This is a genomic window from uncultured Spongiibacter sp. (assembly GCF_964011655.1).
GTDB classification, from domain to species: domain Bacteria; phylum Pseudomonadota; class Gammaproteobacteria; order Pseudomonadales; family Spongiibacteraceae; genus Spongiibacter; species Spongiibacter marinus.
On the sequence record NZ_CAXGPO010000004.1, the window covers coordinates 1 to 113,657 of the forward strand.

At 54.7% G+C, this 113,657-nt stretch carries 108 protein-coding genes and 6 tRNA genes (1 of these 114 running past the window's edge); 89 read left to right on the top strand and 25 right to left on the bottom strand.

The window, feature by feature from the left end; translation table 11 throughout:
- The first annotated feature begins 683 nt into the window (after positions 1-683).
- The 49 genes from birA (at position 684) to rplQ (ending at position 35,564) form a co-directional block, all read left to right on the top strand.
- The gene (gene birA, locus ABNS66_RS03170) at positions 684-1,658 is read left to right on the top strand and encodes a bifunctional biotin--[acetyl-CoA-carboxylase] ligase/biotin operon repressor BirA (RefSeq protein ID WP_348655202.1); all 975 of its coding nucleotides are present in this window, start codon (positions 684-686) and stop codon (positions 1,656-1,658) included.
- Positions 1,658-2,404: a type III pantothenate kinase gene (locus ABNS66_RS03175; protein WP_348655203.1), complete on the top strand. Its 747-nt coding sequence runs from the start codon at positions 1,658-1,660 to the stop codon at positions 2,402-2,404. Before birA ends, ABNS66_RS03175 begins: the two co-directional genes overlap by 1 nt.
- Entirely contained in the window at positions 2,401-3,120 is a 720-nt protein-coding gene (locus ABNS66_RS03180; RefSeq protein WP_348655204.1) for an SPOR domain-containing protein, read from the top strand. The genes ABNS66_RS03175 and ABNS66_RS03180 overlap by 4 nt, the downstream gene beginning before the upstream one ends.
- A gap of 38 nt (positions 3,121-3,158) precedes the next feature.
- Positions 3,159-3,234, top strand: a tRNA-Thr gene (locus ABNS66_RS03185).
- Between the two features lie 87 nt (positions 3,235-3,321).
- Positions 3,322-3,405, top strand: a tRNA-Tyr gene (locus tag ABNS66_RS03190).
- Positions 3,406-3,436: 31 nt separating this feature from the next.
- Positions 3,437-3,510: transfer RNA gene (locus tag ABNS66_RS03195), tRNA-Gly, on the top strand.
- A gap of 34 nt (positions 3,511-3,544) precedes the next feature.
- Positions 3,545-3,620: transfer RNA gene (locus tag ABNS66_RS03200), tRNA-Thr, on the top strand.
- Positions 3,621-3,700: 80 nt separating this feature from the next.
- Positions 3,701-4,924, top strand: coding sequence for an elongation factor Tu (tuf, locus tag ABNS66_RS03205; RefSeq protein ID WP_286694240.1), 1,224 nt, complete (start codon positions 3,701-3,703; stop codon positions 4,922-4,924).
- Positions 4,925-4,956: 32 nt separating this feature from the next.
- Positions 4,957-5,032 (top strand) — tRNA-Trp (locus ABNS66_RS03210).
- Between the two features lie 69 nt (positions 5,033-5,101).
- Positions 5,102-5,467 carry a preprotein translocase subunit SecE gene (gene secE / locus ABNS66_RS03215; protein WP_204997535.1) on the top strand — a complete coding sequence of 122 codons (366 nt, stop codon included), beginning with the start codon at positions 5,102-5,104 and terminating at the stop codon, positions 5,465-5,467.
- 10 nt (positions 5,468-5,477) lie between these two features.
- Positions 5,478-6,008, top strand: a complete 531-nt coding sequence (nusG, locus tag ABNS66_RS03220; protein ID WP_204997534.1) for a transcription termination/antitermination protein NusG — start codon at positions 5,478-5,480, stop codon at positions 6,006-6,008.
- A gap of 94 nt (positions 6,009-6,102) precedes the next feature.
- The gene (rplK, locus tag ABNS66_RS03225; RefSeq protein WP_027875068.1) at positions 6,103-6,534 is read left to right on the top strand and encodes a 50S ribosomal protein L11; all 432 of its coding nucleotides are present in this window, start codon (positions 6,103-6,105) and stop codon (positions 6,532-6,534) included.
- Positions 6,535-7,236: a 50S ribosomal protein L1 gene (gene rplA / locus ABNS66_RS03230; protein WP_204997533.1), complete on the top strand. Its 702-nt coding sequence runs from the start codon at positions 6,535-6,537 to the stop codon at positions 7,234-7,236.
- Positions 7,237-7,517: 281 nt separating this feature from the next.
- Positions 7,518-8,045: a 50S ribosomal protein L10 gene (rplJ, locus tag ABNS66_RS03235; RefSeq protein WP_204997532.1), complete on the top strand. Its 528-nt coding sequence runs from the start codon at positions 7,518-7,520 to the stop codon at positions 8,043-8,045.
- 56 nt (positions 8,046-8,101) lie between these two features.
- Complete coding sequence (gene rplL / locus ABNS66_RS03240; protein WP_204997531.1) at positions 8,102-8,479, top strand: 50S ribosomal protein L7/L12; 378 nt, start codon at positions 8,102-8,104, stop codon at positions 8,477-8,479.
- A 182-nt stretch (positions 8,480-8,661) separates the two neighbouring features.
- On the top strand, positions 8,662-12,738 hold the full coding sequence (gene rpoB, locus ABNS66_RS03245; protein ID WP_204997530.1) for a DNA-directed RNA polymerase subunit beta: 4,077 nt from the start codon (positions 8,662-8,664) through the stop codon (positions 12,736-12,738).
- A gap of 71 nt (positions 12,739-12,809) precedes the next feature.
- Positions 12,810-17,021, top strand: a complete 4,212-nt coding sequence (gene rpoC, locus ABNS66_RS03250) for a DNA-directed RNA polymerase subunit beta' (protein ID WP_286837327.1) — start codon at positions 12,810-12,812, stop codon at positions 17,019-17,021.
- A gap of 134 nt (positions 17,022-17,155) precedes the next feature.
- The gene (gene rpsL / locus ABNS66_RS03255) at positions 17,156-17,530 is read left to right on the top strand and encodes a 30S ribosomal protein S12 (protein WP_027875074.1); all 375 of its coding nucleotides are present in this window, start codon (positions 17,156-17,158) and stop codon (positions 17,528-17,530) included.
- A gap of 91 nt (positions 17,531-17,621) precedes the next feature.
- Positions 17,622-18,092 carry a 30S ribosomal protein S7 gene (rpsG, locus tag ABNS66_RS03260; protein WP_027875075.1) on the top strand — a complete coding sequence of 157 codons (471 nt, stop codon included), beginning with the start codon at positions 17,622-17,624 and terminating at the stop codon, positions 18,090-18,092.
- A gap of 33 nt (positions 18,093-18,125) precedes the next feature.
- A complete protein-coding gene (fusA, locus tag ABNS66_RS03265) occupies positions 18,126-20,234 on the top strand; it encodes an elongation factor G (RefSeq protein ID WP_204997528.1) in 2,109 nt (702 codons plus the stop codon).
- Positions 20,235-20,265: 31 nt separating this feature from the next.
- Positions 20,266-21,489, top strand: coding sequence for an elongation factor Tu (gene tuf / locus ABNS66_RS03270; protein WP_286694240.1), 1,224 nt, complete (start codon positions 20,266-20,268; stop codon positions 21,487-21,489).
- Positions 21,490-21,731: 242 nt separating this feature from the next.
- Positions 21,732-22,043 carry a 30S ribosomal protein S10 gene (gene rpsJ, locus ABNS66_RS03275; protein ID WP_022960525.1) on the top strand — a complete coding sequence of 104 codons (312 nt, stop codon included), beginning with the start codon at positions 21,732-21,734 and terminating at the stop codon, positions 22,041-22,043.
- Between the two features lie 111 nt (positions 22,044-22,154).
- Positions 22,155-22,799 carry a 50S ribosomal protein L3 gene (gene rplC / locus ABNS66_RS03280; RefSeq protein ID WP_286837325.1) on the top strand — a complete coding sequence of 215 codons (645 nt, stop codon included), beginning with the start codon at positions 22,155-22,157 and terminating at the stop codon, positions 22,797-22,799.
- Between the two features lie 11 nt (positions 22,800-22,810).
- Complete coding sequence (gene rplD / locus ABNS66_RS03285; protein ID WP_027874864.1) at positions 22,811-23,431, top strand: 50S ribosomal protein L4; 621 nt, start codon at positions 22,811-22,813, stop codon at positions 23,429-23,431.
- Positions 23,428-23,724 carry a 50S ribosomal protein L23 gene (gene rplW / locus ABNS66_RS03290; RefSeq protein ID WP_027874865.1) on the top strand — a complete coding sequence of 99 codons (297 nt, stop codon included), beginning with the start codon at positions 23,428-23,430 and terminating at the stop codon, positions 23,722-23,724. The genes rplD and rplW overlap by 4 nt, the downstream gene beginning before the upstream one ends.
- A gap of 17 nt (positions 23,725-23,741) precedes the next feature.
- Entirely contained in the window at positions 23,742-24,566 is an 825-nt protein-coding gene (rplB, locus tag ABNS66_RS03295) for a 50S ribosomal protein L2 (RefSeq protein WP_204995042.1), read from the top strand.
- Between the two features lie 28 nt (positions 24,567-24,594).
- Positions 24,595-24,870: a 30S ribosomal protein S19 gene (gene rpsS / locus ABNS66_RS03300; RefSeq protein ID WP_027874867.1), complete on the top strand. Its 276-nt coding sequence runs from the start codon at positions 24,595-24,597 to the stop codon at positions 24,868-24,870.
- Positions 24,871-24,895: 25 nt separating this feature from the next.
- Positions 24,896-25,234: a 50S ribosomal protein L22 gene (gene rplV / locus ABNS66_RS03305; RefSeq protein WP_027874868.1), complete on the top strand. Its 339-nt coding sequence runs from the start codon at positions 24,896-24,898 to the stop codon at positions 25,232-25,234.
- A gap of 13 nt (positions 25,235-25,247) precedes the next feature.
- Positions 25,248-25,922 (top strand): 30S ribosomal protein S3, encoded by a 675-nt coding sequence (gene rpsC, locus ABNS66_RS03310; RefSeq protein WP_027874869.1) that lies wholly within the window; start codon positions 25,248-25,250, stop codon positions 25,920-25,922.
- A gap of 11 nt (positions 25,923-25,933) precedes the next feature.
- Positions 25,934-26,347 (top strand): 50S ribosomal protein L16, encoded by a 414-nt coding sequence (gene rplP, locus ABNS66_RS03315; protein ID WP_027874870.1) that lies wholly within the window; start codon positions 25,934-25,936, stop codon positions 26,345-26,347.
- A complete protein-coding gene (rpmC, locus tag ABNS66_RS03320) occupies positions 26,347-26,538 on the top strand; it encodes a 50S ribosomal protein L29 (protein ID WP_027874871.1) in 192 nt (63 codons plus the stop codon). The genes rplP and rpmC overlap by 1 nt, the downstream gene beginning before the upstream one ends.
- A 1-nt stretch (position 26,539) precedes the next feature.
- On the top strand, positions 26,540-26,806 hold the full coding sequence (gene rpsQ / locus ABNS66_RS03325) for a 30S ribosomal protein S17 (protein WP_027874872.1): 267 nt from the start codon (positions 26,540-26,542) through the stop codon (positions 26,804-26,806).
- A 59-nt stretch (positions 26,807-26,865) separates the two neighbouring features.
- Positions 26,866-27,234: a 50S ribosomal protein L14 gene (rplN, locus tag ABNS66_RS03330; RefSeq protein ID WP_027874873.1), complete on the top strand. Its 369-nt coding sequence runs from the start codon at positions 26,866-26,868 to the stop codon at positions 27,232-27,234.
- 34 nt (positions 27,235-27,268) lie between these two features.
- Complete coding sequence (rplX, locus tag ABNS66_RS03335; protein WP_027874874.1) at positions 27,269-27,586, top strand: 50S ribosomal protein L24; 318 nt, start codon at positions 27,269-27,271, stop codon at positions 27,584-27,586.
- Between the two features lie 13 nt (positions 27,587-27,599).
- Positions 27,600-28,139, top strand: a complete 540-nt coding sequence (gene rplE, locus ABNS66_RS03340; RefSeq protein WP_027874875.1) for a 50S ribosomal protein L5 — start codon at positions 27,600-27,602, stop codon at positions 28,137-28,139.
- 12 nt (positions 28,140-28,151) lie between these two features.
- On the top strand, positions 28,152-28,457 hold the full coding sequence (gene rpsN / locus ABNS66_RS03345; protein WP_027874876.1) for a 30S ribosomal protein S14: 306 nt from the start codon (positions 28,152-28,154) through the stop codon (positions 28,455-28,457).
- Between the two features lie 52 nt (positions 28,458-28,509).
- Positions 28,510-28,905, top strand: coding sequence for a 30S ribosomal protein S8 (gene rpsH / locus ABNS66_RS03350; RefSeq protein WP_027874877.1), 396 nt, complete (start codon positions 28,510-28,512; stop codon positions 28,903-28,905).
- A 26-nt stretch (positions 28,906-28,931) separates the two neighbouring features.
- Positions 28,932-29,465, top strand: coding sequence for a 50S ribosomal protein L6 (rplF, locus tag ABNS66_RS03355; protein WP_027874878.1), 534 nt, complete (start codon positions 28,932-28,934; stop codon positions 29,463-29,465).
- Between the two features lie 10 nt (positions 29,466-29,475).
- Positions 29,476-29,826 (top strand): 50S ribosomal protein L18, encoded by a 351-nt coding sequence (gene rplR / locus ABNS66_RS03360; protein ID WP_027874879.1) that lies wholly within the window; start codon positions 29,476-29,478, stop codon positions 29,824-29,826.
- 10 nt (positions 29,827-29,836) lie between these two features.
- Positions 29,837-30,349 (top strand): 30S ribosomal protein S5, encoded by a 513-nt coding sequence (gene rpsE / locus ABNS66_RS03365; protein ID WP_027874880.1) that lies wholly within the window; start codon positions 29,837-29,839, stop codon positions 30,347-30,349.
- Positions 30,350-30,368: 19 nt separating this feature from the next.
- Complete coding sequence (gene rpmD / locus ABNS66_RS03370; RefSeq protein ID WP_027874881.1) at positions 30,369-30,545, top strand: 50S ribosomal protein L30; 177 nt, start codon at positions 30,369-30,371, stop codon at positions 30,543-30,545.
- 12 nt (positions 30,546-30,557) lie between these two features.
- A complete protein-coding gene (gene rplO / locus ABNS66_RS03375) occupies positions 30,558-30,992 on the top strand; it encodes a 50S ribosomal protein L15 (RefSeq protein WP_204995350.1) in 435 nt (144 codons plus the stop codon).
- A gap of 13 nt (positions 30,993-31,005) precedes the next feature.
- Positions 31,006-32,334, top strand: a complete 1,329-nt coding sequence (gene secY / locus ABNS66_RS03380; RefSeq protein WP_027874883.1) for a preprotein translocase subunit SecY — start codon at positions 31,006-31,008, stop codon at positions 32,332-32,334.
- 32 nt (positions 32,335-32,366) lie between these two features.
- Complete coding sequence (rpmJ, locus tag ABNS66_RS03385; protein ID WP_084495682.1) at positions 32,367-32,483, top strand: 50S ribosomal protein L36; 117 nt, start codon at positions 32,367-32,369, stop codon at positions 32,481-32,483.
- A gap of 132 nt (positions 32,484-32,615) precedes the next feature.
- Complete coding sequence (gene rpsM, locus ABNS66_RS03390) at positions 32,616-32,972, top strand: 30S ribosomal protein S13 (protein ID WP_027874884.1); 357 nt, start codon at positions 32,616-32,618, stop codon at positions 32,970-32,972.
- 74 nt (positions 32,973-33,046) lie between these two features.
- Positions 33,047-33,439, top strand: coding sequence for a 30S ribosomal protein S11 (rpsK, locus tag ABNS66_RS03395; RefSeq protein ID WP_022960548.1), 393 nt, complete (start codon positions 33,047-33,049; stop codon positions 33,437-33,439).
- Between the two features lie 23 nt (positions 33,440-33,462).
- A complete protein-coding gene (rpsD, locus tag ABNS66_RS03400) occupies positions 33,463-34,083 on the top strand; it encodes a 30S ribosomal protein S4 (RefSeq protein ID WP_027874885.1) in 621 nt (206 codons plus the stop codon).
- Between the two features lie 33 nt (positions 34,084-34,116).
- Positions 34,117-35,118, top strand: a complete 1,002-nt coding sequence (gene rpoA, locus ABNS66_RS03405) for a DNA-directed RNA polymerase subunit alpha (protein ID WP_027874886.1) — start codon at positions 34,117-34,119, stop codon at positions 35,116-35,118.
- Positions 35,119-35,174: 56 nt separating this feature from the next.
- Entirely contained in the window at positions 35,175-35,564 is a 390-nt protein-coding gene (gene rplQ, locus ABNS66_RS03410; protein WP_027874887.1) for a 50S ribosomal protein L17, read from the top strand.
- An 82-nt stretch (positions 35,565-35,646) separates the two neighbouring features.
- On the opposite strand, the gene uvrA is transcribed toward rplQ, so the two are convergent.
- Positions 35,647-38,472 carry an excinuclease ABC subunit UvrA gene (gene uvrA, locus ABNS66_RS03415; protein WP_286837316.1) on the bottom strand — a complete coding sequence of 942 codons (2,826 nt, stop codon included), beginning with the start codon at positions 38,470-38,472 and terminating at the stop codon, positions 35,647-35,649.
- Positions 38,473-38,625: 153 nt separating this feature from the next.
- Here uvrA and ABNS66_RS03420 point away from each other — a divergent pair, with 153 nt between their 5' ends.
- The 5 genes from ABNS66_RS03420 to glp all read left to right on the top strand — a co-directional run bounded on the left by ABNS66_RS03420 (position 38,626) and on the right by glp (position 43,222).
- A complete protein-coding gene (locus ABNS66_RS03420) occupies positions 38,626-39,975 on the top strand; it encodes an MFS transporter (protein ID WP_286694243.1) in 1,350 nt (449 codons plus the stop codon).
- A gap of 78 nt (positions 39,976-40,053) precedes the next feature.
- Positions 40,054-40,581 (top strand): single-stranded DNA-binding protein, encoded by a 528-nt coding sequence (gene ssb / locus ABNS66_RS03425; protein WP_027874890.1) that lies wholly within the window; start codon positions 40,054-40,056, stop codon positions 40,579-40,581.
- A 79-nt stretch (positions 40,582-40,660) separates the two neighbouring features.
- Entirely contained in the window at positions 40,661-41,521 is an 861-nt protein-coding gene (locus ABNS66_RS03430) for a sugar nucleotide-binding protein (protein WP_286837615.1), read from the top strand.
- Entirely contained in the window at positions 41,508-42,029 is a 522-nt protein-coding gene (gene moaB, locus ABNS66_RS03435; RefSeq protein ID WP_286837613.1) for a molybdenum cofactor biosynthesis protein B, read from the top strand. The genes ABNS66_RS03430 and moaB overlap by 14 nt, the downstream gene beginning before the upstream one ends.
- Before the next feature lie 2 nt (positions 42,030-42,031).
- On the top strand, positions 42,032-43,222 hold the full coding sequence (glp, locus tag ABNS66_RS03440) for a gephyrin-like molybdotransferase Glp (RefSeq protein ID WP_286837612.1): 1,191 nt from the start codon (positions 42,032-42,034) through the stop codon (positions 43,220-43,222).
- 76 nt (positions 43,223-43,298) lie between these two features.
- Here the strand turns inward: glp and fabB are convergent, their stop codons facing one another.
- Together fabB and fabA are read right to left on the bottom strand one after the other, a co-directional pair.
- Complete coding sequence (fabB, locus tag ABNS66_RS03445) at positions 43,299-44,522, bottom strand: beta-ketoacyl-ACP synthase I (RefSeq protein WP_286837610.1); 1,224 nt, start codon at positions 44,520-44,522, stop codon at positions 43,299-43,301.
- A 65-nt stretch (positions 44,523-44,587) separates the two neighbouring features.
- The gene (gene fabA / locus ABNS66_RS03450; protein WP_286837609.1) at positions 44,588-45,112 is read right to left on the bottom strand and encodes a bifunctional 3-hydroxydecanoyl-ACP dehydratase/trans-2-decenoyl-ACP isomerase; all 525 of its coding nucleotides are present in this window, start codon (positions 45,110-45,112) and stop codon (positions 44,588-44,590) included.
- Between the two features lie 227 nt (positions 45,113-45,339).
- Between fabA and galU the strand changes: the two genes are divergently transcribed.
- Together galU and ABNS66_RS03460 are read left to right on the top strand one after the other, a co-directional pair.
- Entirely contained in the window at positions 45,340-46,176 is an 837-nt protein-coding gene (gene galU, locus ABNS66_RS03455; RefSeq protein WP_286694249.1) for a UTP--glucose-1-phosphate uridylyltransferase GalU, read from the top strand.
- Positions 46,177-46,179: 3 nt separating this feature from the next.
- Positions 46,180-47,529, top strand: coding sequence for a phosphomannomutase (locus ABNS66_RS03460; protein WP_286837607.1), 1,350 nt, complete (start codon positions 46,180-46,182; stop codon positions 47,527-47,529).
- 75 nt (positions 47,530-47,604) lie between these two features.
- Here the strand turns inward: ABNS66_RS03460 and pgi are convergent, their stop codons facing one another.
- Entirely contained in the window at positions 47,605-49,242 is a 1,638-nt protein-coding gene (gene pgi, locus ABNS66_RS03465; protein ID WP_286837606.1) for a glucose-6-phosphate isomerase, read from the bottom strand.
- Positions 49,243-49,359: 117 nt separating this feature from the next.
- Complete coding sequence (locus ABNS66_RS03470) at positions 49,360-50,319, bottom strand: polyprenyl synthetase family protein (protein WP_286837604.1); 960 nt, start codon at positions 50,317-50,319, stop codon at positions 49,360-49,362.
- A 271-nt stretch (positions 50,320-50,590) separates the two neighbouring features.
- On the opposite strand from ABNS66_RS03470, the gene rplU reads away from it, so the two are divergent.
- The 4 genes from rplU to proB all read left to right on the top strand — a co-directional run bounded on the left by rplU (position 50,591) and on the right by proB (position 53,620).
- The gene (gene rplU, locus ABNS66_RS03475; protein ID WP_027874901.1) at positions 50,591-50,902 is read left to right on the top strand and encodes a 50S ribosomal protein L21; all 312 of its coding nucleotides are present in this window, start codon (positions 50,591-50,593) and stop codon (positions 50,900-50,902) included.
- Between the two features lie 18 nt (positions 50,903-50,920).
- On the top strand, positions 50,921-51,178 hold the full coding sequence (gene rpmA, locus ABNS66_RS03480; RefSeq protein ID WP_204995052.1) for a 50S ribosomal protein L27: 258 nt from the start codon (positions 50,921-50,923) through the stop codon (positions 51,176-51,178).
- Positions 51,179-51,277: 99 nt separating this feature from the next.
- Positions 51,278-52,480 (top strand): Obg family GTPase CgtA, encoded by a 1,203-nt coding sequence (gene cgtA, locus ABNS66_RS03485; protein ID WP_286837602.1) that lies wholly within the window; start codon positions 51,278-51,280, stop codon positions 52,478-52,480.
- A gap of 9 nt (positions 52,481-52,489) precedes the next feature.
- Positions 52,490-53,620 (top strand): glutamate 5-kinase, encoded by a 1,131-nt coding sequence (proB, locus tag ABNS66_RS03490; protein ID WP_204995054.1) that lies wholly within the window; start codon positions 52,490-52,492, stop codon positions 53,618-53,620.
- Positions 53,621-53,684: 64 nt separating this feature from the next.
- On the opposite strand, the gene rpsT is transcribed toward proB, so the two are convergent.
- Complete coding sequence (gene rpsT / locus ABNS66_RS03495; protein ID WP_204995055.1) at positions 53,685-53,957, bottom strand: 30S ribosomal protein S20; 273 nt, start codon at positions 53,955-53,957, stop codon at positions 53,685-53,687.
- Positions 53,958-54,087: 130 nt separating this feature from the next.
- A complete protein-coding gene (locus ABNS66_RS03500) occupies positions 54,088-54,459 on the bottom strand; it encodes a diacylglycerol kinase (protein WP_204995353.1) in 372 nt (123 codons plus the stop codon).
- Between the two features lie 151 nt (positions 54,460-54,610).
- On the opposite strand from ABNS66_RS03500, the gene lpxL reads away from it, so the two are divergent.
- From lpxL to ABNS66_RS03565, 13 genes are all read left to right on the top strand, one after another.
- Positions 54,611-55,501 (top strand): LpxL/LpxP family Kdo(2)-lipid IV(A) lauroyl/palmitoleoyl acyltransferase, encoded by an 891-nt coding sequence (gene lpxL / locus ABNS66_RS03505; protein ID WP_286837600.1) that lies wholly within the window; start codon positions 54,611-54,613, stop codon positions 55,499-55,501.
- Between the two features lie 6 nt (positions 55,502-55,507).
- Positions 55,508-56,431, top strand: a complete 924-nt coding sequence (locus ABNS66_RS03510; RefSeq protein ID WP_286837598.1) for an ELM1/GtrOC1 family putative glycosyltransferase — start codon at positions 55,508-55,510, stop codon at positions 56,429-56,431.
- Complete coding sequence (locus ABNS66_RS03515) at positions 56,424-57,572, top strand: glycosyltransferase family 4 protein (protein ID WP_286837596.1); 1,149 nt, start codon at positions 56,424-56,426, stop codon at positions 57,570-57,572. The genes ABNS66_RS03510 and ABNS66_RS03515 overlap by 8 nt, the downstream gene beginning before the upstream one ends.
- A gap of 100 nt (positions 57,573-57,672) precedes the next feature.
- Positions 57,673-58,713, top strand: coding sequence for a glycosyltransferase (locus ABNS66_RS03520; RefSeq protein ID WP_286837594.1), 1,041 nt, complete (start codon positions 57,673-57,675; stop codon positions 58,711-58,713).
- Positions 58,710-59,456, top strand: a complete 747-nt coding sequence (locus ABNS66_RS03525; protein WP_286837592.1) for a YrbL family protein — start codon at positions 58,710-58,712, stop codon at positions 59,454-59,456. Before ABNS66_RS03520 ends, ABNS66_RS03525 begins: the two co-directional genes overlap by 4 nt.
- Positions 59,453-60,496, top strand: coding sequence for a glycosyltransferase (locus tag ABNS66_RS03530; RefSeq protein ID WP_286837590.1), 1,044 nt, complete (start codon positions 59,453-59,455; stop codon positions 60,494-60,496). The genes ABNS66_RS03525 and ABNS66_RS03530 overlap by 4 nt, the downstream gene beginning before the upstream one ends.
- A gap of 11 nt (positions 60,497-60,507) precedes the next feature.
- Positions 60,508-61,437 (top strand): glycosyltransferase family A protein, encoded by a 930-nt coding sequence (locus tag ABNS66_RS03535; protein ID WP_286837589.1) that lies wholly within the window; start codon positions 60,508-60,510, stop codon positions 61,435-61,437.
- A 65-nt stretch (positions 61,438-61,502) separates the two neighbouring features.
- Positions 61,503-62,507 (top strand): nitroreductase family protein, encoded by a 1,005-nt coding sequence (locus ABNS66_RS03540; RefSeq protein ID WP_286837587.1) that lies wholly within the window; start codon positions 61,503-61,505, stop codon positions 62,505-62,507.
- Positions 62,500-63,681 (top strand): polysaccharide pyruvyl transferase family protein, encoded by a 1,182-nt coding sequence (locus tag ABNS66_RS03545; RefSeq protein WP_286837585.1) that lies wholly within the window; start codon positions 62,500-62,502, stop codon positions 63,679-63,681. Before ABNS66_RS03540 ends, ABNS66_RS03545 begins: the two co-directional genes overlap by 8 nt.
- Positions 63,682-63,848: 167 nt before the next feature.
- Positions 63,849-65,342, top strand: a complete 1,494-nt coding sequence (locus ABNS66_RS03550; RefSeq protein WP_286837583.1) for a SulP family inorganic anion transporter — start codon at positions 63,849-63,851, stop codon at positions 65,340-65,342.
- Positions 65,342-66,190, top strand: a complete 849-nt coding sequence (locus ABNS66_RS03555; RefSeq protein ID WP_204995072.1) for a universal stress protein — start codon at positions 65,342-65,344, stop codon at positions 66,188-66,190. The genes ABNS66_RS03550 and ABNS66_RS03555 overlap by 1 nt, the downstream gene beginning before the upstream one ends.
- Positions 66,191-66,348: 158 nt before the next feature.
- Positions 66,349-67,785, top strand: coding sequence for a coniferyl aldehyde dehydrogenase (locus ABNS66_RS03560; protein WP_286694263.1), 1,437 nt, complete (start codon positions 66,349-66,351; stop codon positions 67,783-67,785).
- A gap of 83 nt (positions 67,786-67,868) precedes the next feature.
- Positions 67,869-70,019, top strand: coding sequence for a PQQ-dependent dehydrogenase, methanol/ethanol family (locus ABNS66_RS03565; RefSeq protein ID WP_286694264.1), 2,151 nt, complete (start codon positions 67,869-67,871; stop codon positions 70,017-70,019).
- 65 nt (positions 70,020-70,084) lie between these two features.
- On the opposite strand, the gene ABNS66_RS03570 is transcribed toward ABNS66_RS03565, so the two are convergent.
- The 7 genes from ABNS66_RS03570 to ABNS66_RS03600 form a co-directional block, all read right to left on the bottom strand.
- Complete coding sequence (locus ABNS66_RS03570) at positions 70,085-71,092, bottom strand: cytochrome c peroxidase (RefSeq protein ID WP_286694265.1); 1,008 nt, start codon at positions 71,090-71,092, stop codon at positions 70,085-70,087.
- Positions 71,093-71,208: 116 nt separating this feature from the next.
- Positions 71,209-73,572, bottom strand: coding sequence for a TonB-dependent receptor (locus ABNS66_RS03575; protein WP_286694266.1), 2,364 nt, complete (start codon positions 73,570-73,572; stop codon positions 71,209-71,211).
- A 48-nt stretch (positions 73,573-73,620) separates the two neighbouring features.
- Positions 73,621-74,352: a sulfite exporter TauE/SafE family protein gene (locus ABNS66_RS03580; RefSeq protein ID WP_286694267.1), complete on the bottom strand. Its 732-nt coding sequence runs from the start codon at positions 74,350-74,352 to the stop codon at positions 73,621-73,623.
- The gene (locus ABNS66_RS03585; protein ID WP_286694268.1) at positions 74,352-75,137 is read right to left on the bottom strand and encodes an SDR family NAD(P)-dependent oxidoreductase; all 786 of its coding nucleotides are present in this window, start codon (positions 75,135-75,137) and stop codon (positions 74,352-74,354) included. Before ABNS66_RS03585 ends, ABNS66_RS03580 begins: the two co-directional genes overlap by 1 nt.
- Positions 75,134-76,066, bottom strand: a complete 933-nt coding sequence (locus ABNS66_RS03590; protein ID WP_286837580.1) for an SDR family oxidoreductase — start codon at positions 76,064-76,066, stop codon at positions 75,134-75,136. The genes ABNS66_RS03585 and ABNS66_RS03590 overlap by 4 nt, the downstream gene beginning before the upstream one ends.
- On the bottom strand, positions 76,059-76,961 hold the full coding sequence (locus tag ABNS66_RS03595) for a bile acid:sodium symporter family protein (protein WP_204995079.1): 903 nt from the start codon (positions 76,959-76,961) through the stop codon (positions 76,059-76,061). The genes ABNS66_RS03590 and ABNS66_RS03595 overlap by 8 nt, the downstream gene beginning before the upstream one ends.
- Positions 76,951-78,273 carry an NAD(P)-binding domain-containing protein gene (locus ABNS66_RS03600; protein WP_286837577.1) on the bottom strand — a complete coding sequence of 441 codons (1,323 nt, stop codon included), beginning with the start codon at positions 78,271-78,273 and terminating at the stop codon, positions 76,951-76,953. Before ABNS66_RS03600 ends, ABNS66_RS03595 begins: the two co-directional genes overlap by 11 nt.
- Positions 78,274-78,370: 97 nt before the next feature.
- Here ABNS66_RS03600 and ABNS66_RS03605 point away from each other — a divergent pair, with 97 nt between their 5' ends.
- The gene (locus tag ABNS66_RS03605; RefSeq protein ID WP_286837575.1) at positions 78,371-79,330 is read left to right on the top strand and encodes an AraC family transcriptional regulator; all 960 of its coding nucleotides are present in this window, start codon (positions 78,371-78,373) and stop codon (positions 79,328-79,330) included.
- A gap of 69 nt (positions 79,331-79,399) precedes the next feature.
- Positions 79,400-79,819 (top strand): BLUF domain-containing protein, encoded by a 420-nt coding sequence (locus ABNS66_RS03610; RefSeq protein ID WP_286837573.1) that lies wholly within the window; start codon positions 79,400-79,402, stop codon positions 79,817-79,819.
- A 24-nt stretch (positions 79,820-79,843) separates the two neighbouring features.
- Here the strand turns inward: ABNS66_RS03610 and ABNS66_RS03615 are convergent, their stop codons facing one another.
- Complete coding sequence (locus ABNS66_RS03615) at positions 79,844-80,968, bottom strand: hypothetical protein (protein ID WP_286837566.1); 1,125 nt, start codon at positions 80,966-80,968, stop codon at positions 79,844-79,846.
- 116 nt (positions 80,969-81,084) lie between these two features.
- Positions 81,085-82,353: an aminotransferase class I/II-fold pyridoxal phosphate-dependent enzyme gene (locus tag ABNS66_RS03620; RefSeq protein WP_286694273.1), complete on the bottom strand. Its 1,269-nt coding sequence runs from the start codon at positions 82,351-82,353 to the stop codon at positions 81,085-81,087.
- 211 nt (positions 82,354-82,564) lie between these two features.
- On the opposite strand from ABNS66_RS03620, the gene ABNS66_RS03625 reads away from it, so the two are divergent.
- The gene (locus ABNS66_RS03625) at positions 82,565-85,570 is read left to right on the top strand and encodes an ImpA family metalloprotease (protein ID WP_286837564.1); all 3,006 of its coding nucleotides are present in this window, start codon (positions 82,565-82,567) and stop codon (positions 85,568-85,570) included.
- 78 nt (positions 85,571-85,648) lie between these two features.
- The gene (locus ABNS66_RS03630; protein WP_286837562.1) at positions 85,649-86,188 is read left to right on the top strand and encodes an isochorismatase family protein; all 540 of its coding nucleotides are present in this window, start codon (positions 85,649-85,651) and stop codon (positions 86,186-86,188) included.
- Positions 86,189-86,261: 73 nt separating this feature from the next.
- Here ABNS66_RS03630 and ABNS66_RS03635 read toward each other — a convergent pair whose 3' ends face one another.
- The 3 genes from ABNS66_RS03635 to ABNS66_RS03645 form a co-directional block, all read right to left on the bottom strand.
- Entirely contained in the window at positions 86,262-88,664 is a 2,403-nt protein-coding gene (locus ABNS66_RS03635; RefSeq protein ID WP_286837560.1) for a neutral/alkaline non-lysosomal ceramidase N-terminal domain-containing protein, read from the bottom strand.
- Between the two features lie 168 nt (positions 88,665-88,832).
- Positions 88,833-90,029, bottom strand: a complete 1,197-nt coding sequence (locus ABNS66_RS03640; RefSeq protein WP_286837558.1) for a cytochrome P450 — start codon at positions 90,027-90,029, stop codon at positions 88,833-88,835.
- Positions 90,030-90,043: 14 nt separating this feature from the next.
- A complete protein-coding gene (locus ABNS66_RS03645; protein WP_286837556.1) occupies positions 90,044-90,490 on the bottom strand; it encodes a 2,4'-dihydroxyacetophenone dioxygenase family protein in 447 nt (148 codons plus the stop codon).
- A gap of 159 nt (positions 90,491-90,649) precedes the next feature.
- Here ABNS66_RS03645 and ABNS66_RS03650 point away from each other — a divergent pair, with 159 nt between their 5' ends.
- Entirely contained in the window at positions 90,650-90,967 is a 318-nt protein-coding gene (locus ABNS66_RS03650) for a multidrug efflux SMR transporter (RefSeq protein ID WP_204995089.1), read from the top strand.
- Positions 90,968-91,045: 78 nt separating this feature from the next.
- Here ABNS66_RS03650 and katG read toward each other — a convergent pair whose 3' ends face one another.
- Positions 91,046-93,157: a catalase/peroxidase HPI gene (gene katG, locus ABNS66_RS03655; protein ID WP_286837617.1), complete on the bottom strand. Its 2,112-nt coding sequence runs from the start codon at positions 93,155-93,157 to the stop codon at positions 91,046-91,048.
- Between the two features lie 620 nt (positions 93,158-93,777).
- Here katG and fusA (ABNS66_RS03660) point away from each other — a divergent pair.
- Entirely contained in the window at positions 93,778-95,862 is a 2,085-nt protein-coding gene (gene fusA, locus ABNS66_RS03660; protein ID WP_286837554.1) for an elongation factor G, read from the top strand.
- A 238-nt stretch (positions 95,863-96,100) separates the two neighbouring features.
- Positions 96,101-97,324: an alpha/beta fold hydrolase gene (locus tag ABNS66_RS03665; RefSeq protein WP_286837552.1), complete on the top strand. Its 1,224-nt coding sequence runs from the start codon at positions 96,101-96,103 to the stop codon at positions 97,322-97,324.
- Positions 97,325-97,570: 246 nt separating this feature from the next.
- Here ABNS66_RS03665 and ABNS66_RS03670 read toward each other — a convergent pair.
- Together ABNS66_RS03670 and ABNS66_RS03675 are read right to left on the bottom strand one after the other, a co-directional pair.
- Positions 97,571-97,647: transfer RNA gene (locus ABNS66_RS03670), tRNA-Met, on the bottom strand.
- A 119-nt stretch (positions 97,648-97,766) separates the two neighbouring features.
- Complete coding sequence (locus ABNS66_RS03675) at positions 97,767-98,534, bottom strand: SDR family oxidoreductase (protein ID WP_204995093.1); 768 nt, start codon at positions 98,532-98,534, stop codon at positions 97,767-97,769.
- Positions 98,535-98,789: 255 nt separating this feature from the next.
- Here ABNS66_RS03675 and ABNS66_RS03680 point away from each other — a divergent pair, with 255 nt between their 5' ends.
- From ABNS66_RS03680 to ABNS66_RS03690, 3 genes are read left to right on the top strand one after another with little or no spacing between them, the layout of a single operon-like run.
- A complete protein-coding gene (locus tag ABNS66_RS03680) occupies positions 98,790-99,941 on the top strand; it encodes a 1-acyl-sn-glycerol-3-phosphate acyltransferase (RefSeq protein WP_204995357.1) in 1,152 nt (383 codons plus the stop codon).
- A gap of 18 nt (positions 99,942-99,959) precedes the next feature.
- Positions 99,960-102,083, top strand: coding sequence for an ATP-dependent DNA helicase DinG (dinG, locus tag ABNS66_RS03685; protein ID WP_286837550.1), 2,124 nt, complete (start codon positions 99,960-99,962; stop codon positions 102,081-102,083).
- Between the two features lie 4 nt (positions 102,084-102,087).
- Positions 102,088-102,429, top strand: a complete 342-nt coding sequence (locus ABNS66_RS03690; protein ID WP_286837549.1) for a YqcC family protein — start codon at positions 102,088-102,090, stop codon at positions 102,427-102,429.
- A gap of 33 nt (positions 102,430-102,462) precedes the next feature.
- Here the strand turns inward: ABNS66_RS03690 and fixJ are convergent, their stop codons facing one another.
- Positions 102,463-103,086: a response regulator FixJ gene (gene fixJ, locus ABNS66_RS03695; protein ID WP_204995096.1), complete on the bottom strand. Its 624-nt coding sequence runs from the start codon at positions 103,084-103,086 to the stop codon at positions 102,463-102,465.
- A gap of 173 nt (positions 103,087-103,259) precedes the next feature.
- On the opposite strand from fixJ, the gene ABNS66_RS03700 reads away from it, so the two are divergent.
- Genes ABNS66_RS03700 through ABNS66_RS03710 form a run of 3 tightly spaced genes read left to right on the top strand, consistent with a single transcriptional unit; the run spans position 103,260 to position 108,598 of the window.
- Complete coding sequence (locus tag ABNS66_RS03700; RefSeq protein WP_286837547.1) at positions 103,260-106,349, top strand: cache domain-containing protein; 3,090 nt, start codon at positions 103,260-103,262, stop codon at positions 106,347-106,349.
- Positions 106,339-107,892 carry a response regulator gene (locus ABNS66_RS03705; RefSeq protein ID WP_286837545.1) on the top strand — a complete coding sequence of 518 codons (1,554 nt, stop codon included), beginning with the start codon at positions 106,339-106,341 and terminating at the stop codon, positions 107,890-107,892. The genes ABNS66_RS03700 and ABNS66_RS03705 overlap by 11 nt, the downstream gene beginning before the upstream one ends.
- Entirely contained in the window at positions 107,873-108,598 is a 726-nt protein-coding gene (locus tag ABNS66_RS03710; protein WP_286837543.1) for a SprT family zinc-dependent metalloprotease, read from the top strand. Before ABNS66_RS03705 ends, ABNS66_RS03710 begins: the two co-directional genes overlap by 20 nt.
- Here the strand turns inward: ABNS66_RS03710 and ABNS66_RS03715 are convergent.
- A complete protein-coding gene (locus ABNS66_RS03715) occupies positions 108,580-109,236 on the bottom strand; it encodes a TetR/AcrR family transcriptional regulator (RefSeq protein ID WP_286837541.1) in 657 nt (218 codons plus the stop codon). The two genes, ABNS66_RS03710 and ABNS66_RS03715, sit on opposite strands and share 19 nt — an antisense overlap.
- A 120-nt stretch (positions 109,237-109,356) precedes the next feature.
- Between ABNS66_RS03715 and ABNS66_RS03720 the strand changes: the two genes are divergently transcribed.
- Positions 109,357-111,012: a GMC oxidoreductase gene (locus ABNS66_RS03720; RefSeq protein ID WP_286837538.1), complete on the top strand. Its 1,656-nt coding sequence runs from the start codon at positions 109,357-109,359 to the stop codon at positions 111,010-111,012.
- Positions 111,013-111,045: 33 nt separating this feature from the next.
- On the opposite strand, the gene traF is transcribed toward ABNS66_RS03720, so the two are convergent.
- On the bottom strand, positions 111,046-112,167 hold the full coding sequence (gene traF, locus ABNS66_RS03725; RefSeq protein ID WP_286837537.1) for a conjugal transfer protein TraF: 1,122 nt from the start codon (positions 112,165-112,167) through the stop codon (positions 111,046-111,048).
- 163 nt (positions 112,168-112,330) lie between these two features.
- Here traF and ABNS66_RS03730 point away from each other — a divergent pair, with 163 nt between their 5' ends.
- Together ABNS66_RS03730 and ABNS66_RS03735 are read left to right on the top strand one after the other, a co-directional pair.
- On the top strand, positions 112,331-112,957 hold the full coding sequence (locus tag ABNS66_RS03730; RefSeq protein ID WP_286837535.1) for a lysophospholipid acyltransferase family protein: 627 nt from the start codon (positions 112,331-112,333) through the stop codon (positions 112,955-112,957).
- 94 nt (positions 112,958-113,051) lie between these two features.
- Positions 113,052-113,657, top strand: the 5' portion of a protein-coding gene (locus ABNS66_RS03735) for an ATP-binding protein (protein WP_286837533.1). Its footprint extends 603 nt past the window's final position; the window shows 606 of its 1,209 coding nt (coding positions 1-606); it begins with the start codon at positions 113,052-113,054; the stop codon falls past the right edge of the window.

The following is a 113,657-nucleotide window of genomic DNA, read 5'->3' on the forward strand; positions in this document are numbered from 1 at the left end:
TAAAACACCCCGGTCAGCATTAGCTGTCCGGGGTTTTTTATTTAGGATGCGAGGAGCTTCTGCCACTAAATATTGGGCCCATGTGACAACCCATGTACCGAAGGTACAGGGTTGGGGCGCCGATAGGCGTCGCGCAGCGATTGCATGCACTGCATGCAACCCAATGTAGGTCATCGCCAGGCTTCTAACCTAAAGTGCCCCAGCCGAGTTCGGTTGGGGCACTTTGCTATGTGGCTAGAAAAAGTTGGGCAACTGGCGCTGACCGACGGCAATGACTCGCGCTTGTAGCGCTCGCCCTACGGGCAGCCTGCGGCTGTCCAAACCTGTTGCACAGGTTTGTCGCCAGGCTTCTAGATAAAAAACCCGAGGTTCATCTGAGCCTCGGGTTTTTTTATGGGTCGCTGGAAGTGGTGTCTACTAAGTGCGAATTTACAGTCCTGCCCCTGTGGTCAGGGCCACATTGAGCTGATAAATGAACTGGCATGCCATTGATCGCTTAGCTATCAGGGAGGTTTAAGTGTGCCAAGCAGCATCAGCTATGCAGGCCTTTGCTGCCTTAGTGGTTCCGGGACTATTAAACCAATTCTTTGTATTAAGGAGCGCCGCATTAACGCAGGGAGTCGGTTCCGTCAGTTTATTGAAAAATTTTGCTATGATCGGCTCTCGGTTGCGCGAGGGGATAGGTGTTGAGCACAGAAAAGATACTCCAGGTTTTAGCGGATGGTGAATTTCACTCGGGTGAAGAGCTTGGAGCGGCGTTGGGCGTTAGCCGCGCTGCCGTTTGGAAGCAGCTTCAGAAGCTTGAGGCGCTAAATATTGAGCTGGAGTCTCAGAAAGGCCGCGGCTACCGCATTGTTGGGGGCTTGGACCTGCTGTCACGGGAGGCGGTGCTGGCTTCTAGCGGGGAAGCATCAAAGCCGTTTGTTGAGTCCATGGATATTTTTAATGAGCTGGCGTCAACCAATGAAGTCGCGTTAGCAAAGATTGCTGAAGGCGATGCGCATGGATATTGCTGTACGGCCGAGTTGCAGCGCTCCGGAAGGGGGCGGCGGGGCCGGCAGTGGGTGAGCCCGTTTGCTAGAAACCTCTATTTCTCTATGGTTTGGCAGTTTCATTCTGGTGCATCGGCGCTAGAAGGTTTGAGCCTTTGTATTGGTGTGGCCGTTGCGCGTGCATTGAATAGAGCCGGGGTAGATCGCGTCGCGCTGAAGTGGCCCAACGATGTTTTGCTCGATGGCCGAAAGCTTGCCGGCATCTTGCTGGAGATGCAGGGCGATCCGGCCGGGCTCTGTCAGGTGGTTATTGGTGTTGGTGTGAATGTCAAAATGGCCGGTGCGGACACATCAGCTATTCAGCAGCCCTGGGCGGATCTGGGGGGCTACGACATCGCTGACGACAGGAATTGCTTGTTGTCTCTATTAATTGACGCTCTAGTTGATGTGCTCACGCAATATAGTCGCGGCGGCTTTGCACTGTACCGAGACGAATGGCAGAGCCTCGATGCTTACCGAGGGCAAGAGGTTATGGTACAGCTCGGTGATACCTGGGTGAGCGGTGTGGCAGAGGGTGTCGATCAGGGTGGCGGGCTGCTGCTGCGTACCGATACGGGCACCCGCATATTCAATGGCGGTGAGGTCAGTTTGAGGAGCTTACCCTGATGTCTGCTGTGGTATTGGAGCTTGATATCGGTAACAGCTCTGCGAAGTGGCGGGTGTTGGCGCCAGAGCGCTTGGCGGGTGGGCGTATAGTGTTGACTGATAGCGCCTTGCGCATGTTGCTGGACGAGCATCAGATTTCTGCAATTCGAGTCGGCTCGGTGGCCGGTAAGGAAGTTGAGGATATGGTGTCCGACGTTGCCAGGAGCTTTGCAATACCCTGTTACTTTGCGCGCAGCCAACCCATTAGCTGTGGTTTAACGAACAGTTACCAGGACCCTTCGAAGATGGGTGTTGATCGTTGGCTGGCGATGCTGGCAGCTTGGCGCTTAGTGCAGAGTGAGGTCATAGTGGTGGACGCAGGCACCGCCCTCACTATCGATCTGATTGACCGAAATGGCTGTCATTCAGGTGGCTATATCTTGCCGGGGCGGAAGTTGATCCTCGAATCGCTAACGGGCAGCACGGAGAGGGTGCGCTATGAAGGGGTGCCCGACCCGTCGATCGCGCCCGGTGTGACAACAGCGGAATGCGTTGAGCACGGTAGCTGGCTTTCCCTGTTGTCTGCCATTCGAGGCGTCGTTGCGGATTGTTGCCAACTAAGTGGTGGTATGCCCCGCGTTGTGCTTACTGGGGGGGATGCGCCTAGCTTGATGCGACTCGCTGGCGACAGCGACTGGCAGCTGAAAGAAGAATTGGTATTAGACGGCTTGGCGCTTGCCTTGGCTGATGAGGAACCTGAGGGATGAGGGCCTTATTGTTGGCGCTGATTATGCTGAACGCAGGCTTATACCTCTGGCAGCGGTACGATAGCGGTTATCAGGAAGTCAGTGAGGCGATGGCAATGCCAGCCGTAAAGGGCAATATCGTTCTATTGTCTGAGCGGGCGGCTGCGCCGGAGGTCTCGGATTGGACGAGCGACCCAGAGCCGGCGACTGTGTCCAGTATACATGCTGACCTGGCGCTGCCTCAGAATACTGTTGCGCCGACTGCGCCATTAGAGTGCTGGCTACTGGGGCCTTTTACCACCGTGAGTGGGGGGGATTTGCCTGCTGGGCTTGAGTGGCGCCGCGAGGAATATGAGCGTGATGCCGACTACTGGGTCTACCTCGGGCCATACACTGATGTGGCGGCGGCCAGCGCGATGAGTCGGGAGCTAAAACGTGAGGGTATCGATAGCTATGTGATACGCCGTGGCGAACTAAATAAAGCAGTATCTCTGGGGGTGTTTAGCGACGCAAAACGCGCAGAAAAACATCAGCAGCGTATGCAGGCTAGGGGTTATGGAGCGGATATCCGCAAAATATCAAAATTTGCTCAGCGCCTCTGGCTGGTATTAAAAGCCGAGTCGGATAGTGAAATTTATCGTTCTGGTATTGCCTATTTGCAGGCGCTGGCCGGAGAAGGGCAAACAGTAGAGAAAAAAAGCTGCAATCGCATTGCGTCTTACAAAGAGTTCGACTAGAATGCCGCCCTCGTTCGAAAGCGACGTGCTAGAAATGTGCTGGCGTAGCTCAGTTGGTAGAGCAGCTGACTTGTAATCAGCCGGTCGGGGGTTCGACTCCTCTCGCCAGCTCCACTTTTCTAAGCGCTGTAGAGTTCATAGCTTGCAATATAAAGAATTGACAAGTTATTGCTGCATAAGCAGAATGTTTCGCTCTTTCGAGGTGGGGTTCCCGAGTGGCCAAAGGGATCAGACTGTAAATCTGACGCGCAAGCTTCGGTGGTTCGAATCCACCCCCCACCACCATTATTTAGATGTACCAGCGGAAGGTTTTTCAGCGGGTATAGTTCAATGGTAGAACCTCAGCCTTCCAAGCTGATGGTGCGGGTTCGATTCCCGCTACCCGCTCCAGTTTTGCGCTGGCTGATGTGAAAAGGTTAGCGGTGCTCATATAGCTCAGTCGGTAGAGCACTTCCTTGGTAAGGAAGAGGTCACCGGTTCAAGTCCGGTTATGAGCTCCAATTTTTGGCGACAAAAGCCCAGGGTGGTTTTTGTCTTTTTGTAGTGACTTGACGAAAAGGTCCGCTAGGAGGCTGTCGCAATGGCGAAGGAAAAATTTGAACGTAGTAAGCCCCACGTCAACGTGGGCACCATCGGTCACGTTGACCATGGTAAAACGACTCTGACTGCAGCGCTGACGCGCGTTTGTGCAGAAGTCTTCGGCGGTGAAGCCGTTGCATTCGACGGTATCGATAATGCGCCTGAAGAGCGTGAGCGTGGTATTACCATCGCTACCTCTCACGTAGAGTACGATTCAGACATTCGTCACTACGCACACGTCGACTGCCCAGGGCACGCTGACTACGTTAAAAACATGATCACTGGTGCCGCTCAGATGGACGGCGCGATCCTGGTATGTGGTGCGACTGACGGCCCAATGCCTCAGACTCGTGAGCACATCCTGCTGTCTCGTCAGGTTGGTGTACCCTACATCGTTGTCTTCCTGAACAAAGCCGACCTGCTGGCTGAAGACTGTGGCGGCGTAGGCAGCGAAGAGTACAACGAAATGCTCGAGCTGGTTGAAATGGAACTGCGTGAGCTGCTCGACACTTACGACTTCCCAGGCGACGACACGCCAATCATCGCGGGTTCTGCCCTGATGGCGCTGAACGGCGAAGACGACAACGAGCTGGGCACAACTGCTGTTGCTAAGCTGGTTAAAGCTCTGGATGAGTACATTCCTGAGCCCGAGCGTGCTATCGACCAGCCGTTCCTGATGCCAATCGAAGACGTATTCTCGATCTCTGGTCGCGGTACCGTAGTAACTGGTCGTATCGAGCGTGGTGTTCTGAACACTGGCGACGAGATCGAAATCGTTGGTATCAAAGACACCACCAAGACCACCTGTACTGGTGTTGAAATGTTCCGCAAGCTGCTCGACGAAGGTCGTGCTGGTGAGAACGTTGGTGTTCTGCTGCGTGGTACTAAGCGTGACGAAGTTGAGCGTGGCCAAGTATTGGCTAAGCCTGGCTCAATCACTCCGCACACTCGCTTCGAAGCCGAAGTGTACGTACTGAGCAAAGATGAAGGTGGTCGTCACACGCCATTCTTCAAAGGCTACCGTCCACAGTTCTACTTCCGTACCACAGACGTAACTGGTGCGTGTGAGCTGCCAGAAGGTACAGAAATGGTAATGCCTGGCGACAACGTGAAAATGGACGTGACATTGATTGCGCCTATCGCGATGGAAGAAGGTCTGCGTTTTGCAATCCGTGAAGGTGGCCGTACTGTCGGCGCCGGCGTGGTAGCGAAAATCGTAGAGTAAAGAGTAAATGCCGGCCTTGGGTCGGCGTTTGTAGGCCAGTAGTTCAATTGGTAGAGCACCGGTCTCCAAAACCGGCTGTTGGGGGTTCGAGTCCCTCCTGGCCTGCCACTTACGCTGACACCGCTTCGCGCATGCGAAGTGGTGTTTTGCGCTTAGCAAAAAGGATACGGTCACAAGATGGTAGCGAAGGCAGAAGACGAAAGTCGCCTTGATGGCTTGAAGTGGGTAGTTGTAACCCTGCTGGTTGCCGCAGGTGTTGGCGGCAATATGTACTTCTCCGATGAGTCATTGCTGTATCGCGTAATCGCGTTGCTGGTGCTGGCAGTCGTTGCCGGCTTTGTCGCTGCGCAAACCAGTCGTGGGGCAGCATTTTTTGACCTGCTGAAAGGCGCTCGCAACGAGATTCGCAAAGTTGTTTGGCCGACCCGCCAAGAAGGCACGCAAACGACGTTAATCGTTGTTGCATTTGTGATTGTGGCGGCACTGATTTTGTGGGGGCTCGATACCCTGCTCGGTTGGTTGGCCTCGTTGGTAATAGGCTGAGGGCTAGATTATGGCTAAACGTTGGTATGTAGTTCACGCCTATTCCGGCTACGAAAAAAAGGTAGCGTCTGCGCTGAAAGAGCGCATTGAGCTATCGGGCTTTGAAGACCGTTTTGGAGAAGTGCTTGTTCCCACTGAAGAAGTGGTTGAGATGCGCGGCGGTCAAAAGCGCAAGAGCGAGCGCAAGTTCTTCCCCGGTTACGTTTTGATCGAAATGGAGCTGGATGATGACACATGGCACTTGGTGAAAGAAACGCCTCGTGTCATGGGCTTTATAGGCGGTAAGGCGGATAAGCCTGCGCCGATTACGCAGAAAGAAGCAGACGCAATCCTGCAGCGCGTAGAAAGCGGTGATAAACCCAAGCCCAAAACCTTGTTCGAGCCAGGTGAAATGGTTCGTGTTATTGATGGCCCCTTTAACGACTTTAATGGGGTTGTTGAAGAGGTGAATTACGAGAAAAACCGTCTGCATGTGGCGGTACTGATTTTCGGTCGTTCTACGCCCGTCGAATTGGATTTCGGCCAAGTAGAAAAGACCTAAGCACAACCTGCGTATTGCGCAGGTTTTGAAAGTAACGGGGAGCCGTTGACAGGCCGCGAGGCCCAGAGGCGTTAATACCCAAAAGGAGAAAACAATGGCTAAGAAAGTCCAGGCTTATATCAAGCTTCAGGTGCCCGCAGGCGGCGCTAACCCAAGTCCCCCGGTTGGTCCTGCGCTGGGTCAGCACGGCGTTAACATCATGGAATTTTGTAAGGCGTTCAATGCTCAAACTCAGAGCATGGAAAACGGTATGCCGATTCCTGTCGTTATTACTGTGTACGCTGACCGCAGCTTCACTTTCACAACTAAAACTCCGCCAGCATCATTCTTGCTGAAGAAAGCTGCGGGTGTGAAAAGTGGCTCAGGCACTCCGAACACGAAAAAAGTTGGCAAGGTTAACCGTGCCCAGCTGGAAGAAATTGCAACAATGAAGATGCCAGACCTTACTGCGGCAGATATGGATGCCGCTGTGCGCACCATCGCCGGAAGTGCACGTGCTGCCGGTATCGAAGTGGAGGGTGTGTAAATGGCTAAGTTGAGCAAGCGCCAAAAGGCAATCCGTGAAAAAGTTGTTGCTGGCAAGCAATACGGCATCGAAGAAGCGGTTTCACTGCTGAAAGAAGTTTCTAGCGTTAAATTCAGCGAGGCCGTTGACGTTGCAATCAACCTGGGTGTTGATGCGCGTAAATCAGACCAGGCGGTTCGCGGTGCAACGACACTGCCAAACGGCACTGGTAAAGACGTTCGCGTCGCCGTGTTTACTCAGGGTGAAAACGCTGAAAAAGCAAAGGCTGCTGGCGCAGATTTTGTTGGCATGGAAGAGCTCGCCGAGCAGGTTAAAGGCGGCATGATGGACTTCGACGTTGTCGTCGCGTCACCTGATGCAATGCGCGTAGTGGGTCAGTTGGGCCAGGTTCTGGGTCCCCGTGGCCTGATGCCTAACCCCAAGACCGGCACAGTAACACCCGATGTTGAAACTGCCGTTAAGAACGCGAAAGCGGGTCAGGTTCGCTACCGCACAGACAAAAATGGCATCGTTCACGGCGCTATCGGTAGCATCAAGTTCGACGCTGCTGCGCTTCAGGAAAACCTGGAAGCATTGCTGGCTGACCTTAAGAAAGCTAAGCCTGCGTCTGCAAAAGGTGTTTACCTGAAGAAGATTACGCTTTCTTCTACGATGGGCCCCGGTCTGGTTATCGACCAGAGCAGCTTGTCTGTAGCGAAGTAATCAATAACAGAATTCGGGCTTCGGCCCGGCGCTGGCGTTATGCCGGCAAGACTTTGTGGTCTTTGACAATCGACCTACTGTGTCAAAAGACAAAGACCATCAAAGACCGTAGGTGAGCCGAGGTGTCGTAAGGCATCGACGCTCTTAATAGGTGTGCTGCATGCAGCGTTACCGGCACCGGCCTACGCAGATGGTGGATCGGATTTGTTCACCACATGAACGGCAGCGAGCCTAGGCAAGCTGTCTACGGTAAGTAACTGACAAATCCAGGAGTTATCCAAGTGGCATTAAGACTCGAAGACAAGAAAGCGATAGTTGCTGATGTTAACGAGACTGCCGCGAGTGCACTGTCATTGGTTATTGCTGACGCCCGTGGGTGTTCAGTAGCCGAAATGACTGAGCTCCGTAAGCAGGCGCGGGATTCTCAGGTTGATTTGCGTGTAGTGCGCAACACCCTGGCGAAAATCGCGTTGAAAGGAACGGAATTCGAGTGCGCAGAAGAGGCCTTCAAAGGTCCCTCTCTGTTGGCATTTTCGATGGAAGATCCAGGTGCTGCGGCGCGTATCTTCAAAGATTTCGCTAAAGAAAACGAAAACTTTGAAGTGAAAGCACTGGCGGTCAGTGGCCAGCTAATGGGTTCGGAACAGTTGGATGTATTGGCGAAACTGCCGACGCGCGATCAGGCTCTGTCTATGTTGATGAGTGTGATGTTGGCGCCGGCGACCAAGCTGGTACAGACAATGAACGAAGTCCCAGGAAAGCTGGTACGTACATTGGCTGCAGTTCGCGATCAGAAAGAAGCTGCTTAATCGCAGCTTAGTTAACGATTAATTTTTTCACAATTTGATACAGTAGGGAGTTGAAAATGGCTCTGTCTAAAGACGATATCCTCAATGCAATCGCTGAAATGAGCGTTATGGAAGTGGTTGAACTCATCGAAGCAATGGAAGAGAAGTTTGGCGTAACTGCCGCTGCTGCCGTTGCTGCTGCTCCTGCAGCCGCTGCTGAAGGTGGCGCTGCTGCCGCTGAGCAGACTGAGTTCGACGTAGTTCTGACTGGCGCTGGTGACAAGAAAGTAAACGTCATCAAAGCGGTTCGCGCTATCACCGGCTTGGGTCTGAAAGAAGCGAAAGAAATGGTTGACGGTGCTCCATCAACTGTTAAAGAAGGCGCTTCTAAAGACGACGCTGAAGAAGCTAAAAAAGCACTGGAAGAAGCTGGCGCATCTGTCGAGCTTAAGTAAGTTGCTGATAGACCTGTTTACAGGTCGATCTCAAGCGAGGCTGGTGGGTTTATCCCGCCGGCCTTTTGCTGTTTGAGACATTGGGCCGGGGCGATTGTTCTGGTCAGCGGTGGCTTGACCACCGCGCAAACGATGCCAGCGCCGGTTGCGCAGGGGTCAGGTAATGATGCTGGGGAGTACTGATGGCTTACTCGTACACTGAGAAAAAACGTATTCGCAAGGACTTTGGCAAATTGCCACACGTTATGGACGTGCCTTACCTTCTTGCGATTCAGTTAGATTCTTACAAGAAATTTACACAGCAGGGTATTCCCGCTGCTGAGCGCGGCGAGCACGGCTTGCACGCTGCTTTTAAATCAATCTTCCCAATCGTAAGTTATTCCGGCAATGCAGCGTTAGAGTACGTTGACTATGTGCTGGGAGCACCGGCATTCGACGTGAATGAATGCCAGCTGCGCGGGGTGACCTTTTCGGTGCCGTTGCGCGTTAAAGTTCGGCTGATCATCTACGATAAAGATTCAGCGAACAAAAGCATCAAAGACATTAAAGAGCAAGAAGTCTACATGGGGGAGATCCCCCTGATGACGGAGAATGGTACCTTTGTCATCAACGGTACCGAGCGGGTTATTGTTTCCCAGCTGCACCGCTCTCCCGGCGTGTTCTTTGATCACGACCGTGGCAAGACACACTCCTCAGGTAAATTGCTCTACTCAGCGCGAGTGATTCCTTACCGTGGTTCTTGGTTGGACTTTGAATTCGACCCTAAAGACCTGGTGTACGTGCGTATCGACCGCCGCCGTAAGTTGCCGGCAACTATCCTGTTGCGCGCCTTGGGCATGACCGCGGAAGAAATCCTCGAACTGTTCTTTGACGTCAATACATTTAAAGTATCGAAAGACGGCAAATTCACCATCGCACTGATTCCAGAGCGTCTGCGTGGTGAGGTTGCGACCTTTGATATCTGCGGCAAAGATGGCGAAGTTATCGTTGAAACTGGCCGCCGTATTACCGCGCGTCATATTCGCCAGCTGGAAAAATCCAAGCTGAAAGAGCTGGAAGTGCCCGTTGAATACCTGGTAGGCCGCGCATTGGCGAAAGATGTGGTGGATACCAAGACCGGTGAGGTGTTGTACCCCTGTAACGCCGAAATCACATTGGAGATGGTTGAAAAACTGCAGGAGTCCGGTGTTTCAGAAATTGAGACCCTGTACACCAATGAGCTGGACTGCGGTCCGTTCATCAGCGATACCCTGCGCACTGACCCCACCAATTCAGAGCTGGAAGCACTGGTAGAAATCTACCGCATGATGCGTCCCGGTGAGCCGCCGACCAAAGACTCTGCTGAGAACCTGTTCCAGAACCTGTTCTTTTCAGCTGAGCGTTACGACCTGTCCGCTGTTGGTCGCATGAAGTTCAACCGCCGTTTGGGCCGCGAGGAAATCACCGGCGCAGGCACGCTGGATAAAGACGACATTGTCGCTGTACTGAAGACCCTCGTTGACATCCGTAACGGTAAAGGTGTTGTCGATGATATCGATCACCTGGGTAACCGCCGTATCCGTTCGGTTGGTGAAATGGCAGAGAACCAGTTCCGCGTGGGCTTGGTTCGTGTAGAGCGCGCAGTAAAAGAGCGCTTGTCTATGGCGGAAAGCGAAGGCTTGATGCCCCAGGATCTGATCAATGCCAAGCCCGTTGCAGCGGCCGTTAAAGAGTTTTTTGGTTCGTCGCAGCTGTCTCAGTTTATGGATCAGAACAACCCATTGTCTGAGATCACCCACAAGCGTCGTGTGTCGGCACTTGGGCCCGGTGGTTTGACGCGTGAGCGCGCAGGCTTTGAGGTTCGCGACGTTCACCCAACGCACTACGGTCGGGTTTGTCCTATCGAGACGCCTGAAGGGCCAAACATCGGTTTGATTAACTCGCTGGCAACTTACGCCCGAACGAATGAGTACGGCTTCCTCGAAAGCCCCTACCGTAAAGTGGTTGATGGCAAAGTCAGTGAAGAAATCGAGTACTTGTCTGCGATCAACGAAGCGGAGCAGGTTATCGCTCAGGCGTCGGCAGCAATGAACGACAAAGGTGAGCTGACCGATGAGATGGTAGCGGTTCGTCACATGAACGAATTCACCGTTATGCCGCCGGAAAAAGTTACCTACATGGATGTCTCTCCAAAGCAGGTGGTTTCGGTTGCTGCGTCGTTGATTCCGTTCCTGGAACACGATGACGCGAACCGCGCATTGATGGGCTCGAACATGCAGCGCCAGGCAGTGCCGACTTTGAAGGCAGACAAGCCGCTTGTCGGTACAGGTTTTGAGCGCTATGTCGCGTCTGACTCCGGTGTTTGTGTTGTCGCCCGCCGCGGTGGTGTTATCGACAGCGTGGACTCTTCGCGCATCGTTGTGCGTGTTAACAACGACGAAGTGCAGTCAGGTCAGCCGCCGGTTGATATCTACAACCTGACTAAATACACCCGTTCTAACCAGAACACCTGCATCAACCAGCGTCCTATCGTTCGCGAAGGTGATGATGTCGTGCGCGGTGATATCCTTGCAGATGGCCCCTCAGTAGACCTGGGTGAGCTGGCTCTGGGTCAGAACATGCGCATCGCATTCATGCCCTGGAATGGTTACAACTTCGAGGATTCTATCCTCGTGTCTGAGCGCGTGGTGAAAGAGGATCGTTTCACAACGATTCACATTCAAGAGCTGACGTGTATTGCGCGTGACACCAAGCTGGGCCCCGAAGAGATTTCCTCGGATATCCCCAATGTCGGTGAAGGTGCACTGGCGAATTTGGATGAGTCCGGCATCGTTTACATCGGCGCCGAAGTTGGCCCTGGCGATATTTTGGTGGGTAAAGTTACGCCAAAAGGTGAAACCCAGCTGACGCCAGAAGAAAAGCTGCTGCGTGCGATTTTCGGTGAGAAAGCATCCGACGTAAAAGACACGTCGCTGCGTGTGCCGTCGAGCACGAAAGGCACCGTTATCGATGTTCAGGTCTTCACGCGTGATGGCCTGGAAAAAGATAAGCGCGCCCTGGAAATTGAAAAAATGCAGCTCGACCAGTTCCGCAAGGACCTGAACGAGGAATACCGCATTGTTGAAGAAGCGACCTTCGCACGTTTGCGTAGCTTGCTTGAGGGCCAAAAAGTCCTCAGCGGCCCAGGCCTGAAAAAGAATGACGAGCTGACCAGCGACGTACTCGACGGCCTGAAGAGTGACGACTGGCTGAAGCTGCGCCTGGCAGAAGAGTCAATCAACGCTGCCCTGGAAGATGCCGACAAGCAACTTGGCGAGCACCGCAAGACCTTGGAAGAGCGTTTTGAGGACAAGAAGCGTAAGCTGACGACCGGCGACGACCTGGCTCCTGGCGTACTGAAAATCGTCAAAGTGTATCTCGCTATTAAGCGTCGTATTCAGCCTGGCGACAAAATGGCGGGTCGTCACGGTAACAAGGGTGTTATCTCGGTCATCATGCCCGTAGAGGACATGCCCTTTGACGAAACCGGTGAGCCCGTTGATATCGTTCTCAACCCGCTGGGTGTACCGTCGCGGATGAACGTTGGTCAGATCCTTGAAACCCACCTTGGCCTGGCAGCGAAGGGCTTGGGTAATAAGATCGACACCATGCTGCGCGAACAGCGCAAAGTGGCTGAAGTTCGTGAATTCCTCGGCAAAGTCTACAATGACGGTGCGGGTCGAACTGAAGACCTCGACAGCTTTAGCGATGCGCAGATCATGGAAATGGCGAAGAACCTGAAAGGCGGCGTGCCAATGGCAACGCAGGTCTTTGACGGTGCGAATGAAGCTGAGATCAAGAGCCTGCTGACACTGGCTGACTTGCCAGATAGCGGCCAGCTGCGCCTGTGCGATGGCCGTACCGGTATGGAGTTTGATCGTCCGGTAACCGTTGGTTACATGTACATGCTCAAGCTGAACCACTTGGTCGATGACAAAATGCACGCCCGTTCCACCGGTTCGTACAGCCTTGTTACTCAGCAGCCGCTGGGTGGTAAAGCGCAGTTCGGTGGTCAGCGTTTCGGGGAGATGGAGGTCTGGGCACTGGAAGCATACGGTGCTGCCTACACTCTACAAGAGATGCTTACTGTTAAGTCGGATGACGTTAACGGTCGCACCAAGATGTACAAAAACATCGTTGATGGCGACCAGCGCATGGAGCCGGGCATGCCCGAGTCTTTCAATGTACTGGTTAAAGAAATCCGCTCGCTCGGTATCAACATCGAGCTGGATACGGAATAAGCATCAACAACGATTGGCAAGGGGCGCCGGTTAACGCGGCGCCTATTTAATACCCTTGCGGAGGAACGGCCTTGAAAGACTTATTGAATTTACTTAAGCAGGGACAGCAAACTGACGAATTCGATTCAATTCGTATCGGTTTGGCGTCGCCAGAGCTGATTCGCTCTTGGTCTTTTGGCGAAGTGAAAAAGCCAGAGACTATTAACTACCGTACCTTTAAGCCCGAGCGCGACGGCTTGTTTTGCGCGAAAATCTTTGGCCCCGTCAAAGATTACGAGTGCCTGTGTGGCAAATATAAGCGCCTGAAGCATCGCGGCGTTATTTGTGAAAAATGTGGCGTTGAAGTGGCGCTGGCCAAAGTGCGCCGCGAGCGTATGGGCCACATCGAGCTGGCTAGCCCCGTTGCCCACATTTGGTTCTTGAAGTCACTGCCAAGCCGCATCGGCTTGCTGCTGGACATGACCCTGCGTGACATCGAGCGGATTCTCTACTTTGAATCATACGTTGTTACCGACCCCGGTATGACCACCCTGGACAAGGGGCAGCTGCTTAGCGATGAGCAGTACTTCGAGGCCATGGAAGAATTCGGTGATGACTTCACCGCGAAAATGGGTGCCGAGGCGATCATGCACTTGCTCATCGAGCTGGATATGCATGAGGAAATCGAGCGTCTGCGTGAAGAGATTCCCGCAACGAACTCCGAGACAAAAATCAAAAAACTGTCTAAGCGCTTGAAGTTGATCGAAGCGTTGGCAGATTCTGGCAACAAGCCAGAGTGGATGATCCTGCAGGTTCTGCCGGTTCTGCCACCAGATTTGCGTCCGCTGGTACCGCTGGATGGCGGCCGTTTTGCGACCTCTGATCTGAACGATCTGTATCGCCGTGTTATCAACCGTAATAACCGCTTGAAGCGCCTGCTGGACCTGAATGCGCCTGATATTATCGTGCGCAACGAAAAGCGTATGCTGCAGGAGTCTGTTGATGCCCTGCTCGATAACGGTCGTCGTGGTCGTGCTATTACCGGTTCTAACAAGCGTCCGCTGAAATCGCTTGCTGACATGATCAAAGGTAAACAGGGTCGTTTCCGTCAAAACCTGCTGGGTAAGCGCGTCGACTACTCCGGCCGTTCGGTTATCGTCGTTGGTCCCACCCTGCGTTTGCACCAGTGTGGTCTGCCCAAGAAGATGGCATTGGAGCTGTTCAAGCCGTTTATCTTCGGTAAGTTGGAGGCGCGTGGCTTAGCGACAACGATCAAAGCCGCTAAGAAGATGGTTGAGCGCGAGCCGCCGGAAGTGTGGGATATTCTCGCCGAAGTTATCCGCGAGCACCCCGTGTTGCTGAACCGGGCGCCCACCCTTCACCGTTTGGGCATCCAGGCCTTCGAGCCTGTGCTGATCGAAGGTAAAGCGATCCAGCTCCACCCACTGGTATGTGCCGCTTACAACGCCGACTTCGATGGTGACCAAATGGCGGTACACGTACCGCTGACACTGGAAGCCCAGCTTGAAGCCCGCGCGCTGATGATGTCGACCAATAACATCCTGTCGCCTGCAAATGGTGAGCCGATCATCGTGCCTTCTCAGGACGTGGTATTGGGTCTGTACTGGATGACGCGCGACCGCGTTAATGCCCTCGGTGAGGGTATGGCGTTCTCAAGCCCGCAGGAAGTACAGCGCGCCTACGCCGGTGGCAAGGTGCACCTGCAAGCACGCATTAAGTGCCGTATCAAGCAAGTGAGCTTCGACGAAAACGGCGAGCGCCAGGAAAATCGCAGCATTGTTGATACCACCGTAGGTCGTGTGGTGCTGTGGCGCATCGTTCCCGATGGTTTGCCGTTTGACCTGGTAAACCAGGCAATGGCGAAAAAGGCTATTTCTCGCCTGTTGAATGAGTGTTATCGCCAAGTTGGCTTGAAGGCCACGGTAATTCTCGGTGACCAGTTGATGTACACCGGTTTTGAGTACTCGACTCGTTCGGGCAGCTCAATTGGTGTTAACGATTTCGAAATTCCCGAAGAGAAGGCGAAAATTGTTGCCGCCGCGGACGCCGAAGTCGTTGAGATCGAAAAACAGTACGCCTCAGGTCTGGTAACGCAGGGTGAGAAGTACAACAAGGTTATCGATATTTGGTCTCGCGCCAACGACTTGGTGTCCAAGTCGATGATGGAAGGCCTGTCGAAAGAAAGCGTAATTAACCGCGACGGTGAAGAAGAGCAGCAAGACTCCTTCAACTCGGTATATATCTACGCTGACTCGGGCGCACGGGGTTCGCCGGCGCAGATTCGTCAGCTGGCCGGTATGCGGGGATTGATGGCCAAGCCAGATGGCTCGATCATCGAGACGCCGATTACCGCTAACTTCCGTGAAGGTCTGAACGTACTGCAGTACTTCATCTCGACTCACGGTGCGCGTAAAGGTCTTGCTGATACCGCATTGAAAACAGCGAACTCCGGTTACCTGACTCGCCGCTTGGTGGATGTCGCTCAGGATCTGGTTATCACTGAAGACGACTGTGGTACCGACCACGGCCTGTTGATGACGCCGGTTATTGAAGGTGGCGACATTATCGAAACCCTGGGTGACCGCGTACTTGGCCGTATTGTTGCCAAAGACGTGCTCAAGCCTGGTACAGACGACGTTGCTGTAGAAGCCGGTGTCATGCTCGATGAGAAGGGTGTTATCGAGCTTGAAGAGATGGGTATCGATGAAATCGAAGTTCGCTCGCCCATCACCTGTGACACCAAGCACGGCGTTTGCTCTATGTGCTACGGTCGTGACCTGGCCCGCGGACACCTTGTTAACCGCGGTGAGTCAGTCGGTGTTATTGCGGCGCAGTCGATCGGTGAGCCGGGTACCCAGCTGACCATGCGTACCTTCCACATTGGTGGTGCGGCATCGCGAGCAACCGCTGTCGACAATATTCAAGTTAAGCAGGACGGTAAAGCGCGTCTGCACAACCTGAAATTCGTTGAGCGTGAAGATGGCAACTTGGTTGCGGTAAGCCGCTCCGGTGAGCTGGCAATTACCGATCGCAGCGGCCGTGAGCGCGAGCGCTACAAGCTGCCTTACGGTGCCATCATTAAAGTTGCGGACCGCTCAGAGGTTAGCGCAGGCGATATCGTCGCGACCTGGGACCCACACACCCACCCCATCATTACTGAGGTGGCGGGTATTGTGAAAATGTCCGGTATGGAAGAAGGCATTACCGTTAAGCGTCAAACTGATGAACTCACTGGCCTGAGCAGTATCGCCGTGATGGAGCAGTCTGAGCGCCCCGCGGCGGGTAAAGACATGCGTCCGGCGGTCACCTTGGTCGATGCCAATGGCGAAGAGCTGTGTTTGGCGGGCACCAATGTGCCAGCACACTACTTCTTGACTGACCACGCGATTGTCAGCCTTGAGAATGGTGCTGAAGTGAAAGTTGGTGATGTTATTGCCAAGATTCCTCAGGAAAGCTCGAAAACGCGGGACATCACCGGTGGTCTGCCACGGGTTGCCGACCTATTCGAAGCGCGTAAGCCTAAAGAGCCTGCGATTCTTGCTGAGATCAGCGGTACCGTGTCTTTTGGTAAAGAAACCAAGGGCAAGCGTCGCCTGATCATCACCCCAGCTGACGGCAAGCCGCTGGCTGACGGTAGCGACCACTACGAAGTACTGATTCCCAAGTGGCGTCAGCTGACAGTGTTCGAGGGTGAGCAAGTTGAGAAAGGTGAAATTGTTTCGGAAGGTCCGCTGAGCCCTCACGACATTCTGCGCCTGAAGGGTGTGGAAGAGCTGGCGAAGTATATCGTTAACGAGATCCAAGACGTTTACCGTCTCCAGGGCGTTAAAATTAACGATAAACATATCGAAGTCATTAGCCGCCAGATGCTGCGCAAGGTCAACATTATGACCTCGGGCGACTCATCGTTCATTAAGGGCGAGCAGGTTGAATACGTGCGAGTTGCTGAAGAGAACGAGCGCCTCATTGCGGAAGGCAAAGTGCCTGCCAGCTTTGACCGCGAATTGCTCGGTATTACCAAAGCCTCCTTGGCAACAGAGTCGTTTATTTCTGCGGCATCGTTCCAGGAGACAACCCGTGTACTCACCGAGGCCGCGGTAACTGGCAAGCGCGATTATCTGCGCGGATTGAAAGAAAATGTGGTAGTTGGCCGTCTGATCCCGGCGGGAACAGGTTTGGCATACCATCGCGATCGCAAACTGAAGCGCGACGACACCAGCAGTTCTGTGTCGGCGCAGGAAGTAGAAGCGGCGCTGTCGGAAGCACTTAGCGACCAAAGCTAACTATTCCGGCTACTTGACGGGGGCGGGGCGCGTCTTTAGAATTCGCGCTCCGCTTTTTTTATATCGTCGGCGGATGCCGGCGTACGGTCGGTCAGCACATAAGGTGCTGGCCTTTAGTATTTGGAGTCTTATCAATGGCAACGATCAACCAGTTGGTTCGTCAGCCGAGAAAGCGCAAGACTGCTAAGAGTGACGTTCCTGCATTGCAGGCTTGCCCTCAGCGTCGTGGCGTTTGTACTCGTGTTTACACCACTACACCTAAGAAGCCGAACTCGGCGCTTCGTAAAGTGTGTCGTGTACGTTTGACTAACGGTTACGAAGTTTCATCTTACATCGGTGGTGAAGGCCACAACCTGCAGGAGCACAGTGTTGTGCTGATTCGCGGTGGCCGTGTTAAGGATTTGCCGGGTGTGCGTTACCACACTGTTCGCGGCAGCCTGGATACATCAGGTGTTAACGACCGTAAGCAAGGTCGTTCTAAGTACGGAACCAAGCGTCCTAAGTCTTAATTGATCGGACGTTTTTACATAGATTTGAGTAAGGCCAGGTCATCGCAATGGCGATCGTTGCCTGGATTACCCTGAAGAGAGAGTAGTAATCATGCCAAGAAGACGCGTTGCCGCTAAGCGGGAGATCCTGCCAGATCCGAAATTCGGAAATCTTACCCTGGCCAAGTTCATGAACCACGTTATGGTGAGTGGTAAAAAATCGGTTGCAGAGCGCATTGTCTATGGAGCTCTGGACCTGGTGCAGGAGCGTTTAAGCAAAGACCCCATCGAAGTATTCGACGAAGCGCTGGAAAATATTGCGCCAATGGTAGAGGTTAAGTCTCGCCGTGTCGGTGGTGCCACGTATCAGGTGCCGGTAGAAGTACGCCCAAGCCGTCGTACAGCATTGGCCATGCGTTGGTTGGTGGATTACTCACGTGGCCGTGGTGAGAAGTCCATGCGTCAGCGTTTGGCTGGTGAAATTATCGATGCATCTCAGGGCAAGGGCTCTGCAGTTAAGAAGCGTGAAGACGTGCATCGTATGGCTGAGGCTAACAAGGCGTTCTCCCACTTCCGTTTCTAATGATGGATTTGGCTTCAATCTGGGGAGTACATCGTGGCTCGTAAAACACCTATTTCAAGATACCGCAATATCGGTATCTGCGCTCACGTAGACGCCGGTAAGACGACGACTACCGAGCGCGTCCTGTTTTACACGGGGTTGTCTCATAAAATTGGCGAAGTTCATGATGGCGCTGCCACCATGGACTGGATGGAGCAGGAGCAAGAGCGGGGTATCACTATTACCTCGGCCGCGACTACCTGTTTTTGGGCGGGCATGCAGCAGCAGTTCGACCAGCATCGCGTCAACATTATCGATACCCCAGGGCACGTTGACTTTACCATTGAAGTGGAGCGCTCACTCCGCGTCCTTGATGGCGCGGTAGTGGTGCTGTGTGGCTCCTCCGGTGTTCAGCCTCAAACTGAGACCGTGTGGCGTCAGGCAAATAAATATGAAGTGCCGCGCATGGTGTTCGTCAACAAGATGGACCGCGCCGGCGCTGATTTTGAGCGTGTCGTCAGCCAGTTGCGAGAGCGATTGGGTGCGAATGCGGTGCCGATGCAAATGACCATCGGTGCAGAAGAAGATTTCAAAGGGGTTGTTGACCTGGTCAAAATGAAGGCGATCATCTGGAACGCCGAAGACCAGGGTATGACCTTTACTTACGAAGATATTCCCGCTGATCTGCAAGATCAGTGTGCAGAAATGCGTGAGTACATGGTGGAGGCTGCTGCCGAAGCCAACGAAGAGTTGATGGATAAGTACCTCGAAGGCGGTGAGCTGAGCGAGGAAGAAATTAAAGCGGGCATTCGCGCGCGCACATTGGCGAATGAAATTATCCCGGTATTTGGCGGCTCTGCCTTTAAAAACAAAGGCGTTCAAGCTGTTCTGGATGCGGTGATTGAGTACATGCCTTCGCCGGAAGAGGTTAAGGCGATCGAGGGTACGCTTGACGATAAAGCGGAAACCGTCGAAACGCGTGAGGCAGATGACAATGCGCCGTTCGCAGCGCTTGCCTTTAAAATCGCGACTGACCCCTTTGTTGGTACTCTGACCTTTTTCCGGGTTTATTCCGGCAAGTTGGAAAGTGGTACGGCCGTATTTAACTCGGTTAAGGGTAAGAAAGAGCGTGTGGGTCGGATGGTGCAAATGCACTCAAACGACCGTCAGGAAATCAAAGAAGTGCTGGCGGGCGATATCGCTGCCGCTATCGGCTTAAAGGACGTGACGACCGGGGATACGCTTTGCGATCCGGATAACGTGATCGTTCTGGAGCGAATGGAATTTCCTGAGCCGGTTATCTCCGTGGCCGTGGAGCCTCGCTCGAAGGCTGATCAGGAAAAGATGGGCATCGCGCTGGGTAAGCTTGCGCAAGAGGATCCGTCGTTTCGGGTTAAGACGGACGAGGAAACCGGGCAGACGATCATCTCTGGTATGGGCGAGCTGCATCTGGATATTCTTGTTGATCGCATGCGTCGTGAATTCAGTGTTGAGGCGAATATTGGTAAGCCCCAGGTGGCCTACCGCGAAGCCATTCGCAACAACTGTGAAATCGAAGGCAAGTTCGTTCGTCAATCCGGTGGTCGTGGTCAGTACGGTCACGTTTGGGTGCGTTTCGAGCCTGCCGAAGACGCCAATGCCGAAGGTCTCGAATTTGTGAACGAGATCGTCGGTGGTGTGGTACCGAAGGAGTATATTCCGGCGGTGCAAAAAGGGATTGAAGAGCAGATGCAGAACGGTGTGCTGGCGGGTTATCCGCTGTTGGGCCTTAAAGCGACGCTCTACGATGGCTCCTTCCACGATGTCGACTCCAATGAGATGGCGTTTAAAGTGGCGGCGTCGATGGCAACGAAAAAGCTGGCGCAGAGTGGTGGTGCCGTGCTGCTTGAGCCGGTAATGAAGGTTGAAGTGGTAACGCCGGAAGAAAATATGGGTGACGTGGTGGGTGATCTCAATCGCCGTCGCGGCATTATCTTGGGCATGGAAGAAAGCGTATCTGGAAAAGTTGTCAACGCGGAAGTGCCGTTGGCAGAAATGTTTGGCTACGCAACCGATCTGCGCAGTGCGACCCAGGGTCGCGCGACATTCACCATGGAGTTTGAGAAGTACTCCGAGGCACCGAAGAATGTCGCAGACGAAATTATTAGTAAAAACATGGGCTGATTCGCCAAAACTTTAGAACGAGGAAAAAATCGTGGCAAAGGAAAAATTTGAACGTAGTAAGCCCCACGTCAACGTGGGCACCATCGGTCACGTTGACCATGGTAAAACGACTCTGACTGCAGCGCTGACGCGCGTTTGTGCAGAAGTCTTCGGCGGTGAAGCCGTTGCATTCGACGGTATCGATAATGCGCCTGAAGAGCGTGAGCGTGGTATTACCATCGCTACCTCTCACGTAGAGTACGATTCAGACATTCGTCACTACGCACACGTCGACTGCCCAGGGCACGCTGACTACGTTAAAAACATGATCACTGGTGCCGCTCAGATGGACGGCGCGATCCTGGTATGTGGTGCGACTGACGGCCCAATGCCTCAGACTCGTGAGCACATCCTGCTGTCTCGTCAGGTTGGTGTACCCTACATCGTTGTCTTCCTGAACAAAGCCGACCTGCTGGCTGAAGACTGTGGCGGCGTAGGCAGCGAAGAGTACAACGAAATGCTCGAGCTGGTTGAAATGGAACTGCGTGAGCTGCTCGACACTTACGACTTCCCAGGCGACGACACGCCAATCATCGCGGGTTCTGCCCTGATGGCGCTGAACGGCGAAGACGACAACGAGCTGGGCACAACTGCTGTTGCTAAGCTGGTTAAAGCTCTGGATGAGTACATTCCTGAGCCCGAGCGTGCTATCGACCAGCCGTTCCTGATGCCAATCGAAGACGTATTCTCGATCTCTGGTCGCGGTACCGTAGTAACTGGTCGTATCGAGCGTGGTGTTCTGAACACTGGCGACGAGATCGAAATCGTTGGTATCAAAGACACCACCAAGACCACCTGTACTGGTGTTGAAATGTTCCGCAAGCTGCTCGACGAAGGTCGTGCTGGTGAGAACGTTGGTGTTCTGCTGCGTGGTACTAAGCGTGACGAAGTTGAGCGTGGCCAAGTATTGGCTAAGCCTGGCTCAATCACTCCGCACACTCGCTTCGAAGCCGAAGTGTACGTACTGAGCAAAGATGAAGGTGGTCGTCACACGCCATTCTTCAAAGGCTACCGTCCACAGTTCTACTTCCGTACCACAGACGTAACTGGTGCGTGTGAGCTGCCAGAAGGTACAGAAATGGTAATGCCTGGCGACAACGTGAAAATGGACGTGACATTGATTGCGCCTATCGCGATGGAAGAAGGTCTGCGTTTTGCAATCCGTGAAGGTGGCCGTACTGTCGGCGCCGGCGTGGTAGCGAAAATCGTAGAGTAATACTGACGCGCGGTGTTATTCGCGCAGCAGTGTGGGAGGGAGGCTTCGGCCTCCCTTTCTGGGTAACAATGGGTGCAATTGGCGCCCTAAAACGCGCGGCAGCGTCTTTAATTGCCTTTGTGTCGAATAGTTGTTGACACGGGGCGGTTAGGTCATTAATATGCCGCTTCTTTTTTCGGGTTGTCTCGGCCAGTTGGCGCCGATAGTGGCTCGAAGGTATTTCGGGATGGGAGTTTGATCAGGTGCAAAATCAACGGATTCGCATTCGTTTAAAAGCTTTTGATCACCGCCTTATCGATGCGTCTACGCAAGAGATCGTAGATACCGCTAAGCGCACTGGCGCGCAGGTTCGGGGTCCAATCCCGCTGCCTACTCGCAAAGAGCGTTATACGGTTCTGGTCTCTCCACATGTAAACAAGGATGCGCGAGATCAGTATGAGATCCGCACCCACAAGCGCATGTTGGATATCGTAGAGCCTACAGAAAAAACTGTAGACGCTTTGATGAAGCTAGATCTGGCGGCTGGTGTAGAAGTTCAAATTAGCCTCGGCTAATTAAAATTTACTGAATATATTCAGACCCGCTCAGGGGCTGGCCCTGGGTTGTGTAACGCGTGAGAGCGCGGCCGTAGAGGGTTAAGCCCCGTACACTGAGAGGTTGGAGCAATGACTATTGGTTTGGTCGGTCGTAAAAGCGGCATGACTCGCGTTTTTACTGACGACGGCGTATCTATTCCGGTAACGGTGATTGAGGTTGAGCCCAATCGCGTTACTCGTGTCAAAGCAGACGATGCTGACGGCTATCGCGCTATTCAAGTGACGGCTGGAGCTCGTAAGGCGTCACGTATTTCAAAAGCTGAAGCTGGGCACTTTGCTAAAGCAGGTGTTGAAGCTGGTCGCGGTCTTTGGGAGTTTCGCCTTGAAGAAGGTGATGAGGCTCCAGAGGTTGGTGCTGAGCTGACTGTTGCTACATTTGAAGCAGGTCAGAAAGTTGATGTTACTGGGCAGTCTAAAGGTAAGGGCTTCCAGGGTGGTGTTAAGCGTTGGAACTTCCATATGCAAGACGCTACTCACGGTAACTCATTGTCGCACCGTGCGCCGGGTTCTATCGGTCAATGTCAGACTCCTGGTCGCGTCTTCAAAGGTAAGAAGATGGCGGGTCACATGGGTGCTGAGCGTGTGACTGTTCAGACGCTGGAAGTTGTACGTGTCGATGCAGAGCGCAACTTGATTTTGATCAAGGGTGCGGTTCCCGGTGCGCCAGGTGGTGACGTGTTTGTACGTCCTGCTGTTAAAGCAAAAAAATCCTAGGGGGCTAAGCAGTGGAACTGAATATTGCGAAACCCGGTAACGGTGCAGCGGCTGGAACTATCCAGGTTTCCGATGTGGCCTTTGCTCGTGAGTTTAATGAAGACCTGGTTCATCAGGTTGTGACTGCCTATCTGGCTGGTGCTCGTCAGGGTACTCGTGCACAGAAAACCCGCTCCGAAGTGAGTGGTGGCGGCAAGAAGCCATGGCGTCAAAAGGGCACTGGCCGAGCGCGTGCTGGTACCATCCGCAGCCCGATTTGGACTGGCGGTGGTGTGACCTTTGCGGCGAAGCCTCAAGATCACAGTCAAAAAGTAAACCGCAAGATGTACCGCGCGGCTCTGCGTTCTATTTTGTCTGAGTTGGCTCGTCAGGAGCGTCTGGTTGTCGTTGAAGAGATGGCACTTGAAGCACCTAAGACCAAGCTGCTTGTTAAGTCGCTGGCTGAGCTGGATGTAAAAGGTGCGTTGATTGTTACTGAAGAAGTAACTGGCAATCTGTACCTGGCAGCGCGCAACCTTCACGACGTTGATGTTCGTGATGTGAACGGTGTCGATCCCGTTAGCTTGATCGGTTACGACAAAGTTGTGGTTACCGTTGCGGCATTGAAAAAGTTTGAGGAGATGTTGGGATGAATCAGGAGCGCATTTACAAAGTATTGCTCGGTCCTCACGTTTCTGAAAAAAGCGCAATGAGTGCTGAAGCGGGCAATCAGGTCGTTTTTCGTGTGCTGCCCAGCGCTACCAAGCTGGAAATCAAAAACGCAGTCGAAAAGCTGTTCAAGGTGGACGTTGTTGACGTGCGCACCGTGAACATGAAAGGCAAAGTTAAGCGTAACCGTTTTGGCCTGAGCAAAAAGCCAAACTGGAAGAAGGCTTATGTAAGCCTGGTGCAGGGTCAAGATATCGACTTTGCAGTCGCTGAATAAGTCTGGAGCTGAGTTAAATGGCAATTGTAAAAAGTAAACCGACCTCTCCCGGACGCCGTCACGTCGTTCGAGTGGTTAATGCAGAGCTGCACAAAGGCGCTCCGCATAAGGCCTTGCTTGAGAGTCAGTCGCGCAATGGTGGTCGTAACAACAACGGGCGTATCACAACTCGCCACGTTGGTGGTGGTCACAAGCAGCACTACCGTATTATCGATTTTAAGCGCAACAAAGATGGCATTCCTGCTGTTGTTGAGCGTTTGGAATATGACCCTAACCGTACTGCGTATATTGCACTGCTTAAGTACGCGGACGGTGAGCGTCGCTATGTGATTGCACCTAAAGGTGTTGCCGCAGGTGATGAAGTGCTCTCAGGTGAGTCAGCACCGATCAAGCCCGGTAACGCGCTGCCGCTGCGTAATATTCCAGTTGGTAGCACAATTCACTGCATCGAGATGAAGCCTGGTAAAGGTGCTCAGATCGCTCGTAGTGCGGGTGCATCAGTGCAGTTGGTTGCACGTGAAGGCCAATATGCCACTGTGCGTTTGCGCAGCGGCGAAATGCGCAAGATTCTTGCTGAGTGCCGCGCCACATTGGGCGAGGTGTCAAACAGCGAGCACAGCCTGCGTAAGTTGGGTAAAGCCGGTGCGGCGCGTTGGCGTGGTGTTCGTCCTACCGTTCGCGGTGTGGCTATGAACCCCGTTGATCACCCACATGGTGGTGGTGAAGGTCGTACCTCTGGTGGTCGTCATCCTGTAACTCCTTGGGGTGTTCCGACTAAAGGGTATAAGACCCGTAAAAATAAGCGTACAGATAAGCTGATTGTGCGTGATCGCAGAAAATAAGCGCAGTCAGAGTAAAGAGGATTAGCTTGTGCCACGTTCATTGAAGAAAGGACCGTTTATCGATCTTCATCTTTTGAAGAAGGTAGAGACAGCGGTTGAGAAAAACGATCGTCGTCCGATCAAGACCTGGTCGCGTCGTTCTATGATTCTCCCCGAGATGGTTGGTTTAACCATCGCGGTACACAACGGTCGTCAACATGTTCCGGTGATGGTTACCGAGGATATGGTTGGGCACAAATTGGGTGAATTCGCCGCGACTCGCACCTACAAGGGGCACGTGGCTGATAAAAAGGCCAAGCGTTAAGCTTGGGCTGGGAGAGGCATAAACGATGGAAGTAGCGGCACGTTTAAAAGGCGCACGTATCTCCGCCCAGAAGGCCCGTTTGGTTGCTGACCAGATTCGCGGCAAGGGTGTAGAAGAAGCGCTGGATTTGTTGACGTTTAGCTCCAAAAAGGCAGCCGGCATCATTAAGAAGGTGCTGAACTCTGCAATCGCCAACGCCGAGCACAACGAAGGTGCTGATGTTGATGAGTTGCGAGTTTCGACAATCTTTGTCGACGAGGGTATGACGATGAAGCGTCTGCGCCCCCGTGCAAAAGGCCGGGCCGATCGCATCTTGAAGCGGTCTTGTCATATCACGATTAAAGTAGCCGACGGCGAAGGTTAGTAGGAGAGACCAAATGGGTCAGAAAGTACACCCGACCGGCATCCGGCTCGGAATTGTAAAAGATCACAACTCTGTCTGGTATGCAGGCAGCAAACAGTACGCACAACAGCTGGTGACTGACATCCAAGTTCGCGAGTACTTGGAAGAGAAGTTGGCGCACGCTTCTGTTAGCCGCATTGTGATCGAGCGTCCGGCACAAACCGCACGCATTACTATTCACACTGCACGCCCTGGCATTGTTATTGGCAAAAAGGGTGAAGACGTTGAGAAGCTGCGCAAAGAGCTCAGCAAGCGCATGTCTGTACCCGTGCACATTAACATTGAAGAGGTTCGCAAGCCGGATCTTGATGCGAAGCTGGTTGCACAGAATGTTGCACAGCAGCTTGAGCGCCGCGTTATGTTCCGTCGCGCGATGAAGCGTGTGGTACAGAATGCAATGCGCCAAGGCGCGGAAGGCATCAAAGTACAAGTTAGTGGCCGTGTTGGTGGTGCTGAGATCGCACGTACTGAGTGGTACCGGGAAGGTCGTGTACCTCTCCACACTCTGCGCGCAGATATCGACTACGCCACATACGAGGCAGCGACTACCTACGGCATCATCGGTGTCAAGGTCTGGATCTTCAAGGGTGAAATCCTGGGGAACAGAAACGAAGCAGTCGAAGCCAAGGCTAAGAAAGGTTCAGAGTAAGGGTTACGCACATGTTACAGCCGAAGCGCACAAAGTTTCGCAAGGTACAGAAGGGCCGCAATCGCGGTCTGGCAGAACGCGGCAGCCGGGTCAGCTTTGGTGATTTCGGCCTGAAAGCAGTCGGACGCGGTCGTATCACCGCTCGCCAGATCGAGGCAGCTCGTCGTGCCATGACTCGTCACATTAAACGTGGCGGTAAAATCTGGATCCGCGTTTTCCCGGATAAGCCAATTACTGAGAAGCCTCTCGAGGTTCGTCAAGGTAAAGGTAAGGGTAACGTTGAATATTGGGTTGCCCAAATTCAACCCGGTAAAGTGCTGTATGAAGTAGAAGGTGTGCCCGAAGAGCTGGCGCGTGAAGCCTTTGCACTGGCAGCAGCTAAGATTCCGGTAGCAACCCAATTTGTTAAGCGGGTGGTGATGTAATGAACGCTATTGAATTACGCGAAAAGTCAGTAGACGAGCTCAATGCCCAGCTGCTGAAGTTGCTCGAAGAGCAATTCAAGCTGCGCATGCAGAAAAGTACCGGCCAGTTGGCGCAGACGCATCTGCTGAAGCAGACCCGTCAAGAAATCGCGCGCATTAAGACTGTGCTCCAGGAAAAGGCAGGTAATTAAAATGTCAGAAGCAGCAAAGAGCGCTCGTACCGCCACCGGTAAGGTAGTTAGCGACAAGATGGATAAAACCATCACTGTACTGGTAGAGCGTCGTGTGAAACACCCAATCTACGGTAAGTACTTGACCCGTTCTTCTAAAGTCCACGCTCATGATGAGAATAATGAGTGCAAGACTGGAGACGTGGTAACAGTTTGTGAGACGCGTCCGCTGTCTAAGAGTAAGTCATGGACTTTGCTGCGCGTTGAAGAGACGGCTAAGCAGATTTAATTTGGCCGGCGGCCTGTGTTCAATGGCTTGATGCACAGTTGACTGCTTTGGAGTAAGAAATGATTCAAACAGAAAGCTATTTGGAAGTTGCAGATAACAGTGGCGCGCGTCGCGTTATGTGCATCAAAGTGCTTGGCGGCTCACACCGTCGTTACGCTCGTGTCGGCGATCTGATCAAAGTCACTGTCAAAGAGGCAATTCCTCGCGGCAAAGTGAAAAAAGGTCAGGTAATGACAGCGGTCGTAGTTCGCACCAAGAAAGGCGTTCGTCGCGGCGATGGTTCGCTGATTAAGTTCGACGACAATGCAGCAGTACTGCTGAACGCCAGTTTGGCTCCTATCGGCACGCGTATTTTTGGGCCGGTGACGCGAGAGCTGCGTGGTGAGAAGTTCATGAAGATTATCTCTCTGGCACCTGAAGTACTGTAATTGGTTCGCTGAAGAGAAGACTGAGGTCAGCATAATGCGCAAGATTAAACGTGAAGACGAAGTTATCGTCTTAACCGGTAAAGACAAAGGCAAGCGCGGCAAGGTACAGAAAGTACTGGACGAAAATCGCGTGCTGGTCTCCGGCATCAATATGATCAAGAAGCACCAACGTCCAAACCCACAGCTGGGTGTGGCCGGCGGTATCGTTGAGAAAGAGGCGCCTATCCAGGTGTCGAACGTCGCGATTTATAATCCGTCTTCGAATAAAGCGGATCGGGTGGGCTTCAAAGTTGCTGAAGACGGCACTAAGACCCGCGTATTTAAATCCAGCGGCGAAGCGATCGACGCGTAGGGGTTATTAGAAAATGGCACGATTAAGCGAACTGTATAACAACGAGTTGCGCGCCAAGCTTATTGAAGAGCTGGGTCTCGCTAACGCGATGGAAGTTCCCCGTATTACCAAGATCACTCTGAACATGGGTGTGGGTGAAGCCGCGGGCGACAAGAAAGTATTGGAAGCTGCTCTGGCTGACCTTGAGAAAATCAGCGGTCAAAAGCCTGTGGTAACCAAAGCGCGTAAATCAATTGCGGGCTTTAAAATTCGTGACGGTTGGCCGATTGGCTGTAAAGTCACGCTGCGCCGTGAGCGTATGTATGAATTTCTGGATCGCTTGATCTCTGTTGCTATCCCACGTGTACGTGACTTCCGTGGTATCAGCCCTAAGTCATTTGACGGTCGCGGTAACTTTGCGATGGGTGTGACTGAGCAGATCATTTTCCCGGAAATTGATTACGATAAAGTCGATACCCTACGTGGCTTGGATATTACTATCACCACGTCAGCGCGTAACGATGATGAAGGTCGAGCGTTGTTGAAAGCGTTCAACTTCCCGTTCAAAGCTTAAGGGGTTAGGGATATGGCAAAGCAGTCAATGAAAGCGCGCGAAGTAAAACGTGCTCGCGCAGTCGCCAAATACGCCGCTAAGCGTGCTGAACTTAAGGCTATTATCGCCAGCGTTGACGCAAGCGATGAAGAAAAGTGGGACGCCCAGGTTAAGCTGCAGAAGCTGCCGCGTGATGCGAGCCCTGTTCGTCAGCGCCGTCGTTGCCAGGTAACTGGTCGCCCTCACGGTGTTTACCGCAAGTTCGGCCTGTGCCGTAACCAACTGCGCCAAGCTGCGATGCGTGGCGATGTGCCTGGTCTGGTTAAGGCCAGCTGGTAAGATTGAGAATTTTGCTGTCGCGCGATAACGCGGCGATAAATGGGAGCAAAACATGAGCATGCAAGATCCTTTAGCGGATATGCTGACCCGCATCCGCAACGCTCAGATGGCTGGGAAGACTGAGGTTCAAATGCCTTCTTCTAAGCTGAAAAAGGCGGTAGCCAATGTACTTGAGCAGGAAGGCTACATCGCCGGTTCTCGTGTAGACGATAACGCTGGTAAAGCCACTCTGAGCATCGAGCTGAAATATTTTCAAGGTAAACCGGTTATCGCTGAAATTCAGCGTGTTAGCCGCCCAGGTCTGCGCGCTTATGCGGGTAAAGAAGATCTTCCGGAAGTACGTGCCGGACTGGGTATTGCCATTGTCTCCACCAGCCGTGGTGTGATGACAGACCGCGCTGCACGTGCAGCGGGTGTTGGTGGCGAAGTGCTCTGCACTGTTTTCTAAATCGACGGTTAGAAGAGTTTTCTAAAATGTCCAGAGTAGCGAAAAGTCCAGTGGCTCTCCCAAAAGGGGTTGAAGTCACACTCGGCGCCGACAGCATTGCGGTTAAAGGCAAGAATGGCAACATGTCCATGCCGCTGCACGAGTCCGTCGAAGTTAAACAAGAAGATGGTCAGCTTGTATTTGCTGCCCGTGAAGGTGCAAAAAATGGTTGGGCAATGGCGGGAACCACTCGCGCCTTGGCCAACAACATGGTGATCGGCGTCAGCGAAGGTTTTCAGCGTAAGTTGATCCTGAACGGTGTTGGTTATCGTGCCAAAGCAAGCGGTAAGTCTGTCAATTTGGTGCTGGGTTTCTCCCACCCCATTGACTACGATTTGCCCGAAGGGGTTAAAGCAGAAACTCCCTCTCAGACGGAAATTGTTCTGACAGGTAGTGATAAGCAGGTTCTCGGCAAGGTTGCCGCGGAAATCCGCGCCTTCCGTCCGCCCGAGCCCTATAAAGGTAAAGGTGTTCGCTACGAAGACGAAGTTGTTCGTCGTAAAGAAGCGAAGAAAAAGTAAAGGCTAGCATATGAGCGATAAGAAAGTTTCAAGATTACGTCGTGCACGCCGAGCTCGCGCTAAAATGCGCGAACTGCGAGCGGTTCGTCTGTGCATTCATCGCACTCCGCGCCATATGTATGCGCAACTGATTGCAGCAGAAGGTGATCGCGTTCTTGCCAGTGCTTCGACACTGGACAAAGAGTTGCGTAGCGCATCAAGTGGCAATATCGGTGCAGCGGCTGGCGTTGGCAAGCTGATTGCAGACCGTGCTAAGGCTGCGGGTGTAACAAAGGTCGCTTTTGATCGCAGTGGATTCCGTTTCCACGGTCGAGTCAAGGCGCTGGCAGATGCTGCCCGTGAAGGCGGATTGGAATTCTAAGGTTTAGGCGATGGCGTACAACGAGCAGAAAGACAAAGCAAACACAGAAGGCCTCCAGGAAAAACTGGTTCAGGTTAACCGTGTTGCCAAAGTGGTCAAGGGCGGTCGTATTTTCAGTTTCACCGCGCTGACCGTGGTAGGTGACGGCAACGGCAAAGTGGGTTTCGGCCGCGGCAAGGCTCGTGAAGTGCCTGTCGCCATCCAGAAGGCAATGGAAGCGGCTCGCCGCAACATGGTCCAGGTGGATATCAAGGGCGATACCCTGCAATACGCAGTAAAAGGTGTTCATGGGGCCTCTAAGGTCTACATGCAGCCGGCGTCAGAAGGTACTGGTGTTATCGCCGGTGGTGCGATGCGTTCTGTGCTTGAAATTGCGGGTGTACACAACGTACTCGCCAAGTGCTATGGGTCTACCAACCCGGTAAACGTAGTGCGTGCAACAATTAAGGCACTGCAAAGTATCTCTTCTCCTGAAGAAGTCGCAGCGAAGCGCGGCAAATCGGTAGAAGATATCCTGGGCTAAAAAAGGGGCAGGATTCATTATGAGCAAGATTAAAGTTACACAGGTCCGCTCAGTAGCGGGCCGATTGAAGGCTCACAAAGCCTGCGTTGCGGGCCTGGGTCTGCGTCGCATTGGTCACACTGTCGAAGTGGAAGACACTCCTTCAGTACGTGGCATGATCAATAAAGTTAACTATCTGATTCGTGTTGAGGGTTAAAAAATGAGCGAGTTGCGTTTAAACACGCTGAGCCCCGCCCCAGGTCGTGTTAAAGACGGCAAGCGGGTTGGACGCGGTATCGGTAGCGGCTTGGGTAAAACTGCGGGTCGTGGCCACAAAGGTCTGAAGTCTCGTTCAGGCGGTAGCGTACGTCCCGGTTTCGAAGGCGGCCAAATGCCTTTGCAGAAACGCCTGCCGAAGTATGGTTTTACTTCTCGCATGGCCTCTGTAACCGCACAGATTCGTACTTCTGAGCTGAATGCTGTTGGCGAAGATGTTGTCGATCTGGATGCGTTGAAGCGTGCCGACCTGGTGTCAAACAACATTGAGAGAGCGAAAGTCTTTCTCTCTGGTGATGTGACCAAGGCTGTTACAGTTAAAGGTTTGGCTGTGACTAAAGGCGCCCGCGAAGCTATCGAAAAAGCTGGCGGCAAAGTCGAAGAATAGGGAACTATAACCCATGGCGAAATCCAGTCCTTTGACAACTGGAAAGCAGTCCGGACTAGGCGAGCTTATGGCTCGCCTTCGTTTTCTGTTGTTGGCGATAATTGTCTATCGCATCGGCACCCACATTCCGGTGCCCGGCATCAACCCGGATCAACTCGCCGCCCTGTTTAATCAAAATCAGGGTACGGTTCTTGGCCTGTTTAATATGTTCTCTGGTGGTGCACTAGAGCGCATGAGTATTCTGGCTTTGGGTATCATGCCTTACATTTCTGCATCCATTATTATGCAGCTAATGTCCGCCGTGAGCCCGCAGCTGGAAGCCCTTAAGAAGGAAGGTGAAGCCGGCCGCAGACAAATTAGTCAGTACACCCGCTATTTGACGGTGGTGTTGGCCTTATTGCAAGCGACAGGTATGACGGTTGGCCTGGCTAACCAGGGCCTCGCCTTTAATGCGGATATCAGCTTTTACTTCACCGCGGTGGTTTCTCTGGTAACGGGCGCTGTCTTCATGATGTGGCTCGGCGAGCAAGTCACCGAGCGAGGTATCGGTAACGGTATTTCTATGCTGATTTTCGCCGGTATTGTTGCAGGGCTGCCTTCGGCTGTTGGGCAATCTTTAGAGCAGGCTCGTCAAGGCGAGTTGAACGTACTGGTATTGCTGGCGATTTTGGTTCTGGCAGTTGCGGTAATCTACTTGGTGGTCTTCATTGAGCGTGGCCAGCGCCGCATCACGGTGAACTACGCCAAGCAGCAACGCGGCAACCGGATGTATCAGGCTCAGTCAAGTCATTTGCCTCTTAAGGTGAACATGGCCGGTGTTATACCTGCTATTTTCGCGTCCTCGATTCTGCTGTTCCCTGCGTCTATCGCGCAGTGGGTAGGACAAAGTAATGAGGGTATGGAGTGGCTGCAAGAGTTGGCATTGGCTATTGGCCCAGGTCAACCACTCAATATCATTCTATTTACAGCCTTGATTGTCTTCTTCTGCTTCTTCTACACCGCGTTGATGTTTAACCCGGATGAAGTAGCGGATAACTTGAAGCGTTCAGGTGCTTTTTTGCCAGGTATTCGCCCTGGTAAGCAGACGGCAAGTTACATTGATGATGTGCTTACTCGCCTGACAATGTTTGGTTCGCTATATATCGCCGGTGTCTGCCTGCTGCCACAGTTTTTGGTAGTTATGTGGAACGTTCCGTTCTATCTGGGTGGTACATCTCTGCTGATCGTAGTGGTCGTGGTTATGGACTTCATGGCACAAGTACAGTCGCACATGATGTCTCACCAATACGACTCGGTGATGAAAAAAGCTAACCTGAAAAATTACGGTAGCGGCGCCCGCTAATCGCGGCGCAGCAATTTGTTTGGAGTGTCGTCATGAAAGTTCGTGCATCGGTAAAGAAAATTTGCCGCAACTGCAAAATCGTTCGTCGCAAAGGTGTTGTTCGCGTTATCTGTAGCGCAGAGCCACGTCATAAGCAGCGGCAGGGCTGAGCAAAATTTGGTCGCTGGGCTTGAAACCCGGCCCGGTTGTAGATAGACTACGGCGCCTTTCGCGCGGGGTCTGTTCATCTGGCCAGATTTTGTCAAGCGTTAAAAGTTAAAGCTTTAATTGGAGTAATCTGAATGGCTCGTATTGCGGGTGTTAACATACCAGATAACAAGCATGCCGTTATTTCGTTGACTTATATCTACGGAATTGGTCGCACAACTGCTAAAAAATTGTGCGCGGGCAACAACATTGCGGAAGACGCGAAAATCGCTGACCTGACTGAAGAGCAGCTCGATTCACTGCGTAACGCAATTGCCAAAATGACGGTAGAAGGCGATCTGCGCCGCGAAGTATCTATGAACATCAAGCGTCTGCTGGACCTTGGCTGTTTCCGTGGTCTGCGTCACCGTAAGGGTCTTCCCCTGCGTGGTCAGCGTACGAAAACTAACGCGCGTACTCGCAAGGGTCCACGTAAGCCGATTCGCAAGTAATTGCGAAGCAGCAAAGCGCCTTTAGTGTAGCTACACCACTAGTGTAGTGTTGATATTAGAAGCAGGAAGTAAACATGGCTAAACCAGGCAAGCAAGCGCCTCGCAAGAAGGTCAAAAAGACCGTTGTCGATGGCGTCGCGCATATTCATGCGTCATTCAACAACACCATTATCACCATTACAGACCGCCAGGGAAACACTCTGAGCTGGGCAACAGCTGGTGGTAGTGGTTTCCGCGGTTCGCGTAAAAGCACCCCCTTTGCGGCACAGGTTGCAGCAGAGCGCGCGGGTAATGCTGCGAAAGACTACGGTCTTAAAAATCTTGACGTGGAAGTTAAAGGTCCCGGACCTGGCCGTGAGTCGGCTGTTCGCGCTTTGAACAACTGCGGCTACAAGATCACCAACATCACAGACGTGACGCCCATCCCCCATAATGGTTGCCGTCCTCCCAAGAAACGTCGCGTGTAATTAACAGTTGAGGAATAGTTAACATGGCTAGATATTTAGGCCCGAGCTGTAAATTAGCAAGACGGGAAGGCACTGACCTGTTTTTGAAGAGTGGCGTTCGTCCTCTGGATTCTAAGTGCAAAGCCGAAAACGCTCCCGGTATGCACGGTGCGCGTCGCGGACGTTTGTCCGACTACGGCGTTCAGCTTCGCGAAAAGCAAAAAGTTCGTCGTATGTACGGTGTTCTGGAAAAGCAATTCCGTAGCTACTACAAGAAAGCGGCAAGCAAGAAGGGCGCAACTGGTGAAAACCTGCTGCAATACCTCGAAGGCCGTTTGGACAATGTTGTATACCGTATTGGTTTCGGTTCTACTCGTGCCGAAGCGCGTCAGTTGGTATCACATAAAGGTATCCTCGTTAATGGCCAGACCGTTAACGTACCGTCTTATCAGGTTCAGCCTGGTGACGTGATTAGCCTGCGTGAAAAAGCGAAGAAGCAACTTCGTGTTCAGTCCGCACTTGCACTTGCAGCACAGCGCGGCGACGTGTCTTGGATTGATGTAAACAGCGACAAAATGGAAGCCGTTTACAAAAATGCACCAGACCGTAGCGACTTGTCTTCAGAGATCAATGAACAGCTGATCGTTGAGCTTTACTCGAAGTAAGTTATTTCCGGACATTCTCACTACAGGTGATCTATGCAAAGTGCAGTGAATGAATTTTTAACACCGCGAGTGATCCAGGTTGAAGAGCAGGGTCAAACTCGCGCGAAAGTCACCTTGGAGCCGCTTGAGCGTGGTTTTGGGCATACCCTGGGTAACGCCTTGCGCCGTATTTTGCTGTCTTCAATGCCTGGTTGTGCGGTGACCGAAGCTGAAATCGACGGTGTGTTGCACGAATACAGCGCAATGGAAGGTGTTCAGGAAGACGTTATCGAAATCCTGCTTAACCTGAAAGAAGTGGCGGTGATTCTTCATGGTAAAGACCAAGCTGTATTAACACTCAGCAAAAAAGGCGAAGGCCCGGTAACTGCTGGTGATATTCAGACTGACCATGAAGTTGAAATCGTCAACCAGGATCACGTCATCGCCAACCTGAATTCTGGTGGCGAGCTGAATATGCGCCTCACGGTTGCTCGCGGTCGTGGCTATGTCCCCGCCGACGTTCGCAACGGTGGCGAGGAAGAGACACGCTCTATCGGTCGTTTGCAGTTGGATGCTAGCTACAGCCCAATCAGCCGCGTTAGCTACGTTGTAGAAAATGCGCGGGTAGAGCAGCGCACCGACCTCGACAAGTTGGTACTGGATCTCGAAACCAACGGCACCATTGATCCTGAAGAGGCGATCCGTCGCGCGGCGACTATTCTTCAGCAGCAGCTGGCGGTGTTCGTTGATCTTGAAAGCGAAGGTGAGAAAGAGCCCTCGCGTGAAGAGAACGAAGTCGATCCTATCCTGCTTCGCCCTGTCGACGATCTCGAGTTGACCGTGCGCAGTGCGAACTGTCTGAAAGCTGAAAATATTTACTACATCGGTGACCTGGTACAGCGTACCGAAGTTGAGCTTCTGAAAACGCCGAACCTCGGCAAGAAGTCTCTGACTGAGATCAAAGATGTATTGGCTTCTCGTGGCTTGTCTTTGGGCTTGCGCCTGGACAATTGGCCACCAGCTAGCCTGAGAAACGACGACCGGGTTCTTGCGTAAGCATTGAACCGAAGATTATTTTGCTGAGATAGCAACGTTTATTAAAGGAAAAAGCCATGCGTCATCGTCATAGCGGCCGTCAATTGAACCGCAATAGCTCGCATCGCAAAGCGATGTTTCGCAATATGACGGCTTCATTGGTAGAGCACGAATTGATTAAAACGACTCTGCCTAAAGCCAAGGAACTTCGCCGTCACGCGGAGCCACTGATTACTCTCGCAAAAACAGATAGTGTTGCAAACCGCCGTTTGGCCTTTGCGCGTCTGCGTAGCGACGAGGCAGTGGGTAAGTTGTTCAACGAGCTTGGCCCGCGTTACGCGGCTCGCCCAGGCGGTTACATTCGCATTATGAAGTGTGGTCTGCGTACTGGCGACAAAGCTCCTATGGCTTACGTCGAGCTAGTTGATCGCCCAGTTGCGGATGAGATCGAAGACGACGAAGAGTAAGCTCTTCGCTGTTTCGACAGCATAAAAAATGCCGGCTATGCCGGCTTTTTTTATGCCTGTTGATTAGTAATAGCTTGCCGTATTACTTGAGCATGGGTTTTAAAAAGCGCCCGGTGTGGGACGCGGCAACTTGTGCAAGTGTTTCAGGGCTTCCCTCGGCGATGATTTGACCGCCACCGCTGCCGCCTTCGGGCCCCAGATCAACAAGCCAGTCGGCGGTCTTAATAACATCGAGATTGTGCTCGATGACCACCACGGTGTTACCGTGGTCACGCAGCCGGTGGAGTACCGTCAATAGCAGTTGAATGTCCTCGAAGTGCAGGCCGGTGGTTGGCTCATCGAGAATGTAAAGGGTTTTGCCGGTGTCGCGCTTGGAGAGTTCTTTGGCAAGCTTTACCCGCTGCGCTTCACCACCCGACAGGGTTGTTGCCGCCTGGCCCAGGCGAATATAGCTCAGGCCGACGTCCATTAGCGTTTGAAGCTTTTTCGCAATAGCTGGCACATTTTCGAAGAAGCTGTTGGCGTCTTCGACGGTCATCTCCAGCACTTCGTGGATGTTTTTTCCTTTATATAAAATGTCGAGTGTCTCGCGATTATAGCGTTTGCCCTGGCAAACCTCGCAGGCGACGTAGATGTCTGGCAGGAAATGCATCTCCACCTTAGTAACCCCGTCACCTTGGCAGGCTTCGCAGCGGCCGCCCTTGACGTTAAAGCTAAAGCGGCCAACTTTGTAGCCTCTGGATCGTGCCTCCTGAGTGCCGGCGAAAAGCTCTCGGATGGGGGTAAAGATTCCGGTATAGGTCGCCGGATTGGAGCGAGGGGTTCGGCCTATTGGGCTCTGGTCGATGTCGATGCATTTATCGACGAGATCCAAGCCCTTGATGTCGCTATATGGTGCGGGTTTCAGCGTGGTGGCGCCGTTCAACACAGTCGCAGCAATCGGGTACAGGGTGTGGTTGATCAGCGTTGATTTCCCTGAGCCTGAGACACCGGTAATGCAGGTCATCAAGCCCAGGGGGATATGCAAGTCGACGTCTTGGAGGTTGTTGCCTATGGCGCCTTCTAGGTGAATGTAGCGTTCGGGATCCGGTTGGTGGCGCGCTGTGGGGATCGCGATACAGCGTTTCCCGGACAAATAATCGCCAGTAAGGGATTGCTCACTGCTTAGTATGTCGTCCAAGCTTCCCTCTGCCACGACTTGGCCACCGTGAACACCTGCCCCGGGGCCGATATCAATAATGTGGTCGGCAGTGCGTATCGCGTCTTCATCATGTTCAACAACAATGACGGTATTTCCGATATCGCGCAGGTGGCGCAGGGTGTTGAGAAGTCGTTCGTTGTCGCGTTGGTGCAGGCCTATCGACGGTTCATCCAGGATATACATCACGCCTACGAGGCCTGCGCCGATCTGGCTGGCGAGACGGATGCGCTGTGCCTCACCCCCTGAAAGGGTATCGGCACTGCGGTCGAGGCTCAGGTAATTCAGGCCAACATCCACCAGAAAGCGCAGGCGGTCGTTGATCTCTTTCAATATTTTTTCAGCTATTTGCGCCCGGCGACCGCTCAACGCTAAATTTTCGAAATACTGTTTGGCGGCGCCCACCGGCATCGAGGCAATATCGGGCAGCGTTTGCTCTTCGATAAAGACATGCCTAGCTTCCTTGCGCAGTCGCGTGCCCTGACAGTCCGGGCACGCGTGAGTGCTCAGGAATTTACTCAGGTCTTCGCGTACAGTCTGCGACTCGGTGTCTCGATAGCGGCGTTCCATATTGGGAATAACGCCTTCGAAGCGGTGCTTGCGTTGGAAGCTGTCGCCGCGATCATTGATATAGGTAAAGCTGATCTCCTCGTCACCGCTGCCGTGCAAAATGCGCTGCTTATTTGCTTTGCTCAGGGATTCGAATGGCGCGTCAATGTCGAAATCGTAGTGTTCGGCCAGTGACTTCAACATATGAAAATAATAAACGCTGCGCCGATCCCAGCCGCGGATCGCCCCCGTGGAGAGGCTGGCCTCGGGATGCTGCACAATGCGTGACTCATCAAAGAATTGTCTAACGCCGAGTCCGTCGCAGCTGCCACATGCTCCAAGCGGGCTGTTGAAGGAAAACAGTCTGGGCTCTAATTCGCTTAAGCTATAGCCACAGTGAGGGCAGGCAAATTTAGCGGAAAAGCTAAGCTCTGCTTTGCTTGGGTCATCCATGTCGGCAACGCTGGCAATGCCGTCGGTGAGCTCCAGGGCGGTCTCGAAAGACTCGGCCAGACGTTGGGCTAAATCGCTGCGCACTTTGAAGCGGTCGACGACCACGTCTATGGAATGTTTCTTTTTCTTATCGAGCGTGGGGGCGTCATCCAAATCGACGACGATGCCGTCGATACGCGCACGCACGAAACCCTGGCTGCGCAGTTTGTCTAGCACATGAAGGTGTTCGCCTTTGCGGTTTTTGATCACCGGGGCGAGCATCATCATCTTACTGCCCTCGGGGAGAGATAAAACCGTGTCGACCATTTGGCTCACCGTCTGTGCGGCCAGTGGCGCGTCGTGATCGGGGCAGCGCGGTTCGCCGGCGCGGGCAAACAGCAGGCGCAAGTAGTCGTAGATCTCGGTGATGGTGCCCACGGTCGAGCGCGGGTTGTGAGAGGTCGACTTTTGCTCAATAGAAATGGCTGGCGACAAACCGTCGATGTGGTCGACATCGGGCTTTTCCATCATGGACAGGAACTGCCGTGCATAGGTCGACAGCGACTCAACGTAGCGCCGCTGACCTTCAGCGTACAGCGTGTCAAAGGCTAGGGACGATTTGCCAGAGCCAGACAAGCCGGTGATGACAACCAGCTTGTCACGGGGAATCTCCAGGTCGATATTCTTCAGATTGTGGGTGCGAGCACCGCGAACGATAATCCGATCCATTACAAACCCCGATAAAACAAACCCAACATTATACGGGGCGGAATCAAGGCGGCGCAAAGGCCAACTGGTTTTTTAGGGGGCGGCAAACTGGTAGACTACTGGCGGTTACTTCATTGATCACCGCTCGGGAATTTTCCGCACTTGAACTCCTCCATGTCTGCGCTGGAGCGTCGCGCTGTTGCAGCGTTGGCCTGTTTATACGTATTCCGCATGCTCGGCTTGTTTATGCTGCTGCCGGTTTTACCTCTCTATGCTGCGGACTACGCTTTTAGCACACCGGTTTTGGTTGGTCTTGCGCTGGGTATCTATGGCCTCGGGCAGGCTGTGCTGCAAATTCCGCTCGGTATGCTGTCGGACAGGATTGGTCGCAAGCCGGTTATTGTGGCGGGCTTGCTGTTGTTTGCCGCTGGCGGTGTGCTTGCAGCATCTGCTGAATCGATATTTACGGTGATATTTGGTCGGCTTATGCAGGGGGCGGGGGCAATAGCCAGCACGCTTACGGCGACCGTTGCCGACTTAACGCGAGAGCAGCACCGCAGTAAGGCGATGGCCGCCATCGGTGTCAGCATTGGGGTTTCCTTCGCGGTAGCAATGGTGGTTGGCCCCGGCGTTGCGGCCAGCTTTGGTGTTCCGGCGTTATTCTTGTTGACCTCGGCGCTCGCCATACTCGGCGTGGTGGTGGCCGTCTTTGTGGTGCCGTCCTCGCGCATCCAGTCTCGCGACCCGAGCGCCCGACCACTGGCAAGCTTGTTGTTGCGCTGTATTCGCAGTCCGTCTTTGATGCGTTTGAATGTGGGGGTTTTCGTCCTGCATATGGCCATGATGGCACTATTTTTGGTGTTGCCAGCCCGCCTTACCGAGCTGGGGCTGGCGCCTGCCGAGCATTGGATGGTGTACTTGCCTGTTATGGCCGCCGCGTTTGTGTTGATGGTTCCGGCATTAATTGTTGCCGAGAAGAAGTCATGGCAGGCGCTGATTTTGCGCCTTGCGATCGCCCTCTTGGCGGGGGTATTGCTGCTCGCGTCGGTATTACCGTTCTCATTGGTTTCGGTCTTGGCAGTGTTGCTGCTGTTCTTTACGGCTTTTAACTACCTCGAAGCATCGTTACCTGCGTTGTTGAGTCGCAGCGTATATGCGGGGGGCAAGGGCACGGCGATGGGCGTTTTTGCCAGCTTCCAATTCATGGGCGCGTTTTGCGGCGGTGCGCTAGGGGGATGGGTGCTGGGACACTGGGGAGAAGCTGCAGTATTTCTTGCGGCGGGTCTTGCCGGTTTACTTTGGCTGGCGTGCACCGTCGGCATGGTGCTTCCTGTTCAGAATATTAGCGTTACCCTAAGCTGGCCGCAGGGCGGCTGGGGGTATGAGCGTTTGCGAAACGAGGTATTGTGTCTGCCGGGCACATTAGACGTGACGGTCTTTGAGGACGAGCGCCAGGCCTATCTGCGAGTATCCAAGGGCTTTGATTTAGCTCAGTTGCCCGCGGAGCTTTACCGCCGGGACTAATGACGGGTTCCGGCAGAATCCGGTATAGTGGTGACTGTCATTTGGCAGGCCGCAGACAGTAATAATAGGAGAGTGCGCATGGCGCGAGGTATCAACAAAGTTATCTTGGTGGGGAATCTTGGCCAAGACCCAGAGACTCGATATATGCCTTCTGGGGGAGCCGTGACAAATGTCACCATCGCGACCAGTGAGACGTGGAAGGACAAGCAAACTGGCCAACCGCAAGAGCGGACAGAATGGCACCGGGTGGTGTTCTTCAATCGGCTGGCTGAAATTGCGGGTGAGTATTTGAAAAAAGGCTCAAAGGTCTACGTTGAGGGATCTCTGCGCACTCGCAAATGGCAGGATCAAAGTGGCCAAGACCGTTACACCACCGAGATTGTTGCCGCTGAAATGCAAATGCTCGACAGCCGTAGCGGTGGTGGCATGTCTGGTGGTTATGGCGACGATGGCTACTCCCAAGCGCCGGCGCCTCAGCAGCGTCGCCAAGCAGCACCTGCTCCATCAGCACCGCAGCGCCAAGCCCCTCCGCAGCAGCAAGCGCCCGCCCAGCAAAACGCTCCTGCTCCAGGTTTTGACGACTTTGATGACGATATCCCGTTCTAAGAGATGTCTTCGCAGTTGGTGAGCGCCGATGGGGCGGCGGCGGGATTAACGTCCCAGAAAAGTGTTGTGCAATGTCTAGATGAAGGCGGCAGTGGGCGAAACGGTGAGCGTGTTACTACTCTGTGAAGACTCCGCGTTAGCGGCGGCCCTGCAAGCGCAGCTGAACTCCCGGGGCCGGGAATTGCTGCAACTAAAGCCCTCTGAATTATTGGCGCAACCGCACTTGGCCGACGGTGCGATTCTCATTAACGCCCTTTTAACACCGGGCGAACCCGTCACCGACGCCGTCGTTGATATTCAGGCGGAGCTAATAAGTGCTGTAGGTCCGAAACTGCGGTGTTATTTGGGGCTGAGTGATGCCCGGGTTGTCGCGGCGTTGGATCGCGAAGAGCCGGTGGCAGAAAATGCCACCCCAGCCCCTCAAGGTCAGGATGCTGTCCGTCTGGCGGCAATGGAAGAGCAGCTGCTATCTGCGCCATTGCAGGCGCTTATCCTGCGCACGGGGCCACTTATTGCGACCGACGGTGATAATTTACTGTCCGCCTTTATCAAGGCGCTTAAAGCGGGCCAAGCGCTTGGTCTTGATGATTCTCAGCAGAGTGCTCCGACGCCGGTTGGTGACCTTGCCCGGGTGTTGTCGGCAATGATTGACCAGCTTTCCTGTGGTGCGCTGTGCCGGGGTATCTATCACTATCAAAGCAGCGGTGCCACTAGCGCCTATGCATTTGCCGAAGTGGCCTACGCCCATGCCGGGCAATATCTGGCGACTCCCCCCGATATTTCAATTGATGGCGATGGCTGGGGGTGGGTGACGGATTCGCGGGTACTCCGCTGTGAGCGTTTATTACGTAATTTCGGCATTAAGCAATTAGCGTGGCGATCCTGGTTGCCCAAAATGATTAAAACCCTTTGTGAGGATGATTGCGATGAGCGCCTCTGACGCGTTTTCAGCTCTGTCGATCGCGGTGCTGACCGTATCGGATACTCGAGATGAGGCTTCTGATAGCTCCGGGCACTACCTATGTACCGCTCTGCAAGAGGCCGGTCACCGGCAGGCGGATAAGCAGATAGTGAAAGACGATATTTATCAAATTCGCGCTGCGCTATCCGCTTGGATCGCCGATGAAAACATTGACGCTGTGCTGGTCACTGGTGGTACCGGATTTTCTGGCCGGGACTCCACGCCAGAGGCGGTGTCGGTACTTTTTGACAAGCACATTGAAGGCTTTGGCGAGGTCTTTCGCGCCGTGTCTTACGAAGAAATTGGCTCGTCGACCATCCAGTCGCGAGCCCTTGCCGGCTTTGCTAATAATACCGTGATATTTTGCATGCCAGGTTCTACGGGGGCATGCCGAACCGCGTGGACGCGGCTTATCGCGGAGCAGCTCGATAGCCGTCATCGCCCCTGCAATTTTGTGGGTGTGTTAAATACTCGCAGAGGTCACTAATAATGGCGCTGCGCCCGGTGGCGGAAGTACAGGCTGAGTTACTGGCAGATGCGAGCCTGTGTGGGGATGAGCGCTGTGATCTGAATGCCGCATTTGGGCGCATTCTTCGGGAGGATATTGTCGCGGCAACAGATGTGCCGCCGGCGGCCAATAGCGCGATGGACGGCTATGCATTGCGGGTCGCTGATCTTGCCGAAGGGCGGGCCCTGCCTATCAGCCAGCGTATAGCGGCGGGCCATGCCCCCGATGCCTTGCTGCCGGGAACCGCGGCGCGAATTTTTACCGGTGCGGTTATCCCGCCAGGGGCAGACTGTGTTGTTGCTCAGGAGGATTGCCGGCGATCCGACGAGGGCGTTGAGGTTGCGATAACGCCAGCAACTGGCCAGCATATTCGCCCGCGTGGCCAGGACATCGCTAAGGGGGCTGTTGTCGTAGCACGCGGTCGCAAGCTAGGCGCCGCGGACCTCGGCTTGTTGGCCTCTGTTGGGGTGCCGGCCTGTCGTGTCGCCAAGCGCTTAAAAGTTGCCTTGATGTCGACCGGGGATGAATTGCGAGAGCCCGGCGAGGCGCTCGGCACCGCGCAAATTTACAATTCCAACCGGCCGATGCTGGCTGCGCTGATTTCAGCAATGGGCGGTGAGCTTATCGACCTAGGAATTATCCCCGATACGGCAGAGGCGACTGCGGAGGCCTTGGCTCAAGCGGCTGAGTTGGCCGATGTGGTAATAAGCAGTGGTGGTGTCTCTGCCGGTGAGGAGGATCATGTTAAAGCGCAGATAGAGCGCTTGGGTGAGCTCAAGGTATGGAAACTGGCGATTAAGCCGGGTAAGCCCTTGGCCTACGGCCGAATTGCAGGCGTGCCGTTTTTTGGCTTGCCGGGCAACCCGGTGTCGAGTTTTGTCACCTTCTGCCTGCTCGTCAGGCCGTATTTGTTGGCCATGCAAGGCATCAGCGACCCGATGCCCGACGTCGTTCAGGCGACGGTGGACTTCGAATGGCTAAAGCCAGGTAGTCGGCAAGAGTATCTGCGTGTGCGCCTGAAGGGGGGCGTGCTGAGTTTGCATCCGCAGCAAAGCTCCGGGGCGCTAAGTTCAGTGGCGTGGGCGAATGCATTGGCAATTGTGCCGCCGGGTACGACCTTTAGGCGTGGAGAGGTTATCGATTGTCTTTCTTTCGCTGAGTTGGGTGCCTAGAGCGAAAAGAATAACCGTACTTGGCATACAAAAAAGCCCGCAGAAGCGGGCTTTTTTATGCGCAAGTGCTTTTGGGCTAGTCGTTAACTCGACTAAACACCAGGCTCGCGTTAGTGCCACCAAAGCCAAAGCTGTTAGACATAATGGTATTGAGCGTCACGTTTTCGCGCTTTTCTGTCGCAATTGGAATGCCGGCGGCTTCCGAATCCAGCTCCTCGATATTGGCGGAGGCGGCAATGAAGTTATTTTGCATCATCAGTAGCGAGAAGATGGCTTCTTGAACGCCGGTAGCCCCCAGAGAGTGCCCGGCCAGTGACTTGGTTGAACCGATAACGGGGATGGGGTGTTCGCCATAGGCCTGTTTAATGGCCTTGAGCTCCTGCATATCGCCGGCCGGCGTCGAGGTGCCATGTGAGTTGATGTAGTCGACCTCACTGCTGACATTTTGCAGGGCCAGGCGCATGCATCGCGCCGCGCCTTCGCCACTTGGGGCAACCATGTCATAGCCGTCGGAGGTGGCGCCGTAGCCGACTAATTCGCCATAAATTTTTGCGCCGCGCGCTTTGGCGTGCTCGAGTTCTTCCAGAACGATCATGCCGGCACCGCCAGCAATAACAAAGCCGTCGCGGTTAGCGTCGTAGGGTCGGGAGGCCTGCTGGGGGGTGTCGTTGTACTTCGTAGACAGCGCGCCCATGGCATCAAACAGGCAGCTCAGCGACCAGTGTTCTTCTTCGCCGCCGCCGGCAAAAGCAACATCTTGTTTGCCCAGCTGAATCAGTTCAGCAGCGTTGCCAATGCAGTGTGCGCTGGTGGCGCAAGCTGAAGAGATAGAGTAGTTCACACCTTTTATTTTAAAGGGGGTGGCCAGACAGGCAGATACGGTGCTGCCCATGGTTTGGGTAACCCGGTAGGGCCCAATACGTTTTACGCCGCGCTCGCGCAGTGTATCGGCAGACTCAATGAGGTTGGCCGAAGAGGCACCACCAGAGCCGGCAATAATGCCAGTACGCTCGTTATCGATATCCTTGTCTTCAAGTCCGGAGTCGGCAATCGCTTCTTGCATGGCGATGTAAGCATAGGCTGCCGCGTCGCCCATGAAGCGCAGTTGCTTGCGATCAATGTGGGCTTTTAAATCCAGGTCTTTAATGGAGCCTGAAATATGGCTGCGAAAGCCCATTTCCTTGTAGGTGTCGTTATGTGTGATGCCGGATGCACCATTTTGGAGCGAAGCCAAAGCTTGTTTGATGTCGTTGCCAATGCTGGAGACGATACCCATCCCCGTAACTACAACACGTTTCATGTCTACCTCGTAGCGTATGTTTGTTCTGTCAGTGAGTCTTGTTTGCCACGCTAGTGGCATTGTTATTACGCGAAGCTGGCGTCGTCTTTGAACAGGCCAACCCGCAGATCTTTAGCGGTGTAGATAACTTTCCCGTCGACAGCGACCTCGCCGTCGGCGATACCCATAACCAGTTTGCGTTCAATGAGTCGCTTGAAGTTGAGTGTGTAGGTAACGAGTTTGGTGTCGGGTAAAATTTGTCCGGTGAACTTAATTTCGCCGGCACCCAGCGCGCGGCCTTTGCCACTGTTGCCGCGCCACCCGAGAAAAAAGCCCACTAGCTGCCACATGGCATCGAGCCCCAGGCAGCCGGGCATGACCGGGTCGCCAACAAAGTGGCAGTCGAAAAACCATAGGTCGGGGTTGATATCGAGCTCGGCGATCAGTTGGCCTTTGCCGTATTCGCCACCTTCGCCGCTAATATGAGTGATGCGGTCTAACATGAGCATATTGTCGACGGGAAGGCGGGGGTTGCCCGGGCCAAAGAGCCGGCCGTGGCCGCAATCAATGAGTTCTTCTTTTGTAAAGCTATTTTTATGGGTAAGAGACATAAGAAAAAGACTTGCCAGTGAGAAATTTGTAGCGCGCATAGTAGCATAAGGGCCTGCTGAGCACACAAAAATGTCAACATTGGCCTGATCATTGCTGTAATAATTTGGTAAGCAGGGCAAAGTAGGCTACGCGGTGATTGCGAATCTGCTGCACTGCTGGGAAAATTCGTTCACAAGGCTCGTTACGGACTGAGCTATTTCAAAAAAACACAGGATGCACAAGTAATATGATCAGGAAATGTCTCTTTCCGGTTGCCGGCTACGGTACCCGCTTCCTACCCGCGACGAAGTCGATGCCCAAAGAAATGCTGCCGATCGTCAACAAGCCACTGGTTCAGTACGGTGTTGAGGAGTCTATTGAGGCGGGGCTTAAGCAAATTGCTCTGGTAACGGGTCGCGGTAAGCGCGCCATTGCTGATCACTTCGACATTAGTTTTGAGCTTGAAAACCAAATAGCGGGCACCAGCAAAGAGTCCTACCTGACCAGTATTCGGAAAGTGTTGAGCGAAGGCACTTTTATGATGACGCGCCAGCGCGAAATGAAAGGCTTGGGGCACGCCATTCTTACCGGTGAAAGCCTGGTGGGCAATGAGGCCTTCGGCGTTATTCTTTCCGATGACCTGTGCGTGAATCCGGGCGAAGATGGTGTGATGGCGCAAATGGTGAAGCTGTATAACCAGTTCCGCTGTAGCATTGTCGCCATCCAGGAAGTGCCAATGGAGAACATCGAGAAATACGGTGTTATTGCTGGCGATGATATGGGTGGTGGCCTCTACCGAGTAAAAGATATGGTTGAGAAGCCCAAGGCTGAAGACGCGCCGAGTAACCTCGCGGTTATTGGTCGCTATATTCTAACGCCCGATATTTTCGATATTTTGCGCGACACTCCTCCGGGTAAAAACGGCGAAATTCAGCTGACAGATGCACTGATGACCCAGGCGCAAAACGGCTGCGTGCTGGCGTATAAATTCCGAGGCCGCCGATTTGACTGCGGCAGCGTGCCCGGATTTATCGAAGCGACAAACTACGTCTACGAAAACATCTATCAAGACGGGCAGGGTTGATTCATGGTGCAAGAACTAAGCTGTTTTAAGGCCTACGATGTTCGCGGTCGCATCCCCGATCAGCTCAACGAAGATATTGCCTATCGCATTGGTCGCGCCTTTGCTGAGGTGATCAAGCCAAAGAAGGTTGTCGTTGGGCACGATATTCGCCTGAGTAGTGAGGTAATAAAAGCAGCCGTTTCTAACGGCTTGCGCGATGCAGGGGTCGATGTGTACGACATCGGCCTGTGTGGAACAGAAGAAATTTACTTTGCCACGTCGCATGCAGAAATGGATGGCGGTATTGCCGTCACCGCGAGTCATAATCCCAAAGATTATAACGGCATGAAGTTCGTGCGTGAGGAGTCGAAGCCAATCAGCGGCGACACTGGCCTGTTGGATATTAAAGCCCTTGCTGAGAAGAACGAATTTTCAGCCCCGGCAGCGGTGCGTGGCCAGCTTCAGTCGCTTGATACGAGTGCGGCCTATGTCGAGCACTTGTTGAGCTACGTAGATGTATCTGCCCTCAAGCCGCTCAAAATCGTCGTCAATGCCGGTAATGGTGGCGCTGGGCGTGTGGTTGATCTGTTGGAACCGCATTTGCCGTTTGAATTTATTCGTGTTCATCACGAAGCTGATGGCAACTTCCCGAACGGCGTGCCGAACCCTCTTTTGGTGGAGAATCGTCAACCCACTATTGATGCCATTAAGGCGCACGGTGCTGACCTGGGTATTGCCTGGGACGGTGACTTTGATCGCTGTTTCTTTTTCGATGAGCGCGGCGAGTTCATCGAAGGCTATTACGTTGTGGGCTTGCTTGCCGAGACTTTCCTGCTGAATGCTCCAGGCGAAAAAGTGGTTCACGACCCGCGTTTAACCTGGAACACCGTCGATATTGTTCAGGCGCGCGGCGGCGAGGCGGTACAGAGCAAAACCGGTCATGCCTTTATTAAAGAGCGAATGCGCAAGGAAAATGCGGTCTACGGCGGTGAAATGAGTGCCCACCACTACTTCAGGGACTTTGCTTACTGCGATAGTGGCATGATTCCCTGGTTGCTGGTTACTCAGCTGATGTCGGTGAGGTCTGCGGCCTTGTCGTCGCTGGTCGAAGAGCGCGTTGCCAAGTTTCCCTGCAGTGGTGAAATTAATCGCGAGGTCGACGATGCGCGCGCCAGTATTGCTGCCATTGAAGCAAAATATGCCGAGCAGGCAAGCAGCGTTGATTATACCGACGGTCTGAGTATGGATTTTGACGGCTGGCGGTTTAATGTGCGCATGTCCAACACCGAGCCGGTTGTACGCTTGAACGTTGAGAGTGAGGCGGACATGGCGCTGATGAAGCAGAAAACTGAGGAGCTGCTAACCCAGCTATAAGCGCGGTTTCTGTTGCTTGTTAGAAAGCCGGGCATAGCCCGGCTTTTTTGTTTCTGTGGTGAGTGCGTCCGGTTATTAGCTATTGGCGCGTCGGGCTCGCTCGATGAGTTGCGCTGTCGAGCTGTCGGGGGTGGTGTCGCTGTCTGTGTCGCCTCGGAGGCTCCCCAGTAGTTGGTGGCTTAACTGCTTGCCAAGTTCTACCCCCCATTGGTCAAAGGGGTTGATGTCCCAGATGAAGCTCGCGCAGATCAGTCGATATTCGTACAGCGCGATCAAATTGCCGAGTGCGCGGGGGCTGAGCTCGTCCATCAAAATTGTGGTACTGGGGCGGTTGCCTGGCATGGCTTTATGTTTGGCAAGTTGTGCGGCCTCGTCAGGGCTGAAGCCGTCCCGTAGTAGCTCTTGCTCCACCTCTTTGGCAGATTTGCCCTGCATAAGCGCCAGGCTTTGTGCAAAGCAGTTCGCTAGTAAGGCTTGCTGTTGGTCGAGAGCTTTGCCACTGTTTTTGAGCGTGGCAATAAAGTCGCAGGGAATGATGTCGCTGCCCTGGTGGAGTAATTGGTGGAAGGAATGCTGGCCATTGGTGCCTTCGCTACCCCATATTACGCCGCCGCTCTGTTGCGGCAGGGCGTGGCCGCTACGGTCCACCGTTTTTCCGGCGCTTTCCATAAACAGCTGCTGGAGATAGTCGGGGAGCTGCTTGAGGCGGTTGCAGTAGGGCAGGATGGCGTGAGAGCTGATATTCCAGCTGTTGCGATACCACACATCCAATAGCGCGAGTGTAGCGGGCAGGTTGCTCTCAAGGCTGCTGCTTGCCATGTGCTCGTCAACTTCCGCGCCGCCTAATAATACTTCTGAGAAGCAGGGCCAGCCGTAGTTGGCGGCGACGATAAGGCCAAAGCCAGACCAGACGGAAAAGCGCCCGCCTACCCAGCTCGGCACGGCGAGGGTGAGGTCTGGCGCAATCCCCAGCTTGGCGGCGGCGTCGGGGTTGGCGGTTATGGCAATAAAATGCCTACCGATATCCTGCCCCGGTAGAGCCTGTTCCAACCAGCGCTTTGCCGCTGCGGCATTGGCTAAGGTTTCTTGCGTGCCGAAAGATTTCGAGGCAACGATGAAGAGGGTGCTCTCGGCGGGCAAATCGGCGAGGGCTTCGTTGGTGCAACTCGGGTCAATATTGGCTAAAAAGCGGCATTCAAAAGCGGCTTCTGCACTCTCTTTCAGGGCTTCGGTAAACAGGCGCGGGCCAAAGTCAGAGCCGCCGATACCGATGTTGACGATATGGCTGTAGGGTTTGCCGGTGCAGCCACACAGTTCGCCGCTGCGCAGGCCTGCGCTGATCGCCGCCATATTTTCGTACATTGTGTGAATCGCGGGGTCGCTGCTGTGTTGGGAGTACGCCCACGTTCGCAGTGCGGCGTAATTTGCACTGCGTTGTTCGGTGTTGTTGCACAGCGCGCCGCTGCGCATAGCGTTAAGCTTTTCGGGCACGCCTGCATCGAGGGCGAGGGCGTGCAGGGCCTTGGCAATGTCGCTATCGATATGCTGCTTTGAGTAATCGATAAACAGGGCGCCCAACTCCGTGCTGAATTGCGTGCTGCGATCCGCATGTTCGGCGAAGCGTTGTTTTAATGGTTGCTTTGAGCACGCACTCTTGAGTGAGGCGAGTGTTTGCCAGATTTCGCCTCGGCGACTCGGTGTTGCTGGTGCCACTGATTTCTCCCGTTCTTCCGTGGTGGGCGCTCTTCGCATTATCGCAGCCCATTACTGCCGATAATAACGCAATATTCATACCGTTATATGAAATCGCCGTCCTTTTGCGACCGCTGCCTAGCTTTTTCTTTGAAGGGCCAGTTCGCACAGCTTGCTAAGAGCGTCTTTGTGGGCGCTCGGCGGGAGGGACTGTAGTGCATGAATAGCAGCCTGGCTGTATTTCTGGGCAGCATCTCGGCAATAGTCTAGAGCGCCGCTTTGCTTAACGGCTGCAACAATGCTGTCAAGCTCGTCCGCCGACTTTTCACTAATGGCGCGTTGAACTTGCTGCTTTTGTGTGGCGCTGCCGTTCTGCAATATGAAGATCAGTGGCAGGGTCGGTTTGCCCTCTGCCAGGTCGTCGCCAACATTTTTACCAGTCTCGGCGGGGTCGCCTTCGTAGTCCAGAATGTCATCAATCAGCTGGAAGGCAATGCCGAGATTTAAGCCGTAGTCATACAGGGCTTGTTGTTGGCTATTTTGGTCTGACAGCAGCGCGGCGCCCGAGCACGCGGCCGCAAATAACACGGCGGTTTTGCTGCGAATGACATTGAAGTAAGTGTCTTCATCGGTGTCGGGGTTGCCTGCCCTCGCGAGCTGAAGTACCTCGCCCTCGGCAACGGTATTGGTCGTGTCAGACAGTAATGCCATGAGCGGCATGTTGCCAATGCTAACCAATACCTGAAACGCGCGTGAGTAAAGGAAGTCGCCAACCAGCACGCTGGGTGCATTGCCGAATTCAGCGTTGGCCGTCGGTCGTCCCCGGCGCAGTGCAGAAAGGTCTACAACGTCGTCGTGCAGCAAGGTCGCAGTGTGGATAAATTCAATAACGGCTGCTAGGCGAATGTGGTCGTGGTCAATCTTGCCGAGCGCGCCGGCGCTCAGCAGGCTGAGAAGGGGGCGCAGGCGTTTGCCGCCAGCATCAATAATATAGTGGCCAATGTTCTCCACAAGGGCGACTCGGGAGTGCAATTGCTCGACGATAAAATCGTTGACGGAGTTGAACTCGCTATCTACGACCTGGCGGATATGTTGCATGGACTTATTGACTTGCGGCGGTGGAATCGGCTGGCATCGTATGGGGGGTGGGCTAGGCTGTCAAGTTGAGCGTACCTGAGGCTGAACGCTGGATAAAGCACTTGTGTTTATTGGCTGGAGCCAGTAAAATTCGCGCCCCTGAAGCAAAACCGCCCAGCCCGGCTGAAAAGTGAGGTTGCAGCGGTGCCTGGACTTGTCCCACGGCCGGTAAAAACTGGTGGTGGCCAAACACTCAATATGCATTGCAAGCAGGCTCTTGGAGATTATGCCCATGTACGCAGTTATTGAAAGCGGTGGTAAGCAGCACCGTGTAGTTGAGGGTGAAACCCTCAAGTTGGAAAAAATTGAAGTCGCCACTGGTGAAGCCATTACTTTTGATAAAGTACTGATGGTTAAGAACGGTGAAGAACTCAAAATCGGTGCGCCCTATGTTGAGGGTGGTAAAGTGACTGCAGAGGTTATCTCTCAAGGTCGTCACGCTAAGGTGAAAATCGTTAAGTTTCGCCGCCGTAAGCACAGCATGAAACAAGCCGGTCACCGCCAGTGGTTCACGGAAGTGAAAATCACTGGTATCAGCGGCTAAGAATACGAGGAGAGACTCATGGCTCACAAGAAAGCTGGTGGTAGTACCCGTAACGGACGCGATTCCGAGAGTAAACGCCTTGGTGTTAAGCGCTACGGCGGTCAGGCTGTTAGCGCAGGTAGCATCATCGTGCGTCAGCGTGGCACCAAGTTCCATGCGGGCGAAAACGTAGGCTGCGGAACAGACCACACGTTGTTTGCAAAAGCAGACGGTGTAGTGAAGTTTGAAGTTAAAGGCCCTAAGAACCGCAAGTTCGTCAGCATCGTCGCTGCGTAATTTCCGGCTCTATTGGTTCGCAAAGCCTCGTCGGTTGACGGGGCTTTTTTGTTTCTGTACACAACATAACGGGCTGTGTCAGTCACCGAGGTTAAGGTAATGAAATTTGTCGATGAGGCGGTAATCCGCGTAGCCGCGGGGCGCGGGGGCAATGGTTGTCTCAGTTTTCGTCGCGAAAAATATATACCCCGAGGTGGCCCGGATGGTGGAGACGGCGGCGATGGCGGAAGCATTATTCTGCGCGCAGACTCCGCCAGCAATACCCTGGTGGACTACCGCTTTGTAAAGCATTATCAGGCTCAGTCTGGCGAGCCGGGACGTGGTGGCAATTGTCGGGGTAAGAGCGGCGAGGATCTGGTGTTGATCGTTCCGGTAGGGACAACCGTGATTGATGAAGACACTCGCGAGGTCTTGGGGGATCTTATCGAGGCGGGCGATGAGCTAAAGGTGGCTCAGGGCGGGTTTCACGGCCTGGGGAATACGCGCTTTAAATCCAGTACCAATCGCGCGCCGCGCCAGTTTACGCGCGGCAGCGACGGCGAGATACGAAGCCTGCGGTTGGAGCTGAAGGTGTTGGCTGACGTCGGGTTGTTAGGCTTGCCGAATGCGGGTAAATCGACCTTCATTCGCGCGGTGTCTGCGGCAAAGCCAAAAGTTGCCAACTACCCCTTTACTACCTTGGTGCCCAATCTGGGGGTGGTGAGTGTGCAGCCCCATCGCAGCTTCGTGATTGCGGATATTCCCGGTCTGGTGGAGGGGGCAGCCGACGGCGCTGGCCTTGGTATTCGTTTTCTGAAGCACCTAACGCGGACTCGCTTGCTGCTGCATATTGTTGATATGGCGCCCTACGATGGTTCTACGCCTGAAGAGGCGGTTTCGGTGATCACCGAAGAGCTCAAGCAGTTTAGCCCGCTGTTGGCTAATCGCGATCGCTGGCTGGTGCTGAACAAAATTGACCTGCTGCCAGAGGAGGAGCGCGAGGCGCGCTGTCAGGCGGTGGTTGATGCGCTGGCGTGGGAAGGGCCGGTATACAAAATTGCGGCAATCTCCGCTGAGAATACCAAGCGCCTTTGTCAGGACATTCTGGCCTTTGTTGAGGCGCAGGCCGAGCGCTTGAGTGAGGACCCGGACGCTGCGGAGCGCGAGCGAGAAATTCAGGAGGCAATGCAGCAAGAGGCGCGTGACCGTATTGCGGCATTGCATGCAGCCAGAAAGGCGCGCCAGCAGGCTGACGGCGATGAAGACGATAGCGATGACGGCGACGATGATGATTATGATGTTGAAGTGGTCTACAGGCCTTGAGGTGATGGCGTGACAGAGGGACGGCAGCAGCTCTCGCGTGCGACGCGTATTGTTGTAAAGATCGGTTCGGCATTGCTTACCAACGATGGTCAGGGGCTCTGCGTTGAAGGCCTGGACGCCTGGGTGGCGCAGATAGCGGGCCTGCGAGCAAAAGGCTGTGAGATTGTGCTGGTGTCTTCCGGGGCGGTGGCCGAGGGAATGACCCGTCTCGGGTGGTCGCGCCGCCCAGAGGACCTGCATCACCTGCAGGCAGCGGCAGCTGTGGGGCAGATGGGCTTGGTTCAGGCTTACGAGGCGCGATTCCGAGAGCACGGCTTGCAGACGGCGCAAATCCTGTTGGGGCATGACGATATTTCCGCGCGGGATCGCTACTTGAATGCTCGGGGCACCTTGTTGACCCTGCTGGGGCTTTCCGTGCTGCCGATCGTCAACGAAAATGATAGCGTGGTGACCGATGAAATCCGCTTTGGTGACAATGACACCTTGGCTGCACTGGTTGCCAACTTAATTGATGCTGATGCGCTGCTGATCCTGACGGATCAGAGCGGCCTGTATAGCAGTGACCCCCGCTACAACCCCGAGGCTGAGCTTGTCAGTGAAGCCGATGCTGCCGATAAGTCTCTGGATGCGATGGTCGGTGGCAGTGCCGGGAGTTTGGGGCGTGGCGGTATGATGACCAAGTTGCGGGCGGCGCGTTTGGCGGCGCGCTCGGGTGCAAATACTCTGATCGCGGGCGGGCGTGAGCCCGATGTGCTGTCCCGCGCCCTGTCGGGGGAGGCGCTGGGTACTTTGTTGCTTGCCAAGGAGCCGCCGATGACGGCACGCAAGAAATGGTTGGCGGGGCAGTTGCGGCTGCGTGGCAGTGTTGTGGTGGATGACGGCGCGGCGCGGGTATTGCGCCAACAGGGGCGCAGTCTCCTTTCTGTTGGAGTGGTTGCCGCTCGGGGGCAGTTTGAGCGCGGTGATTTGGTGAGTTGTATTGATGCGGAAGGTAGGGAGGTTGCGCGGGGCTTGGTTAATTACCGTGCGGACGAGGTTGTTCGAATTGCTGGCAAGCCGACTGCTGAAATCGCCGAGATTTTGGGTTATTTGGCTGAGCCGGAGCTGATCCATCGCGATAATATGGTCGTGATGTCGTAACCGATAATGCCAGGCATAAAAAAACCCGCATAAAGCGGGTTTTTTTATGCCTGGCTTGCTGGTTTTACGCAGCTTCGCCCATGGCTTTAATGCGAGCGTTCAGGCGGCTCTTATGGCGAGCAGCTTTGTTCTTGTGGAAAATGCCTTTGTCGGCAGTGCGGTCAAGAACAGGTACTGCGGCTGCGTAGGCTGCTTTTGCCGCTTCTTGGTCGCCAGACTCGATTGCAGCAATAACCTTCTTCAGGTAAGTGCGAACCATTGAGCGCAGACTGGCGTTATGAGTGCGACGTTTCTCCGCCTGACGTGCGCGTTTTCTTGCTTGCGGGGAATTTGCCACCCTTATTACTCCTCTAGAACTTGCGCTGAAAATTTAGGCCGTGGATTATTCAGTTTTGCGCCGCCTATGTCAAGGGAAAACGGGGCTTGGCTGGGGATTATTTGCGAGGGAAGGTGAGGCCGCCTGGCCCTCAGCGCAATCGCTCGACGATCTGCAGGCCCCAGCACGTTACGCAAAGCATCAGACTAATCATCACGGCGGCTGAGCCGATATCTTTGGCCTGCCCAGAGAGTGGGTGGCGATCGGTGCCAATACGGTCTATAGCTGCTTCTATCGCCGAGTTTATCAGCTCGACGATCAAGACCAGCAAAACCGGGATAATGAGCAGGCTGCGCTCGATCGCATTTTCCCCCAGCCAAAACGCTGCGGGTAGCAGAATGGCGGCCAGCATGCACTCTTGTCTGAAGGCCTCTTCATGGCGCCACGCGGCGGCGAGCCCCTTGCGAGAATAGAGAGTGGCGTCAATCAGTCGCCAGAGGCCGTGTCGGCCGGGCTTATTCATCATGGTAATTTCACAGCTGTTAGCCAGGTCTGTGTCTCAATCGGTGTACAATACTCAGCGCTATGCTTATGCAGGGCTGTTATATAAGGGCGTAGGCGCGCGAGCTCCGGTAGAACCGCCTGCCGAGAAGACACAGTGTAATAGCAGGACGATGACAATTCAGAGACAACTCTTACATCCGCGCTACTGGCCAACCTGGCTGGGTGTGGCATTTATGTTCGTGCTGGCAAAGTTGCCTCAGCGATTGAACTACCTTGTCGGCAAGCTGCTGGGCAGTTTGTTTTACTATTTTGCCGGTGGTCGACGCCATGTTGCCGCGCGAAATCTGGCGCTGTGTTTTCCGGAACTTACCGAGGCGGAACGTCGTCGCCTGCTCAAAAAAACCATGCAGGATCAGGGTATCGGTTTGCTCGAAATGCTGCGAACGTGGTTTACCCCAATTGACAAGCTGGGCGTCGAGTTGGAATTCGTCGGTGAAGAGCATCTCGACGGCGACGACCAGGGCGTCATCGTATTGGGCGCGCATTTCACCTTTATCGATTTGAGCGCAGCCTTAATTGCGCGCAGTAAGCGTTCTGACTCGTTCTATCGCAAGCAAAAGAACCCGGTGATCGAGTGGATTTTGAGTCGAGCGCGCGGGCGTTATGGTGAGCCGATTCACCGGCGCGATTTTAAACGCGCACTAAAATCCCTTCGCAAAGGGAACCGGCTGTTCTACCTGCCGGATCAAGATTACGGCCGCAAGTCGGCGGCATTTGTTGAGTTTTTCAATACCCCTGCCGCCACTACCGTGGCGACGTCTACCCTGGCTAAGGGTGGGCGCGCGAAAGTGGTATATATCGACCAACAGCGCTTAGAGAAAGGGCGCCGAATTCGCCTGGAGGCCATTCCGCTGGAAAATATTCCCAGTGGCGATCCCGATGCCGATGCGCGGGCGGTGAACGCTGTGATTGAAGAGAATATTCGCCGAGCGCCGGAGCAGTATATGTGGGTCCATCGCCGTTTCAAAACGCGCCCCGAAGGCGCTGCGAAGGTGTATTGAGGCCCTATGGCGACGACTTTGCGATTGTGGTTTATCACTGACGGGCGCCCCGGCCACCTAAATCAGTTGCGCGGGCTTGCCGAGCGGCTCGAGGCAAAAGTACCGTGCCAAATTCACTGGTTGGATATTTCTCAGCAGGGGTTTCGCAAGGCTGGCCGCAGCGGGCTTTGCGGGCAGTTCGCTGCCAGCTCGCTCCCCGATTGGGTGGTGGCCGCCGGGAGTCGTTGTCACCTGCCCCTGCTGTGGACCGCGAAGGTGAGCGGCGCTCGCTCTTTGGTATTAATGAAACCCAGTCTGCCGCGATGCTTATTTGATGCCGCGATTATTCCCGAGCATGATGCGCCGCCGGTATCACCGAAAATACTGGTTACTAGGGGCGTGCTCAATGTTATGCAGCCGACTTTTGAAAATAGGGATAAGCGGCGTGGCTTGATTGTATTGGGCGGGGTAAACAAACACTTCGCCTGGGATAACGACGCAGTATTAGCGCAGGTGCTGGTGATTGCCAACGCGCGCTCAGACTTGCATTGGACCGTATCAGACTCGCCGCGTACTCCGCCTGGCCTACTGGAAGCATTGGCTGCAGAGGCGGTGGCCAATATAGATACCTTGCCCTTCAGTGATTGCCCACCCGGGTGGCTGAGAGCGCAGTTAGCCGCAGTTGCCGAGGCCTGGGTCAGTCGAGACAGCGTGTCGATGGTCTACGAGAGTATTACCTCGGCGGTTCCGACCGGCTTGTTAGCGCTTCCACCATTGCGAGATTCGCGGGTAACGCGAAGTATGGCGAGCGTGCTGGCGGCAGGTCTGGCCAAGGGGTATGAGTCTTGGTCCGCTGGCGAGCCATTGCCACCCCCTGCTGAACAGGTTTGGGAGGCAGATCGTGCCGCCGATTGGCTGCTCAACACCTTAGAAGGAAACAAACATGCTTGATGCGGTTAACGAGACCGAGGCGATCCCCCGCGTGCTCAAGGTCGTGCAGTTGCTGCCCGCGCTAAATTCCGGCGGCGTTGAGCGTGGTACCGTCGAATTTGCGCGAGAGCTGGTTCGTCTGGGCCATCAATCGGTAGTCATTTCTCACGGTGGCCGCATGGTCGAGCAGCTAGAGGCCGAAGGTAGCCAGCATATTGCCATGCCCATTCATCGCAAGTCCCTGGGCTCGCTGTGGCAGGTTCGGCCCCTGCGGCGATTGCTGGAAACACTGCAGGCGGATGTGATCCATGTGCGCTCGCGTGTGCCGGCCTGGATAGCCTGGTTGGCGTGGCGAAAGATGGACCCGGCTAGCCGCCCCCGCTTGGTGAGCACGTTTCACGGCATGTATTCGGTAAACGCCTACAGTGCCATTATGGCAAAGGCGGAGCATTGCATTGCCATCTCACATTGCGTTAAGCGCTACATGGTCGATAATTACCAGATTCCCGAAAGCAAGATAACGCTGATTCCGCGGGGCTTGGATGCCGAGGCCTTCGTTCGTCAGGATGCCGACAGCCAGTGGTTGGAGGTGTTGTTTTCGGAGTATCCGCAGCTCAATGGCAAGCCGATAATATTAATGCCGGGGCGGCTGTCGCGGTGGAAGGGACAAGAGGCCTTCCTGCAAATGATGGCCCGTTTAGTGAGCTTGCGTCCGGATGTCCACGGGGTGGTGGTGGGAGATGCCGAGCCCGGCAAGCAGCACTATTTAGAAGAACTGCTTGCCATGCGTGAGTCGCTGGGGCTCACCGAGGTCGTCACCTTTGTTGGTCACCGTAGTGATATTGCCAATTTCTATCGCTTGGCTGCTGTCACGTGCCATCTTTCTAACAAAGAAGAACCCTTCGGTCGCACGGTGCCGGAGTCCCTCGCCTGCGGTACGCCGGTGGTAGCCTATGACCGCGGTGGCGCAAGTGAGTCATTGAACGCCGGCTTTCGTCAGGGGCTCGTCCCTGCCGACGATGTGGTGGCGTTTGCGGCGCGTGTTGCCGATTTGTTAGAGGCCGACAATCAGATTAGTCTGCCGCCTGAATACTATTTGGATCACCAAGTGGCCAGTACCCTGAATGTGTACGAGCAATTACTTGGCAATTCTGCCCACTAGCGCGCCCTGACGCCGCGAGGTGGTGGTGATATAGTCGGCCGCTTCAGGGCGGCACTCCCTGGCAGCAATGCCGCGCAACAATGACAAGAACGAGATAACTATGAGAGTACTGCACATCGCCTATCAACAGCTGCGCCGCTACGGCCAGACTCGGGTGAGTTGGGCGCAGAAACTCAGCTTTGGTCTGATTAAGAACGATCACTACCTGCAAACGTTCAGCGACCGAGATATCGCCGCCTTTGAGGCGCCCCTGGGCATTCGCGATCTGGGGGTGGGCAAGGCCAACAAGCGCTTGCTGGAGATGGTCGATGCGATGGAGCCCGACCTTGTTATCGCCGGTCATTGCGACATGATCAGTAACGACACTCTGCGAGAGGTAAAAAAACTCGCTCCGAATTGCTTTATTGCCCACTGCAATAATGACCCGCTGTTTGTGCCCAGCAATGTTGAGCGTATCGCTTCGCGCGCCTCGGTTAGCGATGCCGTTTTCGTCTCTACGGGTCGGCGCGAGCTCAAACAATTTGAAGGCATTGGTGCGCGGCTTTATCACATGCCTAACCCCGTGGAAGCCTCCGTTGAGGTGTTGGATAACTCGCGGAAAACTGATCTGCCCATCGATTTGTTGTTCTGTAGTAATGCCACCAAATTTACCCAGCGTCTTGAAATGGTCGGCCGTATAAAAGAGGCGGTAAAAGACCAAATGAATTTCAAAACCTATGGCAGTTTTGGCGAGGCGCCGGTGTGGGGGCGCGACTACGATCGCGCCTTAGCCGAAACAAAAATGGGGCTAAACCTGAACCGCCAAGAGGGTGACTATTGGTATTCGTCCGCGCGAATGGCGCAGTTGGCGGGCAATGGCATTTTGCAGTTCACCCACAGTGGCCCGCGCTTCGACGAGCTTCTTCCCGAAGAGTCCGCCGTTTATTTTAATGATGAAGATGATCTGCTGGCGAAAATTCGCGAGTTTCATTTTGACGATGCTAAACGACAGCACTGGGCATCACGGGCGCGGAAGTTCTATCACCAGGAAATGAATTCACGGCTCTATGCTCAATATATCGTTGAAGCCAGTATGGGAATCCCCTTCAGCCATGACTATGTGTGGGCGCGGGATATCCACCTCGACGGGTCGATGAAATGACAATTGCGCTGAGCTCGCAGAAACCCTTTGCACAGGGCGGGAATCGACTGTGCTTTATCGACCCCGCTGATGCCGATCGCTGTATCAAAGTAAGGCGCCCCGACTTCACGCTCGAGGATTGTCGTCGAAAAAAGGGTTTTCCCAAGAACCTCAAGCCACTGTCTAGTTTTGATGACAGTTTGGAAGAGTTTCACGTTATGCAGGGCTTTGAGCGCCACTATCCGGATAGCATTTTCGACCACGTTAGTCGCTGCTTTGGCTTTGTCGACACCGATATGGGGCGGGGCCTTAGCTCCGAACTCATTCGCGACAGTGATGGGCGCATTTCCATCACCCTGAAACAATATGTCTGGGAGCGTGGTTATACGCCAGACTGCCAGGCCGCGGTTGACGTGCTATGCAAGCATTGGCTCGCGCATTGCGTGCCGTCGCGCGATATTCTTGTTCACAATGTTGTCGTGCAGCGCGACGTTAGCGAGGCCGGCGAGAATATTCGCCGGCTGGTTGTGATTGACGGCCTCGGTAGCTCCAACGTGATTCCGCTGCGGTGGCAGCCAAGAGCGCTGCGGCAGAAAAAGACGCAGCGGAAAATCGATAACTTCCACCAGAGAATAGACACTCTGATCCAAACCCGAAGTCGAGACAGCTTCCCTGGTACCCATGGCTTGTTGTTTCACGATGGGCTCAGCCAGAACGAGGCTGTGCCCTCGTCGACAGATATGAAGGACCCTGACGCATCATGAGTGGATCCCTGCGCATCGCCCAAGTCCTAGCGGGCGCCGAGCACGGCGGTGCCGAAAACTTTTTTGTACGCTTGAGTGCCGCACTGCAGGCATCGGGCAGTATTCACGAGCGCGCTTTTATTCGCCGCCATGCTCACCGCCTGGACGCCCTGCGTAGCCAGGGCGTGGAAGCAGAGGGCTTTCGCTTTGGTGGTAAATTCGATTTTTACGACGCCTGGGTGTATCGCCGTCGTCTGCGTGCTTTCAAGCCGGACGTGGTCATGACCTGGATGGGGCGCGCCAGCGATGCAACGCCAAAGGGTGATTACGTACTGGTGAACCGGCTCGGCCATTATTACAAACTGAAGTATTACCAGCAGGCTGACTACTGGGTGGGGATCAGCAAAGGAATTTGTCAGCACCTGATCGAGGGGGGAATGCCCGAGGAGCGTGTGGTTCACATTCCCAATTTCGCCGATGAAACCCCAGTCGAGCCTCTGCCGCGAGACAGCTTTGATACGCCTGCTGATGTTCCACTGTTACTCGCTGCAGGGCGTCTCCACGTAAACAAAGGCTTTGATACCCTGCTGCGCGCATTGGTGAATGTGCCCGACGCAGTCTTGTGGCTGGCTGGCAGCGGCCCGGAAGAGCAGGCCTTAAAGTCGCTGTGCAGTGAACTGGGGCTGGATAAGCGTGTTCGCTTTTTGGGCTGGCGGAATGATGTTACTGCGCTTATGCGCAGCGTCGATGCCTTTATTTGCCCCTCTAGGCATGAGGGGCTGGGTTCAATTGTGATGGAGTCTTTTGCCCATCGCTGCCCAATTATTGCCACCCGCTCCCAAGGCCCCGGCGAGGTAATTGAACATGACTACTCGGGTTTACTGACGGATATTGACGACGTTGGCCAGCTTAGTGAAGCGATGAATCTTGCACTGACAGATGCAGCCCTTCGCGAGAGGCTGGTAGAAAATGCGACGCAGGTTTATGCCACAACATACAGCCGCCAGGTCATCGTGGATGCCTATCTCGATTTTTACCGCCGCATTGTTGAGCAGCGCTAACAGGCTTGCAGATGATGACTGACACCACCGTAGTGCGAATTAACATTGCCATCTGCAGCTGCCAGCGGCCAAAGCTGCTGGCGAAGGCGTTGGCCAGTATTGGGGCGATGGCTTCTCCCGAGGGGGCGGAGGTTATCGTCAGCGTTATTGATAACGACCCTCAGCAGTCTGCAAAAACGGTATGTCGCGATTGGCAAACCAAACTGGGCGTTGCGCTGCACTATGAGCACGAGCCTCGGCGGGGTATCCCGCTTGCTCGCAATCGGGCTATAGATGTTGCCCATCAGCTCGGTGCCCACTATTTGGTATTTATCGACGATGACGAATGGGTGGAGTCCGATTGGCTATGTGAACTTTACCGCTATGCTCTGTCGCTCGGTGGCAAAGCCGTTGTGCACGGCGCGGTAGTGCCCGAGCTGCCGCAAGGGGCACCCCAATATATGGGGGAGATCTTTTTCGATAAAGGGCGCCCAACGGGTACAGCACTGGGCAGCTGCGCCACAAACAATGTGCTGATACCGATTTATGTGACCCAAGAGCTGGGCCTGCGCTTTGATGAGAGTCGCCCGCTGGCTGGCGGCACCGATACCTTGTTTTTCTGTGCAGCGGTAGAGCGTGGCGTGGAAATTTTTGAGTGCGCAGAGGCGCGTGTTCATGAAGAGATCCCTACATCAAGGTTGAGCAGCCGTTGGTTAGCGAAACGGAAATATCGCGCGGGTATCACCTTGTCTCGGCGAAAACGCGAAGGCGGCCGTTCGGCGGTGGGTTTGTTGCTGTCGGCGACTTTCCAAGTCGTGCTAAACGGCCTGCTGGTATTGCTATCCGCTGTATTGTTTCAGCGCGTGGCGTACTACAAGGCGCTGATGAAAATGTCGCGCAATGCAGGGGTGTTGAGTGGGTTGATGGGCATGAGTGTCGATAGTTACAACAAGGTTGTCTAGACATAGTCCGCGCTACGCTAATTTTTTATTTTCTTCAGTGCGTTGAGTCGATAGAAGGTCAGAGAATGGGTATTCGAAGAGAGCTTCGTAAACTATTTTTCAGGAAGTCAGGCTCCAAAAGTGGTATTTCAGGGGCTGTGGCTTTCGATGGGGAGATGGACGCTGTCGCCGCGGGGAAGTCTGCATTCTATAGGTCGGTGTCAACCCCTGGGTTTAACTCACCACTGCTCAGAAGGAATATCCACCGGCTTGAAAAGGGGCTTTGCTTCCCCTCTGGGAAAGAGCTTTTCGCAGAAAAGTATATTGAAGAGACTGTTTCAGCGTACCATTGTGCTACTGAAAATCACCTACATGACACGGGGGAGCTGGAATGGGCACGGTCAGTGTTAAAACGCTACTTTGCAACAGTCAGTATTCAGAACGAGCGTGTAGTCAGTGCTTATCAGCGCTACTTGGATATTGAAAATGAGTCTGACGGGGGAAGCCTGGCTTTAACGCCGTTTGAATTCGGGAGTATTCCGAAAGTTAAGGAGTCTTGGGGAGAAGAATTTATATCCTTGTGTGAGTCCCGTGTGTCTTGCCGTTGGTTTGAAGAAAAAAAAGTGCCCCGCTCAAAAGTAGAATATGCTGTAAATTGCGCAACACAAGCTGCGTCGGCTTGCAACAGGCAGCCATTTCAATTTTTGCTAATTGAAAACCCAGAGTTAAAGAGCAAAATCGTAAGTTTGCCATTCGGTACGGCAGGTTTCGGTACAGATTTACCTCATTTAATGATGGTTGTTGGGGATTTATCTAACTTTCCGCTTGAACGAGATAGGCATTTAATTTATATCGATTCGGCCTTGGCTACCTCCCAGTTATTGCTTGGATTTACTGCTCAGGGCCTGGCGAGCGTGCCGATCAACTGGCCTGATGTTGAGGTAAATCATCGCAGTGCACGTGAGCTGCTTGGATTGGAGAACTACCATGTGCCAATTATGTTGGTTGGTTTTGGAATACCGTTGGAGCAAGCGAAGATCCCTTACTCTGAGAAAAAAGGCGTAGAGGCATTATTAAAAACATATGATTGATGATAGCAGGAAGTATATAGAGCTCATCGGTATTGGCCTGCCTAATCGTGGCGCTGAGTTGTTGGCACGTACTGTAATGCAGGAATGCACTGAAAAATATGGACGTTGTGTTTTTGCTACCTCGCAGAAGCTTCCTCCTGAAGAGCTTAAGAGGCTTGGGTTAAAACGCTGTTTACGAAACGGCAAGGGACCTATTACCGTTCTTCGGTCGAAATTAAAAGGTCAGAAACTGAGGAAGAGTCAGCGACGTAAGTTCAGATACGGTCTGCTCTCTTTGTTGAGTAGGAATGTTAGAGAGTATTTGGGGTATGTCTTAGAGCAAGATGTTGATTTGGTCTTAGATGCATCTGGATTCGCTTATGGCGACTATTGGGGTGCCAAAAAGGCACAGCGCCGCCTAACCGACAGGCTGCCTCAGTGGAAGGCGAATAACGTTCCATTGGTGTTCTTGCCACAATCGTACGGCTCGTTTGACGAAGAGGGCTTTGAAGAAAGCTTTAAGCCAGCGGTAGATTATGCTTCCTTAATTTGTGTACGAGACCAACAGTCAAAAAGTTACTTAGAAAAATTCACATCACGTGCTGAGCTTTTCCCCGATATTACGTTTTCCCTAGATGGTTTTGTTAGTGATGGATGCTCTGATCAGCCTTACTCGCTGTTCATACCTAACCAAAAAGTTATTGACTCAGGAAGTATTTCTCGAAGCGCTTACATTTCACTCGCTCAAGAATTTGTTGCCCTATCTCGAGAGCTGGGGGTAGAGCCTGTGATACTAAATCATGAAGGGAGTAAGGATTTAGATTTATGTAGAGAAATGGCTTTATCCGAGAAATTGCGAATATTGGACCCAAGGGATGCCCTGAGAATAAAGGGGATAATTGCTGAGGCGTCATTTGTTTTTTCCTCTCGGTATCATGGGGTTGTGTCTAGTTTGGCAACTTGTACCCCTGTTGTAGTTTTGGGGTGGAGCCATAAATATCGTGAATTACTAGCCGACTTTTCTCTTGAGCACTGTTTGATCGCTAATGAATCTCATGCGTTGATGCAGCTGAAGGAGTTTTGCAAAGAAGATAATTTGGCTAAAGTGCGTAAAAAAATTGGTGAGAAGTTGCCGCATGTACGGCAATCATTATGTTCACTTTGGGAAGAAGTTTTCGCTTCTGTGTCAGGCTGAGTTAATTTTCCTTGCTATATTCCCGATAATTGCCAAGGGCTTCCCGCGGCGATTATCTGTATAATTCTGGGTCAAACTACCCGCCATACTCGGTACCCTGGAGCGTGGCTCGCTGCGGCCATTGTGTCGACAGCTCTGAAATTACCCCCAAAGAAATCGAGTTTTTCATGTTACTACTGTCTAAAAAAGAAGACTGGCTCGGCAATATCCGCGCCGATATCCTCGCTGGTTTAGTGGTTGCGCTGGCGCTGATTCCCGAAGCGATCGCTTTTTCCATCATCGCGGGCGTAGACCCCAAAATCGGCCTGTATGCGTCGTTTTGTATCGCGGTGGTCATTGCCATCGTAGGCGGCCGCCCGGGGATGATCTCGGCGGCCACGGGGGCGATGGCGCTGCTGATGGTTACCCTCGTTAAGGAGCATGGCTTGCAGTATTTGCTAGCCGCGACCTTGCTTTGCGGGGTATTGCAGATCATTGCAGGCTACCTAAAGCTGGGGCAGCTGATGAGCTTCGTGTCGCGCTCGGTAGTCACCGGCTTTGTGAATGCCCTGGCCATTTTGATCTTTATGGCGCAGTTGCCCGAACTCACTAACGTAACGTGGCACGTCTACGCCATGACGGCGGCGGGTCTAGGGATAATTTACCTGTTCCCGCTACTGCCTAAAGTGGGCAAGGTTGTCCCGTCGCCGTTGGTATGTATCCTGACGCTCACTGCATTTAGCCTGATGGCAGGCTTGGATATTCGCACGGTAGGCGACATGGGTGAGCTGCCCGACACGCTGCCTATGTTCCTGTGGCCAGACGTGCCGCTGAACTGGGAAACACTGCAGATTATCTTTCCTTACTCGGCCGCGTTGGCAGTAGTGGGTTTGCTGGAGTCGCTGATGACGGCAACGATCGTCGACGACCTCACCGACACGGGCAGCGATAAGAACCGCGAGTGTAAAGGCCAGGGTATTGCCAATATTTTCTCGGGCTTGCTCGGTGGTATGGCGGGCTGTGCCATGATCGGTCAGTCGGTTATCAATGTTAAGTCGGGTGGCCGAGGCCGTTTGTCGACCTTCTTTGCCGGGGCGATGTTGCTGACAATGGTGGTTTTTCTCAGCGATTGGGTGTCGCGTATTCCGATGGCAGCGCTGGTGGCGGTAATGATTATGGTGTCGATAGGCACCTTTAACTGGTCCTCCATCAAGGGCCTGAAGACGAACCCGCTGTCGGCCAACATCATTATGCTAGCCACCGTGGCGGTGGTGGTATGGACCCATAATCTGGCTTTCGGGGTGCTGACGGGTGTGCTGCTCGCGGCGCTGTTCTTTGCCAATAAGGTTAGCCACTTCATGTATGTGGACAGCGTGCTCAAAGAGGGCGGCGGCCAGCGTAACTACCGCGTCGTCGGTCAGGTGTTCTTTAATTCAGCGGATCGCTTCGCGGCAAACTTTGACTTTAAGGAAGCCCTTGATAAGGTGGTCATAGACCTGAGCCGCGCCCATTTTTGGGATATTTCTGCCGTTGCCGCTTTGGACAAGGTGGTCATCAAATTCCGCCGAGAAGGTGCAGAGGTCGAGTTGATTGGCTTAAACGATGCCACGGCAACCATTGTCGATCGCTTTGGTATTCACGATAAACCCGAAGAAATTGAAAAAGTGCTGGGAGCCCACTGATGACGGATAACTATGTCTTGGCCTGCATTGATGGCGCCGCACTTAGCACCGCCGTGTGCGACTACGCGGCGTGGATCGCCAGCCGCGTTCAGGCGCCGGTTAAGCTACTGCACAATCTTGAACATCGCCCGCAGGCGGCGGTGGCCGATTTAAGCGGCAGTATTGGCCTTGGCAGTCAGGAAGAGCTGCTGGAAGAGCTCACCCGGGTCGAGCAGGAGCGCAGTCGTCTGTTGATGCAGAAGGGTAAATTGATGCTCAAGGCAGCCGAAGAACGGGTGCATGCAGATGGCGTGGAACAGGTTGAGTGCTGGCAGCGCCACGGTAGTCTGCAGGAATCGCTGATTGAGAACGAGCAGGATATCCGCGTGCTGGTGATGGGCGTGCGCGGTGAGGAGCATCACGCGGGGCAGTTAGGTGCGCATTTGGAAAGTGTTATTCGCGGCTTGCACCGGCCGGTACTGGTGGTGAACAGTGCGTTTAGTGCACCGAAGAACGTCATGCTTGCCTATAACGGCACCGAGGCGTCTCAGAAGGCCCTGGACATGGTGGCCGCCAGCCCGCTCTTCAAAGACATTCCCTGCAAGCTGGTTTACGTTGGCGACGACAAACGGGCGGCGGAGATTTTAGCTGATGGCAGTCGCCGGCTCACGGCGGCGGGCATAGCGCACGAGAGTGTGCAGCTGCAGGGAAAGATCGACGAGGCACTCATCAGTTACCAGGCGAAAGAAGGGATCGATCTCACCGTTATGGGGGCGTACAGCCACCACCGCATTCGCGATGTGCTGTTGGGTAGCTTTACGGCAAAAATGCTCAGCAAGACCCAAAAGCCGCTGCTGCTATTGCGCTAGGCGGGTTGAATCTGTCCGCTCTTCACATCGCCTAGCGGTGTGTTCGGCGGTAACATCGCCCTCAAGTGATGATTTCGGTCGCACTTGGAGGGTGAAAACTCGCCGCCAAGCGTTGTGCGATCGCCAAACCTGATAAAACGATAAACAAGGGGAAGGCTATGAACGCAATACAACCCGCCGTCAATGAGATTGCTGTACCACTTCACCAGGCATTTGAGCTACAGCGCCAGGCCTATTTGGCCGCGCCAGTGCCCAGCTACAGCGAGCGCAAACAAGACCTTCAGCGCTTGAAGAGCATGCTTAGCGACAACCGCGAAGCGATTATTGATGCGATCTGTCAGGATTATGGCAATCGCTCACGTCACGAGAGTTTGTTTGCGGAAATCATCGCAGTAACCGATGCCATCAACGATGTGATCAAGCATCTAAAAAAATGGATGCGCGTACAAAAACGCCACGTTGATCACACCATGTTTCCCGGCGGTCGCAACCGTGTCATTCCCCAGCCCTTGGGCGTGGTGGGAATCATCGTACCGTGGAACTTTCCGGTAAACCTCAGCTTTGTGCCCATTGCCCAAGCCTTTGCCGCCGGCAATCGCGCCATGGTGAAAATGTCTGAGAACTCGCGCGCACTGAGCGCCTTGCTTCGCGAGTTGACCGCCAAGTACTTCGCTGAAGACAAGCTGCAGTTTTTTGATGAAACCGGCGGTGTCGGTATCGAATTTTCGAAGATCCCCTTCGACCTGCTCGTGTTTACCGGCTCAGGCCAGACCGGCAGGTCGGTGATGGCTGCCGCAGCGCAAAATCTGACACCAGTGGTGTTAGAGCTAGGCGGTAAGGCCCCTGCGGTGATTGACCCAGACTACCCGATTGAAAAAGCCGTTGGACGAATCATGTTCATCAAGCAATTCAATGCCGGGCAAATTTGCACCAACGTCGACTATGTATTCGTGCACAGCAGCCAACGAGAAGCCTTTGTGAACGAGGCCAAACGCTACGTTGCCAAGCACTGCCCTGATATTAATCATCAAGACTACACCTCAATTATTGACGACCGCTCGATGCAGCGATTACAGGCGACGCTTGAGGATGCGCGTTCGAAGGGGGCAACGGTCATCAACCTGAACGACCAAGACGCGAATATCGAGGCGCGAAAACTGCCGCTGCACCTGGTGTTGGACACCACGCCCGAAATGACCATTCGCCAGCGCGAAACTTTCGGCCCGCTGTTAATGGTGTTGGAGTACGACACCCCGTCCGAGGTGGTCGACTACGTGAATGCCCATGACCGCCCGCTGGCGTTTTACCCTTTCACCAAGAAGCGCGAGTTGGCCGACATGTATATTGAGCGGGTCATGTCGGGTGGCGTAACGGTTAACGATGCGCTGTTCCACCTTGCTCAGCACGATCTGCCCTTTGGTGGTGTGGGCGGCAGTGGCATGGGTCACTATCACGGCTATGAAGGGTTTATCACCTTCAGTAAGCTGCGTCCGATCTACTATCAGCCCGGTTTCTCACCGATGGAGTGGCTGCGCCCACCCTATGGCAATTTCGCCACGCGCTTCTACAACCTGCTGCTAAAACTCAAGGGCTGATCGCTCGTCATTTAGCCAGTGTCTCAATAGGGGAGCGTAGCTGCTCCCCGTGCTTCCCAGAAAACCAATAAATAGGAATTGCTATGAAGACTGCAATGCGCCTGTTGAGCAGTACTGTGCTGCTCGCGATGACCCTAAGCGGCTGTAGCCGCGACGTTGACACGAAGGTCAGCGCTGATAGCCAGCCTGTTAATGCTGAACGAATCATTGCTGCCGCGCCCGGTGAGTGGGTGAGTCACGGACGTGATTATGCCGAGCAGCGTTTTAGTCCGCTCAAGCAGATCAACGATGACACGGTAAGTGAGCTGGGCCTGGCGTGGTATGCCGACTTGCCCACGCGTCGCGGCATTGAGAGCACGCCGCTAATGGCAGACGGCGTGCTATATGTAACGGCGTCGTGGGGCCACGTGCTCGCCTTTGATGCACGTAACGGCGCATTGCTTTGGCACTTCGACCCCAAGGTTCCCAAGGACTACGGCGTCAATGGCTGCTGCGACGGGGTTAACCGTGGGGTGGCGCTTTGGGGCAACGCTGTTTACGTCGCCAGTTATGATGGCCGCTTGAGTGCCCTCGACAGGCACACAGGCGAGCTGCAATGGCAGGTGGATACCCGAATAAACCAGCAAGACCCCTACACCGTTACCGGTGCGCCGCGTATTGTCGACGGCCGCGTCATTATCGGTAACGGCGGTGCCGAACTCGGCGTTCGCGGTTATGTGAGTGCCTTTGACGCAAAGACCGGTGAACTGGACTGGCGTTTTTATACGGTGCCCGGCAATCCGGCAAAGGGCTTTGAAGACGACACCCAGAAAATGATCGCCAAAACCTGGCACGGTAAATGGTGGGAAAATGGCAAGGGCGGCGGTACCGCTTGGGACTCTTTCGCCTACGACCCCGAGCTGAATCTGCTTTACATCGGGGTTGGCAATGGCTCGAGCTGGAACCGCAAAGCGCGCAGTGATGGCAAAGGCGATAATTTATTCCTGTCGTCGATTGTGGCCGTGAAAGCTGACACTGGGGAGTATGTCTGGCACTACCAAACGACCCCCGGCGACAGTTGGGACTACACGGCGACACAGCACATGATTCTCGCCGAGTTAGAGATTGATGGCGTCGAGCGTAAGGTCATTATGCAAGCGCCGAAAAACGGCTTCTTTTATGTGCTCGATCGCCGCAGCGGCGAATTATTGTCAGCTGAGAAATACATGCCCGTAAACTGGGCGAGCCATGTGGATATGGAAACGGGGCGGCCGGTGGAAGCCGCGGGCCTGCGCGATGGTACTTTCCCGGGCATGGTGCGACCCGCGCCCAGTGGCGCCCACAATTGGCAGCCCATGTCATTCAGCCCGCAAACCGGCTTGGTGTACATTCCGGCGATGAGTTCGGGGGCAATCTATTCAGACGACTTTTCCGCGAAGGACCGCAAGGGCACCTGGAATACCAACTACGCTGTTGAAGCAATGCTCGAGGTGCCCGACCAGGTGACAGTAGAGCAACGCAAGGCAATGGGTGAAATGCTGCTGCAGTCGGTGCTGATCGCGAGGGACCCTGTTAGCAATACCGATGCCTGGCGAATTGAGGGCGGCTACTTCTCGGCCAGCGGCTTGCTGTCCACGGCGGGGAACTTGCTATTTCAAGGAGACTTGGACGGGCAGTTTCGCGCCCGCGCGGCCGATACCGGGAAGTTGCTTTGGCAAAAAGATGTACAGGGAGGTTTGATGGCTGCACCGATGAGCTATGAGCTTGATGGTGAGCAGTACATTGCCATTGCCCAGGGCTGGGGAGGTATCAGTGGCCTGCCCTACGGAGCGGTATCTGGCCCGAGGAATATGATCAATATTAGCCGCGTGCTGGTCTTTAAGCTCGGTGCCAATACCGAACTGCCGCGCATCCCTGTTGTTGAGCAAGCCCTGCCAAAGCCCGCATTGGCGGCGGCAAGCGATGAAGACATTGCGAAAGGGCGTGAGCTGTTCAACCTCTACTGCGCGGTCTGTCACGGCGGCAATGCCATTAGTGCGGGGCTGATTTCCGATTTGCGTTACCGCATTAATGATCTCGACGACGCGTGGCTTGCCATTGTGCGCGACGGTGCGTTGGCCTCCATGGGCATGCCCGCGAGAGGTGAGTTTATTGATAACGATGAAGCCATCGCGATCAAGCACTATGTTGTCGAGCAGGCGCGCTTAGGACACGAGCGTGGCGAGAAGCGCTTGATAAGGGGCGCTGCGCAATAGCCTATCCGCAGAGGGAAAAACAGCGGCTCTTGCCGCTGTTTTTTTGTGCGCTTATTTCGCTGAACTTATTTAACTGAACTTAAGGTTACTGGCCGGGTATTTTCCAATGCGTTCAGGAAGGTGACAATGCTCGCCGTGTCAGCGTCGCTGAGTGAGCGGCCAAGTTGTAACCACGCCATCTGTTTTACCGCTTCGTCCAACGTTTTGGCCGCGCCATCGTGGAAGTAGGGCGCGGTGCGTGAAATATCGCGCAGCGCTGGCACCTTAAACACAAAGCGGTCGCTCGCCTTGCCGGTTACTTCCTGACGGCCAATGTCGCTGGTATTGGTATAGGCATTCACCACACCCATTTTTTGGTACATGGTGCCGCCCAATGTCGCGCCGCTGTGGCAGGCGATGCAGCCCGTGCTAATGAAGGTTTTCAAGCCCTGCTTTTCCGCTGCGCTCAGTGCTTGGTCGTCGCCCGCCAAGAACTCGTCAAAACGGTCGCGGGTAATCAACGTGCGCTCGAAGGCGGCAATCGCTTCGGCCATATTGTCGTAGCTCAGCGCGGGCTCAGCATTGGGAAAGGCCTTGGCGAAGGCTGTTGCGTAACCCGCGTCACGCAGCCGCTGTTCAGCGGTTGCTTCATCGGGCATGGCCATTTCTACCGGGTTGAGAATGGGGCCCTTTGCCTGGGCTTTCAGGTCGGCGGCGCGGCCGTCCCAGAACTGTGCAATGTGAAAGCCGGCGTTAAACGAGGTGGGTGAGTTGCGACCGCCGCGTTCGCCGAGCGCGCCTGGCGAGGTGGGCTCGTTGTCGACACCGGCACCGTTGTTGTCCACTTGGTGGCAGCTGTTGCAAGACTGACTACCATTGGTCGATAGCGCCGTTTCAAAATAGAGCTGTTCACCTAGGGCAATGCGCTCGGGCGTGTCATTTTCGCTGCCAGGCATTGCCGCGGGCAGTGGTTTGAAAAAGGCTTGTGCCTGGGCGCGAAGCGCGGCATCGGCGTTGGCTGTTGCGCTGGTAGCAAGGCCGCCAAGGCACAGGCCGACGACCGCGAGGGTATTTTTAACGCTGTTGTTAAGCACGGGTATTACTTCCTTGGGTAAATTAAGGAGGCATCATACGTGCTCGAATCGCTAAGATTAAATCTTAAAAATCTATCGTTCTCATAGGATTTGGCAATAGCGGTTAGTGTCGCTGCCTACCACTGGTAGCTCATGCTGGCGAATACGCTCCGGCCGGGGTTTTGGCTTGGGTTATAGGTGCCCGGGAACATCGCGGTATCAATCACTTGGTTGAGGCTGCGCTCGTCACTTAAATTTTTGCCGCCAACCGTCAGCGCCCAGCCTTGTTCGTCACTGCGCAGTGTCAGGTTTGCGGCGACGGTTGTGGTGTCGGGAATGCGCGTATTGTCGTCCAGGTCGGTGTCCGTGTAGTGCTCACCCTGATGCTGAATATTCATGCTGGCACGCAGCAGAAGGTTGCCCAGCTGATACTCCAGCGTTGGGCTTATTGTGGCCGTTAACTCCGGCGCGAAAGCCAGGCGTTTCCCGCTGAGGTCTTGTTTGGCGCCGATGCCATCGCTAATGGGTGCCGGGCCGTTTTCATATTTTTTGTAACGGGCGCGCAGGTAGCCCAGTGAGGCGTTGATGCTGAGCGGGGTATAGGGTGTGAGCCACTGAATCTCGCTCTCGATACCTTCGGAAAATGCAGCCGCGGCATTGGTAACGTCGAACAGTAGACCGTTAAATGCAAGAACCTGAAGGTCATCAAAGTCCATGCGGTAGGCAGTCATATTGAGCTGTAGGCTGTTATCGAGCCAGCGGCTACGCAGGCCCAGTTCGAAAGATTGCGCCTCTTCCGGCTCGAACTCCAGCTGCTCGCCAGTGAAGGAAATGGCATTAACGCCACCACTTTTGAAGCCGCGGGAGAGGCTGGTGAAAAAGGAAATGTCGTCGTTCAAAAAGTAGCTGAGTGTGAGCTTGGGGGATAACTGGGTTTCAGTGCGTTCAATCTCGCCGGGGGCGTAGTCCTGGCCGCCAGTGAGGGTTGCGGTAATACAGGGCAGCAATGGGTTGCTGCACACGCCTTGGCCAGTGGGAGTGGACTTCTTCGTTTCCCGGTTCAGGCGCAGTCCCGGTGTAAGTACCCACTTTTCGCTAATATCCCAGCTCACCTGGCCAAACAATGCGGTGGCGGCGGTGTCCTGGCGATAGTCAAAACGGTAGTAATCGGTTTCCTGAAGTAGGTTGGTCAATTGCGGCAGGATGGCGGCCAAGGTGCCGGCCAAAGGGTTGCCGGGCACATTACTACTGCCACTTAGTAGCTGCTGGGCATCTTTGGTTAGCACGTAGGAGGCAATATCCTGGCCAGCAATAATGTCGGCAATGATGCGAAAGTCACTCTGGAAATAATACAGGCCGCCGATAAATTCAACATTTCCACCCAGCCCAAATAAGCTGTCTGCCGCGCCGCTAAAGCGCCACTCGAAAGTTTGTTGGCGATAATCGTCGACCTCGTCCAAGGTCAATAAATCGGCGGGGGAGACATCCAGGTCCTGTCGTTGTTCGACATCCAACCAGGACAGGCCGATGACAGCGGTGGTGTCCAGTCGCGATAAGCCAGCCACTTCACCAAAGTCATAGCTACCGCGCAGGGCCAAGCTATCTGAGCGCTGGTAGAGCTTGCCGTCTTCATTAAAGCTGGTTTGGAAGTTGAAAGGGTCATCTTCGATTTCGGGATCGAAGTTTTGCAAATAGTCTCGGGTATCGTCGTCGAGCTTCATTAACTGCCGTGGCCAGAAGTTAACGCGGGTGACGGATTGCTGCGCAATAAACTCCAGTTCACTGCGGTCACTCGGTTGCCAATTGAGCTTTGCTCGCAGCGCGTCTTGGTCGCGGTCGTCCTCTTTTCGCTCGAGTTTGGTATTTTCCAGGCGGCCGTCGCGCTGCCACTTCATGGCGGACAAGCGCAGTCCGAGACTGGGGCTAAAGCGATACCCGACGCCCGCCTCAAGACGTTGTTCACCGTATTCTTCGTCGCGGTAGCTCAGCTTCCCTTCACTGCCTTCCTCGGCGGGGACAGTTTGGCTGCTGACATTGAACACACCGGCGATCGTATTTTTACCGAACAGCGTGCCCTGTGGGCCGCGCAGCACTTCCACCCGTGCAAGGTCATACATCGATTCGCTGAAGTAGCTGGGGCGACCGTAGAACACCTCATCCTGAACCAGCCCTACCGCAGGCTCGAAGCTGGGGTTAAAACTGTTGGTGCCAAAGCCGCGAATGAATACCTGAGGTGAGGACGGGCTGGTGAACTCGACTCTGACATTGGGTACGTAGGCTGACACGGCGACCAAATCGCCGATGGCGTTGTCCTGCATAAAGTCGCCAGACAGGGCGCTGATTGAAATTGGAACGTCCTGCAGGCTTTGTTGGCTCTTCTGCGCGGTGACGACCACCTCCTCTAAAACGCGGGGGCGGTTTTCGGCTTCGGCGTTGGGGCTGAGCAGCGCTAAGGCAAGGATGCCTAGGGCGGTCGTTCTACTATTGCTGTGCGTTGTCATGGCGTTTTCTCGTTTTTATTATGTATCGTTTTTTGTGTTCTGGTGTGCTTAAAAGCCGGTAATGATCAGCAAACTACCGGTAAAAAGCAGCAGGGCGTAAACCACATTGCGAAAACGTTGCTCGTCTACCCGGTGGTGGAGATATTCACCTACGACGACGCCGGCGACTAACACCGGGGCAATTGCGGCGACCTTGGGTAGCGCGGTGTAGAGGCTTCCATCAATGGCGAAGACGACGGTGAGTAAGCTGTTTAAGCTGAACCACACGGTGATCAGTGTGGCGCGAAAAGCCGCTTTATCAAGTTGGGTGCCCGTCAACGCATAGACCAGTAACGGGCCGCCAGAGGCGTAGAGGCCGTGGGTAATCCCGGCGCCCAGCATCCAGCCCCGTGTCCACAGCGCGCCGTGACGGCGGCTGCTCAAACCGCGATAGGCGCGCAGCAGCTCGCGCCCCGCAAACCAGACAACCAGGGCGCCAAATAATAATTGCAAAAGCTGATCGCCGAGCCAGGGCCTCAACAGATAGCCCGCCAAGGTGCCACTAACCATTAACGGCAGAATCAGCTTAAGTAAGGTGGGCCAATGAATGTGCTGGTGGTGGCGGGCCAGTAGGTAGCCTGTCATACAGATATTCAGCGGTACCAGCACGGGTAGCATGGCCTCAATGGGTAGCAACAAGGCGCCGAGTGATAGGGCGATAACAATGCTGCCAAAGCCGGTGATCGCTTCAATGCTGTAGGCAACAAAAACGAAAATCGCCAGAAGAATCCAAGGGTCCATTAATGCTGCTCCAGTTCCACGGCAAATTTGCGCCGCATTAGGCGGTGGAAGGTTGTTGGCGCAACGCGCCACAGCAAGCTTGCCAACCAAATGCCGCGATGGGGAAACAAGTGTGGTTTGCGCCGTTCGGCGGCCTGTAAAATTGCTGCGGCCAGCGGTTCGGGCTCGCCAATGCCGCCGAGGGTGGAGCGTGCGTGCCGCGCAGCGTTGCCATCGGCACCGAGGGCATTTTGTTCGATATTGGTGTTCACGAAGGCGGGGTAGACCATCAGTACGTGCACACCATTGTCCTGTTCTTCGCCGCGTAGTACTTCAAAGAACTGACTCAGTGCAGATTTAGCGCTGCAATACGCGGCTCGGCCGAGCACCGGCATCCAGCCCGCCATTGAGCCAATGTTAATGATACTGCCGCGGCTGCGTCGCAGCAGCGGGAGTAAGGCCATGCTAAGCGATACAGGGGCTTGCCAGTCGATAGCCATTACCTTTCTAAACACCGCCGGATCAGTGTGGCCGGCGAGAGAGCGGTGGGTAATACCGGCGTTATTCACCAGGATATCCAGGCGTCCACTTGCGGTGATGGCCTGAGCGACAGCGTCGATAGCGGCTGCATCGGCAAGGTCGGCAACAACGGTGTGCACACGCTCGTTGCCGAGTGCTGCGCTGCGTTGCTGCAGTCCCTCGGCGTCGCGGTCGACGAGCCACACGCAGTCACCGCGTTGATAAAACTGTTGCGCCATCGCCCAGCCGAGCCCGCTGGCGGCACCGGTAATGAGTACTGTCTTCATAGCTGCCCCCGGGCGCGGGCGTGGTCGATAAACAGCTCCAATACTTGCGCTGAACTCAACTGCGGTTGATAGCCAAACTCTTCTTTCAAACGGCGATTACTCAGTACCGGGCGATAGCGCAAGAAGTTAATCTGCTCGGGTCGATAGCGGCTTAGGCCGAGTCGATGCCCCACTGCGAGGGCGGTTTTAAGCAGCGCCGCAGGTAAGCGCAACAGGGGTTTGTTTAAACGCTTTGCCACTTCATCAATGCGCAGGGCGCCGTCACCGGCGAGATTAAACATGCCCACTTGGGATTCAATAATGCCTTTCTCCACAATCCGGAGCAGGTCTTCGTCCCAGATAAAGACAAAGGGCGAGTCAGAGCCGCGAATAGCCAACAGGCGTTTCTTCTCAAACAGCTGGGTAATCTGATTGCGGGTTTGGCGCCCCAGTACAGTGCCTGGGCGCAAAATGAGCTGCTTGAGCTCCGGGTGCGCGCGGCGCTGCTCGGCTAAATACTCTTCAACCAAACGCTTGTGGCGGGCATAGGCAAATTCGTCATTGCCGCGCAGCGGGTCGCTTTCATCGATCCAGCTGGGGTTGTCGGGATGGTAGCCATAGGCTGCGCCGGAGCTGGTGACGGTGAGGTGTTGTACACCGGCCTTCAGGCAACAATGCACAACATTGCGCGTGCCGTTTACGTCGATATCGTAGTCGCGCTGCTCGTCGCCGCTGGCTTCGAGTACTGAGGCGAGGTGCACAACGTGGCTGACCTGGTGCTCGCTCAGAATGTCAGCCAGCTTCGGGTCGCGAATATCGCACTGGATGTGATTCGCGTCGTCAGTAGGGCGAATATCAACGCCAATCACGGAGTAATCTTCACTGAGTCGCTGGCTGAGTTGGCGACCGATATAGCCGCCGGCGCCGGTAATGAGAATACGTTTAGGCATGAATAGTCTCCGCGCTGCGCGACCAGTAAAAAGCCAAACAAAGGCCGGCAGCCAAATGCCAGAAGCTCCAGAAGCCTGCGATAAGCATCATGCCGCCCGCCTGGGGGAAAAACGTGAAAATGATCGACAGGCCGAGTGCTGAATTTTGTATGCCGACCTCCATGGTGACGGCGCGGCGCTCGGCCTGGGGAAGTTTGATAACGCGCCCTGCCAAGTCGCCAAGCAGCAGTGCGCCAGCGTTTTGCAGGGCAACGAGCAGCAAGATGCGGTCGGCGTACTCCATAAATAGCTGCTGGTTGCGGGAGAAGGCGATCACGACAAAGCACAGAAACACCAGCAGGGTGACCGCGCGCATGGGCTTTTCGGCGCGGGTGGCCCATTCAGGGTGGCGTTTGCCAACGGCCATGCCCAGTAGCATGGGCAGCACTAGTACCAATGCGACCAGCAGCAAGATATTCATTGGCTCCAGAGAAATGCCGCGCAGCAACTCCCGGGTGGCGGGGTTGAGCTGCGCGTAAAGGCCAAAATTAAGGGGAGTCATCACGATGGCCGCCAAGCTCGAAACGGCGGTCATGCTGACCGAGACGGGCACACTGGCGCGGCCCAGCCAGGTCATAATATTGGAGAATGTCCCGCCGGGGCAGGAGGCGATGAGTATCATACCCAGTGCTAATTCTGCGGGCACGGCGAAGGCGATTGTCGCCAGGCAGGTCGCTGCTGGCAGCAGAAGAAACTGCGCCACCAAACCGGCAGCGGGCGCGTGGGGTTGCCGCAATACGCGAACGAAGTCGTCACGGCGCAGGCCCATGGACACACCAAAGATCATGCCCGCTAGAATCCCGTTAAGCAGGATCAGGCTCTGGGGGCTAAACGCGACTTGAATATCAGCGTACATACGCGGCGTCGCTCTGTGGCAGGTCTCGTTGCAGTTGTTGAATATGCTGATTCACGCTGCGCCGATAGCTGTCTTTGTGCACGTAGTAGGCCATGCGCTCTAGTTGCAAATAGCGATAGCCGCCATCGAGGCGCTGGCCGCAGTGGCGTTTGATGTCGCGCTCCAATTGCTGGGCGGCTTTGCCGCCGGCTAATTGCTGACGAATATACAGAGCGACCATCTCGGCCTGCTCGCTACGACCCTCCCAGCCAAGCCCCGTTGCTTCAATCATGCCCATCACAAACAAATTGCGGTGCTCGGGATGGAACACATTTAAATACAGTGAGGGCGCACCGCCGTCTTGCCAGTTGAGGTGCTTGCGGTCGATAAATGGATAGTGGAGCTGGTAACCGGTCGCCTGCAAAATCAGGTCGTAGTCGGCGCATTCGCCATTGCTGAACTCGACGCTGAGGCCGTTGGTGTTGGCAATGTCGCCGCGGGCGGTGATGTCGCCATGACCAAGGTGATGCAGCATCTGTGAGTTGATCACCGGGTGTGACTCATACATTTTGTAGTCGGGATCGGGCAGGCCGTAGTCCGAGGGTTTACCCACCGCAAGGCGAATCATCAATGCGTCAAGGCGCTGTTTTATTGGCCTCGGTAGTGGAATCAGTCCGCCCAGCGTATCAGTGGGGCGGCCAGCGATAAACTTGGGAAGAAAGTAATAGCCGCGTCGCACCGACACGTCGACGGCGCTCGCGCGGTGCACGGCATCCACGGCAATGTCGCAGGCGGAGTTGCCACAGCCGACAATTAATACCCGCTTGCCGGCAAAGACTTCCGCATTGCGGTAGTCGGCAGAGTGCATTAGCTCGCCGGTATATTCACCGGGCAGCGCTGGCGCGTTGGGGTGATGCAGGGTGCCATTGGCGATTAGCAGGCCGTCGAAGTCTTCGATATGGCGCTTGCCATGCTGTTCGCTAACGATCCGCCAGCCGCCATTGTCGAGCGGGCTAGCATCAATCACTTTGGTGTTAAACCGGTAGTGAGGGTAGAGGCGGAAGTGCTGGGCGAAGTCTCGGAAATACTGGCGCAGTTCGCTGTGATGCGGATAGGGTGCACCGCTTTTTGCCATGGGGAACTCTTTGAACTCGGTCATGTGGCGCGACGAGATCAAGTGGGCCGAGTCGTACATAGTGCTGTGTGGATTGTCGATGTCCCACAGGCCGCCAACATCGCTGTGCAGCTCAAATCCGGTAAAGGGGATGTCGTACTTTTGTAAATTCCGGGCAGCCGCCAAGCCCATCGGGCCAGCGCCAATTAATGCGTACATAGCACATACTCTTGTTATCATTATTGCAATACAGCTTAATTGAACAGCTATTGCGCGTAACGGCTTTTTCAGGACGGCAATCTGCCAATTCAGGACTATGACCGAACCCACCGTCACATTGCGGTTTACCCAAGGCTTGTTGCAGGCCGCCGAACGCCGGGGTATTGAGCTTCCCCCCGCGTTGAGTCGTCGTGTGCCGGAAACCGGGCGCACGCCTTTGGCGGTGCAAGATCAATTGTGGCAGGCCTACTGTGATGCCGTTGATGACCCCTTGGTCGGTTTGCAGCTTGGCCTGGGATTGCAGGTTGGCCACCTGGACCTTGTCGGCATGCTTCTGATGAGCTGCGAAACCCTCGGCGAGGCACTCGACCTGCTACTGGAATATCACCCCATTGTGGGCGAAGGGGGCGACTTTGCTCTGCGTCACGCTGGTGGCAACTGCCTGTTAATCTATCAGCCCCACTATCAAACTTGCCGCCGCCAGCGGGTGGAAGCGGTGCTGGCCTGCGTACTGAATTTAGCGCGCTGGGTCAGTGGTGGGGAGTTTGCGGTGCGATGTCTACAATTTACCTCGGCTGCTGCCGCGCCTATGGCCGACTATCAGCGCATGCTGGGTGCATCGCTGCAGTTTGACGCTCCCGAGGATGCGCTGGTTTTCGACCCCGCCTTAGTTGCCACGCCGCTTATCCAGGCAAATGCTGAGATTCGAGATCAGCTGAAAAAGCTGGCCGATAAACTGTTGCAGGACATGGAGCGGGGCGAATACAGCATGGCTGTGCAGCGAATGCTTCGCCTGCAGCCTCAGTGGGGTAAGGAGCGAGTGGCCGAAGCACTGGGTATGAGCGGTCGCCACTTGGTACGTAAGCTCCAGCATGAGGGCGTCACTTTCAAGCTGTTGCGCAGCAGCTTGTTACAAAAAATGGCGGAAGAGCGCTTGCAACGTGGCGAGCCGGTGTCGGGCATCGCCGAGGAGTTAGGTTTCTCTGATGAGAGTGCCTTTGCAAAGGCCTTTAAGCGCTGGTCGGGGCAAACCCCTTCGCAGTATCGCGAGCAGTGACGGTAACTACGTATCAACCTGCATCACCGCTTGTGTCTTCATAAGAGGCTCTGACTGCGGAGCGCTATTATGTTTTTAGCCCGTTTGATTTATACCAGTGAGGTTGTTGAAGGCTTCGACCAACTCGATATTGAAAGTATCTTGAGTGTGGCCCGCGAGCGCAATGCCGCACTGAATGTGACGGGGGTGTTGTTTTTTAACAGCCGTTATTTCCTCCAGTGCCTGGAAGGCTCCCGCAGTAATATCAACGCAATCTACCACCGTATTCTCAACGACTCGCGTCACACAAACCCGGTTTTGCTCGATTATCGTGAAATTGCCGAGCGGGATTTTAGCGCCTGGCAAATGGGCTACATCGCAGAGACGCAGAAAACACGCGACCTTTATCGGCAGTTCTCGCCGGTGAGCGACTTCAATGCTTATCGAATGTCTGGTGAAAGCTGCTATCGCCTGCTTAAACAGATGGCGACATCCGCACCGATGCTGTGAGGCCTGCTCACTGATGGGGGCGGACTAAAATTGATCGACCTGACAGCTGTCTTCAGGGGCGCGATGGTCGACGATACACTCGAAATAGGGCACTTCAGCGTTGTACTGTCCGTCCAGCATTTTGCGCAACTGCTCAAAGGCGGTGCGCATCACGGGATGGGTGGCATCGGCCTCACTGCCGTGGCCGGCTAAGTTGAGCGTACCATCTGCCTCCCCCGCGCCGAGAGTGCCTGTGCCGGTTGTGCCGGGGTCTTGGCCCTCGGGAATGCCCACCACCGTGAAAAACTGTGTAGCGATGCCCGCCGTCGTCAAAGCACCTGCCATCTCGCGGCCCTGGTTGTGGGGCACTAAGCCATCGTTGACCGGGTGAATAACCGTAGCGGCCTGTACGCCACCCAGTTGCATTTGCGCCGCGTGCAAGGCGGGGGAGCGACGTTGATAGGCCAGTGGGCACTCTGCCGGTGTGCCGCCGGTGTCGCGTTCTATGCCCGCTGCTGCCGCCATGGCGGTGGCATTGCCGGTTGCCTCTGCGGCGGCCTTTGCCTCGCCATAGGTTTCGACGAGTTGGCTGACGCCCTCTGCGGTAATCCAATAGTCATACAGCGCCTTGCCGTCGTCACTGATGGTGGCTGATTCGACGATGGCGGTGCCCGAAACTGCGCCGCCCATCGACACGCCAAACAGGTATACCGTGTCGATGGAGGGAAATTTTTCCAGAGCATACTCTGTGGCGGCAATGGTGTCGTAAGCTCCGCGTAGCGTGGGAAAGCCCAGGTTGTCGCGGTAGTCGGTGGCCACAAAAGCAACGCCGCCAGGGCTGTTTTCATAGTGCTGGGCCAGGCGCAATTCGCGCCGCATGTGGGGCAGCCAGCTAGCCTGGACGGTGTGGCCGATGCCATGGCTAAACACCACGAGCCGGGTAGGCTGTTCGCCGCGCTTAAATACCAGCAGCCCTTCAGGCAGTGGCGAGTTCGACGCGCTGTCGGGGACGCACGAAGGGTTGATATCCAGGGGGCTTATTGTGTGCTGAGACGCTGTGACAAAGGTTTCGACAATCGCATTGTCACTTTGGGTTTGGCTATCGCTGCTGTTGTTGCAAGCGGCGACAAGGAGCGCAGCAATCGCTGCGCTACATCGAAGAAACGTCATAGGCGGCCACCATTGTTTGCCGGGCGCGTAGGCGCCCTGCTTATTATTAAAATGACTGGCCGATGATTATTGCACGGTATTTATAATTTGTGTCAATGGCTGCCGCCTTAAGCACGCTACGCGTGCTCTAGTGCCTGGCTTAAGTCGGCCTTCAGGTCGTCGATGTGTTCGATACCAATCGACAGGCGCACCATGTCGGCACTAACACCGGCTTTTAGTAACTCTTCGTCGCTGAGTTGACGGTGAGTTGTAGAGGCGGGAATAGCCGCACAGCTCTTGGCATCGCCGATATTTACCAGCCGGATAATCAGTTGCAAGGCATCGTAAAAGCGCGCGCCGGCTTCGCGGCCACCGTCAATGCCGAAGCTGAGGATGCCCGACGCCTGACCCTTCATATACTGCTTGGCCAGCGCGTGATCGCGGTGGTTGGGTAGGCCCGCGTAGCTAACCCAGTTGACCTTGGGGTGGTCCTGTAGGAATTGGGCAATGGCCAGCGTGTTGTCATTAATGCGTTCCATGCGCAGCGCCAGCGTCTCCAGCCCCTGTAAAAACAGAAAGGCATTGAAGGCGCTCATCGCGGCGCCCATATTGCGCAGCGGCACTACGCGGGCACGGGTGATGAATGCCGCTTCGCCAACATCCTTGGCGTAATTTACGCCGTGGTACGACACATCAGGTGTCGTCAGCAGTGAGAAGCGCTCGGCGTGTTCAGCCCAGGGGAATTTGCCTGAGTCGACAATCAGGCCGCCAATACTGGTGCCGTGACCGCCAATGTATTTGGTAGCGGCGTGGATAACGATGTCGGCACCATGCTCAATGGGCTTCAACACAAAGGGTGACGGCACTGTGTTGTCGACAATTAAGGGAAGGCCGTGGGCGTGAGCTAAATCAGCCAGGCGGCGAATATCAACGATATTGCCAGACGGGTTGCCGATGGACTCACAGTAAATGGCCTTGGTGCGCGCATCGATTTGCGCCGCCATACCATCGAAGTCGTCCTTGTCGACAAAGCGCGCTTCAATGCCCTGGCGAGGCAGGGTGTGGGCAAATAAGTTGTAGGTGCCGCCGTACAGTTCGCTAATGGTAATAAAGTTATCACCAGCTTCAGCGATGGTTTGGATGGCGGCGGTAATCGCTGCCATGCCTGAGGCCATTGCCAGGGCGCCGACACCGCCTTCGAGGGCGGCAATACGCTGCTCAAGCACACTGCATGTCGGGTTCATAATACGGCTGTAGATATTGCCAGCCACTTTGAGGTCGAACAGGTCGGCCGCGTGCTGGGCGCTGTCAAACGAGTAAGACGAGGTTTGGTGGATCGGCACGGCAACGGCATTTTGATTATCTGGCTCGTAGGCGTGATGCAGTGCAATGGTTTCGTCGCGCATAAATATCCCTCTGGTAAAACGTCCCTGCCGGGGCAAAGCCTGTGAATATACCGCACCTATCTGTGGATGCCACCTTTTGGTGCGCCGGCTCGATGTGAACTGGGTGACATGTCGCAGTTGTTCAAACGTATTTCCGCTAGGCTTAAGCACAATAAAATAAATTTAGCATTGCGGCCCTTGTGCAGTGCTGCGTGTTTGGAGACGTCTCGCCGTGAAGTTCAATCCACAGATTTTTCTGATGCTACTAACACTCGCTTCGTGTGGCGGAGGTGGATCCAGTGGAAGTGACGGCGGCCAGCCTGCACCGGCAGCCGGTAATCAGCCCCCACAGATTCAGGGGCAGCCAGGCATCGCTCAAGAGGGGCAGGCTTTTTCCTTCTCGCCCACGGTGATCGACCCCGATGGTGATGCGGTGACGGTAAGGGCTGAGGGACTGCCCGGGTGGTTGAACTTTGACGAATCCACGCATGTCTTGAGCGGTGTGCCGACCGCAAGCGATGTGGGGCGCGGTGAATTGATCACCGTGACCGCAAGCGATGGCCGCGCGACCGCGACGTTAGAGTTTGTGGTTGACGTCGCCTTTGAGCCATTGGAACAGGCACTGCGTACCGGTGATGCGCGCTATGTTGACCGACCGCAGCGTTTTATTGACAGCATGCAGGCGGCATCCAATGACGCTGTGTCGCAAGGCGCGATACTGCGTCAACAGTTGTTTAACTTAGACATTCACGGGCAGGCGCGCAGCGATGGCAGTAGCTTGACGGATGTGTCTTGGAACCCGACTCACGATGCAGGGTTGCTGACCGCCACGTTTGGTGAGAATACGACGCTCTTGTTTAGCAATTCGGTAGCGCACTCAGATTACACGGTGCAATCGCAGGGCTTGGCTGTCGCGGGTGAGCAGGCGGGGAAGAACCGCAATGCCGCTTTCGTCGCGCTGGCGAGTAATCCAATGCGCAATGTCTATCGCGATAGCGCAGCGGTAAATAGCCAGATGCAGCAATGGCTGCGCAACAGCGTGGACTGGTTGCGGGGCGGCGACACGCGGGCGACATTTAACGTAGTGATTGCCCAGATGAGTCAAAGCTACTATTTCCCAGACCGCGTTGCTACCCGGCAGTGGCTGGAGGAAAACTACCCCGAGCAAGTGGCCTACAATGAGCCCCAAAGCTGCGATGGTTCGGCACTGGCAGGCTGTTTGGCAGCGCAGCCCGACCTACTGATTGTCTCGCAAGTATCTGCTGAAGGAGCGGCGGGCGACGACGCTCGCAGGGCGATTGAACAGTGGTTGGCGGAAGGTAAACCACTTTTATATCTGCATCACGATGGCGACCTTAAGCCACTGGGAGAGGCGACCTTCGAGCAGCTTGGTGTGACCTATGCGGGCGATAATTACTGGCGGCGGCTCAGTGTTGAGGGCTATGACGTGAGGGGGCAACTAGATCGTGTTCCAGTAGAAGTGGAGGCGATTAATAGCCTCATTGCCCGGTTTGAATCCGGTGATTTCAGCGTGGATTTGGGCCTCTGTGCAGATAAAAACTGCCCTGCCGAGAGTGGGTATGCTCAGGAGTTCGGTGAGGCGGCGGAGTATGCGCAGCAGTTTTTCCGGCAACTGGATAGCCAGTCTCAGCCACTCTTTGATCGCGGTGGAATGCGTTATTACAAGTCGCTGTTGTTATTGGCTGATAGCTATCGGCAGACAGTGCGCTTTCCCATGGATAAACTGACCACCCCGACACCGGTGTTTTTGCAGGCGTATTTTGCCGACCATGTTCAGTATCAGCGCCGGGATATTAATCCAGTACCGGCTGATATGGGGAACTTTAGCCGCAGTGACTTCAGCCACATTCGGCCAGTTAGCCGCAGGGTGAAGCTAACTAGTCGGCGGCACTTTCGTGCGGCGGGTGTCTACGCGTTGCCCGGCAGAACGGTGACAGTTAGGCGAATCGACAGCGCTGCGGTAGCCACCACCATTTTTGTGAATACCCTGCGCAGTGGCGCGACCCACCCCTTCAATGAGAATGCTTATTCGCGTCCGAAATTTTTGCGGGGTCAGGCTTTGGCGCTGGCGCCCGGTCAGACCTTGCGATTTACCTCTGCCTACGGCGGCCCTATCCAGATTGGCTTTGACCGCAATGACAAGCAGGTAGAGTTTGAATTCAGCGAGGTGGGAGAGCACCCTTACTGGGCGGGAGAGGGTGACAATGCGGATTTTGCCGCCGCGATGGCACGTGGCGACTATGACTGGGCAGAACTCTCCACACCGGGCTTTGAAGTGCATTCCAAGCTGGAAAAAATGCGCAGCTCTATCGCCGAGTGGCGCAGCGCCGCCGAGCTGGCCCAAGCGACGGAGCGCTATATGTATAACTTTGCTCATGTACTGGCGGGCTTTCAAGGAGAGGGAATAGACCGTGTCAGCGAGATTCACCAATTCGCTGAGCAACGGGGTTGGCAGCTAGACACCATCGATATGGTGAAGCATATGAACGCCGACCAAGCGACGTGCGGCTACGGCTGTTCCGGAAACCCCTACGATGCGTACTGGTCTTTTAATCCGATAGGGCACGGTGACCTACACGAATTGGGTCATGGCCTTGAGCGTGGGCGCTTTAGATTCGCGGGTTGGGACGGCCATGCCAGCACTAATCCCTACTCCTACTATGCTAAATCTCAGTATTTTCTCGATACTGGTGAGGACCCCGGGTGTCAGGCACTGCCGTTTGATTCGTTAAAGCAAGCCTTGCTTGAAAGCCGCGCCAGTGCGGACCCCTTCGCAGATATGCAGCGTCGACAATTGAACGGCTGGTCTGAGGGCGTGGCGATAACAATACAAATGATGATGTCGGCTCAGGCAGAAGGTGTGCTCAGTGATGGCTGGCACTTGCTGGCTCGCCTACACATTATGGATCGCATTTTTAATCGTGCTGACAACAGTGACGAAAGCTGGCTGGCAGAGCGTGAGGCCTTGGGCTTTTCTTCCTACTCCCGCGCCGAAGCGCGCGCACTTTCAAATAATGATTGGTTGGCCATTGCGCTGTCACAGAGTACCTCGCGAGATATGCGTGAATACTTGGCAATGTGGGGCTTAGCCATCAGTGATAAGGCCGCTGCGCAGGTGGCCAGTTTTGCTTACCCAAGCATGCCGTTGCGCTTCTTTGATAGCGGTGCCCGCGACTACTGCAATAATTTCCAGCCAGCGTCGATGGCAATGGATTAGATCTTGGTCTAATCCAGCTGAACTGGGCGTTGAAAACCCTTACCCTGTGGTATTCACATGCCAGAGGAGAGGGCGCCCATGTTGGATGAGCACGATGCCGGTTTATTGATTATTGATGTGCAGGGCAAGCTTGCACGGATGATGCACGACAGCGAAGCGATGATCGCCAATATAAGGCGGATGATTCGCGCCTGCCAAATACTGTCAGTGCCTATCGTTTGGATAGAGCAGTACCCACAAGGGCTTGGTGAAACCGTCGAGGAATTATCGGAATTACTCGTAGACTTAACGCCGCACATTAAGTCGACGTTTAGTGTCTGCGATTGTGAATCAACACTTCAGCCCCTTGAAGCCTCCGGTCGCAAGCAGTGGATGGTGTGTGGCATTGAGGCACACATCTGTGTGTATCAAACCGTGGTGGGTATGTTGCAGCGGGCTTATCAGGTAGAGGTTATTAGTGATGCAGTATCCTCTCGAGCCGCTAGTAATCACCAGCTCGCTTTGCAAAAAATGCATGAGCATGGTGCGGGGCTAAGTAGCGTTGAGATGGCGGTTTACGAGCTGTTGAAGGATTCGGCGCGGCCAGAGTTCAAGGCCATGTTGCCACTTATGAAATAGCACGCCAACGTGCCTTTTGGATCAATATCACGGCGATGCCCGGCCCCTGTGGAAACAGAGGCCGGGCAAGTGCTTAGGGGCAGTTTGAGATAGGTTCGGAGATGGTGAAACTGCTCGACACCCCTGAGTAGGCTTGTTTTGGTAGTACCAGGGTTTGTGCCGCACCTTCATGACGCAGGCGGTACGTACCCGCGGGCGTGTTGCGGGGGATATGCCAAGTGACCTCAGCCGTAGAGGGCCCAACTTCCGGTAGCTCTATGGGTAGCGGTGAGGGTAGCAGGGGCTGCCACGAGAACAACAGCTCGGGGTCTTTGTCGGTAGCAACGACCTGCCATTGTTGGTCTTCTCCCAGGCGTTCGGCATACACGTAGCTGGATTGTATTTTCAGATCATTGCGTGGGTGGCCGGCCTGGAAGCTGGCGGTAACGGTGTCGCCGGGCGCCGCACTGCTGGGCGCGTCGGTAACAACATCGCCATAGCTTTTGCCCAGGCCCGGTAAGTCACTGGGAATATAGGGCAGGCGAATCAAAATTGGCGAGCCATCAACGTAGCTTGGCCCCTCGGGCGAGGCCTGGCCCTCGGCAAGTGAGCGCGCCAGACGCCGGCTTTCTTGTTCCACCGCAGCCAAAGACCACGGGCCAAAGATGGTGGACCCACCTTCATACTGTTGAACTGAGTATTCCTCGCGGGTTGTCAGGTAGTGGGAGTACTCGTTGACCAAACCGGCGACGACAATGGTGTCGATGCCCACTGGCGCCAACAGCGGGAATAGTTGTTTTTGAATGCGTCGCGCCGACATCGTGGTCACTTCCCAGGGAATACCGAGAATCGCTAGATTCCCCATGCGGAAGAGCTGGAAAGGAACGATGCTGGGCTCAGCGGAAAGTGGTGGGCCAAGTGGAATGAGGATGGGCTTCTCGGCGTGGCAGGAGAGGTCGAGAAGGGGCAGTTGGTCAAGGTTGCAGAGCACTGCATTGGATAGCAGTGTTGGCGGTATCAAGCCCTGTGTTGCCGTTGCGATATCGCTAAGTGCTGCCGCGATGAGGTCGGGGTCGCTGTCGCAGCTAATTCCCTCGCGAGTGAAGCCGGGGCCGTCTTCGGCACCCGCACCAAAGGCGGGGCCAACTGCCGCCAAGCACGTGCGAATTTCTTCGGCATCAAGCTCCGCTGGGTGGTTAAGCGCATTGAGAACGGCTGGGTCAGTAACGCTGACCTCGTCCATTTTTACGTGGAAAAAGCGGTAGTCGATAGGGCCGTTCAGCGCCTTGCCTGTTTGGAAAAGGTCCAGCGCTTTGGCGAGCTGTTTTGTCCCCGAGATGGCGTTGGACTCGTAGGGGTCGGCGCCGCCGCCACGCGTTGGGTCGGGGTGGGGACGTTCAACAATAAAGATATTCGGCGAGGCATCGCCCTCATCTTTTTGAGCGAAGGCCGCGACAAAGTTGTCTTCGCCGTTGCCGGTTTCGCCGTAGCGAGTATTCATAATGCGTTCGAAGCCGAGCGATGCATAGCCCTTGATATCTGAACTGACTAAGTCCAGTTCTGAGCCGAGCACGGTTGGGTGGACGCCAAACCAGTTGATAACACCGACAGCTGAGCCGCTTTTGCGCACCATATTCAGCTGCACGACGCGCTTGTCGACAGTGATCTCTTCACCGCGGGTATTGATAAATTCCTCACGCTCTTGCTGGCTGTTTTGCTCAAAGGCAATCAAGGAGCGGTTGATATTGGTATTTAAGAGTTCGTCTACCGCTAACTGAATAGGGGCGGTCTCTGGGTGCGCCTGGATATTTTGGTGGGCCATTCTCAGTGCGGCCATCATACCGTCGACGATCGTGTCGAGCACCAGCTTGTCAAAGCCAAAGTGGAAGGTATTAAAGCCCTCGTAGTGGGAGTACCCCGCCGGCCCCTGGTGGGTGTGAGTCGCTGACAGCATGATATTGTCGGGCCCATAGTGTTGAGACAGCTCAGGGTCTTGGGCAACTTCGCGCAACACAGCCTGACGCATGGAGCCGAACACCATACCGGTGTCGGTGGACATGAATAATACGCGCTTGCCGTTGCAGGGGGACTCGATGGCGAAGGCGCGAGCGTACTGGCGCTGATGCAGACCGCTGAGAACCTGGGTAGGGCTCTCCCAGCCCATGCCGCTGGTATTGGCAACGGGCCCGGTGATGTCGTGAATGCCTGAACCGAAACGGTACTCGTTATTGTCAGCGCAACTCCCGGTGGGTTTGCCGGTAGCGGTGCCTGCGGCCGCTGGGGTAATCGCGAGCGTTCTGCTGGGGGCGTCGATGCCTTCCCCAACTTTTAAGTACTCACTATCGCGCATACATTGCGCTCGCTCTGCGTCGACAAAACGGTTCACCTGCTCGCTTGCCGGTGAATTTTTGCTGCTGGAACTGCTTCCCCCGCAGGCGACAAGCAATAGGCTAAAAGCGTAGATTAGTGGCTTGGCCAGTGATGAATTGGCAGGCATGGTAAATCCTTTTTTGGGGGCGAGAGCGGATTTCTGCGTCGAGTGTTTCGCAATTCGCGGGTAGTGAGCTATAGCGCCTAAGTTCTTAGGTTACTTTTATGTGACGACTGTGTCGATAGGCAGAATGTCGAGCGAACTCATGGTCAGTTCGCCCGACGGCTGGGCTTTCTAGCGTACTGACAGTTTTACCGGCATCGACTTAAACGCGTGGATGGAGTTGGAGCGGATGTAACGCGGAGGTGCCGTTTCCTCAACTGCTGAGAAGTTCTTGAAGAATTCCTCAAAGAATATCCGCGCTTCCATACGCGCTAAATTCGCACCGAGGCATAAATGTATGCCGTGACCAAAGGCCATGTGGGGATTGTTTTGGCGGTGTATGTCGAAGGTCATTGCTTGTTCGAAGACCGACTCGTCAAAGTTGGCTGAGCTGTACAGCATAACCACTTTGTCACCAGCCTTGATCGCGGTACCCGCAATTTCTGTGTCGCAGGTGGCGGTGCGCCGGAAGTAGTGCAACGGGCATGTCCAGCGCAGCATTTCCTCGACGGCGTTGCCGAGTTTGTCGGGGCTTGCCTCCAGTTCACGGTACAGGGCCGGGCGCTGCAACAGCTCATGCATGCCGGAGCTGATAAGGCCGCGTGTTGTCTCGTTACCGGCAACCGCAATTTGCACGAACAGGCTGGCAAACTCTGCTTCACTGACAAGCTCGCCGTCTATTTCCTGGTTGATGAGCAGTGATATTAAGTCGTCGCCATTTTTATCTTTGCGCTCACAGGCAAGCTCAAAGCCGTAGGTGCCCATTTCAATGCTTGCTTGCAAAACCTCCTCCTCAGTGCCGCCGAGGTCGGGGTCCGAGGACGAGGTTTGCATGTCTGACCACTGGCGAATTTGCGTCCACATGTCTCGCGGAATATCCATCAGCTGGCAGATAACCGCGGTGGGCAAGTCGCCGGCCAGGTCTTCAACGAAGTCGACCTCTTCACGCTCGCGCGCGGAGCGCATAATGTCTTGGGCAATCTCGCGAATTTGTGGCTCTAGCGCTTTGAGGCGGCTTGACGTAAAACGGCTAATCACCGCACGGCGGGGTTTGGCGTGGCGCGGCGGGTCCATGCCGAGCAGCTGGTTACGGGTCATTTCCAGGGTGCTTTCAGGGAGGTCGTCAACCAGCACAAAGCCCTGTTCTGCCGAAAATGTTTTAAAGTCCCGCGATACAGCCATTACGTCAGCATGGCGGCTAACGACCCAGTAGCCGCTGCCACCGGGATGAGGGTGCCAATAAACCGGGGCATGCTCGCGCAGCCACCGGAACTGGTCGTGGGGAATACCCTGTAGATAGTTGTCAGGGTTGTATACATCTATGTTCATCATTGGCTCCTGAGCTATTCCACCAGCACCTTGGGGGTGGGTAAGCCCTCTGCCTCACACATGGCCAGGTAAAAATCGAGGGTCATTTGCCCGTCGACCACCGAGGTAATATTGCCCTCGGCATCCAGATTGATATTGGAGCCATACATCTGGAACCAAACCCGGGTGTTGTCCTCGATGCACTGCAGGGTGTGTACAGAACCTGCGGGCTCGTAAAGAAACGACCCAGCCCGGTTTACGTAGTCGTACTCTTTATACTTCCAGGCGCCAGAGGTGGTATAGCCCCAGACTGGCCCGGTGTGCTTATGGGTTTCTACTTCGTAGCCTGCCTTGAAGACATTCTCGATAATCCATAATCCTTCGCCGCGTTTAACCTGCAATACGCGCAACAAACTACCGTCGCCGATGTCGATAAAAGGCATTTCGTCGGCGCCGATGTGGATGGCCTCGGGGATAGACATATTCTCTCCTGATGTTGGGTTGCTTTTGAATTGTTATCGGTGGTGCACACTTCCATCAGCCTCTACTATGAACAGGCTGTGGCGACTTGAACACCTCCATCTGGAGGAGGCCGCGGGGAGAAGTGCGCCCAGTAAATGAACGATCGATAAGGAGTGGTTGTGGCTTGGGTTTATCTGGTGTTAGCGGGTTTGTTTGAGATTGGTTGGCCGGTCGGCCTAAAACTTGCGCAGGAGGATAAAACGCGACTCCTGGGGGTAGTTGTTGCCGTCGTATTTATGGGCGTTAGCGGTATGTTGCTGTGGTTGGCGCAGAAGCAGATACCCATTGGCACCTCCTATGCCGTGTGGACCGGGATAGGCGCGGCGGGAACCTTTCTGGTGGGGGTGTTTTTTTTCGGTGACGCTAGCAGCCTGTTGCGCTATGTGGGAATCGCGTTGATTGTGGCCGGGGTGGCAACGCTTAAATTAGCGCATTAGAGCAACAGTGTTGGGTGATCCTCGCCTAAGCAGATACCTACGCTCGAATGAACGTAGGTATCTATAAGGTTCCCAGCCTTAAAAACGTCCGGCATTCATCACTTTATGCCATGCGTTTACAAAGTCTTTGATAAAGAGCTTATCGCCGTCCTTCGCCGCATAGGCTTCAGCAATGGCGCGAAGTTCTGAGTTGGACCCAAAGACAAGATCTACAGTCGTAGCCGTCCACTTTACCTTGCCGGTATCACGGCTGGCACCCTCGTAAAGGTTGTCTGACTTCGCTTTCCATTGCGTTGACATATCGACGAGGTTGACGAAAAAGTCATTGCTCAGCTGTCCTGGCCGGTCAGTGAGTACGCCGTGCTTCGAGCCATTTGCATTGGCATCGAGAACGCGCATACCGCCGATTAATGCGGTCATCTCCGGCACCGTTAAACCGAGTAGGTCTGCTTTTTCTATGAGCATCTCCGCGGGTTTGTAGTAAGCCCCATCACTGTAGTAGTTGCGAAAGCCGTCAGCCTTTGGTTCAAGTACGGCGAAGGACTGGACGTCGGTCATGCTCTGGGTGGCGTCGCCACGGCCTGAATCAAAGGGCACATCAACTTTGTGCCCGGCGTCCTTCGCGGCTTTTTCGATAGCGGCAGCACCGCCAAGTACGATCAAGTCGGCCATCGAAATATCGCTGCGGCTGTCCTCTTTGATTTTCTGCAAAGTAGCCAGCACTTTTGCGAGTTCGTCGGGGTTGTTGACGGGCCAGTCTTTCTGCGGGGCTAGGCGCACTCGGGCGCCGTTGGAGCCTCCACGCATATCGGTGTAGCGATAGGTTGAGGCTGAGGCCCATGCTGTGCGAACCAGCTCAGAAACGGTTAACCCGGAGTTGAGAACCTTGACTTTTAGTTTGCGGGCTTCCCGTTTACCTATTTTTTCGCCGGCTGGAACGGGGTCTTGCCAGAGGAATGTCTCAGAGGGAACGTTGTCGCCCAGATATCGTGTTTTTGGCCCCAGGTCTCTGTGAGTGAGTTTGAACCAGGCTTTTGCGAAAGCCTCATCAAATTGGCTGGGGTTTTTCCAGAAGCGTTCTGCGATTTTTCGGAACGCTGGATCTTCCTTCAATGCTAAGTCGGTAGTGAGCATGACTGGCGGGTTACGCTTCCCCTCTACATGGGCATCTGGGACGCTTTTGTGAAGGGCTTCATTTACCGGAACCCAGACTTCTCCGCCGCCGGGGGAAGTGTGTTTTTTCCATTCATTGCGAAACAGGTTGTCGAGATAGAGGATCGACCAGCGAGTGGGAGTTTGTGTCCATGCGCCCTCTAGGCCACTGGTCATGGTGTCTTCGGAGTGGCCTTTGCCACATTTGTTTTTCCAGCCCAGTCCTTGCTGCTCTATCGGTGCTGCCGCGGGCTCTGGGCCAACGCACGAGCCTTTGCTACCACCGTGCATTTTTCCGAGGGTGTGTCCGCCAGCGATTAGCGCGACAATCTCCTCGTCATTCATGGCCATGCGATAGAACGACTGCCGAATATCCTCCGCAGCCATTTTGGGGTCCATATTGCCGTTGCGCCCTTCTGGGTTTACGTAAATGAGTCCCATATGAACGGCGGCGAGCGGTTTCTCCAGTTTCCCTTCTTTATTAAATCGCTTGTCGTTGCCAAGCATCTCTGTTTCCGGCCCCCAGTAAACGAGGTCAGCTTCCCAATCGTCTTCGCGTCCACCGGCAAAGCCCAGTGTCTTAAAGCCCATCGACTCAAGCGCCACGTTACCCGCCAGAATCATTAGGTCAGCCCAAGAGACGTTCCGTCCGTACTTTTGTTTTACCGGCCATAGCAGGCGCCGCGCTTTGTCGAGGTTGGCGTTATCTGGCCAACTGCCCAGAGGCTCAAAGCGCTGTTGACCACCGTCTGCGCCACCGCGCCCGTCATGGATTCTGTAGGTGCCCGCACTGTGCCAGGCCATGCGAATCATCAGGCCGCCGTAGTGCCCCCAATCTGCGGGCCACCAATCTTGCGAGGTTGTGAGTGCTGCTTCGATATCTGCTTTCAGTTGGTCAAGGTCAACATTTTCGAAAGCGGCGGCGTAGTCGAAGTCTTCTGAGTAGGGGCTCGATTGTCGATCGTGGTCACGCAGTGCCGATAGATCAACTTGGTTTGGCCACCAGAAACTGTTGGGTTTCGCTTTACCGCTGAACATATTCTCTGCGAAAGCGCTGGCGCCGAATGTTGTTGCGATTGCTGCGCTCAGTGCTATTGCGGCTAGAGGTGGAAATTTTTGTTTTTGCATTGGATTCTCCTAGCTAGCGCGAAAATTATGGGTATGTCGAGCGTGATTCCAGCGTCGGGGCAATTGTGCATCCCAGGCAGGCGCCAGTAACCTCGCCCTATTCAACATAGTTCACTTATTGATCTGACGCGTGTTGATTTTTTCTACTGACTTAATAGCGAATGACTATCGACAGGAGGAGTTTCGGTGGCAAAACTTGCTTTTGGGGGTTGAGGGCGTGCTGCTAAGCCGAAAAATAACGGTAGGTGGATGTCTCTGGTTTGTAATTATTTGAATTTTAATGAAATTTTTAGAATTTTCTGCAAGCGTTCCCGGCGTCCCATTTAAGCGAAACACCCGAAATTGGGGGGCTGAAGGCAGTTTGTATTCTTGAATATGGCGCTTAAGGCCGTGTTCTTGGCAGGATTTTTCAGTCGTTTTGGAAAAATTCCACCAGATTTAGCATAATTCCGCAAAATAAGAGAGAAATTTTTTCTCACTTCCAGTATCGTAGCCAACCATTTTCAACCACAGCTTATTCAGAGACTGCCGTGACTGACTTATCCTTGTACCGCAACATCGGTATTTTCGCCCACGTTGATGCCGGAAAAACCACCACCACTGAGCGTATCCTCAAGCTCACGGGTAAAATTCACAAGCTTGGTGAGGTTCACGAGGGTGAATCGACGACCGACTTCATGGAGCAGGAAGCTGAGCGTGGTATTACCATTCAGTCAGCGGCTGTTACCTGTGAGTGGAATGGCCATCGACTGAACGTTATTGACACCCCGGGACACGTTGACTTCACCGTAGAAGTTTACCGCTCATTGAAAGTTCTCGACGGCGGTATCGGCGTATTCTGTGGTTCTGGCGGTGTTGAGCCCCAGTCTGAAACCAACTGGCGCTATGCCAACGAATCAAAAGTATCTCGCCTGATCTTCGTTAACAAGCTGGACCGCGTTGGTGCGGATTTCCTGCGTGTGACCGATCAAGTGAAAAACGTTCTCGGCGCCAACCCGCTGATCATGACGCTGCCTATTGGCCGTGAAGATGAGTTTACCGGCGTTGTCGACCTGCTGAGCAACAAAGCCTACGTTTGGGATGACTCTGGCCAGCCAGAGAACTACGAAGTGACCGACGTTCCTGCGGACATGGAAGAAGACGTTGCCATGTATCGCGAGCAGCTGATCGAAACAGCTGTGGAAATGGACGACGACTTGATGATGGCCTACATGGAAGGCGAAGAGCCCTCTATCGATGACATCAAGCGCTGTATCCGTAAAGGTACGCTGGAACTGGCTTTCTTCCCCACCTACTGTGGTTCGGCCTTCAAGAACAAAGGTATGCAGCTGCTGCTGGACGCCGTTGTTGACTACCTGCCAAGCCCCACCGAGGTTAACCCGCAGCCGTTGACTGATGAAGAAGGTGAGCCTACTGGTGAGTACGCCATTGTTTCTGCCGATGAGCCACTGCGCGCGCTGGCATTTAAAATCATGGACGACCGTTTTGGCGCCCTGACCTTCGTGCGTATCTACTCCGGTAAGCTGAACAAAGGCGACACCATTCTTAACTCATTCACCGGTAAGACTGAGCGTATCGGTCGTATGTGTGAAATGCAGGCCGACGAGCGCAACGAGCTGAGCAGCGCTCAAGCGGGTGACATTATCGCTATCGTGGGTATGAAGAACGTACAGACTGGTCACACACTGTGTGATGTTGACCATCCATGTACACTGGAAGCGATGGTATTCCCAGAGCCTGTTATCTCCATCTCGGTAACCCCGAAAGATAAGGGTTCAACTGAGAAAATGGGTATTGCTATCGGCAAGATGGTTGCAGAAGACCCCTCATTCCGCGTTGAGACAGACGAAGATTCTGGTGAGACCATCCTTAAAGGTATGGGTGAGCTGCACCTCGACATCAAAGTCGACATCCTCAAGCGTACTTACGGTGTTGAACTGGAAGTGGGTCAGCCTCAGGTAGCCTACCGCGAGACCATCACTCAGAAGATCGAAGACAGCTACACTCACAAGAAGCAGTCTGGTGGTTCTGGTCAGTTTGGTAAGATCGACTACACTATGGAGCCTGGAGAGCCTAACTCTGGCTTCACCTTCAGCACCTCGGTTGTGGGCGGTAACGTACCTAAGGAATTCTTCCCAGCAATTGAGAAGGGCTTCAAGTCGATGATGGAAAACGGCCCACTGGCTGGCTTCCCCGTGCTGGACGTTGCTATTAACGTTCATGACGGTGCCTACCACGCGGTTGACTCCTCGGCAGTGGCCTTCGAGATCGCTGCGAAAGGCGCTTTCCGTCAGTCTATGCCAAAAGCAGGCGCACAGTTGCTTGAGCCGGTAATGAAAGTTGACGTGTTCAGCCCTGAAGACAATGTCGGTGACGTAATCGGTGACCTTAACCGTCGTCGCGGCATGATCTCTGGTCAAGAGCCGGGTACAACCGGTGTTCGCGTTAAAGCCGATGTGCCTCTGTCTGAAATGTTTGGCTACATCAGCACCCTGCGTACAATGACCTCAGGTCGTGGCCAGTTCTCTATGGAGTTCTCGCACTACTCGGCTTGCCCAGCTAACGTAGCTGAAGAAGTTATTGCCAAAGAGAAAGAGAAAAAAGCAGCGAAATAACACCGCTAGCTAGTTCTTTTCGAAAGCCCCTGCGGGAATCCGCCGGGGCTTTTTTTTGTCTTCTGAAATAGTGTTGGGTGTTGACGTTGTTGTCTGGAGTGCCTGCGCGGGTAAAGGGCGCCAGCCCTATTAAACACACAGCACAGGGGACGTAAAACGTGTTAAATACTCACGAGCTTTGTGCACTACCGCGTTATCCGCGCTGGTAAAATTCCTCTTCCCTCAGGAGAGAGTGTTCATGTCTAAGCCCAAAGCGTCGAAAAACAAACGGCCACTATTAGCGGAACTGCGTAGCCAAGCGTTGCTGATGAATCAGCGGGCGGTGCAGGCTGCCGTGAATACTTATGACTGGGTATTGCGCCCCAAGCAATTGGTGAAGTCCGGGTTGACCGAGTATGAAACGGTTTACGCGGGGGATCTAATGAAGGTGCGTTACTACTCCCTTGTCGATGAAGACGAAATCGAGTTGGAAGATGGCAGCCGGATGCCGGTGCGTCGCCGCCAGCACAGTGTTCCCCTGGTGTTGGTGCCGCCTTTGGGCGTCACCGTAGAAACATTTGACCTGCTGCCGCAACGCTCGTTAGTGAGATATCTGGCGGCGCGCGGTTTTAAAACCTACCTGATTGATTGGGGGGAACCTCAGCGTCGCCATGCCCACCTGGGCTTGTTTGACTACGCGGACGAGATGTTTGCGATCGCACTGGACGAAGTTCGAAAACACTCGGGTAAAACGGATTTATCGTTAATGGGTTGGTGCATGGGTGGCCTGTTGTCATTGATCCACCTTGGATTGCAGCAAGATCCCAGAATTCGAAACTTAATTACCGTTGCCAGTCCGATAAATTTGCGCGGTGGCGGAATTGTGGCGGGGGCCGCACAGGCGATCAATGCGCCAGCGCAAATCGTTCGGCGCTATTCTGATTTTCGCCTCGAAAACCTCGACCCCAGCAAGCTTCAATTGCCCGCCTGGGCGACGACAGTCATCTTTAAGCTCACCGACCCGATCGGAAGCGTCACAACCTATTGGGATTTGTTGATGCGCTCGTGGGACCGCGAGTTTGTGGTTGCGCACTCGACCACCGCAAATTATCTGAACAATATGCTTATGTATCCAGCAGGCATGCTGAGAGATTTTGCCATAAAAGTCGCTGTGGATAATGACTTGGCAAGTGGCCGCATTGTTGTTGGTGAGCGGGTGGCTGAACTGGGGAATATTCAAAGTTCGCTGCTCGCCTTCGCTGGTGCGGGAGATGTGTTAGTGAAGCCGCCCATCGCCGAAAAAATCATGGACGTAGTCGGTGTGGATGTGGGGAATCATGACAAAGCATTCCGCATCGCCCCCGGAGGACACATGGGGGTAATCCTTGGAAAAAGTGCACTGGAAAGCGTATGGGCGCCTGCGGCTGACTGGCTGGTGTCGCGCTCCAAGCAGCGACCATATCAGGGCCCAGGCGGCGGATGACTTGTCGGTCAATTTTCCCCTCTTACTCTTATTGCCCCCGCGAGGTGCGCTGTATCTAAAGTGCCATGCATGAATTTTTACAGTGATTTAGGCGAATAGGGTGCCCGAAGGCCATAGTGCGTTGCGTTTGCTGCAAGCTAAATTTGGCAATGGGCACACTGTGGGCACAGAATGGGCACAGAGATGCTTTTACTCAGGCGACAAAAAAGGCGAATCTGCTAAGTGCATGATTCGCCTTTCTTTTTTTGGTAGCGGGGGCTGGATTCGAACCAACGACCTTCGGGTTATGAGCCCGACGAGCTACCAGACTGCTCCACCCCGCAATTGACTGGTTGTCTTGTTCTCTAAGACAGGTCGCGCATTATAGGGATGGCTTTGGGGGCTTGCAAGCCTTATGTGCGTTTTGTTTCAAATTTTTGAAAATACCGGTATTTAAAGCACATTAACCGCTGTGGCGAATGGAGCCATCGACAGGTAGCACGGTGCCGTTGATGAAGGATCCCGCGTCACTCGCGAGCAAGATGACAGGGCCGACAAGCTCGTCGATATTGCCCAGGCGTTTAGCAGGCATGCGCTGTATATAGGCTTTGCCGGCGTCGGTGGCGAAGAAGTCTTGGTTCATTTCGGTTAGGAACCAGCCCGGTGCGATGGCATTTACGCGAATGCCGTGACGCATTAGGTCGAGTGACATTGCCTGGGTGAGGTGGGCGACTGCCGCTTTTGAGGCGCAGTAAGTGGTTTGGCCACTCTGCGCCATAATTGCTAGTACTGAGGCGATGTTGATAATGCTGCCCTGTAGCCCGGCGGCGACCATGCGTGCGGCGCCTTCCTGCGCTACATTCCAAACCCCATTGAAGTTGGTGCCCATAACGAAGTCGCGAGACGCGTCGTCAATTTTAAGAAAGTTCTTCGGGTCGGCAACACCGGCGTTGTTAATGATGATGTCGGGTGTTCCCGACAGCGCTTCGGCGCGGTCATAGGCGGCATTGACGCTGCTGCGGTCGGCGACGTCCATCGCGACTGCATGGGCAACGCCCCCTGCGGCGCGAATTTCTTCCACCAGTGCGTGCAGTTTCTCTTCGCGGCGGGCACAGGCAATGATTTCCGCGCCAGCCTCGGCCAGCCCTTTGGCGATGCCGTGGCCCAGGCCCGATGAGGCCCCGGTAATTAGTACTCGACGGTTTTGCAGAGAGAAACGTTGCAGGCTCATTCGCTTATCCTTCGCTGTTTAGTTATTGAAAGTGTGCCCGATTAAAGCGGCTTTCGGCGCCGATAGGAAGCTCTTTTCATGCCCTGGTGTGACATTGCACGGCGGCGATGTCGCGTTAGGACCGTCGTGGCGCGGCTGCGCATCTTTTCAGCAATTGAGGTAGAATTCTGCCCTCAAATAATACCTCTCCCCCGATGGGGCGATACTGCTTCGGCGCGACGACGCAGCCGCCGAGGTCTGCGATGAGTGAATACGATGGATGAATTTGCCGATATTCGGCCCTACCGCGACAGTGAGGTGCGGGAGGTGCTGGATCGCCTGTTAGTTGACGATGAATTACTCAACGCCGTTGCTGCGCTGCGCATGCCAAAAGCCAGCCGTTGGTTCCCAAAGTTGCTGCGACCGCTGATCAGCGCAATTTTGCGCCGGCAGTTTAAGCGCGTTGTGTCTGTGGCAGATTTTCAGCAGCGGGTGAAGAGCTATATGGATAGCATGATCGCTCGTTCCACCAGTGCATTCACGGTATCGGGGCTGGAAAACCTCTCGGCGGATAAGGCATACCTGTTTATCAGTAACCATCGAGATATCGCTCTCGACCCCGCATTTGTGAACTATGCGCTCCATACCAATGGCATGGACACTGTGCGTATCGCGATTGGCGATAACTTGTTATCCAAGGCTTTTGCTGCCGATTTGATGCGTATTAATAAGAGCTTCATCGTGCAGCGCAGTGCCAAGGGGCCGAGGCAGATGCTGGCCGCATTTAAGAAGCTATCCAGCTACATTCGCCATTCTCTGCATCAAGAGCGCTCCTCGATATGGATCGCTCAGCGGGAAGGGCGCGCTAAGGACGGCAACGACGCGACCGAAGTTGCGCTGCTAAAGATGATCGGTATGTCGCAGCGTAAGGCTGACGAGAGCTACGCCGAATTTATTGCGGCGATGAATATTGTGCCGGTGAGCATCAGCTATGAATGGGACCCGCTGGATGCGGCCAAGGCCCATGAGCTGGCGCAGATAGAAATGGACGGCCGTTATGAAAAGGCCGAACACGAGGATCTGAAAAGCATCGCGACAGGAATTGTTGGGCAAAAGGGGCATGTGCATGTGCATTTCGGCACGCCAATGAGTGGCGACTACAGCGATGCCAGCGAGCTTGCCCAGGCCATCGATGCCCAGATCATTGGCAACTACCGCTTACACGGCAGCAACCTGTTGGCCTATATGCGCCTGTTTAACGACGAGCGCTGGCGCTCGGTCACCACCGCCGATGTGCCCGCCGCCGAGGTGGCGCACTTTGACGAGCACTTCGCTAATATGCCGCCCGACTATCGGCGCAAGGCGCTAGAGATCTATGCGCGACCGCTGATTAACCAATTGGCATTACAAGAGAGCACCTCTGCGTGAATTTGTCGGGAGCCAATAGTGCTGAGTGATGCGCTAAAACAGCAGATTCAGGGCGCGTACCGCCAGTTTCTTGATAGCAAATCGCTGCGGCCGCGGCTCGGGCAGCGCTTAATGATTGCCCATATTGCGCGCGTGCTGGGTGGGATTAAGCGCAATCAAGATCACAAGCGCAGCGGCGGGGATCACCTGGGTGTGGTGGAAGCTGGCACGGGCACGGGCAAGACCCTGGCCTATGCATTGGCAGCGATACCCATTGCACGGGAATGTGACAAAACACTGGTGATTGCCACCGCGACCGTGGCTCTGCAGGAGCAGATTCTGCAGCGAGACTTGCCCGATATTCTTCAGCACAGCGGCCTGTCTTTCACCTTGAGTTTGTCCAAAGGGCGCCGCCGTTATTTGTGCCTCTCTAAACTTGACCAGATTCTCAGTGGTGGCGATGCCGCAACCCTACCGCTTTATCCTGATGAGCGCAGCGCCGCGCCGGACAACAGCGCGTTGGCGCTGTATACGCGTTTTGCCGATACCTTGGCGAGTGGCCAGTGGGACGGCGATCGCGATAACTGGGACAGCGTCTTGCCCGAGGAACAGTGGCAGCGCGTCACTACCGACCACGCGCAGTGCAGCGGTCGGCGTTGCAGTCATGTTAAGCAGTGCAGCTTCTTTAAAGCGCGGGAGTCGATGGCTCAAGCCGAGGTGGTTGTGGCAAACCACGACCTCGTGCTGGCCGACTTAGCATTGGGTGGCGGCGCAATACTGCCGCCGCCGGAAGAGTGCATTTATATTTTCGACGAAGCCCATCACCTTCCCGACAAGGTGATCAATCATTTCAGTGCGAACTTTCGCCTCGGCGCCAGTGAGCGATGGCTGGAACAAGCAGAGCGCAGTATTGCGCCTATTCTGGCCATACCGGCCATGCAAAAGTCACTCAGGGGGCAGTTTGACTCCCTATTGAACCTGCTCGTTGCCGTGCGAGAGGCGCTGAATCCGCTCAGGCCGATATTGGTGGAATTGCTAGAGGAGGCCGTTGAGCGGCAGGGCAATAAGCAGCTGCGCTTTGAGGAGGGCAGGGTGCCCGAGCGACTGGCTGAGCGAGCGCGCGAGTTGCGCGTTGCCTTTGCCGCGCTGGTGCAGCATTGCGAGGCCATGAGCGACACCCTCCAGGACGGTTTGGATAAGGGCACATTAGAGCAGCGCCGCGACGAGTTGGAACAGTGGTTGGGTGATGTGTCGGCGATGCGCTTTCGCTGCCAGAATATGCTGGCCCTGTGGCAGTCCTATGCCAGTGATAGCCGCACGGAAAAGCCGCCTATCGCCCGCTGGCTGACGCTGGTTGATGCCGGTCAGGGGCTCAGGGATATGGAGCTCAACAGTAGCCCTATTTTGGCGGCAAAAACCCTTCAGTCGTCACTGTGGTCGCGCTGTTATGGCGCGGTATTAACATCGGCCACGCTTACGGCGCTCGGCAGTTTTAAGCGCTTTAGTATGCGCGCTGGCTTATACGAAGACGCCAGCTTTGAGGTGGTGCCCAGCCCTTTCAATCACGCCGATGCGGGGCAATTGCATGTGCCTGCGATGAACTGTGATGCCGGCGATGCTCAGGCGCATACCGACGCATTGATTGAGATGCTGCCGCAGCTGCTGGACAAGGCGGCGGGAAGCCTGGTGCTGTTCGCATCGCGAAAACAGCTGAATGCGGTCTATGAGGGAGTGCCCTTGTCGTTGCGCAGCTTGATACTGGCGCAGGGAGAATTGCCGAAACATGACATTCTGCGGCAGCATCGCGAGCGTCTGGATGCCGGAAAGGGCAGCGTTATTTTTGGTTTAGCCAGTTTCGCAGAAGGGGTCGATTTGCCGGGCAAATACTGCTCGCATGTGGTGATCGCGAAAATTCCCTTTGCCGTGCCAGAGGACCCAGTAGAAGAGGCGCTGGCAGAGTGGATAAGCGCCAATAACGGCAACCCCTTTATGGAAATTACCGTGCCGGATGCGGCGGTTCGCCTTATTCAGGCTAGTGGGCGCTTGCTGCGCAGTGAGTCTGATCGGGGGAAAATCAGTATTCTGGACCGGCGTATAGTCACCCGTAAGTACGGCCGCAAGATGCTCGATTCAATGCCGCCCTACCAACAAGTGATAGAGTAAAGCTGTGAGTGTGTATTACCGCGTGTCCGCAACGCTGATTGATATTGAAGCTGAGCTGCGTCGCATCGGGCATTGGGAAAGCCAACGGCCGCCCGAGCAGGCACTGCGCAGCGAGCAACCCTTTGCCGTGGATACCTTGTCGTTCAACCAGTGGTTGCAGTTTATCTTTATTCCGCGAATGCGCTTTCTTGCGGAGCAGGAACAGAGCCTGCCGGGGGCGTGTAATATTTCGCCGATGGCGGAGGAGTTTTATCGAGGGCAGAATCTGCCCGTGGCGGAGTTGCTGGCTGCGCTGCGACATATCGACAGCTTATTAAGTCATGGCGGCGACGCGCCGACGCCATGACTCATCGCTCCGGCGCGCAGAGGAAGGGGCTGCTTAGCTTGCGCTGCTGTTGTCTTCGGCGGCCATTACCATGCGCACCAGGTGGGCCAGTGAGCGCACGCCCATTTTTTCCATCACCCGGGCGCGGTGAATTTCCACGGTGCGTTGACTGATATCCAGGTCATAGGCAATCACCTTATTGGCTTTGCCTTCAATCATCAGCTCCATAACCTGTTTCTCGCGGGGGGTTAGCTCGGCGAGACGCTCAATAATCTTGTGCTTTTCTTCCAGGTCGGCGCGGTTTTCAGCGTCCGCGGCGATCGCCTGCTGAATCTTGCCCAGTAGCTCTTCCTCTCGGTAGGGCTTCTGTACGAAGTCGACAGCGCCGCGCTGCATGGCTTCAACGGCCATCGGAACATCGCCGTGGCCGGTAACGAAGATAATCGGCAAAATGGAGTTTCGCATGTTCAGCTGGCGTTGAAGCTCCATGCCGTTCATGCCGGGCATACGGATGTCCAGTACCATACAGCCGGCCATATCAGTGGAGAAATCCTCTAAAAAGGCATCTGCGCGAGAGTACGCGGCAACGTGGTAGCCTACCGATTCCAAGACCATTTGCAGTGAGTCGCGAACGGCGTCATCGTCTTCAACCAAGTAGACAGTTGCTTCTTTTGTCATTATCCCGTCCTTGCTTTGTCAGGCGTCTTTCGCCCAGATTAGCCGAAATCTATGGGGTTTTGCCAGCTTCATGCAGAAATTCCTCACTGCGATACTGGCGAAGCGCGATCTGAGCCGATAAGCTTCTGGTTTATATGCCTTCGGGCCACCAATATGAAGAAGAAAGGGTGCGCATGAAATCGAAGCGCAGTTTAGTACAGATATACCTCCTCAGCCTGGTTGCCTTGTCGGCAATTCCGCTGGCTGTGCTGGGTTACATCTGGATCGCCAAAGAGTACGAGCGCTACACTCAGCAGAGTGAGGATTGGCGCGACAGTTATATCGAGTCGCGCCGTGAACTGCTGCGTCGCGAGGTCGACAAGGCCGTTGAATACTTAGAATTTAGGCGCACTCAGCTCAACCGTCAGCTTTACAACGACCTGCGCCACCAAGTGGCCATTGGTCTGTCTCTCATAGAGAACACGCGCAAGGAATATGTGGGTGAGAGCCGTAAGGAACAGCTGAGCCGCCTGCGCACCACAATGAGCTCGCTCAGCTTTCACGACAACAACGGCTTTTTCTTTCTTTTCGATTCCGCCGGGCGGGCAATTTTGCCGCCCATGCACCCCGCTGGTGATAAACGCCTGAGCGACGGCAAGGTGCTTAATGCCTTTGCCGAACAGATACGCTCGGTCACACAAAAGAAAAATTACGACTTTGTAGAATACCGAGTCACTGACAGCAGTCGCCCTGGCACCAGTGAGCGCAACTTCAGCTTTGTGTACTACTTTGAGCCGCTTGGCTTGTACATGGGGGCGAGTGTTTACCTGCATGACGAGATTGCGCGCGTTCAGAAAGAAGTTGTTGAGCGTATAGCCGCTGTGCCCGTCGATACCGAAAACTCAATCCTGTTTATGGTGGACGGCGATGGGCGGCAGTTGGTCAATGGCTATGACCCCGAGGCAGTGGGCCAGCCAATGCCGGACGTGCTTGCCGTTACTCAGGGGTTGGACGCCGAAAACAACAGCTTGTTTACCGAGCTGAATTGGCGAGACCGGGAAGGCGGTCAGCAGCCGGTGGTTTCCTATATCCGTCGCTACCAGCCCTGGGGCTGGACCCTGGGCTCGGCAGTGTTTTTGGACGAGCTCAATGCCAAACTGTTGGCTGAGCGCTCCGCCCTGCAGAGCCGTGTAGAAGAACATATTTTATTCATCTTGGTCATCGCCTTTGGCCTGATGCTGTTCTCGATGATAGCGGCGCGCTGGTTGGCTCGGCGCAGTGCGCACGGCTTCAACATCTTCCAGCAGTTCTTTGCCGACGCCAGCAAGCGTTCAACATTTATCGACGTTGAGCGGCTGCCGTTTGCCGAGTTTCAACACTTGGCGGAAGATGCCAACTTCATGGTCGAGAAGCGCACCCAAACGGAGCGCGCGCTTAAACTCAGTGAACGGCGCTTCCAATTAGCCTTGGATGCCGCCCAAAACCACCTCTGGGATCTCGACCTAAGCACTGGCTTAGTGACTGTGGGTGCCAGCTTCTTTCGCTCGCTGGGCTACACCCCTCCGAGCGAGCCCTATGCCGTGGCGGCATTTAAAGAAATTGCCTACCCGGATGATCTGCAGATTATCGCCTCTGCCGTCGATAGTTGGTTGGGTTTGGCAACTGGCAATAGTGTCGAGTTTCGGGTTCGCGACAGCGACGGAAATTACCACTGGATATACAGTCGCGGCGACGTTGTAGAAAATGACGAGCGCGACCAGCCCCTGCGCGCGATGGGTATCATGACCGATATCACCGAGCGCAAGCGCATGGAGCAGGATTTGGTGGATGCACGCATTGCCGCTGAAGATGCGCTTCACGCCAAGAGCCAGTTCCTTTCAAGTGTGAGCCACGAGTTGCGCACACCGCTTAACGGCGTACTGGGCTACGCGCAATTATTGCAAAAAGAGCAGGGCTTCCCGCCAGACAGCAAAGAGTATTTGCGCGCGATCGAAAGCTGCGGCAAGCACTTGTTGAACTTGATTAACGATGTGCTTGATCTGGCAAAAATTGAAAGTGGCAATATCAATATCGTATGCGAAGCGAATGACCTCGATGATGTTATCGCCAGTGTTGGCGACATTGTCGGCCATCGCGCGAAGTCGAAAGGCCTGGAGTTCATCATTGAGGTTGCCGAGGATGTTGAGCGCAAGCTGCAATTCGACGCCGTAAAACTGCGGCAGGTATTGGTTAACCTGCTCGATAACGCCGTCAAGTTCACCAACAGTGGACAGGTAGGCCTGAAGGTTGGTGTTAACGAAGTTGACGATAGCCTGCAGTTTGAGGTTCGCGACTCCGGTATTGGTATTCCCGCCGACAAGCTGCGAGATGTTTTTGAGCCCTTCCGCCAAGTGAATCCTCAAGACGGTAAGGGAACGGGACTCGGCCTGTCAATCTGTCGCCGCCTGGTAGAGGCGATGGGTGGCAGTTTGAATGTGCGCAGCGAGGAAGGTGTTGGCAGCTGTTTCTACTTCCATATCCCGCTAATGCCCGTGTCAGAGCAAAGCTCGCCGTTATTGGATGCGCCCGAAACGCAGGAGCCCGTCGCCGAAGAAGCCGAAATATCGGGTAATCCTGCGGTGATTGTTGCCGACGACGTTGCGGTGAATCGCCAGGTATTGCTGGGCATGCTCGAAGATATTACCGACGACGTTCGAGAAGCGGCGAACGGTCTTGAAGTGATAGAGCGTTTGAAGGAGCGCGACGCCGCCGTTATTTTGATGGATTTGCGAATGCCGGAAATGGACGGCATGGAAGCAACACGGATCATTAAGCAGGAAATGAAACACGACGTTGCCATTATTATGGCATCGGCCACCACCGACGAGGGAATGGTGGAAGAAGCGCGCTCCTTCGGCTGTGATGATTTCCTTCCCAAACCGATTAGCATGGCAGACCTGTACAAGGTAATGGCGCGATTCTGCGATACCGCCGTGCCAGACGACTCACCGGTGGCGAGCGTTGCGCCGGCGGCGTTAAAAGCGGGATATATCGATGTTTATCCGAATGCATCAGCGTCTGAGGATGTGCCGCTGCCCGAGGAATTGCTGGAAAAATTAGCCCATGCCGTAGACCTCGGTGATGTCACCGGGTTGCGAGAACTGCTTGAGGTGCTGCGTAAGCGTCACCCAGAGCAGCGCGAGTTGAGTGAAGAGGCTGAGCGCCTTCTGCGTGAATTCGACTTTGAGCGCTTAGGGCAATTGTTCAAGTCAGTAAATGAAGGAGCCGCCGTCGATGGCACCTGATCGTGGCGGAGAGCAGATACTGCTCGTCGACGACAATCCCACCAATCTCCAGGTATTGTTTAAGACGCTTGAAGGCAGTGGCTACCGGCTGTTGGCCGCGCGCGACGGTGAGTCAGCGCTCTACACGGCAAAGCGCGCTAAGCCCGCGCTGATACTGCTGGATGTCATGATGCCGGGGGTCGACGGCTTTGAGGTTTGTGAGCGCTTAAAAGCGGACCCCGAAACCGAAGATATCGTCGTTATTTTCCTCTCGGCATTGACCGATAGTCAGTCCAAAGTACACGGCCTGGCCATTGGTGGTGTCGACTATATCGCCAAACCCTTCCAGGCCGATGAAGTACTCGCAAGGGTGCGCACGCACATCAAGTTGCAGCGCCTGGAGCGAGCGCTCGCCAAGCGAAATAGCGAACTGGAGGATGAGAATCAGCGTATTCTCAACGCGGTGGATGAGGGGATTTTTGGCCTCGACAGCGCCGGAAGGGTTTCCTCGATGAACGCACGCGCCGCAGAGCTCACCGGCTGGCCACAGGCTGACGCGCTCGGCGAGCCGCTGCTGGCGCTGAAACTGTTCCCCGGTGACGACGGCTTAAACCAAGCCTTGTCGCTGCTCTGCGAAGCCGGTGTGAGCTTGCGAAAGAACCACGTTGAGCTAACCGGCAAGGACGGCGAGCTGGTTCAGGTGGCCTTGAGCGGCAGCGCCAGCGCAGAGGGTGGGGCAGTGCTGGTATTGCGCGATATTGGCGAATGGCTGGCAAATCAACAAGCGCTGGAGGCGGCCAGAAACGAGGTGGACCACCAGCGTCAGCACCTGGCGCATATTGAGCGTTTAAGCACCGGGGGCGAAATGGCAGCGGGTATCGCCCATGAGGTCAATCAGCCACTTACCGCAGTGAGTAATTACGCCCGCGTTGCCCAGCGCCTGCTGGCGGACTTACCCGAGGCGCAGCGCAGTAAGCTGGACGATGTGCTGAGTAAAATCGGTGTGCAGGCCGAGCGCGCGTCGGCGGTGATTCAGCGGATGCGCAGCTACGTGAAAAAACCCTCAGGGGCGAAGGCGACACTGTCGCTCAATGAATTATTGGAAGACGTGTTGGCGCTGGCGGAGGTGGATTCGAAGGTCAACCGTACTCGCGTAGTGTTTATGGGCGCCAATGACCTGCCAACAGTCTATGGCGACGAAGTGCAGATTCAGCAAGTCGCTCTGAACCTGATTCGCAATGCGATGGAGTCGACAGCGGCGGCGCAAAGCACCAGGCCGGTTGAGGTGAGTACGTTTTTCGCCAACGGCCGGGTTGGTTTTCGCGTTCGTGATTTTGGTCTCGGTCTCGCAAAGGAAGTGGAAGAGCAGTTATTCAGCCCCTTCGTCACTTCCAAAGAGGGAGGGATGGGGATTGGTCTGTCAGTGTCCCAGACGATTATGCAGGGCCATGGCGGCGATATCGCCTACGAGGCCAACCCGGGTGGCGGGGCAGTTTTCTGTTGCGAATTTCCCGTTGCACAAGATCCAGCGTTGACGGACTCGCGTGACTCCGCCAGCGACTGAGCAGGGACAGCTCGAGCTGGAGGGCCTGTCGGTGCGCTACGTGGTGCGTCGCCAGTCGCAACGCCGCAGGCGCTTGGCGTTGCGCGTTTCCCCGAGCGGCGATGTTGAGGTTCGCGTGCCGCAACATACTCCCCAGCACGAAATTGATGCAATGCTTCGCCGTCACGGCCGGTGGCTGAGGTCGTGTATTGAGCAGGCAGTGCCGGCGGCGCCGGCTCCTCAATATCGCTGTGGCGACTATTTTTCCTATCTGGGTGAGCGTTGGCAATTGCGCGTTGAGCCGGGACGTGGCGCGAGCATTTTTCCCGAACAGCGTTTGCTGGTTATCAAAGCCAGAGATCGAAGCCCGGAAAATATTCGCCGCTTGTTTTTATGCTGGTTACGCGATCGCAGCCGCGACTATTTTGCCGCTCGCCTAACGCAGCTGTCGGCGAGCCTGCCGTGGCCGCAGCCGCTGCCGCCGCTGCGTGTCAGGACAATGCGTTCGCGCTGGGGGAGCTGCTCAAGGCGCGGTATTTGCTTGAATATCCGTCTGATGAAGGCGCCGCCACTGTGCATTGATATGGTCATTGTTCATGAGCTGTGTCACATCCGCGAGATGAATCACAGCAGCGCTTTTTACGCGTTGATGGATGCGGCCATGCCGGGCTGGCGAGACGCGAGCAGACAGCTGGATGCATTGAGTGATCAGCTGCTGGTTGATTGACGCTGGTGATGTGCCGACACGGCGGTGAACAGCAGCACGCTGCTTTCTATTAACGACTCGCGGCTTTCGTGATAGCCATTTAACACCCAGCGCCGCGCCATTTGAACCACGGCGCCCACCAACCCTGCATAGACCATGCTGTCATTGGCGGGTTTGCTGAACTCGGCAATACCCAGCACCTGAGCAAGTTCGCCGATCAATTCGGCAAACTCTTCCATCGCTTGATAGTAGAGCGTATCCATCGCTTTGCTCACGCCAAAGATCTCAAACAGGATGACCCGCGCCAGCTCCGGTTGTTTCTCTAGGGTTTCAAAAAACGCACTTAGCCCGGTGCGCATGGTTTGCTCAGTCGATAAGCCGGGAGCGGCAATGGCGTTCAACATCGCGTCGCGAAGCAGGGCGGTTTGCTGTTGATACAGCTCGCCAAGCAGCGCCTCGCGGTTTGCAAACGACTCGTAGAAATAACGCTCTGTTAACCCCGCCGACGCACACAGACTGCGAACGGTTGCGTTGCTGTATCCCTGAGAAGACACCACTTCCAGCGCCGCCTGCAGAAGAAGCTGGCGGCGTTCAGCGCGTCGCGCATCGGGGCTTTGGCCGCGATAAGAGCGGCGGCGTGCGGGGTTTGAATTTGTCATGGGTAAAATTTTGACATGGCGCGTTGTCAAATGTAAAGTGACAACATGCATTGTCAGAATGGCATCGGTTCTGACGGAGAGTCTTTTACCAAAGAGCGGCGCAGCGGCGCTGAGAGAACAATGAGCAAACAACAAGACTACGATTTTGATTATTTGGTGGTGGGGTCAGGTTTCGGCGGTTCCGTTTCGGCTCACCGGCTCACGCAGAAGGGCTATTCGGTTGCCGTGGTTGAATCGGGGAAGCGTTGGAATGCCGACAACCTGCCCGCCAGCAACTGGCGTTTTTGGCGTTGGCTGTGGCGCCCTCTGCTTGGCTTAAAAGGTTTCTTCAATATTCGCTGGTTCCGGCATGTGCTGATCTTGCAGGGCAACGCCGTTGGCGGCGGGTCGGTGACTTATGCCAACACGCTGTTGGTGCCCAAGGAAACGGTGTGGGATGACGGCAGCTGGGCGGGCCTGACTAACTGGAAGCAGGTTATGCCCCGGCATTACGATTCTGCCAGGGCGATGTTAGGGGTCACAGAAAATCGCATCCTTGGGCCCGCAGATCATGCGCTGAAAGAGATTGCTGACGACTGGGGCTGTGGTGACACGTTCTACCGAACACAGGTGGGCGTGTTTTTCGGCAACGAAGAGGATGAGCCGGGCACCCGTTATAACGACCCTTACTTTGGTGGCGATGGTCCGGCGCGTAACAGCTGTATCGCCTGTGGTGGTTGCATGGTTGGTTGCCGGCACAATGCCAAGAATAGCCTGGATAAGAACTACCTTTACTTTGCAGAAAAGCAGGGCGCAAAAGTATTTGCCGAGAGCAAGGTCGTCGATGTGCGACCACTCGGCGATGCCCAAGGCTCGCAGGGCTATGAGGTCACGGCGATAAGCAGTACCTCTTTATTTCGCAAAAATGTCCGCCGCTGGCGAGTGCGCTCGGTTGTGTTTGCGGCCTCGTCACTGGGCACTCAAGACTTGTTATTTAAACTGCGCGACAAAGGGTCGCTGCCAAATATTTCGTCGCAACTGGGTCGCCGGGTGCGAACCAATGCAGAGTCGTTGATTGGGGTTCGTGTGCCGGGCAATCCGGAAATGGATAAGGGGATTGCGATAGGTTCGGGGGTGTACCTGGATGAGCACACGCATATCGAAGCAACGCGTTATCCAAAAGGGTCCGACGCGATGGGCATGTTGGTTACGGCAATGACGCGCGGCGATACAAGTGCCACGCGCATCGCTGTGTGGATCAAGACCGTACTCAAGCTCCTGCTAACCCGTCCCCTGCAGGGGATTCGCATGCTGATCCCCTTTGGTATGGCCTCGCAAACGATTATTTTTCTGTGTATGCAAACCCTGGAAGGGCATATCGATATGCGCTACCGGCGCCCTTGGTACTGGCCCTTTAGCAAGAAAATGCTCAGTCATGGCGAACGCATTCCCACGTATATTCCTCAGGCCAGCGATTTCGCCCAGCGGGCGGCGGAAAAGCTGGGTGGAATGGCGGGAAGTTTGCTTACAGAGGTGCTCTTTAATATTCCTGCCACCGCGCATTGTATGGGCGGTGCGGCGATGGGGCGCTCTGCTGACGAGGGAGTGATTGATTACCGCAACCGGGTGTTTGGCTACCAAAACATGTATATCTGTGACGGTTCCATGCTGGGCGCGAACCTGGGTGTAAACCCCTCGCTCACCATCACAGCCTTGACCGAGCATGCCATGAGTCACATTCCCGCCAAGCAGGAGCTCGCCGACGAAAACGCTGCCCCTAGCAGCGCTGCTGCCTAGGGGCAGCCTCCGCCCCGAAAACAGGGTCCAGGCTTAGAGTGGCAGTTGTAGTGACGCGTGGCCGCCGAGCTCGCGTTTGCCTGCTGCTGTCACGCTGATTTCCGCCCTCAGCGAGCGGCCGAGGGTATAGCGGATGCCGGCGTTGCCGGTATCTCGCTCGTAGCGGTGCTCAGCGTAGTTGTAACCCATAACGAGGGCAAATCGTCGGGTAACGTTCAAGCTCGCCGAGATGTTGACGTCGCGACGCTGTGGTGCCTCGCCAAAGCGTGCTCTTGGCACAAGGTCACCCATGATCTGTACATCTCCCCAGGGGCGTCGATAGTCGATCCCGGCGATCACCCGGCTGCGTTGGCGGTAGAGGTCACCGCTGGCTCCGCGCAGGGATTCGGTATACAAGTCTTTGACTATTAGGTGCAGGCCGACATGGCCAATGGTATGTCGCATGCCGAGGTCGGCATTGAGTTGCACCCGGTTCTTAATGTCGGTGTCCCAGTCGAACACTTTATTCTTTTCGTAGTCATCGTAATCGATGCGACGCTCAAGCAAGCTGATGACCTGTATCTTGCCCAGAATTCCAAATTCAGTATTCGGCAGAGCGTCCAGACGGAAGTGATAATTGATGCCCGCGTGGTTTTCCAGCACGGCGGAGATATCCATGTAGGATTCTAGGTCGGGGCCGCCAAACAGGCCGGTTATTCCGGCAAAGCGCAGGCGATTTTCATCGCCTTCGTCATAGTAAAAGCGCGCAGTGCCACGCAGCTCGCTGCCCAGCCGGTAGTGAAACGGGCTCTCATTGGATGTTGCCAGAATAATTGTGCCGCGGCTGCGCAGGCTGGTGGTCGCGCCGTCCAAGGCTTCGAGCGCGTCGACTAAATCTTGTTCGTCACCCGGAATCAACAATAGGCCTCGCGACCTCGCCTCGAGATTTTCGCCTTCTTCTTTTACCTCCAGTGCTTTGTCCAGCAGGTCGTCCCTGTCGTCGAAGTAGATCTCGCCGTAACTGTAGAGCAGGGTTTCTTTTGGGTCGCGGCTGGTTTGTGCGTCAGCCGGATTGTTGTCCAGTGCGCGCAGGTCCACGGGTTTTGAGGGCTGTGCGATGGCAATGCAGCTGTACAGGTAGCAGGGGATAAGCAGTAGCTTAAGAAGTCGGCTCACTTGGGGCTCCGGTGTCGCGGCGCGACAGCTAGGCCGCATATTATGGTGTTTTGGCGAGGATAGCGGGGGCAGCTCAGGGCGGCAAGCGTCGGCGTAGATTCTTGTGTATGATTCTGAGCGTCGGCGATGACCGACAAATAACAATAACGATGTAGAGCGGCTCATGACTTCCTATGTTTCTGAGATAGCGCAGCGTAAAACGGTGTGCAGTTACCCCCGGGTATTAATAGCTATTCACTGGTTAGTCGGCGGCGTGTTTCGGCTGCGAGGGTGGCGTTTTCAGATGCCTGCGCCGACGCCGCGCAAATATGTGATGGTCGTTGCGCCGCATACCAGTAATTGGGACTTTTTCTTGATGGTAGCGCTTGGCGCTGCGCTGGGGCGACAGGTGCGCTTTATGGGCAAGCACAGCTTATTTCTCGGCCCGCTTGGGAGCTTGCTGCGTTGGTTAGGCGGTATTGCGGTAGAGCGCACAAGTCGACATAACTTCGTTGAGCATATGGTTGAGCAATTTCACAATACCGATGACATGGTGCTGATTATTGCCCCGGAAGGTACGCGCAAGGCAGTAGAGCGCTGGAAGGGCGGCTTCTACCACATTGCTGCAGGGGCGGGTGTGCCCATTGTGCCGGTGTATCTTGATTACGCGGAAAAACGGGTTGGCTTCGCGTCGCCGTGTATGCCTACCGGCGATATGGATGCGGATATGGTCGATATCCAGCAGTGCTATGAGCGCGTCACTGCTCGTCACCCCTCCGGCGATAGCAGCCACCCCAACAAAGGTAGGTAGATTACCCAATAACCCTGGGCGGTGTGCTTGCTGACAATGTAATTTTGCGTAAAACGGCTACACTCAGCGCATTACCACAGCGAGGCGGCAAGTCATGAATGAGTTCTGGCGCAGTATCCTGGGGCCGGAAATGCCACCCCATGGTCACTGCTACCTTTGGAATGAGCAGTTGGTGTTTCTGCACGTTCTTAGCGACACCTTAATTACCCTGTCTTACTTCACGATTCCCATTGCTTTGATTGTCCTCGTCAAACGGCGTGACGATCTCAAGTTCAATTATATGTTCTTGATGTTTGCGGTGTTTATTTTTGCGTGTGGTACCACGCACTTAGTGAATATTCTGAATGTTTGGTACGGTGCTTATTGGTTAAGCGGCACCATAAAGGCGATAACAGCCATCGCCTCTGTCGGCACGGCAATACTCGTGTGGCCCCTCATCCCCAAAGCCCTGGCGTTGCCGAGTAACGCGCAGTTGGTCGAGCTGAACAATCAGTTACAGAATGAAATTGCGGAGAACCGTCGTAAACAAGAAGAGGTGGAGCGTTTGTCGGCAGACTTGCAGAGCCTTGTTACCCAGCGTACCGAAGAGCTCGCCGAAGCGCGGTTGAATAAAACCCTACTCGAAAAGACCAATGAGTCGCTCAGTAATAGCAATACGGCACTGGAAGAATTCTCGCGCGCCAGTACCGAGGGTTTTGTC

Coding starts and splice junctions, on each gene's coding strand:
- ABNS66_RS03175 (WP_348655203.1), top strand. CDS start 1,658: ATGTCTGCTGTGGTATTGGAGCTTGATATCGGTAACAGCTCTGCGAAG.
- ABNS66_RS03180 (WP_348655204.1), top strand. CDS start 2,401: ATGAGGGCCTTATTGTTGGCGCTGATTATGCTGAACGCAGGCTTATAC.
- tuf (WP_286694240.1), top strand. CDS start 3,701: ATGGCGAAGGAAAAATTTGAACGTAGTAAGCCCCACGTCAACGTGGGC.
- secE (WP_204997535.1), top strand. CDS start 5,102: ATGGTAGCGAAGGCAGAAGACGAAAGTCGCCTTGATGGCTTGAAGTGG.
- nusG (WP_204997534.1), top strand. CDS start 5,478: ATGGCTAAACGTTGGTATGTAGTTCACGCCTATTCCGGCTACGAAAAA.
- rplK (WP_027875068.1), top strand. CDS start 6,103: ATGGCTAAGAAAGTCCAGGCTTATATCAAGCTTCAGGTGCCCGCAGGC.
- rplA (WP_204997533.1), top strand. CDS start 6,535: ATGGCTAAGTTGAGCAAGCGCCAAAAGGCAATCCGTGAAAAAGTTGTT.
- rplL (WP_204997531.1), top strand. CDS start 8,102: ATGGCTCTGTCTAAAGACGATATCCTCAATGCAATCGCTGAAATGAGC.
- rpoB (WP_204997530.1), top strand. CDS start 8,662: ATGGCTTACTCGTACACTGAGAAAAAACGTATTCGCAAGGACTTTGGC.
- rpsL (WP_027875074.1), top strand. CDS start 17,156: ATGGCAACGATCAACCAGTTGGTTCGTCAGCCGAGAAAGCGCAAGACT.
- rpsG (WP_027875075.1), top strand. CDS start 17,622: ATGCCAAGAAGACGCGTTGCCGCTAAGCGGGAGATCCTGCCAGATCCG.
- rplC (WP_286837325.1), top strand. CDS start 22,155: ATGACTATTGGTTTGGTCGGTCGTAAAAGCGGCATGACTCGCGTTTTT.
- rplW (WP_027874865.1), top strand. CDS start 23,428: ATGAATCAGGAGCGCATTTACAAAGTATTGCTCGGTCCTCACGTTTCT.
- rplB (WP_204995042.1), top strand. CDS start 23,742: ATGGCAATTGTAAAAAGTAAACCGACCTCTCCCGGACGCCGTCACGTC.
- rplV (WP_027874868.1), top strand. CDS start 24,896: ATGGAAGTAGCGGCACGTTTAAAAGGCGCACGTATCTCCGCCCAGAAG.
- rpsC (WP_027874869.1), top strand. CDS start 25,248: ATGGGTCAGAAAGTACACCCGACCGGCATCCGGCTCGGAATTGTAAAA.
- rplP (WP_027874870.1), top strand. CDS start 25,934: ATGTTACAGCCGAAGCGCACAAAGTTTCGCAAGGTACAGAAGGGCCGC.
- rpmC (WP_027874871.1), top strand. CDS start 26,347: ATGAACGCTATTGAATTACGCGAAAAGTCAGTAGACGAGCTCAATGCC.
- rpsQ (WP_027874872.1), top strand. CDS start 26,540: ATGTCAGAAGCAGCAAAGAGCGCTCGTACCGCCACCGGTAAGGTAGTT.
- rplN (WP_027874873.1), top strand. CDS start 26,866: ATGATTCAAACAGAAAGCTATTTGGAAGTTGCAGATAACAGTGGCGCG.
- rplX (WP_027874874.1), top strand. CDS start 27,269: ATGCGCAAGATTAAACGTGAAGACGAAGTTATCGTCTTAACCGGTAAA.
- rplE (WP_027874875.1), top strand. CDS start 27,600: ATGGCACGATTAAGCGAACTGTATAACAACGAGTTGCGCGCCAAGCTT.
- rpsN (WP_027874876.1), top strand. CDS start 28,152: ATGGCAAAGCAGTCAATGAAAGCGCGCGAAGTAAAACGTGCTCGCGCA.
- rpsH (WP_027874877.1), top strand. CDS start 28,510: ATGAGCATGCAAGATCCTTTAGCGGATATGCTGACCCGCATCCGCAAC.
- rplF (WP_027874878.1), top strand. CDS start 28,932: ATGTCCAGAGTAGCGAAAAGTCCAGTGGCTCTCCCAAAAGGGGTTGAA.
- rplR (WP_027874879.1), top strand. CDS start 29,476: ATGAGCGATAAGAAAGTTTCAAGATTACGTCGTGCACGCCGAGCTCGC.
- rpsE (WP_027874880.1), top strand. CDS start 29,837: ATGGCGTACAACGAGCAGAAAGACAAAGCAAACACAGAAGGCCTCCAG.
- rpmD (WP_027874881.1), top strand. CDS start 30,369: ATGAGCAAGATTAAAGTTACACAGGTCCGCTCAGTAGCGGGCCGATTG.
- secY (WP_027874883.1), top strand. CDS start 31,006: ATGGCGAAATCCAGTCCTTTGACAACTGGAAAGCAGTCCGGACTAGGC.
- rpmJ (WP_084495682.1), top strand. CDS start 32,367: ATGAAAGTTCGTGCATCGGTAAAGAAAATTTGCCGCAACTGCAAAATC.
- rpsM (WP_027874884.1), top strand. CDS start 32,616: ATGGCTCGTATTGCGGGTGTTAACATACCAGATAACAAGCATGCCGTT.
- rpsK (WP_022960548.1), top strand. CDS start 33,047: ATGGCTAAACCAGGCAAGCAAGCGCCTCGCAAGAAGGTCAAAAAGACC.
- rpsD (WP_027874885.1), top strand. CDS start 33,463: ATGGCTAGATATTTAGGCCCGAGCTGTAAATTAGCAAGACGGGAAGGC.
- rpoA (WP_027874886.1), top strand. CDS start 34,117: ATGCAAAGTGCAGTGAATGAATTTTTAACACCGCGAGTGATCCAGGTT.
- rplQ (WP_027874887.1), top strand. CDS start 35,175: ATGCGTCATCGTCATAGCGGCCGTCAATTGAACCGCAATAGCTCGCAT.
- uvrA (WP_286837316.1), bottom strand. CDS start 38,472: ATGGATCGGATTATCGTTCGCGGTGCTCGCACCCACAATCTGAAGAAT.
- ABNS66_RS03420 (WP_286694243.1), top strand. CDS start 38,626: ATGTCTGCGCTGGAGCGTCGCGCTGTTGCAGCGTTGGCCTGTTTATAC.
- ssb (WP_027874890.1), top strand. CDS start 40,054: ATGGCGCGAGGTATCAACAAAGTTATCTTGGTGGGGAATCTTGGCCAA.
- ABNS66_RS03430 (WP_286837615.1), top strand. CDS start 40,661: ATGAAGGCGGCAGTGGGCGAAACGGTGAGCGTGTTACTACTCTGTGAA.
- moaB (WP_286837613.1), top strand. CDS start 41,508: ATGAGCGCCTCTGACGCGTTTTCAGCTCTGTCGATCGCGGTGCTGACC.
- glp (WP_286837612.1), top strand. CDS start 42,032: ATGGCGCTGCGCCCGGTGGCGGAAGTACAGGCTGAGTTACTGGCAGAT.
- fabB (WP_286837610.1), bottom strand. CDS start 44,522: ATGAAACGTGTTGTAGTTACGGGGATGGGTATCGTCTCCAGCATTGGC.
- fabA (WP_286837609.1), bottom strand. CDS start 45,112: ATGTCTCTTACCCATAAAAATAGCTTTACAAAAGAAGAACTCATTGAT.
- galU (WP_286694249.1), top strand. CDS start 45,340: ATGATCAGGAAATGTCTCTTTCCGGTTGCCGGCTACGGTACCCGCTTC.
- ABNS66_RS03460 (WP_286837607.1), top strand. CDS start 46,180: ATGGTGCAAGAACTAAGCTGTTTTAAGGCCTACGATGTTCGCGGTCGC.
- ABNS66_RS03470 (WP_286837604.1), bottom strand. CDS start 50,319: ATGCAACATATCCGCCAGGTCGTAGATAGCGAGTTCAACTCCGTCAAC.
- rplU (WP_027874901.1), top strand. CDS start 50,591: ATGTACGCAGTTATTGAAAGCGGTGGTAAGCAGCACCGTGTAGTTGAG.
- rpmA (WP_204995052.1), top strand. CDS start 50,921: ATGGCTCACAAGAAAGCTGGTGGTAGTACCCGTAACGGACGCGATTCC.
- cgtA (WP_286837602.1), top strand. CDS start 51,278: ATGAAATTTGTCGATGAGGCGGTAATCCGCGTAGCCGCGGGGCGCGGG.
- ABNS66_RS03500 (WP_204995353.1), bottom strand. CDS start 54,459: ATGAATAAGCCCGGCCGACACGGCCTCTGGCGACTGATTGACGCCACT.
- lpxL (WP_286837600.1), top strand. CDS start 54,611: ATGACAATTCAGAGACAACTCTTACATCCGCGCTACTGGCCAACCTGG.
- ABNS66_RS03510 (WP_286837598.1), top strand. CDS start 55,508: ATGGCGACGACTTTGCGATTGTGGTTTATCACTGACGGGCGCCCCGGC.
- ABNS66_RS03515 (WP_286837596.1), top strand. CDS start 56,424: ATGCTTGATGCGGTTAACGAGACCGAGGCGATCCCCCGCGTGCTCAAG.
- ABNS66_RS03520 (WP_286837594.1), top strand. CDS start 57,673: ATGAGAGTACTGCACATCGCCTATCAACAGCTGCGCCGCTACGGCCAG.
- ABNS66_RS03525 (WP_286837592.1), top strand. CDS start 58,710: ATGACAATTGCGCTGAGCTCGCAGAAACCCTTTGCACAGGGCGGGAAT.
- ABNS66_RS03530 (WP_286837590.1), top strand. CDS start 59,453: ATGAGTGGATCCCTGCGCATCGCCCAAGTCCTAGCGGGCGCCGAGCAC.
- ABNS66_RS03535 (WP_286837589.1), top strand. CDS start 60,508: ATGATGACTGACACCACCGTAGTGCGAATTAACATTGCCATCTGCAGC.
- ABNS66_RS03540 (WP_286837587.1), top strand. CDS start 61,503: ATGGGTATTCGAAGAGAGCTTCGTAAACTATTTTTCAGGAAGTCAGGC.
- ABNS66_RS03545 (WP_286837585.1), top strand. CDS start 62,500: ATGATTGATGATAGCAGGAAGTATATAGAGCTCATCGGTATTGGCCTG.
- ABNS66_RS03550 (WP_286837583.1), top strand. CDS start 63,849: ATGTTACTACTGTCTAAAAAAGAAGACTGGCTCGGCAATATCCGCGCC.
- ABNS66_RS03555 (WP_204995072.1), top strand. CDS start 65,342: ATGACGGATAACTATGTCTTGGCCTGCATTGATGGCGCCGCACTTAGC.
- ABNS66_RS03560 (WP_286694263.1), top strand. CDS start 66,349: ATGAACGCAATACAACCCGCCGTCAATGAGATTGCTGTACCACTTCAC.
- ABNS66_RS03565 (WP_286694264.1), top strand. CDS start 67,869: ATGAAGACTGCAATGCGCCTGTTGAGCAGTACTGTGCTGCTCGCGATG.
- ABNS66_RS03575 (WP_286694266.1), bottom strand. CDS start 73,572: ATGACAACGCACAGCAATAGTAGAACGACCGCCCTAGGCATCCTTGCC.
- ABNS66_RS03580 (WP_286694267.1), bottom strand. CDS start 74,352: ATGGACCCTTGGATTCTTCTGGCGATTTTCGTTTTTGTTGCCTACAGC.
- ABNS66_RS03585 (WP_286694268.1), bottom strand. CDS start 75,137: ATGAAGACAGTACTCATTACCGGTGCCGCCAGCGGGCTCGGCTGGGCG.
- ABNS66_RS03590 (WP_286837580.1), bottom strand. CDS start 76,066: ATGCCTAAACGTATTCTCATTACCGGCGCCGGCGGCTATATCGGTCGC.
- ABNS66_RS03595 (WP_204995079.1), bottom strand. CDS start 76,961: ATGTACGCTGATATTCAAGTCGCGTTTAGCCCCCAGAGCCTGATCCTG.
- ABNS66_RS03600 (WP_286837577.1), bottom strand. CDS start 78,273: ATGTACGCATTAATTGGCGCTGGCCCGATGGGCTTGGCGGCTGCCCGG.
- ABNS66_RS03605 (WP_286837575.1), top strand. CDS start 78,371: ATGACCGAACCCACCGTCACATTGCGGTTTACCCAAGGCTTGTTGCAG.
- ABNS66_RS03610 (WP_286837573.1), top strand. CDS start 79,400: ATGTTTTTAGCCCGTTTGATTTATACCAGTGAGGTTGTTGAAGGCTTC.
- ABNS66_RS03615 (WP_286837566.1), bottom strand. CDS start 80,968: ATGACGTTTCTTCGATGTAGCGCAGCGATTGCTGCGCTCCTTGTCGCC.
- ABNS66_RS03620 (WP_286694273.1), bottom strand. CDS start 82,353: ATGCGCGACGAAACCATTGCACTGCATCACGCCTACGAGCCAGATAAT.
- ABNS66_RS03630 (WP_286837562.1), top strand. CDS start 85,649: ATGTTGGATGAGCACGATGCCGGTTTATTGATTATTGATGTGCAGGGC.
- ABNS66_RS03635 (WP_286837560.1), bottom strand. CDS start 88,664: ATGCCTGCCAATTCATCACTGGCCAAGCCACTAATCTACGCTTTTAGC.
- ABNS66_RS03640 (WP_286837558.1), bottom strand. CDS start 90,029: ATGAACATAGATGTATACAACCCTGACAACTATCTACAGGGTATTCCC.
- ABNS66_RS03645 (WP_286837556.1), bottom strand. CDS start 90,490: ATGTCTATCCCCGAGGCCATCCACATCGGCGCCGACGAAATGCCTTTT.
- katG (WP_286837617.1), bottom strand. CDS start 93,157: ATGTTCAGCGGTAAAGCGAAACCCAACAGTTTCTGGTGGCCAAACCAA.
- ABNS66_RS03665 (WP_286837552.1), top strand. CDS start 96,101: ATGTCTAAGCCCAAAGCGTCGAAAAACAAACGGCCACTATTAGCGGAA.
- ABNS66_RS03675 (WP_204995093.1), bottom strand. CDS start 98,534: ATGAGCCTGCAACGTTTCTCTCTGCAAAACCGTCGAGTACTAATTACC.
- ABNS66_RS03680 (WP_204995357.1), top strand. CDS start 98,790: ATGGATGAATTTGCCGATATTCGGCCCTACCGCGACAGTGAGGTGCGG.
- fixJ (WP_204995096.1), bottom strand. CDS start 103,086: ATGACAAAAGAAGCAACTGTCTACTTGGTTGAAGACGATGACGCCGTT.
- ABNS66_RS03700 (WP_286837547.1), top strand. CDS start 103,260: ATGAAATCGAAGCGCAGTTTAGTACAGATATACCTCCTCAGCCTGGTT.
- ABNS66_RS03705 (WP_286837545.1), top strand. CDS start 106,339: ATGGCACCTGATCGTGGCGGAGAGCAGATACTGCTCGTCGACGACAAT.
- ABNS66_RS03715 (WP_286837541.1), bottom strand. CDS start 109,236: ATGACAAATTCAAACCCCGCACGCCGCCGCTCTTATCGCGGCCAAAGC.
- ABNS66_RS03720 (WP_286837538.1), top strand. CDS start 109,357: ATGAGCAAACAACAAGACTACGATTTTGATTATTTGGTGGTGGGGTCA.
- ABNS66_RS03730 (WP_286837535.1), top strand. CDS start 112,331: ATGACTTCCTATGTTTCTGAGATAGCGCAGCGTAAAACGGTGTGCAGT.